Consider the following 111063-nt stretch of genomic DNA (forward strand, 5'->3'; position numbering starts at 1 on the left):
ACGTCAACGCCTTGGTGCCCCATGTCGAGGATGAATTCCTGGCGTTGCTCGGTGAATTGTTGACGGCGGCGCAGCGCGCCGGCGCCGTCCGCATTGACGTCTCGGTGCCCGAGATCAAGACGCTGCTCGTGGCGGCGCAGGCCGCGCAGCGCTACAACGCCGACGCCGCCGAGCGGGTTGTCGAGTTGATGATGGACGGATTGCGACCGCGCTGAGGCGGAAACCGCGGTTCGCGGACGGTGAACGACCTTGCACTCGCCCTACCTGAGTGCTAAAAACAACCTTGGCACTCTCGATAGGTGAGTGCTAGGTCGGGACAGTGAGGCCGGGGCCGCATCTGCGAGCACAGCCCCAGGTCGTCCGTCGCGGGCGCTGCGCCTGACCAAAGACGTGCAATTCCCAACCGGAGGAATTACTTCGCAATGGCCAAGACAATTGCGTACGACGAAGAGGCCCGTCGCGGCCTCGAGCGTGGCCTGAACAGCCTCGCCGACGCGGTAAAGGTGACGCTGGGCCCCAAGGGTCGCAACGTCGTCCTGGAGAAGAAGTGGGGCGCCCCCACGATCACCAACGATGGTGTGTCCATCGCCAAGGAGATCGAGCTGGAGGACCCGTACGAGAAGATCGGCGCTGAGCTGGTCAAAGAGGTCGCCAAGAAGACCGACGACGTCGCGGGCGACGGCACCACCACCGCCACCGTGCTGGCCCAGGCCCTGGTTCGCGAAGGCCTGCGCAACGTCGCTGCCGGCGCCAACCCGCTCGGCCTGAAGCGCGGCATCGAGAAGGCCGTCGAGGCTGTGACCGCGTCGCTGCTGGCTTCCGCCAAGGCCATCGAGACCAAGGAGCAGATCGCTGCCACCGCCGGTATCTCGGCCGGTGACCAGTCCATCGGTGACCTGATCGCCGAGGCCATGGACAAGGTCGGCAACGAGGGTGTCATCACCGTCGAGGAGAGCAACACCTTCGGCCTGCAGCTGGAGCTCACCGAGGGTATGCGCTTCGACAAGGGCTACATCTCGGGTTACTTCGTGACCGACGCCGAGCGCCAGGAAGCCGTCCTGGAGGATCCCTACATCCTGCTGGTCAGCTCGAAGATCTCGACCGTCAAGGACCTGCTGCCGCTGCTGGAGAAGGTCATCCAGTCCGGCAAGCCGCTGCTGATCATCGCCGAGGACGTCGAGGGCGAAGCCCTGTCGACCCTGGTCGTCAACAAGATCCGCGGCACCTTCAAGTCCGTCGCCGTCAAGGCCCCGGGCTTCGGTGACCGTCGCAAGGCGATGCTGCAGGACATGGCGATCCTCACCGGTGGCCAGGTCATCAGCGAAGAGGTCGGCCTGTCGCTGGACACCGCTGACGTCAGCCTGCTGGGCACCGCCCGCAAGATCGTGGTCACCAAGGACGAGACCACCATCGTCGAGGGCGCCGGCGACGCCGACGCGATCCAGGGCCGTGTCGCCCAGATCCGCGCCGAGATCGAGAACAGCGACTCCGACTACGACCGCGAGAAGCTGCAGGAGCGCCTGGCCAAGCTGGCCGGTGGCGTTGCAGTCATCAAGGCCGGCGCTGCCACCGAGGTGGAGCTCAAGGAGCGCAAGCACCGCATCGAGGACGCCGTTCGCAACGCGAAGGCTGCCGTCGAAGAGGGCATCGTCGCCGGTGGTGGCGTGGCCCTGCTGCAGTCGGCTCCGGCCCTGGACGCCCTGTCGCTCGAGGGTGACGAGGCCACCGGTGCCAACATCGTGCGCGTCGCGCTGTCGGCTCCGCTGAAGCAGATCGCCTTCAACGGTGGTCTGGAGCCGGGCGTCGTCGCCGAGAAGGTGTCGAACCTGCCCGCCGGTCACGGCCTGAACGCCGCGACCAACGTGTACGAGGACCTGCTGGCCGCCGGCGTTGCCGACCCGGTCAAGGTCACCCGCTCGGCGCTGCAGAACGCGGCGTCCATCGCGGCGCTGTTCCTCACCACCGAGGCCGTCGTCGCCGACAAGCCCGAGAAGGCCGGAGCGCCCGCGGGCGACCCGACCGGTGGCATGGGCGGTATGGACTTCTAAGTCCAGCTCTTTTTACGGGAAAGCCCCGGCTCGCTTGGCGAGTCGGGGCTTTTTCGTGTCCGCCCACTGGCCAGTTGTTGCACGCATTTTTCGAAAATCCGTGTCGTAACTGGCCACTCGGCGCTCACCGCGAGTTGGCTGCTGAACAACCTGCGAAGTTGCTGGGAATCTGGTAAATATTTACAGATAAGTCAATATTGGGTTCCTTCGCGGCGCTGCGTCGTCCAGCTGCCCGACACTTCCGAGGGGGTCGCTGCCATGAATGCTTCGATTCGGTTGATGCCGACCAAATTGGCCGCGGCGACTCTGGCCGCCGGAGTGGTCGCGGCGGGCGCATCGCTGGGGGCGGCGGAACGCGCGCTACCGGCCATCGAGGCCAACGTGGTCAACACCTCGTTGATCACCGATGCGCTCGGCAGCGTGGGCTGGTTCGTCGACGGAGTCGCCGCAAGCGTTGTCATTCCGATCGAAACGGTGGTCTCGTTGCCGTTCGACGCGCTGACCGCCATCGCGGTTGCCGTACAACAGCCGAACTATGCCGCTTCGGTGCTGAGCTGGCTGGTCAATCGGTACGTCAACCCGGCCGAGTCGTATCCGTATTACACGTTCCCGGCGGATTTCAGAGCGAACGCCATCGGAGGTATCGCCTATGCGTTGCCTTATCCGCTGGGACCGAGCACCACTGCTCCGGGCGTGATCAACGGCATCGCCGACGGCATCGCCAATCTCATCGGTAGCGCGCTTGGCGGGCTGCCCGATCCGTTCGCCGGCGTCGCCGCGACCGATGCGTTCTGGGCGACCATCCCGGGGCGCCTCATCAGCTCGGTGAATTACGCTCCGCTGGCTCCGGTGTGGGCGCTGTGGGATGTGGCCGACTACGTCGGCTTCCTGCCCTACAACGTGGCGGCAACCATCGAGTCGGCCATCAAATCCCCGCAGGACATTCCCGGCTTGGTCAGCAATCTGGTCTACGGGCTCCTCGGCTCCGACGCGCAGGGCGGACTGGCCGGCTTCCTGATCCACGATCTCGGCTACCCGCTGACCACGCTTCCGGGACCTGTCGGCCAGTTTGCGACCAATTTGGAAGCGAACATCCAGCAGGGGCTCGAGAATCTGCTGTCGAACCTTCCGACGCCGACACCGCCGACCCTGGCTGCGACAACGGCCGCGGGGGCAGGACCGGTATCGACGGCCGCGGTCGCGGGGGTAGCGGCCGGCGACATCCCCGCAGCCGACGGGCCGAGCGCGAACGCTGTGAAGCTCGCGGTGCCGGATGTGTCGAAGGCTCCGGACATCTCGAAGGCTGTTGACGCCACGAAGGTTCCCGACGCCGCGAAGGCTGTTGACACCGCGAAGGTTCCCGACACCACGAAAGCCCCGGAGACATCCGACGCCCCGAAGACCACGGACACCTCCAAGGCCCCTGAGGCTGCCAAGGCTCCGGAGACAAAGCCGGACACCCAGGGCAGCGCAACCGGCAAGCCGGATAAGAAGGCCGACAAGGTCAAGTCCGGCAACAAGGTTCGGCCGAGTGCCAAGTCTGCGCAGACCGGCGCGGGCAAGTCGACGGCTCCCAGCAGCGTCGACAAGCCGTCAGTGCCCGAGACCGCCGACAAGCCTGCCGGCGGTGCGCATTCCGATCCGACCGGCGCGGATGCAGCTGCCTGACCTTCGCGACGGCTGACGCAGGGGTGTCGGCCGGTGGATGACTCAGGTCTGTTTGAGTGAAACGCAGTCGTGCACGCCTTCGGGGCTGCGATGCAACACCGCTCGCGTCGGCACCACCCGCAGGCCCGCGTCCGTGGCTTCGGCGGTCCCGTCGACGATGAGCGAGTAGCCCGTGGGTTCGCGCGGCGGCCACAGCACCGTCACGACCGGGTGGGCGCCGGCGTTGCCTCGGGTGGTGTTTCCGACGGGTTCGATCGTGAGCGCGCCGCCGCCGAACACCGGAGTGACGGCCACCGTGTGCGGGCGAAAATCGTCACCGACGGTGATCAGGAAGCCGAACGGGAAGTCGGCCAGGGTGTCGCCGAGCTTGTCGAGATCCACCTTCACGCTCATGACGTCAGGATAGGTCGCCGCAGCCTCAGGCCGGCGCCGCTTGCCGGCCGCGGACCAACCGGCCTGGCCGAGCCGCGGTCGGCACACCGTTCTCCGCGATGATCTCGCCGGACACTATGGTCGCGACGTATCCGTCGGCGGTCTGATCCAGGCGACGCCCACCGGCCGGCAGGTCGTGCGCGATGGTCGGCTTGTGCAGCGTCAGTGCGTCATGGTCGATCACGTTGAGGTCGGCCTTGTAGCCCACCGCGATTCGGCCGCGGTCGGCCAGCCCGGCGACGCGCGCCGGGACCGAGGTCAGCTCCTTCACGGCGTGCGCCAGGTCCAGTCGGCCGGCCGCGCGGTCCCGCACCCAGTGCGTCAGCAGGTACGTGGGAAATGAAGCGTCGCAGATCATTCCGTAGTGGGCGCCGCCGTCGCCGAGGCCGAGGATGACGTCGTCGCGCTGGATCAGTTCGGCCACCGTGTTGAGTGACCCGTCGCGGAAGTTGGCGAGCGTCACCAGCAGCATCGCGTGGCCGTCGTCGTCGAGCACCCGGTCATACGCCTCTTCGAGCGGGCTGACGCCGCGGGCGGCGGCCCGCGCGGCGATCGAATCCGACGGTGCCGGTTCATAATTCGGGGGAGTGCCCAGCGGGAACATGTAGTCCCACGCCTGCGCCGCGAACATCAGGGGATGGCCGTCGGCGGCTGCGGTGTCGTTCAGAATGCGTTGGCGTACTTCGGGTTTGCGCATCTCGGCGACGCGTTCGGCCAACGGCAGATCGGCGATCTCGCGGTATGACGGATACAGCACGAACGGATTGCCGGACAGCTCCAGGCCGATGACCAGACCGATGGGGCGCGGGAAGATCTGTGCCGAGATCGAACCGCCGTCGGTGTTGGCCTTCTCGACCATCCGCAGCGCGTCCTCGAACGTGGCCGGCCCGGCGTTGCCGACGGCCAGGGTGAACGTGACGGGCAGGCCGACGTCGGCCGCCACGTCGAACACGGTTTTCAGGGCGACCTCGTAGTCGCCGGCAAGTAGATCGGGCACGAACTGGATCAGTCCGCCGCCGCCGTCTTCCACGCCGCGGGCGATGGCCTCGATTTCGACCTGGGCCGCGTCGTGGCTCGGGATGGGTTGCCCGCCGGAGGTCTTGTGCAGCGTCAGCCGCGACGACGCGAACCCCAGGGCGCCGCACTCCACGGCCTCGGCCGCCAGCTTGCGCATCAGGGCCAGATCTTCCGCGTTCGCGGGCTCTCGATTCACGCCGCGCCGGCCCATCACATACACCCGCAGCGGGGAGTGCGGCAGGAACGCGGCCACATCGATATCGCGGCGTCCCGCATCAACCGCGTCGAGGAATTCGGGGAAGGTCTCCCAGGTCCAGGGCAGGCCGTCGACCATCACCACGCCGGGAATGTCCTCGACCCCGGCCATCACGTCGACGAGCACGTCGTGGTCGTCGGGCCGGCACGGTGCGAAGCCGACGCCGCAGTTGCCCATGACCGCGGTGGTTACGCCGTGAGCGGAAGACGGGGTCATCCGGTCCGACCAGATGGCCTGTCCGTCGTAGTGGGTGTGCAGGTCCACGAAGCCGGGCGTGACGAGCAGGCCGGTGGCGTCGATCTCGCGGGCGCCGGCTCCTTCGACGGTGCCCACTGCGGCGATAAACCCGTCTTGAACTGCGACGTCGCCCCGGAACGGTGCGCCACCCAGCCCGTCGGCGATGAGTCCGTTGCGAATGACGATGTCGTAGGCCGCGCCCGCTGCGTTCATGTGAACAACGTACGACTCAGGCCCTCATCAGATCTGTGAGTTGGCTTTGAGTTGAAGATTAGAACGGCTAGGCATTGCAAAACCGATGTATCGTGATAGGTACAAGATGCATCGAAACAATGAAAGGAATTGCGATGTTCTCAGCTGGTTTTGGTCCCGGATTCGGTGGGGGCTTCGGCCCGGGATTCGGGGGCTTCGGTCCCGGCGCGGGTGGCCCCGGCGGCCCGGGCTTCGGCGGTGGTTTCGGCGGCGGCTTCGGGCCGGGCGCCGGACACCACTTCTTCCGGGGTCGTATCAAGCGTGCCGCGATTGCGGCGGCCGCGCTACTACAGGAAGGCCCGGCCACGGCCGAGCAGCTCGCGCAGCGGGTTTCGGAGATCACCGACGGCGCATTCACCCCGCCGGTCGACAAGGTCGAGTTCGTCCTCTCGCTGCTCGCGGCTCGTGGCGTGGCCACGGTCGAGGACGGCGTCGCGACGCTGACCGAGTTCGGTGAGCAGCTGCTCGCCTGGCGCGGCGTCAGCAGTGAGACGGTGCAGGCGTTCCTCGGGCAGGCCGGGAAGTTCGGCGACGTCATCAAGCTGCGCAAGGATTTGTTCGAGCTCGCCGGGCTGGCGCGCACGATCAAGTTCACCGGCAACGACGCGCAGAAGGCCGACCTGTCGGCGGCTGTCACGACGCTGTCCGCGGCGGTCGCCGAGGCCAAGAAGGCGCTCTACCGCACCTTGGCCGACAACTGACCCACAACTGCACAATCGCCAGCGGCGGGCCTTCGGGTTCGTCGCTGGCGATGTTGTCGGTGCCCCGTGGCACGATCGGGGCATGATCGACCATTTCGGTATCAACTGCAGTGACTGGGCCAAATCTCAGCAGTTCTACGACGGTGTACTCGGTGTGCTCGGGTTCAGCCGGCAGATGGACTTCGGAATCGCCATCGGCTACGGCCGCGACGGCAAGCCGGACTTCTGGATCGCCGATGCCAGTGCTGGGGAAGCGTCGGGCCCGAACCGCGAGGTGCACTTTGCTTTTCAGGCCGCCGATGTCGATGCGGTGAGCGCATTCCACGACGCGGCAGTCGCACTCGGTGCCGAGTCCTTGCACGCGCCCCGGCTCTGGCCCGAATACCACCCCGGTTACTTCGGTGCGTTCGTCCGTGACCCTGACGGCAACAACGTCGAGGCGGTCTTCCACGGCGCGGCCGGATAGATGTCTGACACCGCGGCGGCGCGAGAACTGTTGCGCGACTCGTTCACTCGGCTCATCGAGCACGTCGACGAGGTCACCGACGGCCTCTCTGAAGAGGTGTCGTGTTGGCGTCCGACGCCGGAGGCCAACAGCATTGCGTGGCTGTTGTGGCACAGCGCGCGGTGCCAGGACATGCAGCTGTGCGACGTCGCGGGTGTCGAGCAGGTGTGGACGAGTGAAGGCTGGGAGCAGCGGTTCGCGCTCGACCTGCCGCACAGTGATGCGCCCGGCTACGACATCGGGTACGGCCACACTCCCGAAGATGTCGGCAAGGTGCGGCCGCCGGTCGAGTTGTTGGTCGGCTACTACCGCGCGGTGCACAAGGTCACGCTGGAGTACGTCGCGACCGTCACGCCGGAGGAGCTCGAGCGCATCGTCGACCGACGCTGGAATCCACCGGTCACCGCGAGCGTGCGACTGGTCAGCATCGTCGACGACTGCGCGCAGCATCTGGGTCAGGCCGCGTACGTGCGGGGCATCGCCGCGCACAGATGACGGTCGAGAAGTTCGTCCGCTGGTGGCCGCCGGTCGGGCTGGCGATGATGGCCCTGTTGGGGTGGGGCGTCGGCACGGGCTCCACGCCCGTCGACGACGTCTTCCAGCATGCGGGCCGGGCCGGTCAGCCGTATTCGGGCTGGCTGCTGTTCTTCACGGATCCGCGCGTACTCATGGTGATGCTGGTGATCGCGGTGGGAATCACGTTGTGGCAGAAGCGCTGGCGCCTCGCCGCGGTCATCGCGCTGACGCCGCAGTTGGCGGTGTTCGTCGAGCGCGGACTCAAGGAGCTGTTCGGCCGGCACAAGGGCGGGGCACTGGCCTACCCCAGTGGGCACACGGTGTTGATGGTGACCGTGTTGGGTGTGATCGTCGTGGCGGCCGGGGCGGTGCTGTGGACCCGGGTGCTGGCGGGCGTCTTCGTCCCGCTGGGCATGCTCGGCCAGGCCTTCACCTACCACTACTTCACCGACACCCTCGGCGCGTTGCTGTTCGGGTCCAGTGTGGTGTGCCTGGCTGCGCGTCTGGCTGCGGCGAAAGCTCCGCCCGCGGTCTATTGAGGCGCGGCCGTGATGCCGCCGGGGCGATTTTTTGACACGCGTCAAGCCGGGTGCGACCCGTGTCACACCTGGTCGTTACCATGGCCGTATGACCGCTACGTCTGACGTCCAATCGCCCGGTTCCGGCACCATCTACGACCCCGCCACCGGGGCCATCGCTGGGACCGTGCGCTGGACGGACCCGGCTGACGTACCACGGATCGCCGCGGGCCTGCGGGCCGCGCAGCGAGAGTGGGAGGCCCGCGGGCCGCAGGGCCGGGCGAAGGTACTGGCACGTTTCGCGGTGTGGCTCAACGATCACCGCGACGAGATCGAGACCCTGCTGGTCCGTGAGACCGGCAAGTCGATGGTCGACGCCAAGGCCGAAATCCCGCTGGCGATCCTGATCATCTCGTACGTGGTCAAGACCATGGAGAAGGCGCTGGCGCCCGATACCCGGCCGGCCCCCATGCCGATGCTGTCGGTCAAGAAGATCACCGTGCACTACCGCCCGCGTGCCGTCGTCGGTGTCATCGCGCCGTGGAACTACCCGGTGGCCAACGCGCTGATGGATGCCATCGGGGCGCTCGCGGCCGGCTGTGCCGTGCTGCTCAAGCCGTCCGAGCGGACCCCGCTGACCGCCGAACTGCTGCTGCGCGGCTGGACCGACTCCGGTGCACCCGAGGTGCTGGCCCTGGCACAGGGTGCCCGCGAGATATCCGAGGCGGTCATCGACAACTCCGACTTCATCCAGTTCACCGGCTCGACAGCCACCGGCCGCAAGGTCATGGAGCGCGCGGCCCGTCGTCTCACCCCGGTCAGCCTCGAACTCGGCGGCAAGGACCCCATGATCGTCCTGGAGGACGCCGACGTGGAGCTGGCCGCGAACGCCGCGGTCTGGGGCGCGATGTTCAACGCGGGGCAGACCTGTGTGTCCGTCGAGCGCGTCTACGTGCTGGAGCCGGCCTACGACGCGTTCGTCGACGCCGTCGTCAAGGCTGTGCAGAACCTCAAGGTGGGTGCCGGTGAGGGCTACCACCTGGGCGCCCAGATCGACGCCAGCCAGGTGGACATCACCGAGCGGCACGTCAACGAGGCCGTGGCGGCCGGTGCCCGGGCGCTGACCGGTGGCAAGCGCCCCGACGGCCCGGGCAGCTTCTACCCGCCGACGGTGCTCGTCGACGTCGATCATTCGATGGCGTGCATGACCGAGGAGACGTTCGGTCCGACGCTGCCGATCATGAAGGTCGCCACGGTCGGTGACGCGGTCCGCCTGGCCAACGACAGCCAGTACGGGTTGAGCGCCACCGTGTTCTCGGGCGACGTGCAGCGGGCCAAAGATGTTGCGCTGCAGCTCGACTGCGGTGCGGTGAACATCAACGACGTGCTGGCCAACCTGATGTGCACCACCGCCCCGATGGGCGGCTGGAAGACGTCGGGCATCGGCGCGCGCTTCGGTGGGGCCGAGGGCATCCGCAAGTTCTGCCGCCAGGAGACCGTGGTGGAGCCACGAACCAGCAAGGGCACCGGCGGCAACTACTACCGCAACTCGATGAAGGCCCTGGCCCGCATGAACAACGTGCTGACCAAGGTGTCGCTGATCCGGTCGAAGCGCACCGCCAAGTAGCGCCACCTGTTGTTCACCGTGACGTCACCGCCAGGTTCGGCCCGGCGGTTACCTTCAGCCGGTGACCCTCGACACCGCTGCCGTTGACGGCTACGCAGTCCGCGATGATGACGACGACGATCCCGAACTGGTGCTGGTGCACAGCGGAGAAGTGGTCGACACCTGGCGTGAGGGCTACCCGTACGACGACCGGATGAACCGGCAGGAGTACGAGGAGCAGAAGCGTCTGCTGCAGATCGAGCTGCTGAAGCTGCAGAAGTGGAGCCAGGCCAACGGGCTGCGGCACGTCATCGTCTTCGAAGGCCGCGACGCCGCCGGCAAGGGCGGCACCATCAAGCGGTTCATGGAGCACCTCAACCCGCGCGGCGCCCGCGTCGTCGCGCTGGAGAAGCCGACGGAGCGGGAACGCACCCAGTGGTACTTCCAGCGGTACGTCACGCACCTGCCGGCCGCCGGCGAGATCGTGCTGTTCGACCGCTCCTGGTACAACCGGGCCGGTGTGGAACGCGTCATGGGTTACTGCACGCCCAAGCAGCACGCTGAATTCGTCCGCCAGGCACCGCTCTTCGAACAGATGCTGGCCAACGACGGCATCAGCCTCACCAAGCTGTGGTTCTCGGTGACCCAGGCCGAGCAGCGCACCCGGTTCACCATCCGCCAGGTCGACCCGGTGCGGCAGTGGAAGCTGTCCCCGACGGACCTGGCCTCGCTGGACAAGTGGGACGCCTACACCGCGGCCAAGGAAGAGATGTTCGCCTGGACCGACACCGAGGTCGCGCCGTGGACTGTGGTGAAGAGCAACGACAAGAAGCGTGCCCGGATCAACGCCATGCGCCATGTTCTCGGTAAGTTCGATTACGACAACAAGGACCATGAGGTGGTCGGGCACGCCGACCCGCTGATCGTGGGACGGGCGCTGTCGGACTGAGGCGGCGCCCACCAACGTAGGAGGGCGCTTGCGATTCGTCGCGACACTGCTGTTGTGGCTGGTCACCACCGTCGCTGTGGCGGTGGCTGTGCCGGTCTGCTGGGCGCAGCACACACTTGTCGACCGGGGCGGCTACGTCGCGCTGGCAACCACAGCCGCCAAGAACCATGAGCTGCAGAAGGCCACGGCCAGCGAGCTGGGCATCCAGATCAACAAGCTGGCCACCAGCGCGGGATATGACCTGAGCACCAGCACCATGTCGAGTGCCGCCGGTCTCTACACCTCCAGCTCGGTGTTCCCGGGCCAGTTCGGCACCGCCAACGGCTTTGCGCACGACTGGCTGTTCACCGACACCATGGCGCATTCGGATGCGTCCGGCCGCTGGACCATCGATCTGTCGCCGATGCTGTCGGACCGGTCGTTCAAGGCGACGCTGTCAGCGCTCGGCATCCGCGTGCCGTCGAAAATCGAAGTACCGATTACCGATTCGGCCCAGTCGGTACGGCCGGGCCAGTTCCGGGCCGCGACGACGTGGGGACCGTGGGCGCGGATCGGCATCTGCGTGCTGACGGGCATCTTCGCCCTGCTCACTCTGGCGGTTACTCGATCCCGCGGAAAAACCGTTGCCGCCCTCGGTATCTCGACCATGATCGTCGGCGCCGCCGGCTGGGCCGGGATCGAGGCGGGACGGCGCTACATCAACGACGGGCTCAACCGCACCACCGGCAACGTCCGCCAGGTGGCCGACGTCATGGTCGATACCGCCATCGCCAACGCCCACGAGTGGCTCAACATCACCCTGGCCGTCGGCGGCGGACTGGTGGTGCTCGGCGTGCTCGTGACGCTGCTGGGCAACCTCGGCCGCCGAGTGGTCCGCAAGCCCAAGCCAGCGGCGGCCGCCTCCTGACAGTGATTTGTGCACGAAAATCCGCGGTCGGCGCGGAAAAACGTGCACAAATCACGCCCCGACGGTGCGCTCCAGGAACGAATACACCAGCGCGGCTTTGAACGCTGCTTGCGAGTTGTCGGCGGCCCCGCCGTGTCCGCCCTCGATGTTCTCGTAGTAGTTGACGCGGTGACCGACGGCCTCGAGTGCCGCCGTCATCTTTCGGGCGTGGCCCGGATGCACCCGATCGTCGCGCGTCGAGGTGGTCATCAGTAGCGCGGGGTAGGTCCGCTCGGCCGAAATGTTCTGGTACGGCGAGTACTTCGAGATGAACTCCCAGTCGTCGGGGTTGTCCGGGTCGCCGTACTCGGCCACCCACGAGGCTCCGGCGAGCAACAGGTGATACCGCTTCATGTCCAGCAGTGGCACGCTGCACACCAGAGCACCGAACAACTCCGGATACCGCGTCAGCATGACGCCCATGAGCAGCCCGCCGTTGCTGCCGCCCTCGGCGGCGAGTTGTTCGACGGTGGTGATGCCGCGGCGCACCAGATCGGCTGCGACGGCGGCGAAGTCCTCGTAGACCAGGTGGCGGCCCTCGCGCATCGCCTGGGTGTGCCAGCGCGGGCCGTACTCACCGCCGCCGCGGATGTTGGCCTCGACGTAGGTGCCGCCCTGGGTCAGCCACAGCCGGCCGAGCACCCCGGCGTAGCCGGGCAGCATCGACGACTCGAAACCGCCGTACCCGCTCAGCAGTGTCTTGCGCGGCTCGGTGACGCCACGTTGTCCCACAACGAAATACGGGATGCGGGTGCCGTCGGCAGATGTCGCGAAATGCTGCGACACCTCGACCTCAGAGGCGTCGAAGAATCCCGGGGCCCGCTTGATCTCGGCCACCGCGCCGCCGGCGTGTCCCCACAGCAGGCGCGACGGACTGTCGAATCCGCTTGAGTCCAAGAAGATTTCGTCGCCGTACTCGTCGACGTCGACGATGACGGTGGTGGCGTGCTTCGGCACGCCCGGAATGTCCTCGCGCACCCAGGTGCCGGGGGTGACCAGTTCGATGTGGCCGATGACGTCGACCAACGTCTGCAGCAGCAGCCGGTCGCGGGTCCACGCGAAGTTCTGCATGCTGCTGTGCTCGTCGGGCTCGAAAACCACACTCAGATCCCGGTTTCCGGCCAGGTAATCGTCATAGCGGGCGGCCAGCAGTGTCCCCGCCGCGTAGGTCGTGTCACCGACCGCCCACTCGACGCGCGGCCGGATCAGCAGCCATTCGCGGTGGATGGAGATCGCGGCATCGGTGGGCACGTCGATGCGGATCAGCTCGTCGCCGCGGACTTCGTAGCGTTCGCGGTTGAAGAAGTCGGTGGACTGCGACACCATCAACCGCTCGAAACCCGGTGTGCTGTCGTAGCCCGCGCCGACGCTGACGTCGGACGCCGCGCCTTCGAAGATCGTCACGGCCTCGGACAGCGGCTGTCCACGGTGCCACCGCTTGACGATCCGCGGGTACCCGGACTCGGTCATGGCGCCGGGCCCGAAATCGGTGCCCACCAATACCGTGTCGGGCGTCTCCCAGGAGACGCTGGACTTGGCTTCCGGCAGGTTGAATCCGTCGTCGACGAATTGCCTTGCCTCCATGTCGAACTCGCGGACCACCGACGCGTCGGCCCCGCCGCGGGACAACGCGATCAGGGCGAGGTTCAGGCCGGGCTCGATGACGTCGGCACCGGCCCACACCCAGTTCTCGTCTTCGTCGGCCGCGAGCTTGTCGAGGTCGATCAGCACGTCCCACTCGGGGGCGTCGGTGCGGTAGCTGTCGAGCGTGGTGCGCCGCCACAGCCCACGGGGGTTCTCGGCGTCGCGCCAGTAGTTGTAGAGCAGCTCGCCGCGCCGCCGGACGTACGGGATGCGGGCATCGGTGTCCATCACCTCGAGGGCGTCGGCGCGCATCTGCTCGAAATGCTCGCCGCCGAACTCGGCGATCGTCGGCTCGTTGTGCTCGCGCACCCAGTTCAGCGCGTCGTCGCCGGTGATGTCCTCGAGCCACAGGTAGGGATCAGCTTCTGGGGCGAGCGGAGCGACGGGATCGGCTTCTGGGGCGAGCGGAGCGACGGGATCGGCATCGGCGGGGCCGAGGGAATCAGAAGTCACCCGGACATTCTTACCCTCCGGCGTAGGGTGGCTGCATGCCATCACGGGCACTGATCACCGCCGATGCCGCCGAACTGCTGCGCAGTCTGCAGAACCAGCACGGGCCGTTGATGTTTCATCAGTCCGGCGGATGCTGCGACGGGTCGTCGCCGATGTGTTATCCCGATGGCGATTTCATCGTGGGGGACCGGGACGTGCTGCTTGCGGTGCTCGACGTCGGAGCCGACGGCGTGCCGGTGTGGATATCGGGCCCGCAGTTCGAGGCCTGGCAACACACGCAACTGATCATCGACGTGGTCGCGGGCCGAGGCAGCGGGTTCAGCCTGGAGGCGCCCGAAGGCAAACGCTTCCTGTCGCGCGGTCGGGTGTTCGCCGAGGCGGAGAACGCCGAGCTCGCGGCCCAGCCGCCCATCGTCGGCGCCCAGTACGCGCAGGGCGCGCGGCCCGTCCGGGACGGCACGCTGATCGTCGACCGTGCCGAGGAAGCGTGCCCACTGCCGGGAACGTAGCCGGTTGAATCGGTCTCCCGCCTGCCAAGCACCGCTCGCCTATAAGGTGTGCATGTGACTCACTATGACGTCGTCGTTCTCGGAGCCGGTCCCGGCGGATATGTCGCCGCCATTCGCGCAGCCCAGCTGGGGCTGACCACCGCCATCGTCGAACCGAAGTACTGGGGCGGCGTCTGTCTCAACGTGGGATGTATCCCATCCAAGGCCCTGCTGCGCAACGCGGAGCTGGCGCACATCTTCAACAAGGAAGCCAAGACCTTCGGCATCAGTGGCGAGGCCAGCTTCGACTTCGGTGCGGCGTTCGACCGCAGCCGCAAGGTCGCCGAGGGCCGCGTCGCGGGCGTGCACTTCCTGATGAAGAAGAACAAGATCACCGAGCTGGAGGGCTACGGCACCTTCACCGGCCCGAACTCGATGAGCGTCGCGCTGAACGCCGGCGGTACCGAGAACATCACCTTCGCCAACGCGATCATCGCGACCGGTTCGTCGGTGCGGCTGGTGCCCGGCACCTCGCTGAGCGAGAACGTCGTCACCTACGAGAAGCAGATCATGACCCGGGAGCTGCCCGGCTCGATCATCATCGCCGGCGCGGGCGCCATCGGCATGGAGTTCGCCTACGTGCTGAAGAACTACGGCGTCGACGTGACGATCGTCGAGTTCCTGCCGCGCGCGTTGCCCAACGAGGACGCCGAGGTCTCCAAGGAGATCGAGAAGCAGTACAAGAAGCTGGGCGTCAAGATCCTCACCGGCACCAAGGTCGAGTCGATCACCGACAACGGTTCGGACGTGACGGTCGTGGTGAGCAAGGACGGCGTCAGCCAGGAGCTCAAGGCCGACAAGGTGTTGCAGGCCATCGGTTTCGGCCCCAACGTCGAGGGTTACGGCCTGGAGACGACGGGTGTGGCGCTCACCGACCGCGGCGCCATCGCGATCGACGACTACATGCACACCAACGTCCCGCACATCTACGCGATCGGTGACGTGACCGCCAAGCTGCAGCTCGCACACGTCGCCGAGGCGCAGGCCGTCGTCGCCGCCGAGACCATCGCCGGTGCCGAGACCCTGGCGCTCGGCGACTACCGCATGATGCCGCGCGCCACGTTCTGCCAGCCGCAGGTCGCCAGCTTCGGGCTCACCGAGGAACAGGCCAAGGCCGAGGGCTACGACGTCAAGGTCGCCAAGTTCCCGTTCACCGCGAACGGCAAGGCGCACGGCCTGGCCGACCCGACCGGCTTCGTGAAGCTGATCGCCGATGCCAAGTACGGCGAGCTGATCGGCGGGCACCTGATCGGGCCTGATGTGTCCGAGCTGCTGCCCGAGCTGACGCTGGCCCAGAAGTGGGATCTGACCGTCAACGAGCTGGCCCGCAACGTGCACACCCACCCGACGCTGTCGGAGGCGCTGCAGGAGGCCATCCACGGCCTGGCCGGCCACATGATCAACTTCTGAGCCGGTTTTGCGCGCGAATGTTGTTGCCGCGATAGGCGGTTTGGTCGTCGGCCACATGTTGTGGCTGGTGGCCATCTCACTCGCGATGGACACCACCAGGATCAGCTTCTGGGTGCTGGTGATGTCCGGCGTGGTCTTCGTGGTGGCCGGCGCCGCCGTGTTCTTCGCTCGAAAGTTTCAGGAGCGCAAGGCTTTTGCGAAGTCCGCGTTCCTGTGGTGCCTGCCCGTCGCGCCGGTTTTGATGACGCTGGCGGTACTCGGAGTCACCTACCTGTAGCCGAGCGGTCAGTCCGGGAAGTCCAGCGGAATGCGCAGCGTGGCGATGGTCGCCGCCAGCCCGTCGTATTGCGCTGCCAGCAGGCAGAATTCGATGAGCTGCTTGCGATCCAGGTATGACGCCAGCGATTTCCACGTCTGATCGGACACCGACCGGGTGATGACGAACTCGTCCGTCGCGGTGATCAGGACGCGCTGCCGGTCGGTCAGGCCCTCGGCGTCCGGGCCTTCGAAAATCCGGGCCTGCGTCTCGGCATCGACGCCGCGGCTGCGGGCCAGACGACGGTGCTGCTGCAGCTCGTACTCGCTGCCGCGCAGATGCCCGACGCGCAGGATCACCAACTCGGCATCCTTGAGCCCCAGCTTGCTGCGGCCCAGCAGCATGCCGGAGTAGGGGAGGAACGTCAGGAACAGCAGATGATGCTGGCCGAGGACGTTGAACAGGGTGAACCGCGGAGCCCGGATGGTCTTGGCGCCGATCTTGGCGATGACCCAGTTGAGCGGGCCCAGCTCACGGAAGCCGCCGGGTTCGATGCGGGCCGGCTCGATGGTGTTCACAATTCCCGAGTCTGGCACAGGCGACGGCGTCATAGGGTCGAGCCATGGGGCGGAAACGGGTGGGAGCCGTGATTTTCACGGTGGCACTGATGTTGGTTGGTTGTACTGACCGGGTCGCAGATGTGGCGATATCGCGCGCCGCAGAGCATCCGCTACTGCGGTATCTGCCGACGCTGGCCGATGTGCCGGGAACGGCTGAGGTCGGATACGAGGTGCCACGCAATGATGAATTTTCCGCACAGCGTCGGACCGAGTGCGCGAGGTATCCCGAGCCGGGCGACCCGGACGGACCGCAACTCTCGGCCACCTACCGGGCCAGCGTCGATCGCGACGGTGGCTCGATCAGCGTTGAGCTGTGGCGAACCCGCCCCGGCGAGAGCGTCGTCGACGAGGCGGCCGCTTGGGGGACCCGCTGTGCCACCTACCACGATGTGTACGGCGCCTGGGCTGTCCAGACGTTTCGCAACATCCCCGGAATGCCCGCCGATGCAATCCAATTCGATGTCACGCAGACCGCGGGTGACAAGTATTGGAAGGCATCCGACGACGGCCCGGACGGCCGAACCATCGTCGTGGCCCGAGACGGAGTTGTGTTGCGGGCGAGGTTCATTTCCCGGGGTCCTCTGGGAGTGACGGTCCACGACGTAGCCCAGTTGGTCAACGGCTTCGTCCGGCGTGCTGCCGGGCACGCCCCCGACACAGTCCAGGCATCCAGCATCGCGTCGTGGCCGGCGGCGCGGCTGTCGGCTCTGGCCATGACGCCACCGGTCAAGAGCGGCAGACGCGTGGTGCGATTGTCGGCGCCGGCAACGCAGCCAGGTGATGCACCCCCGGCGGACTGCTCGGCCGACCCACTGTTGTCGCCCCGACCTGGCGCCGATCGATTGGTGGACGCGCTCGAAGTCGCGACAGTCTTCCGCGAGCATGACGGGTTCGACGGCATCACGGCTGTGAACGATTGGGTCAAGCGGTGCAGCGCACAGCCGTTCGTCCCCGAGGTCTGCGCGGACAAGGCGAAGGACGCACACCTCGAAGCCATCCCGCCGGTACGGGTCGAGGGGGAGCTGGTCTCTGGCTACCAGGGCGTCATGCTCAGGGAGAGCTACGTGAAGACCACGAAGTACTGCCAGCCGAATTCGGTGGTGGCCCAGGTGATCCGGGTGCGCGGGATCGTGCTGCGCGCGGCGCCCTTGGTCGTGGATCGAGCCGAAGGTGAGGATCAACGGCAGGCGCGCCGGCGCGCGATCGACGAACAACGCCAACAACTTGCCTACGTCATCCACGGAGTGCAGCGAGCGCAGTGAATATGGGCCGAGATCGCAAATTGGTCGCAAATTGCTGGTAGCGGCGCCCGACGACCTATCGTCTATGGCGTGTTCACCGAACATTCACCCTTTCTTAAGGAGGGTGTACCGCCCCGGACGAAGGTCGCGATCGGCATTGCGCTGGTCGCGACGTTCATGTGCGCGCTGCAGATCACGGCCATGTTGTGTGGCTTCCGGGGCCCGCTTGAGCGCTTGATCAGCGATTACGTCGGAACTCCGGCGGGGTTCACGGTGCCCTGGGCGGCGCTGGTGGTGGCCCTGGTCGCGGTCCCACGGCAGTACCGGCTGCCGATTGCGGGCGCTGCGTTCGGGCTCGATGTGCTCTTTGTCGTCGGCCGGGAGTACGTCGGCCTGCCTTCGGCGATGGGCAGCGGCGCGCTGGTCGTGCTCACCGGGCTTGGCGTATTCGCGTTGACGCGGTGGACCGGCGCGCGACGCGACACCGCGCTGAAAGGCGTCGCCACCGGCCTGTTGCTCGTCCTTGCCACCAAGGCCGGTGACGCCTGGCTGACCATCACGTCGCTGACGCGCCCCACCGTGCTCGATGAGTTCGCGGTGCGGGCCGACGTCGCCCTCGGGCAGCCGTCCTGGGTGCTGGGGCAGCTGGTCCAGCACCATTCGGTGCTCTACTTCCTGCTGCACTGGGTGTATCTCGAACTCTCGGCCGCCGCGACCGTGGTGGCCATCTATCAGCTGCGGAACGTGACCACGGGTGGACGGTGGCCCCGGCACTTCGTCGTCCGGACCTTCCTCGTGCTCGGTCTGATCGGCCCGCTGATCTATCTGATGTTCCCGTTGGTCGGGCCCACCTACGCGTTCGGCCCGGCCGGTGGCGGATTTCAGGTCGGTGACTTCTGGCCGGCGCTGCTGCCGCCCGTTGACGGGACACCGGCTGCCATTGCCTTCGACACGTCGACCCCGCGTAACTGCATGCCGTCACTGCACACGGCGTGGGCGCTGGCTGTGTTCATCCACTCCCGGTCGGGACCGCGGTGGTTGCGCATCGGCGGCACGTGCTGGCTGGTGGGCACCCTGGCCGCGACCCTGGGCTTCGGCTTCCACTACGGCGTCGACCTCGTGGTCGGTGCGGCGTTGTGCCTGACGGTCGAATCGGCGCTGCGGGAACCGGTCCGGCCAACTGCCCATGCCCGACTACGGCTGATCGCCGGTGGCGTGTCCATCATCGTCGGCATGATGCTGTGCATCCGCTACTTGTCCGATTGGATGGCGGCGTACCCGATCATGTTCGGGCTGCTCATCATTGGAGCGTTCTCGACACTGGCCTATGGCTTCTACGCCACGTTCTTCTCGTATCCGGGCACCTCTGCGCCGGCGATCGAGCGTTTGACCGGCGAGGAGTCAGAAAGTCCGACTGTCTGAGTTGTCGTCACACGCGGGGCAGCCACGTAGTGCCCTTGGGGGACATGACGAATCCGCGTCCCTGAGAATCCTTGCACGCGGTGGTGCGCTTGTCGTCGACGCCGCAGGTCACGCCGTTGACCGTGAGAGTGTGCAAAGGCGGCAGGGTTTTCAGGGCCGGCGTGCGGGCGATGGGCGCGTTGGTGGTGTCCAGAGCCGAGTTGGTGGCAATGGAATTCACCCCCGCGGCGGCCGGCGGTACGCCGGGGAAGTTGTTGCCCGTGCAGCCCGCTGCGGCGGGAACGCTGAAGGCGCAGGTGATTCCGTCGGGCGTCAAGAAGACGACCTGCGTAGCACGGTGTCCGGGTGTCGAGGCATCGACCTGGAAGCCGGCCACATCGACCGGGGTGTAGTTGGCCAGATCCGGGAATCGCAGTGTGTCAGTACTGGATTCGGGTCGACAGCAGGCGACCGCGACGAGCGCAAACGTAGCCGGTGCCACGCGCCTGATCATGGTGCGCCGACCGCATTGACGATCACTTGCTGTGAATCGTAGGGCGCCCCGAGCGGTTCGCCTGCGGCATCGCATCCGGTGTTCCATTGGCTGACGACAAGGTTGAGGTTGGCCAGCGTCGACCCTGGGACGACGTAGCCGCCGTAGGGCTGAAAGATGAAGTTGGGCGCCGCCGGGGTGTGTTGTTGTGCCGCAACGATCACCGGCACCGATCCCGCGAACAGCCGGGTCGGGTCGGTGCTCACCCGGACCTCGACCTGCCAGACGTTCTGGCTGCTGTTGAACGCCGCCAGCACGACCTGCCCGCCGACCTCACGCAAGCTGAGCTCACCGAAGGTCTGCTGCCCACTGAGGACACGGGGCTCGTCTTCCTTTGTGCCCCAATCAGTTCCGGTCCATGGCTGCCAGGAATCCCGGTCCGTGACCGTTGCCGGTGACACCCGGTACAGCGTGACGCCCCGGCTGCGATCGAAGCAATTGCCGACGATGTACACCATGCCGTCACCGGCGAGATAGCCACTGACCTGAGACGGCGCGGCATCGCCCGGTCGCCATGAACCGGGCACGGCCGGCCAGCCGGCCGCTGGATCGTCGTTGACCTCGACCAGCCACGAACCCGCCGTCGGAATCAGGGCGGAGGTACCGGCGACCAGCAGGTAGGTCGTGTCGTCGACCACGATGGCGCCGCCGGGCAGGGTGTTGGTATCGGCATCGAGTTTCAATGCTTCGGCGGGCGGCGGGAACAGGATGTTCGGCGCGCCAGGGCCTCCGGTTCGGTTGAAGGGACTGCCGTAGATCGCGCGGCCGTCGTCGTCCCAGCCCGCAACCGGCACGGCGACCGAGCGGTAGTGGTCGCAGTCGGGGCCACCGACCCGGTCGCCCCTGAACGAGTCGCCGAACACCGACACCAACCGGCCATTGGGCAGTGCGATGATCTCGCCGAGGTCTGCCGCGCCGATCCCGGGAATCCCGCTGCGCGCTCCGGTGCCGGCGATCGGGCCGAGGTTCCTGACCGTCCCCGGTGCCACACCCGCGCCGTGGCCGGGCCGGGTACCCGACAGTGCGGTGGCTACGGGGTAGAGCGTCGAAGGCAGTCCGTGCCCAACCCGGGCTGGTGCCTTTGCGCGACGTCGGAACAGGCGCTGGACGAGACGGCTCAGGCAGTTCCCCATGGCGTCATGTTAGGTGCGAACCGACCGACTATCCCCGCTTCACCACATACGGGGTCACCGTGCTGCGGTGTTCGTCGAGGTCCAGTGCCCGGCCCAACGCGGGGAATGCCCGCTGCGGGCAGTTGTCCCGTTCGCATACCCGGCAGCCCGAGCCGATGGGCGTCGCGGCCCCGCCGGACAGGTCCAGCCCCTCGGAGTAGACGAGCCGATTGGCATGGCGCAGTTCGCAACCCAGCCCGATGGCGAAGGTCTTGCCGGGCTGGCCGTACCGCGCGGCCCGTCGTTCCACGGTGCGCGCCACCCACATGTAGTTGCGGCCGTCGGGCATCTGGGCGATCTGCACCAGCATCTTGCCGGGGTTCGCGAACGTCTCGTAGACGTTCCACAGCGGGCAGGTGCCGCCCGACGAGGAGAAGTGAAAGCCGGTGGCGGACTGGCGTTTCGACATGTTGCCGGCCCGGTCGACCCGGACGAACGACAGCGGCACACCGCGCATCGACGGCCGCTGCAGCGTCGACAGCCGGTGCGCGATGGTCTCGTAACTCACCGAGTGGTAGGCCGACAGCCGCTCGACGTCGTAGCGGAATTCCTCTGCGACAGCGTGGAATTGGCCGTAGGGCAGCACCGCGGCGGCGGCAAAGTAATTGGCCAGCCCCATGCGGGCCAGCTTCACCGACTCCTCGCTGGTGAAATTGCCTTCGGCCACCAGGCTTTCCAGCAGGTCGCCGAATTCCAGGTAGGCCAGCTCAGCGGCCAGCTTGAACACGTACTGTCCCGACGACAGGTGGCCACCGATCTCGAGCGTCCTGGTCTCCGGGTCGTAGCGGTGCAGCACGTTGTCGCCGAGTTCGAGCCGCTGCACGATGCGCACGTGATGGACGCGGCTCAGCCGCTCGGCGAGCTCGCGGGACAGCTCGGATCGGCGCATGTGCATGCGCAGGATGAATTCCTCTGCCGCGGTGTCGAGTTCGTGGAGGTAGTTCTGACGCGTGTAGAAGTAGTCGCGCACTTCTTCGTGCGGCATCGTGATGGCCCCGCTGCCACTGCCGTCGGAGAACCGGTCTTCGGTGGCGGCGGCCAGTTGTGCCGTGGACAACCTGTACCGACGGTGCAGGTCGACCATCGCGCGCGCCATCGTCGGGTGCGTGCTCACCAGGTCGGCGATCTCCGGGATGTCGACGTCTACGCCCAGGTCGCGATCCATCAGCGCTTCACGCAACTCGGCGACCAGGCGGGTGTCGTCCTGGGAGGCGAAGAACGTGGCGTCGACCCCGAACACCTCGGTGATGCGCAGCAGCACGGCGACGCTCAGCGGCCGGACATCGTGCTCGATCTGGTTGAGATAGCTGGGGGAGATGTCGAGCATCTGCGCGAGCGCCGCCTGGCTGAAGCCGCGTTCGCCCCGGAGCTGACGCACCCGGGAGCCAACGAACGTCTTCGCCATGAAACCAGGCTAGCAATCATGTGAATACCGTCTTCGCACAATTGGCAAAAATGGGCTGTGGCAGGATCGGGCCCGCGGGTGAGTTGGACGATCCAGCCGCGTTGGCCCGCTGGGAAAGGGGCCGCCATGAGCACCGCGGAGACCATCGACAAGGTCGTTGAAAAGACCACTGCCGCACCGGCTGCGGGCCTGGCCAAGACCCTCGCGCCGGTCCCGGAGGGGCATCCCGACGTCTTTGACACCAGCTGGCCGCTGCGGATGGCCGACGTCGATCGCGACGGCCGCCTGCGGTTCGACGGTGCCTGCCGGCACATCCAGGACGTCGGCCAGGACCAGCTGCGCCAGATGGGCTACGAAGACGTCCACCCGGCCTGGGTCGTCCGGCGCACCATGGTGGACCTGATCCGTCCGTTCGAGCGCGGCGACATCCTGCGGCTGCGGCGCTGGTGTTCGGGCACGTCGAACCGGTGGTGCGAGATGCGGGTGCGCATCGACGGCCGTAAGGGCGGACTGATCGAGTCCGAGGCGTTCTGGATCAACATGAACCTGGAGACTCAGGGGCCGGCACGGATCTCGGACGACTTCCTGGCGGGTCTGAAGCGGACCGCCTCCACTGATCGGCTGCGCTGGAAGGGCTACCTCAAGGCCGGCGGTCGCGAAGACGCGCTCCGGATCGTCGACTTCCCGGTCCGCGTCACCGACATCGACCTGTTCGACCACATGAACAACTCCGTCTACTGGTCGGTGGTCGAGGACTACCTGCAGACCTACCGCCCCGAGCTGCTCGAAGCACCGCTGCGCGTGACCATCGAGCACGACGCCGCGGTGGCGCTCGGGGAGCGGCTGGAGATCATCACGCACGAGTACCCCGCCGGATCGACCGAGAAATTCGGCCCCGAGCTATGTGACCGCAGTGTTACAACGCTCACATATGTCGTCGGTGACGAGGTCAAAGCGGTCGCCTGCCTGTTCACGCTTTGAGTGCGCCGATTTAACAGTACGAGCGTACTGACCAGCGCATTTCGGTTACCGTTCGGTAGCTTCTGAACCGGTCAAGCACCCCAGCAACTTCGCAATCTTCGCAACTTCGCTACATGTGTTGGCGAAAGTTGGCACTTGTAACCGCTGGACCTGCGGGTATGTGCTGTGTCATCGTCGTTAACAGCACACAAGCGAAGTCGCCGAAGCGTTAACAATCAACTTGAATCTTGGCGCCCACGGCGACGCGGCCTCACGAAGGAGCACAATGTCCAACGTCGGAAAGCCACGTACCGCCGCTGAGATTCAGCAGGACTGGGACACCAACCCCCGCTGGAAGGGCATCACCCGCGACTACACCGCAGCCCAGGTTGAGGAGCTGCAGGGCAGCGTCGTCGAGGAGAACACCCTCGCGCGCCGTGGCGCCGAGATCCTGTGGGACGGCGTCACCAAGGGCGACGGCTCCTACATCAACGCGCTGGGCGCCCTGACCGGCAACATGGCCGTGCAGCAGGTCCGCGCCGGCCTGAAGGCCATCTACCTGTCCGGTTGGCAGGTCGCCGGTGACGCGAACCTCTCGGGCCACACCTACCCGGACCAGAGCCTGTACCCGGCCAACTCGGTGCCGGCTGTCGTCCGTCGCATCAACAACGCCCTGCTGCGCGCCGACGAGATCGCCCGCGTCGAGGGTGACAAGAGCGTCGACAACTGGCTGGTCCCGATCGTCGCCGACGGTGAGGCCGGCTTCGGTGGCGCGCTGAACGTCTACGAACTGCAGAAGGCCATGATCGCCGCGGGTGCCGCCGGTACCCACTGGGAGGACCAGCTGGCCTCGGAGAAGAAGTGTGGCCACCTCGGTGGCAAGGTGCTGATCCCGACCCAGCAGCACATCCGCACCCTGACCTCGGCTCGCCTGGCCGCCGACGTCGCCAACACCCCCACCGTCGTCATCGCGCGTACCGACGCCGAGGCCGCCACCCTGATCACCTCGGACGTGGACGACCGCGACAAGCCCTTCGTCACCGGTGAGCGCACCTCCGAAGGCTTCTACAACATCCAGAAGGGCATCGAGCCCTGCATCGCGCGTGCCAAGGCCTACGCCCCGTACGCCGACATGATCTGGATGGAGACCGGTGTGCCGGACCTCGAGGTCGCCCGCAAGTTCGCCGAGGCCGTCAAGGCTGAGTTCCCGGACCAGCTGCTGTCCTACAACTGCAGCCCGTCGTTCAACTGGAAGCAGGCGCTGGACGACTCGACCATCGCCAAGTTCCAGAAGGAACTGGGTGCCATGGGCTTCACGTTCCAGTTCATCACCCTGGCCGGTTTCCACGCCCTCAACTACTCCATGTTCGACCTGGCCTACGGCTACGCCCGCGAGGGCATGACCGCCTACGTCGACCTGCAGGAGCGCGAGTTCGCGGCCGAGGCTCGTGGCTACACCGCCACCAAGCACCAGCGTGAGGTCGGCGCCGGCTACTTCGACAAGATCGCCACCACCGTGGACCCGAACACCTCGACCGCAGCTCTGAAGGGCTCGACCGAGGAAGGTCAGTTCCACTAAAGCCTTTGGCTTGATACGGCAGGCCCCGCTCAGAAACTGGGCGGGGCCTGTCGCATATCTTCAGAAGTAATCACGAGGAGAGGACAGCGGTGAGCAACGCAATCGAACGAGTCGGGGTCATCGGGGCCGGGCAGATGGGCGGCGGTATCGCCGAGGTCTGCATCAAGGCAGGTGCACAGGTCCTGGCGTTCGAGCCGACCGAGGCGCTGACCACCGCCGGCCGGGAGCGGATCACCAAGTCGCTGGACAACGCGGTCAAGAAAGGCAAGCTGTCCGAGGCCGACCGCGACGCCGCGCTGGGTCGTCTGAGCTTCACGAACGACCTGGCTGACATGGCCGATCGCCAGCTCGTCATCGAGGCCATCGTCGAAGACGTCAACGTCAAGGCGAAGGTTTTCTCTCAGCTTGACGAGATCATCACCGACCCCGAGGCCGTGCTGGCGTCGAACACGTCGTCCATCCCGATCATGCGCATCGCCGCCGCGACCAAGAACCCGAGCCGCGTGCTCGGTCTGCACTTCTTCAACCCGGTGCCGGTGCTGCCGCTGGTCGAGCTCATCTCCTCGGTGACGACCGCCCCCGAAGCCGCCGCGCGCGTCGAGACCTTCGCCGGCGAGGTGCTGGGCAAGAAGGTCGTTCGAGCGGCGGATCGCTCGGGCTTCGTTGTCAACTTCCTGCTGGTTCCCTACCTGCTGGCAGCCATCCGGATGGCCGAGTCGGGCTTCGCCACCGTCGAGGACATCGACACGGCCGTCGTCGCCGGGTTGTCGCATCCGATGGGCCCGCTGAAGCTTGCCGACCTGGTGGGCCTGGACACCATGAAGCTGATCGCCGACTCCATGTACGACGAGTACAAAGAGCCGCTGTACGCGGCCCCGCCGTTGCTGCTGCGCATGGTCGAGGCCGGGCAGCTCGGTAAGAAGTCTGGCAAAGGCTTCTACACCTATTGACAGACGCCGGGTTGGAGCCTGGCAGTAATTTTCGTTAACCTTGCGTGCGGGTCGTTTTTCGCTGGGCCCGTTAGGGCATGCGCACGCACGGATATGTCATCCGGCCGCACCAGGCCGTGGCGCCTCCCGCGACAGCGAACGTAACCGCAAAGGATAGATACCGATATGTCACAAGCCGACATCGATTTGACCCCCCATTACGAGGAGTCGCAGTCGATCTACGACATCTCGAACGAGTTCTTCGCACTGTGGCTCGGCCCGACGATGGGCTACACCTGCGGCTACTACGAGCGCGAGGACATGACGCTCGAGGAGTCGCAGAACGCCAAGTTCGATCTGGCGCTGGGCAAGCTGGACCTGAAGCCGGGCATGACCCTCCTCGACATCGGCTGTGGCTGGGGCGGCTGCCTCGAGCGCGCCATCACCCAGTTCGACGTCAACGTCATCGGCATCACCCTGAGCAAGGAACAGTCGGAGTGGGCCCGCGAGCGGCTGGCAAAGATCGACACCAACCGCAGCATCGAGATCCGGATGCAGGGCTGGGAAGAGTTCGACGAGCCCGTCGACCGCATCGTCTCGATCGGCGCTTTCGAGGCCTTCAAGCAGGAGCGCTACCCGATCTTCTTCGAGCGGGCGTACAACATCCTGCCGGAGAACGGCGGCCGGATGCTGCTGCACACCATCCTGGCGCACACCCAGCAGTTCTTCCGTGAGAACGGCATCAAGCTGACCATCAGCGACCTGAAGTTCATGAAGTTCATCGGCGACGTGATCTTCCCCGGCGGGCAGCTGCCGGCGGTCGAGGACATCGAGGTGCTCGCCGCGAACTCGGGCTTCACCCTGGAGCGCACCCACCTGCTGCGTCCGCACTACGCGCGCACGCTGGACATGTGGGCCGCCAACCTCGCCGCCAACAAGGACGAGGCCATCGCCATGCAGGGCCAGGAGATCTACGACCGGTACATGAAGTATCTGACCGGTTGCGCCGACTTCTTCCGTCGCGGCATCACCAACATCGGCCAGTTCACACTGGTCAAGTAGCTTTTCAAACAAAAGCCGCCCCCGACGATGTCGGGGGCGGCTTTTTGCTTTCCGCTCTCCCTTGGCACCTTTCGGCCAGGCCCGTCAGCTTTCCTTGACGGTCAAGGAAAGCTGACGGCTTCAGATCGGACTTGGCAGGAGGTGCGCGCCACGCCGCGCACGCCACGCCGGGCGTCAGTGCTACGCCCTACGCCTCCGCCAGTCGCTTCTTCTCCGCCTCGACGTCGAAATCGGCTGGGGGCCAAGACAGTTCGAGCTGTTCGAGCGCCTCGATCAGTAGCTCGGTGATGGCCAGCCGGGAGTACCACTTGCGGTTGCACGGCACGACGTGCCACGGCGCATGCGCGGTGGAGGTGCGGTCCAGCACGGCCTGGTACGCCTCTTGGTACTTCGGCCACAGCAGGCGCTCATCGATGTCGGCGGGGTTGTACTTCCAGTACTTGTCCGGCCGGTCGAGCCGCTCCGCGAGCCGCTTCTTCTGCTCGTCGAGCGAGACGAACATCGCGACCTTGATGATCGTCGTCCCGGCGTCGGTCAGCTCGCGCTCGAAGGCGTTGATCTCGCCGTACCGGCCTTCCCATACCGACGGCGGCACCAGGTCGTGCACCCGCACGATCAGCACGTCCTCGTAGTGCGACCGGTCGAAGACACCGATGTGCCCGGCCGGCGGCACTGCCTTCTGGATGCGCCAAAGGTAGTGATGTGACAGCTCTTCCGGGGTGGGCTTGCCGAAGGCGGAGTACCAGATCCCTTGCGGATTACCGGCTCCCACAACATGTTTGACGATTCCGCCTTTGCCGGCGGTGTCCATGCCCTGCAGGACCAGCAGCACGGACCGGCGGTCCCCGGAGCGGCTGTTCGCGTACAGCCGCTCCTGCAGCTCGGCGAACCGCTCGTTGCGTTCGGTCTGCAGCTCGGGGGCGTCGGCCTTGCTGCCGCGGAACCCGGGGGTGGCGTCCGGGTCGATGTCGGCCACCCGGTGACCGGGTTTGAACTCAAGGTGCTTGTGCGGTTCGTGGGTCCACAGCGACGGCAGATCGGAGGTCACGCCGCTCAGTGAATCAGATGCGGCGGGATCGTCGGGGACGGATGCGGTTGCGCGTTGAATTCCTGCAATGACCCGCCGACTTCGACGGCGCCCCGCAGCGCGCCCCAGGACAGCAACGTCAGGTAGTCGATGAGTTGTTCAGCGGTCATCCGGCGATTGGACATCCACGAGTGGGTGGCCAGCTGCACGCCGCCGACGGTGTGGAACGCGAAGGCGTCGACGCCGCCGGTGTCCATCCCGGCGTGCGCCATGCGTCGGCGCAGCACGACGGCGAGCATCCGCGCGATGATCTGTTCCGAGTCGGCGATGGCCTTGCTCTTGCTCGCCGAGCTGTTGGCGAACACGAACGGATAGATCTCGGGCTCGGCGGCGACGGTGTCGACGTACACCCGGATGATCTCCCGGGTCAGTTCGAAGCCGTCGAGGTTCGACGACAGCGCGGACGCCATATTGGGGATCAGTGTGGTTTGCGCGAAGCGCATCATCACCGCGGTGGTCAGATCGTTCTTGTCGACGAAGTAGCGGTACAGCACGGTCTTCGACACGCCGATCTCGGCCGCGATCTCGTCCATGCTGACGTTGCTGCCGCGGCGGCGGACGGCTTCAAGTGTGCCGTCGACCAGTTCATTGCGGCGATCGACCTTGTGTTGATGCCAGCGTCGTTTACGCCCGTCGGCTTTTGCCGACGACGGTTCGTTTTGCTGTGCCACGGTCGCAGTACGTCCATTCCGCTAGGTCCGCTTAATAATACGGGGCGCCTGTTGCAGGCATACAGGATGATGGAGACGTGGCACACCGACCCAGGCCTGGACCTGGAACCCATCCGAGGCACCAGGCCCCCATCGAACCGCACGTCAGTCTCGCGGAGTCGTTTGCCGGCGCCGACCGGACGGCCGACGAAGAGCGGCGTCGCAACCTGCGCCGGATGAAAGCGGTCGCGCTGAGCTTCCTGCTCGGCGCGACGGTGCTGTTTGCGGTGTGCACCTGGCTGCAGTCCCGCGGTGGCGCGTACAGCTGGACCGGCCCGTGGGTCGGGTATGTGCGGGCCGCCGCCGAAGCGGGCATGGTCGGCGCGCTCGCCGACTGGTTCGCCGTGACGGCGCTGTTCCGTCATCCGCTGGGCATCCCGATCCCGCACACCGCGATCATTCCGCGTAAGAAGGACCAGCTCGGCGAGGGTCTGGGCACCTTCGTGCGCGAGAACTTCATGTCGCAGGAAGTGGTCGAGACCAAGCTGCGCGACGCGCAGGTGGCCAGCCGGCTGGGCAAGTGGCTCTCTGAACCCGTGCACGCCGCGCGGGTGGCCGCGGAGGCGTCGACCGTCCTGCGGGTGTTGGTCGAACTGCTGCGCGATGAGGACGTCCAGCACGTGCTGGACCGGATGATCGTCAAGCGCATCGCCGAACCGCAGTGGGGCCCACCGATCGGCCGGGTGCTGGAGAGCCTGCTGGCCGAGCGGCGGCAGGAGGCCCTGCTGCAGCTGCTGGCCGACCGGGCGTTCCAGTGGTCGCTCAATGCCGGCGAGATCATCGAGCGCGTCATCGAGCGGGACTCGCCGACGTGGTCGCCGCGCTGGGTCGACCACCTGGTGGGCGACCGCATCCACCGCGAGCTGATGGACTTCACCGACAAGGTGCGCCGCAACCCCGAGCACGAGCTGCGGATGTCGGCCACGAAGTTCCTCTTCGACTTCGCCGACGATCTGCAGAACGACGAAGACACCATCGCCCGGGCCGAACGGATCAAGGAACAGATCCTGGCGCGCGACGAGGTGGCGCGGGCGGCGGAGACGGCGTGGACCACTGCCAAGCGCATCATCCTCGAATCGGTGGACGACCCGTCGTCAGTTTTGCGCACCCGGATTGCAGATTCGGTGGTGCGGATCGGGGAGTCCCTGCGGGACGACGCGGAGCTGCGGGACAAGGTCGACGACTGGCTCGTCAGGGGCGCAAAACACCTTGTTGCGCAATATGGGACGGAGATCACAGCGATCATCACGGAGACCATCGAGCGCTGGGACGCCGACGAGGCGAGCCGGCGAATCGAGCTCCATGTGGGCCGTGACCTGCAGTTTATCCGGATCAACGGCACGGTCGTCGGATCGTTGGCCGGCCTGGTCATCTACTCGATCGCCGAGCTGCTCGTCTGATTGTGCTAGCTGGCGCTTGCTAGCGCTTGCAATAGTTAGCACCCTCTCCTACCGTTGTTTTCGTACGGATCGCCCACCACAAGCGGTCGACGAAGACAGGGGTTCGACATGGCGCAGGATGCAGATATCGCCGCCGTCATGTCGAATGCTGCACAGGACATCGGCAGCTTCATCCGCACCCAGCGGGAGGCTGCGCAGGTCTCGGTCCGGCAGCTCGCCGAGAAGGCCGGAGTCAGTAACCCCTACCTGAGTCAGATCGAACGTGGCCTGCGCAAGCCGTCGGCCGATGTGCTGAACCAGATCGCCAAGGCGCTCCGGGTCTCGGCCGAAGTGCTGTACGTGCGGGCCGGGATTTTGGAGCCCAGCGCTGCCGGCGAGGTGCGCGACGCCATCATCGCCGACCTGTCGATCACCGAGCGGCAGAAGCAGGTGCTGCTCGACATCTACACGTCATTCCGGCAGCAGAACGAGGCCGACGCCAAAACACTTCCTGAACAGCCCGAATTGGAAGCCGCAAGTGAGGAGCAGACAACGATAACTGACACTCACCAAGTAGCCAATTGACCAACGCAGTAACCAGAAAGGAAACACCATGGCAGAGAACAAAGAGACCAACCAGCCCACCATCGAGGACCTGAAGGCCCCCCTGTTCGCCGCCGTCGGCGCTGCAGACCTGGCCCTGGCCACCGTCAACGAGATCGTCGCGAGCCTGCGTGAGCGTGCCGAAGAGGCCCGCACCGATGCCAACGCCCGCGTCGAAGAGGGCCGTGCCCGCCTGACCAAGCTGCAGGAAGAGCTGCCGGGCCAGGTTGACGAGCTGCGCGAGAAGTTCAGCACCGAAGAGCTGCGCAAGGCCGCCGAGACCTACGCCGAGAACGCTCAGAACACCTACAACAAGCTGGTCGAGCGCGGCGAGGCCGCTCTGGAGCGCCTGCGCGCCCAGTCGTCCATCGAGAGCGTTCGCGAGCGCGTCGAGGACGTGCGTGAGCGTGTCGAGAACTACACCGAGCAGGTCACCGAGCTGACCCAGGACGCCCTGGGCAACGTGGCCAGCCAGACCCGCGCCGTCGGCGAGCGCGCCGCCAAGCTGGTCGGCGTCGAGCTGCCGGAGAAGGAAGAGGCCCCGGCCGCCAAGAAGGCCGCCCCGGCCAAGAAGGCTCCGGCCGCCAAGAAGGCCGCTCCGGCCAAGGCTGCTGCGACCAAGGCCGCCCCGGCCAAGACTGCTGCGAAGGCTCCGGCCAAGAAGGCCGCCCCGGCCAAGAAGGTCACCCAGAAGTAATCAGGTTCGACGTCAAGGACGTAACCCACATAGGCTGAGGGCGTGTACCTCGCAAGCCTGACGGGTTACGTCCTTTTCGCGTTGCAGTCCGCGGTGTTCGTCATGGCCCTGTACGCGCTCGTGCATGCTGCCATGCAGCGTCCGGACGCCTACACCGCCGTCGACAAACTGACCAAGCCGGTGTGGCTGGCGATCTTGGCTGCGGCCGCGGTCGTCGTCTGGGTAATGGTTCCAGTGGGCGGGGCTATCGCGGCCTGTGCCGCGGGTGTCTACCTGGTCGATGTGAAGCCCAAACTCATTGAGGTTCAAGGGAAATCCCGGTAATCGGTGCGCGCGATCCGGTTCGCGGTCCTGGCTGCCGCTGCGTTGGCGCTGGCCCCGCAGGCTTCGGCCGACCCAGTTGATCCCGCCGAACCGACTGTTCCGCCGCCGCCCTACGTCGACCACACCCGGTGGACGCAGTGGGACGGCGCATCGAGCCTGCGGGTGTATCCGACGTGGGCCGGCCGGCACGCGTCCGGCCTCGGCGCCACGGCGCCGGGAGACGAGGCCTGGTCCGAGGTCCTGAACTCGGCGCCTGACGCCGACACCCCGGGGATGCGTGCCCAGTTCATGTGCCACTGGTACTTCGCCGAAGCCGCCGCGCCCGGCAAGACCAGCTGGAACCTCGAGCCGTGGCGCCCGGTGGTCGACGACAGACAGATGGTGAAAGCGCGTTGCAATCCCGGTGGCACAGAGGAGCCGTTCTGATGAGTTGGACCCGCGAGCAGGTGGCCGCACTGGTCGACCACACCCTGCTCAAGCCCGAGGCGACCGCCGCGGACGTCGCGAGCCTGTGCTGGGAGGCCGCCGATCTCGGCGTCTGCGCGGTCTGTGTGTCCCCGTCGATGCTGGCCGCCGTCGAGGTGCCCGAGCGCGTCAAGATCGCCACCGTCGTGGGATTCCCGTCGGGCAAGCATGATTCGCAGATCAAGGCCCGCGAGGCGGCACTGTCGGTGGTCGGTGCCGACGGCCGGCGCGGCGCCGACGAGGTCGACATGGTGATCGACGTGGGCGCCGCCATCTCAGGGGACATCTCGGCGGTGTTCGCCGACATCTCCGCGGTCCGCGGGGCCGCCCCGACGGCGGTGCTGAAGGTGATCGTCGAGTCCGCGGCGCTGTTGAACCTCGCCGGTGCGCCGACGCTGGCCGACGTCTGCCGCGCGGCGGCCGACGCGGGCGCCGATTTCGTGAAGACCTCCACCGGATTCCACCCCGCGGGCGGTGCGTCCGTGCAGGCCGTGGAGATCATGGCGCAGACCGTCCCGGCCCTGGGCGTCAAGGCCAGCGGCGGCATCCGTACCGCTGATGACGCGCTGGCCATGTTGGCCGCCGGCGCCACCCGGCTGGGTCTGTCCGGTACCCGCGCCGTCCTCGACGGGCTGGGTTAGTCAGCGATTTGTGCACGTTTTTCCGCGGTCACCGCGGAAAAACGTGCACAAATCACGCGGATCAGAGGCCGGAGAAGCAGGAGTCCTGCTGAGCCAGCGGGATGGTCGCGTTCTTGGTGCCGAACTTCGCGGTCACGCCGGTACCGGTCACCTGCAGGGCTTCCGGGCGGATACCCATCGGGTAGTCCTTGGTCAGCTGCGAGGCGAACAAATCCAGCGCCGGCTGGATCGACTCACGCGGCAGCAGGAAGCCGAGCCCGGTCAGCTGCTCCACCTTGAGCGAGATGGTGCCGTCGGACAGCGTCGGCTTGGCGATGATCTGGGTCATCGGCGCGTCCAGCACGATGGTGCCCGACGACGGGTCGGTGGTGACGTCGGAGACCAGTCCACCCAGCACGGGGACGGTGTCGGCGATGGTCTGCTTGATGCCGTCGGCCGACCAGGTGACCGTGGCCTCGAGCGACCCGATGGTGCCGGCCGACTTGGCCGTCTTATCGAGCTTGACGTCGTCGATCTCGATCTGGGCCTTCATGCCCTTGGCGAACCGCAGCTGGTTGCCGGCGGTGGTCACGGTGATCTTGTCGTAGTTGCTGTTGGCGACCTGCCACAGGAACGGGGTGGCGCCGAACTGCACATCGACCTTGTCCTGGACGACGCACTGGACGGCCGAGGACACGACGCTGTTGCCGCGGCTGCGGGCGTAGAACTCACCGCCGACGACACCGGCCGCCGACAGCGCGAGCGCGATCACGATGATCAGGACCAGCGACATCGGGTCGCGCAGCAGTTCCATGACACCGCGGCGCTTCTTCGGCGGATCGGTGGCGGGCACCTGCTGGGGAGCCGGGTACGACGTCGGCGGTGCGTCGGTGCCGTAGGCCGGGGCGGCCGGCGCGTCGGCGCCGTAAGCGGGGATGTCGGTCGCCGGCGGCACTGACGCGTTGTCGGCCGTCAGCACCTCGGTGGGCTGGGCACCCGGAGCCGCTGGTGCCTGCGGCGCGGGCTCGGCAGATGGTGCGGCGTCCTCATTGGCGGGGCGGGCCCAGGGGTCAGTCACCCTTGCGATTGTGCCTTACGCGCAATCGTGGTGCGGTTGCGCAGCACGGCGATGGTCTCCCGGGCCCGCTCGACCGCGGCCAGGTCGATGTCCGTGACCAGTAGTTCCGGGTCGAGGCCGGCCTGGGCGACGATGTCGCCCGTGGGGGACGTCACCAGGCTGCCGCCGCTGCCGGTCGGACCCTTCTTGGCGAGTTCGTCGCCCGGATACGGCTGGTCGACGGCGGCGACGACGCAGCTGGTGTCGAGCGCGCGGGCGCGGGCCAGCAGCGTCCACTGCTCCAGCTTGCCCGGACCCGACGCCCACGACGCGTGGACGGTCAGCAGCTTGGCGCCGCGTTCGGCGAGCTCCAGGTGCAGCTCGGGGAACCGGACGTCGTAGCACGTGGTCAGGCCGACGGGAACGGTGGCGTCGGCGGTCTGCACGTCGATCACGACGGGCTCGAAACCCGGTGCGACAGTGTCGGATTCGGCGAATCCGAAGGCGTCGTACAGGTGCATCTTGTGATAGTGGGCATCCAGGCCCGGGCCGATGGCGATGAGGGTGTTGGTCACCCGGCTGTCAGCGTCGCCGAGCGCCGGGCAGAACATCCCGGCGACGATGGTGATGCCCGATCGCGCGGCGATGTCCCGCACCGCGTTCGCCCACGGTCCGTCGAGTGGCTGGGCCACGGGCGCCAGCGGCACCCCGAACCGGCACATCGTCGCCTCGGGGAACAGCACCAGGTCAGCGCCGGCATCGGCGGCGCGCGCGGTGTGGTCGGCGACCAGTTCCAGGTTGGCTGCGGGGTCGGTTCCCGTACCGATCTGGGCCAGTGCGATGCGCATGCGGATCAGCGTAGTTATCGCCGCGGCCTCAGCGGGTGCAGGCCAGCGACGGATCCTTGGTCACCGCCATGTGGCGCACCGCGTCGTCGACGCGTTCCTGCGCCAGTTCGTGGGCGTCGACGGCCTGCTGCAGGCGGTCCAGGACGTCCGGCACCTCTTTTGTGGTGATCCACAGCGCGGTGTCGGCGCCGGCCTGCAGGGCTTTGAGCACGGCCTCGGGCACGCTGTAGCGCTGGGTGATGGCGCCCATGCTCGACAGGTCGTCGGTGAAGACGGCGCCGTCAAATGGCCGGCCGCCGTAGGTACCGCTGCGCAGCAGGTCGTAGGCGGCCTTGGACAGGCTGGCCGGATCGGTCTCGGTGAGCCCGGGTACCTGCATGTGGCCGACCATCACGGCGACGGGCTGCTGCGTCGTCAAGGACTGGTAGGGGACCAGGTCGAGGGTCTCCAGCTGGGCCAAGGGCGGGGTGACGACGCCGCCCTTGTGTGAGTCGCCGGACGCGTGGCCATGGCCGGGGAAGTGCTTGAGCACCGGCAGCAGCCCGGCGTCGCGCAGGCCGTCCGCGTACGCCCCGGCGTAGGCGGTGACGGCTTCGGCGGTGTCACCCCAGGCCCGGTCGCCGATGACGGTGCCGTCGGCGGCGGCCGTGATGTCGACGACGGGCGCGAAGTCGATGGTGATGCCGAGTTCTTTCATCGCCTGGCCGCGGAGCCGCGCGATCTCGCGAATCTGTTCTGGGGTCTTCCCGGCGGCGACCAGCTCGCGCGGTGACGGTTGGCTGCCGATGAGGTTCTTCAGCCGCTGCACTCGCCCGCCCTCTTCGTCGACGCTGACTGCCAGCGGCAGCGGCCGCGGTTCCTGCGCCAGGGCGGCGAGGGGAGCGCCGAGCATCGAATAGTCGGTCCAGCTGGTGATGAAGATGCCGCCGACCTCTTGCTCGCGGACGACCGCCTGCGCGTCGGCCAGGTTCTTGACCCCGACCATCAGCAGCTGGGCCAGCTTCTGGCGCGGCGTGAGCGCGGCCACCGTGGCGTCGAGCCGCTGGCATGGGGGCGGCGCCGCCACGGCGACCGTGGCGGCCGTCGGCGGGTGTCCGGCCGGTGTCGGCGCGGGCCGGGGCTTGCTCATGACGGCCGCGATGATCAGGCCGACGACAATCACTGCCGCGGCCGAAGCCAGGACGACTGGCGATTGCAGTCGGCTGCGGGGTGACGGCATACGGCGAACCCTATTCGTTCGGCGCGACGGCGGACCACGGCACGGTCAGCACGCCGTCGCGCAGCCGGCGCCGCGGCGGCTCGAGGGGATGGCCCTCGTCGACCAGCAGGTCGAGCATGGCGCGCCACCGGACGCGCGGCCCGAACACCCCGTGTCCGGCGGTGGTGGCCCAGGCGCGGTCCGCGGCCTGCAGCAGCCGGTGGATCGGCTGGCCCGGAACATTTTGGTGGATAAGCACTTTCGGCAGTCGCTCCGCCAGATCGGAGGGCCGTTCGATGGCGAACGGGTCGCACGACAACGTCAGGCTCACCGGTCCGGCGGCGTCGAGCAGCACCCAGCAGCAGCGTCGTCCCAACTCGTCGCAGGTGCCATCGACCAGCAGCCCGCCCGGTGCCAGCCGCCCCGTCATCTCCGCCCACGCGGCGGGCACGTCGGCGACGTCGTACTGCCGCAGCACGTTGAACGCGCGGACCAAAACTGGTGTGTGACCGGCCAATTCGAAGCCACCAAGACCGAATTCGACGATGTCGCCGGCCAATTCACGCGCCAGCCGCACCCGCTCCGGGTGAATCTCCAGCCCGACGACCCGCACGTCGGCCCGGACCGTGCGCAGCCGCGCGGCCAACTCCACCGTGGTGACCGGAAGCGCGCCGTAACCGAGGTCGACGACGAGTGGCTCGGCCGCGTCGCGCAGCAGTGCCCGGACCCGTGGGGAGTGCACCAGCCAGCGGTCGCTGCGGCGCAGGCGGTTGTACCCGGTGGTGCCGCGGGTCGGCTGGCCGACAATTGAACCCCGTGGCTGGCCGACAATTGAACCCCGTGGCTGGCCGACGGGCGAATTCATGGGCCCGAGTTTATGGGCGGGTCACCAGCGGGCGGCGATCCAGTCGGTGGTGAATTTCTGTTCCAGCTCGATCAGATATCTGAGTTGCTGCCCCAGCATCGCCTCGAGCTTGCCGCCGACCAGCGGGATGCGGACCTCGACCAGCGCGGAGAATTCGAGTCGCGCACCGCCCGCGGTGGGCGACAGGACACCGGAGCCCGTGATGGTGGCCGGCGCACCGGGAACCCGGCTGCGCACCGTCCCGACGGCGCGTCCGTCGGTCAGCGGGCCCCAATGCTCTTCCCGCACCAAGCTGAGGTCACCGAGGTGGAACTGGGTGACGACGCCGGGCAGCCCCGCGGCACGCATGGTCTGGGTGGTGGTGATGTCCGTCCCGCCCTGGCCGTCCTCGGCAAACGAGTCCAGCGTCGACACGTCGGCGCGGCCCTCGGCGAGCCGGTCCAGCCAGTAGTCCTTGCTGCAGAAGGCCTGATGCACCTGCGCCACGCTGCCGAGGTACTCGGCAACCATGTCGAAGGAGCGGGCCATAATCGGCCACGCTACCGTTAGCGGCCGTGGTCAGTTCGGATATCGGGGGCGTTGCGGTCGACTTTGACGTGCCGCTGGCACCCCTGACGTCGTTCCGTGTCGGACCGGTGGCAGCCCGTCTGATCACCTGCGATACCACCGAAAAGGTGGTGGCGGCACTGACCGCGCTGAAGGACCACCCGGGGCCGCTGCTGGTGCTGGCGGGCGGGTCGAATGTGCTGGTCGCCGACGATCTGAGTGATCTGACGGTCGTCCTGCTGGCGAACACCGAGATCACCATCGAGGGCACTGTGGTGCGGGCCGAGGCAGGCGCGCTGTGGGACGACGTGGTCGTGGCCTCGCTGGCGCATGGGCTCGGCGGCCTGGAATGCCTGTCCGGGATCCCGGGCTCGGCCGGGGCGACGCCGGTGCAGAACGTCGGTGCCTACGGGGCCGAGGTGGCCGACACCATCAGCCGGGTCCGGCTCTTCGACCGCGAGACCGGTACGGACAGCTGGGTCAGCCCCGACACCCTGGATTTCGGCTACCGGCACAGCGTGCTGAAGAACTCCGACCACGCCGTCGTGCTGGAGGTGGAGTTCACCCTCGACGCCGACGGCCTGAGCGCACCACTGCGGTACGGCGAACTGGCAACCCGGCTCGGCGCCGAGCCGGGCACCCGCGTCGACGCGCTCGCGGTCCGCGAGGCGGTGCTGGCGTTGCGGCGCGGCAAGGGCATGGTGTCCGACGCCGCCGACCACGACACCTGGAGCGCCGGGTCGTTCTTCACCAACCCCGTGGTTTCGCAGGACGCCTTCGAGCGCATCCGGGCCGCCACAGACGGGCCGGTGCCCAATTACCCGGCGCCGAGCGGGGTCAAACTGGCCGCCGGCTGGCTGGTGGAACAGGCCGGTTTCGGCAAGGGCTACCCCGGTGACGGGGCACCTGCGCGGCTGTCCACCAAGCATGCGCTGGCTCTGACGAACCGGGGATTTGCTGGCAGCACGGACGTGTTAGCGCTGGCCAGAGCGGTTCGGGACGGCGTCAAGGCCGCTTTCGGGATAGATCTCACACCGGAACCATGCTTAATCGGCTGTTCGCTGTAGGTAAATTCAAACCTGTGAGTGTGAACCGGCGACAGATGCTGACTGCGATTGCCGTCGGCACTTCCGGCGTGCTCGCCGCGTGTTCCGACACGTCGGGCGGATCCGGCTCGTCGGCCCCTGCCAAGGAGTCCGCGGCGCCCGTCATCACCTACCGGCCCACCAACGGAGCCACCGATGTCGTGCCGACCAGCAGCATCGGGGTCGACGTCACCGACGGCTGGTTCCAGAAGCTGACCCTCACCAACGGCGAGGGCAAGCTCGTCGCCGGGGTGTTCAACAAGGACCGCACGTCGTTCAACACCGCCGAGCCGCTCGGCTTCGGCGCGACGTACACGTTCGCCGGTTCCGTCGTCGGCCGGGACGGCAAGGCCGTGCCGGTGTCCGCGACGTTCACCACCGTGAACCCGACCAAGCAGGTCAACGGGCAGTTCCAGCTCGCCGACGGGCAGACCGTCGGGGTCGCGGCGCCGATCATCCTGCAGTTCGACTCCTCGGTCACCGACAAGGCCTCGGTCGAGCGCAACGTCAAGGTCGTCACCGATCCGCCGGTCGAAGGCAGTTGGGCCTGGCTGCCCGACGAGCGCGAGGGCGCCCGCATGCACTGGCGGACCCGCGAGTACTACCCGCCGGGCACCAAGGTCAGCGTGTCGGCCAAGTTGTACGGCGTCCCGTTCGGCGACGACGCCTACGGCGCGCAGGACAGCACGCTGGAGATCACCATCGGCCGCCGCCAGGTGGTCAAGGCCGACGCGACCAGCCACCGCATCCAGGTATTCACCGACAGCGGCGTGCTCTTCGATTTCCCCTGCAGCTACGGCGAGGCCGACAAGCCGCGCAACGTGACCCGCAGCGGTACGCACGTCGTCACCGAGAAGTACGCGGACTTCTGGATGTCCAACCCCGCCGCCGGGTACTCGAATGTCCACGAACGCTGGGCGGTGCGAATCTCGAACAACGGCGAGTTCATCCACGCCAACCCGGCCAGCTCGGGCGCGCAGGGCAACACCAACGTCACCAACGGGTGTATCAACCTGTCGACCGACAATGCCCAGGAGTATTTCCAGACCGCCATCTACGGCGACCCGGTCGAGGTGACGGGCACGTCGATCCAGCTGTCCTACGCCGACGGCGACATCTGGGACTGGGCGGTCGACTGGGCCACCTGGGTGTCGATGTCCGCGTTGCCGCCGGCGAATGCGGCACCGGCGGAAACGTCGATCCCGCAGAGCGCACCGGCCACCCCGACCGATGCGCCGACGTACTCGGGCACCCCGACCACCACGACGACACCGCCGCCGCAGGGGCCGGCCACCTCGACTTCGACTTCTACTTCCACGTCGACGTCAACGTCGTCGACGACGGCCGCGACGACGACGTCCACGTCGACCGCGACCGCCGCACCGACCTCCTCGGCGCCGGCGACTACGTCAGCCGGCGGCTGAACCGGCTGTAGGGCGCCTGGTCACGCGGCCGCATGACGATCTGGTCCAGATCGACGTGCGGTGGCCGTGACGCCACGAAACCGATCACTTCGGCGACATCCTCGGCGACCAGTGGCGTGATGCCCTGATACACCGCGTCGGCGCGATCGGCATCCCCGTCGAATCGCACCAGGGAGAACTCGGTCTCGACGGCGCCGGGCGCAATCTCGGTGAGCCGCACCGGTTTTCCGAGCAGTTCACCGCGCAGGGTGCGGTGCAGCGCGCCCTGGCCGTGCTTGGCGGCGATGTACCCCGCGCCGTTGTCGTAGGTCTCCAGCGCCGCGATGGACGTGACGGTGACGATCAGTCCGTCGCCCGAGTCGATGAGTGCGGGCAGCAGCGCGCGCGTGACCCGCAGGGTGCCCAGCACGTTCGTCTGCCACATCCAGTCCCAGTGCTCCAGATCGGCCTCCGCGACCGGGGCCAGGCCCTTGGCGCCGCCGGCGTTGTTGACCAGGATATGAACCGGTCCCAGCCCGCTGACCTGGGCGGACAGCGCGTCCACCGACGCCTGGTCGGTGACGTCCGTCACAACTGCGGTGCCGCCGATCTCGGCCGCGAGCGCGGTGATCCGGTCCGCGCGGCGGGCCGCGCAAACGACGTGAAAACCAAGGGCGGCAAGGGTTTTCGCGGTGGCGGCGCCGATTCCGGAGCTGGCGCCGGTGACCACCGCGACGCGCACGGAGCGTTCGTCAGTTGGCATATGACCGACCTTAGTGGGCGTGCTAAGTTCCTTCCGTGATCATCAGTCAGGCATCCGGCGTCGCTGTGCGGCGTTCGTGTTGTTGTTGTCGCGCTTCGCGCTGCGCCTGACTCACGACACGGATCTCTTCGTCCTAGCTGTCGGCAGGTGTGGCCTCAGGACCCACCAGCCCGACTTCTTCCCTAGGACCCTCAAATGCCTGCTTCTGTTTCCACCGTTGCCACCGCCTCCGGTGTTCGTTCCGCCGCCCACGCCAAGCGCACGCTGCTGGCCCGGCACCACATCGTCGCGCCGTCGCTGCGGGTCGCCGACGCCGCCGCCGGCTCGGTCTTCAGCGCGGCCCGGCTGCGCGGCCCCATCGCCCGGGACGTGATCGCGCAGGCCACCGGTTTGAGCATCGCCACGGTGAACCGCCAGGTCACGGCCCTGCTGGATGCCGGGATGCTGCGTGAGCGGGCCGACCTGGCCGTGGCCGGTGCCATCGGCCGACCGCGCATTCCGGTCGAGGTGAACCACGAACCGTTCCTCACCCTGGGGCTGCACGTCGGCGCCCGCACCACCGCGATCGTGGCGACCGACCTGTTCGGCCGCACCCTCGACGTGGTGGAGACGCCCACGCCGCGCGGCGACCAGAACGCGGCGCTGGCATCGCTGGCCGGCAGCGCGCAGCGCTACCTGAGCCGCTGGCACCGGCGCCGCCCGCTGTGGGTCGGCGTCGCCGCCGGTGGTGTGGTGGACAGCGCCACCGGTCACGTCGACCACCCGCGCCTGGGCTGGGTGGATGCGCCCGTCGGTCCGGTGCTGGCCCAGACGCTGGGGCTGCCGGTGTCGCTGGCGTCGCACGTCGACGCGATGGCCGGTGCCGAACTGCTGCTGGGTGCGCGCCGCTCGTCGGCCGCGTCCGAGTCCTCTACCAGCCTGTATGTGTACGCCCGCGAGACCGTCGGCTACGCGCTGTCGATCGGCGGCAAGGTACACTCGCCGGCCAGTGGCCCGGGCACCATCTCGGGACTGCCGGCGCAGTCGGAACTGCTCGGCGGCACCGGTCGGCTCGAGACCACCGTCAGCGACGAGGCCGTGCTGGCCGCTGCCCGCAAGCAGCGGATCGTGCCGGCGGACGGTCCGTCGTCGACCATCGCCGCGGTGCTGCGTGCGGCGCGGTCCGGCAATGCCGCGGCTGTCGAGCTGCTGGCCGAGCGGGCCCGCGTGCTCGGGTCCGCGGTGGCGCTGCTGCGCGACCTGCTCAACCCCGACGACCTCGTCGTCGGCGGTCAGGCCTTCTCCGAGTACCCCGAGGGGCTGCCGCTGGTCGAGCAGGCCTTCGCGGAGCGAACGGTGTTGGGCGTCAGGGACATTCGGGTCACCACGTTCGGTAATCGGGTGCAGGAAGCCGGCGCCGGCGTGGTGTCCCTCGGTGGGCTCTACGCCGACCCGATCGGCGCCATGCGCCGTGCTCTGCGCGCCGCCTAACTCGTCCCGAAGGCGCTGACGATGTGCAGCGCCAGTTCGACGTAGACGCGGCGCTGGTCGGCGGAGTGTCCGAGGAGCTGTTCGGCCTGCCGGATTCGGTACCGGACGGTGTTCGGGTGCAGGTTCAGGATTTCGCCGACCGCCCTGGCGTCGCTCGCGTGTGCCAGATAGAGCCGCAGGGTGTCGCGTAGCCGTGCCGTCGAATCGTCGGCGGCGGCGAGTGTGCCGAGTTCGCGTCGCACCAACGTGGACATGCCGTCCTCGCCCGCGATACCTGCTGTCAGACAGGCTAATTCGACATCGGCATAGCGGATTGCCTTGGCGCCGCGGCGATGTGCGACGGTCTGCGCGGCGAGCGCTTCGGCGTGGCTGCGGCGGAATCCATCGACGCTTGGATGACAGGTGCCGGCCGACACGTGGACGAACTCGGGCAGTGCGGCGATGTCGTTGTCGGACAAGGTTTTCGACGGTCCTGTCGTGGCCGACCAGCACCACACGGTGCGGGCCCCGCTGCTGATCGTCAACGGCCGGTCGGCGCCGAGGGCGGTGCCGACGGCGACGGGAGTGGCGTCGAGCAGCCGTTGCACATCGGCGTCGACGACGTCGTCGTCGACCCACACGACGAACGCCGTGTGGTGCCGCCGCAGCGGATACGACAGTGCGGTGGTGGCCTCGTCGGTGTCGACGGCCTGCTTGGCGAGGATCGTCCGGACGGTTTCGGCGCGACGAGCGCGGGCGCCGCGCTGCCACTGGTCCCGTTCTTCGGCGAAGGTGACGATCAGCGCTTCCACCATGGTGTCCAGCCAGCTCGACAGTCGCGGCCAGAGTTGCATCAGCACCGCGGCGCGCAACTCCGGGTCGCTGATGTCGGTGACCCGGGTTTCGGTGATGAACTGCCACGCCGACCGCTGGCCGATGCGGTAGACCGCCAGCAGGATCGGTAGTTCGAAGCCGCGGCGGGCGAGCGTGCGCGCCAGGTTGTAGATCTCGGGGGCCGGCCGTATCTCGACGGTCGGGTGCGTCGCGCCGGCGAGGAAGCCCTTCCAGTTCGAGCGGGTGCTCGCATCGAGCTCGCTGCGCAGCGTCGGGTCGGTGAACATCGGCAACGCCTCGGTGATCTCGTCGTCGACCACGGTGACCAGCCGGTCGAGGGCCTGCCGACTTTCCGCCTCCAGGGACAGCTGCGCCAGCCATTCCGCCACGGCCGCCTCGGTCGACATCGATCGCTCCCTTTGTCCGCGCGAACAATGCCGCGCGATTCGTTGTCCTGCCGGACCAAGAATATGGCGGTCGTCACATCGCACCCTGGGAATGGCATAGGTCGCAGTGACAATTCCCGACAGGAGCACCCGATGAACGACGCCCACTACATCGACGGCCGCTGGCAGCCGTCGCACGGCACCGAGCGATTCGACGTCGTCAACGCCGCCACCGAGGACGTCATCGCGACCATCCCGTTGGGCGACGCCGACGACGCCAATGCGGCGGTGGCCGCGGCACGCGCCGCGTTTCCGGGCTGGGCGGCGACGTCGGTGGCCGAGCGCGCCGGCTACCTCAAGCTCGCCGCCGAGGAGCTGCAGCGCCGCCAGACCGAGCTCGCCACGCTGATCAGCCAAGAGGTCGGCATGCCGTTCGCGTACAGCAACGTGATCCAGGCGGGCCTGCCGGTGCAGTCGTTCGTGTCGATCGCCGATCTGGCGCTGAGCTTCCCGTTCGAGGAGCAGGTCCACAACTCGCTGGTCGTCCGCGAGCCCATCGGTGTCGTCGTCGCGATCACGCCGTGGAACTACCCGCTGCACCAGATTTCGGCCAAGGTCGCGCCGGCGCTGGCCGCGGGCTGCACCGTCGTGCTCAAGCCCAGCGAGGTCGCGCCGCTCAACGCCTACCTGCTGGCCGAGGTCTTCGACGCGATCGGTCTGCCGCCCGGCGTCTTCAATCTGGTCACCGGGACCGGCCCGGGTGTCGGCGAGACGCTCGTCGCGCACGAGCAGGTGGACATGGTGTCGCTGACGGGGTCGACGGTCGCCGGGCGCCGGATCGGCGCGGTGGCCGCGCAGACCATCAAGCGGGTCGGGCTGGAACTCGGCGGCAAGTCGCCGCTGGTCGTGCTCGACGACGCCGACCTGATCGAGGCCGTGAGCGACGGCCTGCGCAAGTGCTTCCTCAACTCCGGCCAGACCTGTATCGCGCTGACCCGCATGATCGTCCCGCGCGCCAAACTCGCCGAGGTAGAGGCGATTGCGCGTGCCGGCACCGAGGCCCTGCGGGTGGGTGATCCCTTCGACCCGGCCACCGAACTGGGCCCGCTGGTGTCCGCGGTGCAGCGCGACCGGGTCGTCGGCTACATCGAGCAGGGCATCGCCGAGGGTGCGCGGCTGGTGGCGGGCGGCCCGACCCCGCCCGACGGCCTGGACCGCGGTTTCTACGTCCGGCCGACGGTGTTCTCGGACTGCGCGCCGGACATGGCCATCGTCCGCGAGGAGATTTTCGGGCCGGTGCTCGTCATCCAGGCCTACGACGACGAAGACGAAGCCATCCGCCTCGCGAACGACAGCATCTACGGGCTCAACGCCGCGGTGTACTCCGGTGACCAGGAGCGCGCGATCGCGGTGGCCCGGCGCATCCGGTCCGGCCAGGTGCAGGTCAACGACGGCACCTTCAACATCCACGCCCCATTCGGCGGCTACGGCCAGTCGGGCAACGGGCGCGAATTCGGCAGGTGGGGTCTCGAGGAGTTCCTCGAGACCAAGTCCCTGCAGCTGCCCTGAAACTCCCTGACCCCCAACTACTTCCGAAAGAACCTCTCATGGCCAACGTCTTCACCGCCAAGCAGCGCACCACCCTCACCACCATCGTCGACACCTACGTCGCTTCGGTGCCCCACGACGACGACCCCACCGGATTCTTCGCCGCCAAAGGCAGCGACCTGGGCACCGACGCGGTGCTGGAGCAGTACCTGATCGGCAAGCTGCCCGCCGAACAGTTCGCCGGGCTGCAGCAGCTGCTGGACACCGCCGAACTGGTCGGCGTGAACAACCAGCCGCTGAACGTTCGCGAGGTGATCGTCGGCAATCTGTCGCGCATCTCGCCGGAGGCCAAAGCCGCCATGACGGCGCTGTACACGCTGTCGGTGCTGTTCTCCTACAGCCTGCCCGGCGGCGCCGACGGAAACCCGCTGTGGGCGGGCATGGGGTACCCCGGCCCGGCGCAGCAGCCGCCGCAGACCCCGAAGACGCTGTCGGTGCTCACCCCGTCGGCGGAGACCACGCTCGACGCGGACGTCGTCATCGTCGGGTCCGGTTCGGGCGGTGGCGTCGCGGCGGCGGTCCTGGCGGCAGCCGGCAAGCGCGTGATCGTGCTGGAGGCCGGCGGTTACCGCAACGAATCGGACTTCGTGCAGCTCGAACCCGTGGCCTATCACAACCTGTTCCTGCGGGGCGGCTTCTTCCCGAGTGCCGACGGCATGGTCAGCATCGCCGCGGGGTCGACGGTCGGTGGCGGCAGCACCGTCAACTGGTCCAACTCGCTGCTGACCCCGGCCACCGTGCGCAACACCTGGGCCACCGAGTTCGGGCTGACCGATGTGGCGGGCCCGGAGTTCGACGAACATCTGGCGGCGGTGTTCGAGCGCATCGGCTGCTGCGACAAGGTCGCCGTCCAGAACGGGCCACATCACCGGTTGTCGGAAGGCGCTGCGGCACTGGACTATTCGTACGGCGTGGCCCAGCTCAACATCGACCCGGAACGCTTCGACCCGGCGCTGATCGGCTACAGCGGGATGGGTGATCAGACGGGCGCCAAGCAGGGCACCATGAAGACCTTCCTGCAGGACGCCTCCGATGCCGGCGCGCAGTTGCTGCCGGGCACCCGGGCGGACCGGATCGTCACCCGCGACGGGGTGGCTGCGGGCGTCGAGGCGACCTACACCGACCCGGCCACGGGCCAGGCCTACCGCGTCACCATCAACGCTCCGCAGGTCGTGGCCGCCGCGGGCAGCCTGGAAACCCCGGCGCTGCTGCTGCGCTCGGGCATCGGCGGCCCGGCCGTCGGCACCGGCCTGCGGCTGCACCCGGCGACCCTGGTCAGCGGCATCTACGACGACCGTCAAGAGCCCTGGTTCGGCCCCGCGATGGCCGGGGTGATGAACGAATTCGCCGAAGCCCGCGACGATCACGGCTACCTCATCGAATGTGTGCAGCACCTGCCCGGGCTGTTCACCACCACCGTGCCGTGGCTGTCCGGGGCGCAGCACAAGGAACTCGCCCGGCAGTACCAGAACCGCGCCGACTGGGTGGTCCTGGTCAAGGACCGCGGCGAAGGCAGCGTCACCATCGACGCCAATGGTGAAGGGGTGCACTGGTATCCGTTCACCGATGACCTCGACCGCCGCCATTTCCGGGAGGGCATCGAGACGTCGATCCGGATGCACGCGGCCGCGGGCGCGGGGCAGATTTACGCCGCGGGTCAGCCGTTCGCGCCGTGGCAGCGGGGCGAGGATCTGGAGGCCTTCATCGAGCGGGTCAACCAGCTGCCGATCGGGCCCGGCGGCACCCCGGTGTTCAGCGCACACCAGATGAGCAGCGCGCGGATGGGTGCTGACCCGCAGACGTCTGTCGCCAAGCCGTCCGGGGAACTGCACGACACTCCCGGCGTGTGGATCGCCGACGCGAGCGGCATGCCCACCTGTTCGGGCGTGAACCCGATGATCACCGTCATGGCCGTAGCCCGCCGGACCGCCACCAACATGCTCGCTTGACCGGGTGGGCAACCAGCGGCGCGACGGTGTAAGGATGGAGGGCGTGCGTGTCGCCGTCCTGTCGGTCCATACCTCGCCGCTGGCCCAACCGGGTACCGGCGATGCGGGCGGTATGAACGTCTACGTCCTGCAGAGTGCCCTCGAGTTGGCCCGCCGCGGCGTCGAGGTGGAGATCTTCACCCGGGCCACGTCGTCGACCGACGCCCCGGTGGTGCGCGTGGCGCCCGGCGTGCTGGTGCGCAACGTGGTCGCCGGGCCGTTCGAGGGCCTGGACAAGTACGACCTGCCGACGCAGCTGTGCGCGTTCACCGCGGGCGTCCTGCGCGTCGAGGCCAACCACGAGCCGGGGTACTACGACATCGTGCATTCGCACTACTGGCTCTCCGGACAGGTGGGCTGGCTGGCGTCGGACCGGTGGGCCGTGCCGTTGGTGCACACCTCCCACACGCTGGCCGCGGTGAAGAACCTGGCGCTGGCCGAAGGCGACACCCCGGAGCCGGCGCTGCGCGCAGTCGGCGAGCAGCAGGTCGTCGACGCCGCCGACCGGCTGATCGTCAACACCGAAGACGAAGCGCGGCAATTGGTTTCGCTGCACCACGCGGACCCGTCCCGCATCGACGTGGCATACCCCGGCGTCGACCTGGCGACCTTCACGCCCGGAGACAAGGCCGAAGCCCGTGCGGCACTGGGCCTTTCGCTTGACGAGCAAGTGGTCGCGTTCATCGGCCGCATCCAGCCGCTGAAGGCCCCCGACGTGCTGTTGCGCGCGGCCGCCAAGCTGCCCGACGTGCGCGTCGTCGTCGCGGGCGGTCCGTCGGGCAGTGGCCTGGCCGTACCCGACGGGCTGGTTTCCCTGGCCGACGAACTGGGCATCACCGACCGGGTGACGTTCCTGCCGCCGCAGTCCCGCGAGCAGCTCGTCAATGTCTACCGCGCCGCGGATCTGGTTGCGGTGCCGAGCTATTCGGAATCTTTTGGTCTCGTCGCGGTCGAAGCGCAGGCCTGCGGGACGCCCGTGGTGGCCGCCGCGGTGGGCGGGCTGCCCGTCGCGGTGCGCGACGGCGTGAGCGGTGTCCTGGTCGAAGGCCACGACCCCGGCGACTGGGCCAACGCCATCGGGCGGACGCTGGAGCTGGGGCCGGAGACCCTGCGCGAGGGCGCGCTGCAGCACGCCGCGACATTCTCGTGGGCACACACCGTCGACGCGCTGCTGGCCGGCTACACGCGGGCCATCGCCGACTATCGCGGCCGTCGGCCTCGACGCGACGCCGCGGCACGCCGCAGCCGCCGGTTCATGATCCGTCGGGGCGTACGCGCGTGACGACCTCGACGGCCGTCACTGAGTTGATCGAAGCCACCCTGCGGGCGCACGAACTCGACTTCTCCCACCACGACGGGGGAGTGGGCGGGCGGCCCGGGATCGTCGTGGCGCTGCCCGGCGAGCGCAGGCTGACCACCAACACGCTGCTGAGCGTCGGCGACCACGGCGTGCGCCTGGAGGCCTTCGTCTGCCGCAAGCCCGACGAGAACTTCGAGGGCGTCTACAAGTACCTGCTGCGCCGCAACCGGCGGCTCTACGGCATGGCATACACCCTCGACAACATCGGCGACATCTACCTGGTGGGGCGCATGTCGCTGCACTCGGTGACCGCCGACGAGATCGACCGGCTGCTCGGCCAGGTGATCGAGGCCGTCGACTTCGACTTCAACACCCTGCTGGAGCTGGGCTTCCGCTCGTCGATCGAGAAAGAGTGGAAGTGGCGGCTGGCCCGCGGGGAGTCGCTGAAGAATCTGCAGGCGTTCGAGCACCTGCGGCCTGAGTAGGCGGACGGTACCGGCGTGTCGTTGCCGGGCGTGTCGGGCTGCTGGGGACATGTCCGAACTGCAGCCGTCAGCTTTCCTTGACGGTCAAGGAAAGTTGACGGCGCCGGGCGAAACATGTGGGCGACAGGCCTGCGCGGGACGTCGCAGTCACAGCTCCCGGGTGCGGCGAAGGCCACAAACCCGCACGTGAGAAGATCAGCCGATGCCGACCTTGATCCTGCTGCGCCACGGCGAGAGCCAGTGGAACGAGAAGAACCTGTTCACCGGTTGGGTCGACGTCGATCTCACTGACAAGGGCCGGGCCGAAGCCGTTCGCGGCGGCAAGCTGCTGGTCGAACAGGGTGTGCTGCCCGACGTGCTGTACACGTCGCTGCTGCGCCGCGCGATCACCACCGCCAACCTGGCGCTGGACGCCGCCGACCGGCACTGGATTCCCGTGGAGCGCGACTGGCGCCTCAACGAGCGGCACTACGGCGCGCTGCAGGGCCTCGACAAGGCCGAGACCCTGGCCAAGTACGGCCAGGACCAGTTCATGTCGTGGCGCCGCAGCTACGACACTCCGCCGCCCCCGATCGAAAAGGGCAGCACCTATAGCCAGGACGGCGACCCGCGGTACGCCGGCATCGACGCGCCGCTCACCGAATGCCTCGCCGACGTGGTCAAGCGGTTCGTGCCCTACTTCGAGCAGACCATCGTGCCCGACCTCGAGGCCGGCAAGACCGTGCTGATCGTCGCGCACGGCAACTCGCTGCGCGCCCTGGTGAAGTACCTGGACGGCATGTCCGACGACGAGATCACGGGCCTGAACATCCCGACGGGCATCCCGCTGAAGTACGAGCTGGACGAGAATCTGAAGCCGACGGTGCCCGGTGGCGAGTACCTCGACCCCGAGGCAGCTGCGGCCGGCGCCGCCGCGGTCGCCGCGCAGGGTGCGAAAAAGAACTGATCGCATCAGAACAGTCGGTGAACTCCGGTGAACGCTGGTCGAACACCTGGATTTGTTCATGTGACTTGCACCGTTCTGGCCGCTCGCTGCTGGGATGACGTTCACCTGATGCGTACGATTTCTGCGTGAGCTTGTCGTCCGCGCTGCCTCTGGTGGCCGCCACGGCGCTGCTCGCGTTGGCCCTGGGCATCGCGATCGGCATGCGGTGGGTGCCGCGGCTGAACGACCGCCGCGAACGTCGCACCGCGGAGCAGTCCGGCCTCACGGTGTCGGAGATGTTCGCCCACATCGTGTCCATGTCCCCGCTGGGGATGGCGGTCGTCGACACCTACCGCGACGTCGTCTACACCAACGCCCTGGCCAAAGATCTCGGTCTGGTGAGCGACCGGCTGCTGGACGACCGGGCCTGGGAGGCCGCGCAGCGGACCCTGGCCACCGGGGAAGACGTCGAGTTCGACCTGTCGCCGGCCAAACGGGCGAACCCGGGCCGGTCCCGGGTGGCCGTGCGTGGCCTGGCCCGTCAGCTGACCGAAGAGGACGGCCGCTTCGCGGTGGTCTACGTCAACGACCAGTCCGAACAGGCCCGCATGGAGGCCAGTCGCCGCGACTTCGTCGCCAACGTCAGCCACGAGCTCAAGACCCCGGTCGGCGCCATGGGGCTGCTGGCGGAGGCGCTGCTGGCGTCCTCCGAGGATCAGGAGATGGTCAACCGCTTCGCCGAGAAGATCGTCACCGAATCCACCCGGCTGGCCAACATGGTCGGTGAACTGATCGAGCTGTCCCGGCTGCAGGGCGCCGAGCCGCTGCCTCATCTGGATGCGGTGGACGTGGATTCGGTTGTCGCCGAAGTGGTTTCCCGGCACAAGGTGGCCGCCGACAACGCCGACATCGCGATCACCACCGACGCGCCCCGCGGTTACCAGGTGCTGGGCAGTGAGACCCTGCTGGCGACCGCGCTGGCGAACCTGGTGTCCAACGCAATTTCCTACTCGCCCAAGGGTTCTCAGGTGTCGATCAGTCGGCGCTGCTACGGCGACAACATCGAGATCGCGGTGACCGACCGCGGTATCGGTATCGAAAAAGCCGACCAGGAACGGGTTTTCGAACGATTCTTCCGCGTCGACAAGGCGCGGTCCCGGGCCACCGGCGGCACCGGGCTTGGGTTGGCCATCGTCAAACATGTGGCGGCCAACCACAACGGAACCATCCGGCTGTGGAGTCAGCCGGGAACGGGATCGACGTTCACGTTGTCGATTCCGGCTTATCTCGATTCGGACGACGCTGACGTCGACGAGGGGGATGATCACTCGATGCCATCACAAGGAGGGCGACCGAACCAATGACCAGTGTGCTGATCGTGGAGGACGAGGAGTCCCTGGCCGATCCCTTGGCGTTCTTGTTGCGCAAGGAAGGTTTCGAAGCCACCGTCGTGACCGATGGTCCGTCGGCGTTGGCCGAGTTCGACCGGGCCGGAGCCGACATCGTCCTCTTGGACCTGATGCTGCCCGGTATGAGCGGCACCGACGTGTGTAAGCAGTTGCGCTCACGTTCCGGCGTCCCGGTCATCATGGTGACCGCCCGGGACAGCGAGATCGACAAGGTCGTCGGCCTGGAACTGGGCGCCGACGACTACGTCACCAAGCCGTACTCGGCCCGTGAGCTCATCGCCCGGATCCGGGCCGTGCTGCGTCGCGGCGGCGAGTCCGACGACGTCGTCGGCGCCGACGGGGTGCTGGAGGCCGGGCCGGTCCGGATGGACGTCGAGCGGCACATCGTGTCGGTCAACGGCGACGCCATCACGCTGCCGCTCAAGGAGTTCGACCTGCTCGAGTACCTGATGCGCAACAGCGGGCGCGTGCTGACCCGTGGCCAGTTGATCGACCGCGTGTGGGGCGCCGACTACGTCGGTGACACCAAGACCCTGGACGTCCACGTGAAGCGGCTGCGCTCCAAGATCGAGGCGGACCCGGCCAACCCGGTGCACCTCGTCACCGTGCGTGGGTTGGGCTACAAGCTCGAGGGCTAGTTCCCGCGCTCGCGGTTACTTCTTGGCGGCCTTCGCTGCCTCGGTGGCCGGGTGGACGGCGATGAGCCCCAGCCCGGCCCGGCGCTTGCACAGGGCCGCCAGCTCGGCGTACACCTTCTTGCCCAGCAGCTCGGTCAGCTCGGGCCCGTAGGACTCCCACACGGCCTTGGCTCCGACGTGCGCGGCCGGGTCGCCGGTGCAGTACCAGACCAGGTCGTGGCCGCCCTCGCCCCAGCCGCGCCGGTCGTATTCGGTGACGACGGTCCGCAGGATTTCGGTGCCGTCCGGGCGGGTCACCCAGTCCTGGGTGCGGCGGATCGGTAGCTGCCAGCACACCTCGGGCTTCATGGTCAGCGGTTCGACACCGAGCTTGAGCGCCTTGCTGTGCAGTGCGCAGCCGACGCCGCCGGCGAAACCCGGGCGGTTCAGGAAGATGCACGCACCCTTGTATTTGCGGGTCCGCAGGTTGGGCTTGTCGTCGTACTCGTCCATCTCGAGGTAGCCCTTGCGGCCCAGGCCCTTGTCCCGGAACTGCCAGTCCTCGTCGGTCAGCAGCTTGACCGACTCCTCGAGTTGCGCGACATCGTCGTCATCGGCCATGAAGGCGCCGTGGCTGCAGCAGCCGTCATCGGGCCGTCCCTCGACGGTGCCCTGGCATGCCGGTGTCCCGAAGACACAGGTCCATTTCGACAGCAGCCATGTCATATCCGCGGCGATCAGATGCTCCGAATTGTCCGGATCGAAGAACTCCACCCACTCGCGGGCAAAGTCCAGTCCGACCTCGTGGGAACCGGGCTTCGGCGGCGCCTCGTTCTTGGGCGCACCAGCGCCACCGGCACTGATCTGTGATGCGGTCACAGCACGCAACCGTAGACCCGTTACCGTGGTTTCCGTGCGATTGGGCGTCCTCGACGTGGGCAGTAACACCGTTCATCTGTTGGTAGTCGACGCGCGCCGCGGCGGGCACCCGACACCGATGAGTTCGACCAAGGCCTCACTGCGCCTTGCGGAGGCCATTGACGACACCGGCAAATTGACCCGCAAGGGCGCTGACAGCCTGGTCGCGACCGTCGACGAGTTCGCCAAGATCGCCACCAGCTCGGGCTGTGCGGAGTTTATGGCGTTCGCCACATCCGCGGTCCGGGACGCCACCAACTCCGAAGCGGTGCTGGCCAGGGTCCGGGCGGAGACCGGCGTCCAGCTGCAGGTCCTGTCCGGGGTCGACGAATCCCGGCTCACCTTCCTGGCGGTGCGCCGCTGGTACGGCTGGAGCGCGGGCCGCATCATCAACCTCGACATCGGCGGGGGTTCGCTGGAACTGTCGGGCGGTATCGACGAAGAACCCGACGTCGCGCTGTCGATGCCGCTGGGTGCGGGCCGATTGACGCGGGAATGGCTGCAGGAGGATCCGCCCGGCCGTCGGCGCGTGGCCGTGCTGCGGGACTGGCTGGACAACGAGCTGTCCGCCTCGGCGGCCAAGGTGCTCTCTGCGGGCACCCCGGAGCTGGCTGTCGCAACCTCGAAGACGTTCCGGTCGCTGGCCCGGCTCACCGGTGCGGCACCGTCCGGGGCGGGGCCGCGCGTGAAGCGCACGTTGACCGCCGCTGGCCTCAGACAGCTCATATCTTTCATCTCTAGGATGACCACGGCTGACAGAGCCGAGTTGGAAGGGGTGAGTGCCGACCGCGCGCCACAGATCGTGGCCGGTGCGTTGGTGGCCGAGGCGACCATGAGGGCGCTGTCGCTCGACGCGGTGGACATCTGCCCGTGGGCATTGCGGGAGGGTGTGATTCTGCGGAAACTCGACAGTGAAGCCGATGGAACCGACTTGGTGGAAACGTTCGCGGGCTTAGCTCCCGCCAAAGGCGAGACACGATGACAGATTCAGACGACTTCTCCGCGACGCGACCGATCTCGGTCGCCGAGCTGCTGGCCAAGAACGGCACCATCGGTGCGCCGCCCGTCGGCGGCCGCCGACGCCGGCGGCGGGGGAACAGCGACGCGGTGACGGTCGCCGAGTTGACCGGCGAAATCCCGATCATCCGGCCGGAGACGCTGCACGCGGAGCCGGCGCAGGCACCGGCGGAAACGGTTCCGGAGCCCATCGCGGAGCCTGCAGCCGAGCCCGAACCCGAACCCGAAGCCGTCGTCGAGCCTGAGGCCCCGGCTGACGACGTCGCCGTCGAGGACGAGACGCCGTCGGCTGCCGACGAGATGGAGCCCGACGACACCGGCGCCCACTACGTCGTCGACGACACGATGCTGCACACCGATCTCGTCGACCCGGCGCCCGCAGACGCCGCGGCCGACGACTACGAGGACCACCTGCGCCGCCGCGACGCCGAGGCCGATCCGCTGGAGTTCGTGGCGCCGTCGTCGCGCAAGCCTGCGTTCCGCTGGTCGTTCAAGCCGGTTCGCGGCGCCGAGGAGATGAGCCCCGACCTGGTCGACGAGGACGTGTCCGCCGACGCGGACGTCGACGACGATCTGCTGTCGCTCAAGGACGCGGAGCCCGTCGCCAAGCTCCCCGTTGTCGACGACACCGACGCCGCCGCGGCTGCCGACGCCACTGACGACGCCGCCGGCGTGCGCGACACGTCGCGGGAAGGCCGGAGTTCGCGCTATGACGCCCTGTTCGGTGGCTTCGCCGCCGACGAGGACACCCGCCGCGACGACGTCGAGGCCGCGTTCCATGACGAAGCGGAACGCGACGACCACGACTACGACCGCGACGAAGCCGACCACGAGGACGAAGAGTCCGGTTCGGGCCTGAAGCGCGGCGCCTGGGTGGTCGGCCAGAGCCTGTTGGCCGTCGCGTTCGGTGCCGGCATGTTCTTCGCGTTCGATCAGCTGTGGCGGTGGAACCAGATCGTGGCGCTGATGCTGTCGATGCTGGTCATCCTCGGCCTGGTCGCCGGCATCCGGGTGATCCGCAAGGACCACGACCTGGCCAGCACGCTGATCGCGATCCTGGTCGGCGGCCTGGTCACGTTCGGGCCCCTGGCACTGCTCTACTCGGCCTGAGCCGGAGCCCTGTGCCTCCCGCCATCAAGGTAGGTCTGTCCACCGCCTCGGTCTATCCACTGCGGACCGAGGCTGCCTTCGAGTACGCCGCACGCCTGGGTTACGACGGTGTCGAGCTGATGGTGTGGGCCGAGCCCGTCAGCCAGGACATCGACGCCATCGAGCGGATGTCGGAGCGCTGGGGCGTGCCGGTGCTCAGCGTGCACGCGCCGTGTCTGCTGATCTCGCAGCGGGTGTGGGGCTCCAACCCCATCCCGAAGCTGGAACGCAGCGTGCGGGCCGCTGAGCAGCTGGGTGCGCAGACGGTCGTCGTGCACCCGCCGTTCCGGTGGCAGCGCCGCTACGCCGAGGGTTTCTCGGATCAGGTGCTCGAGCTGGAGGCGTCCAGCGACGTGCTGGTCGCGGTCGAGAACATGTTCCCGTTCCGCACGGACCGGTTCTTCGGCACCGGCCAGCCGTCCATCGAGCGGATGCGCAAGCGTGGCGGGGCCCCGGGACCTGGGATCTCGGCGTTCGCGCCGTCCTACGACCCGCTGGACGGCAATCACGCGCACTACACCCTGGACCTGTCGCATTCGGCGACGGCCGGAACCGACGCCATCGACATGGCCCGCCGGATGGGCAAGGGGCTGGTGCACCTGCATCTGTGCGACGGCAACGGCGCGTCCACCGACGAACACCTGGTGCCGGGGCGCGGCAGCCAGCCGACCGTACAGGTCTGTCAGATGCTCGCCGCCAGTGAATTCTCCGGGCACGTGATCCTGGAGGTCACCACGTCGGCGGCGCGCAACAACGCCGAGCGCGAGGCGCTGCTCGTCGAGTCGCTCGAATTCGCCCGTCGGCACCTGCTGCGCTGACCCCGCGCCGTCCTGGCATGCTGTCTCCCGTGGCGAGAATTGCGATCATCGGTGGCGGAAATATCGGAGAGGCCCTGCTGGCGGGGCTGTTGCAGGCAGGCCGGCAGGTCAAAGATCTGGTCGTAGCCGAGGCATATCCGGCGCGTGCCGCGCAGCTCGCCGAGAAGTACTCCGTCCGGGTCACCGATGTCGCCGACGCCGCCGAGAACGCGGCCTACGTGATCGTGGCCGTCAAACCCGACGCCGTCGAGGGCGTCGTCGAGGTGCTGGCCGAACTGGCCTCCGACGCCGACAGCAGCAGCGTCGAGCAGGTCGTGGTGTCGGTGGCCGCGGGCGTCCCGACGTCCTTCTACGAGGCCAAGCTGCCGGCCGGTGCGCCGGTGGTGCGGGCGATGCCGAATACGCCGATGCTGGTGGGCGCGGGCATTACCGCGCTGTCGCGGGGCCGGTTCGCGAACGAGGCCCAACTCGCCGAGGTATCGGAGATCTTCTCGGCCGTCGGTGCGGTGCTGACGGTGCCGGAGAAGCAGATGGACGCGGTGACCGCGGTGTCCGGTTCGGGCCCCGCGTACTTCTTCCTGATGGTCGAGGCCGTGGTGGACGCGGGCGTCGCGGCGGGCCTGCCGCGGGCCGTGGCGACCGAGTTGGCAGTCCAGACGATGGCCGGTTCGGCGGCCATGCTGCTCAATCGGATGACTGATTCGGGAACCGGTTCTACGGTCGGTCCGCTGGATACCAGCGCCGCCGAATTGCGGGCCTCTGTGACCTCTCCGGGGGGCACTACCGCCGCTGGGCTGCGGGAACTCGAACGGGGCGGGCTGCGCTCCGCGGTCGCAAGTGCGGTCGAAGCCGCAAAAACACGGTCTGAGCAGCTAAGAATTACATCTGAGTAGTTCTAAGATTTCAGATTGATTACCCCACACCCGTCGCAATAACCACATTGGCCACGCTATTCTCCTTCTCGTAAGCACGCGTTGGTGCCAGCGGAGGGGAAGCCGCTGGAGCTGGCCGTGCCTGATTGATTGGGTTGCGATGACGTCTATGAACGGGCCATCGGCGCGTGACGGTGGCGATCAGCCACGAACGCAGTTCCTGACTGTTGCCGAGGTTGCGAGTCTGATGCGGGTAAGCAAGATGACGGTATACCGGCTGGTGCACAACGGGGAGTTGCCCGCGGTGCGTGTCGGCCGATCATTTCGGGTGCACGCCAAGGCGGTGCACGACCTCCTCGAGTCCTCGTACCACGACGCGGGTTAGTCACCGCGCGCCCGGCTGAGTGCTGCGCACCTTGGGTGCGCAGCACCGAATCCGCGTCTTCGGTGTGATTGGTATCGGTCAGCGCTACCGGGCACTCCGAAATCGCTGATGAGCGGGCGTATCCAGCAGGCGTTTTCGTGACCGGAAACCCCGCCGGGTAAAGTGGCGGGGTTGGTTTCACACCGATCTTCACGGATCGACGTCTAGTAGCGGAGACTTCAAAGTCTATGGGTTCAGTCATCAAGAAGCGGCGCAAGCGCATGTCGAAGAAGAAGCACCGCAAGCTGCTTCGTCGCACCCGGGTTCAGCGCAGAAAACTCGGTAAGTAACCGCGACGCCGACCTGTGCCATCCATCGACGCCCACTAGGCTGACCAAATGGATGCCGACGGACGCCCTGGAAGCCGGCCCACCGCGCCGGGCGGAAGCGATTCCGGCCCGGACATCCCCGAGACCCTGCACCACCCCAAGGTGGTGCTGGTCACGGGTGCGTGCCGGTTCCTGGGCGGATATCTGACAGCCAGACTCGCTCAGAACCAGCTCATCGAGCACGTGATCGCGGTCGACGCGATCACGCCGAGCAAGGACATGTTGCGGCGGATGGGCCGCGCGGAGTTCGTCCGCGCGGACATCCGCAATCCCTTCATCGCCAAGGTGATCCGGAACGGCAACGTCGACACCGTCGTCCACGCGGCGGCGGCGTCCTACGTGCCGCAATCCGGTCGCGCTGCGCTCAAAGAGCTCAACGTGATGGGCGCCATGCAGCTGTTCGCGGCCTGTCAGAAGGCACCGTCGGTCCGTCGGGTGATCCTGAAGTCGACATCGGAGATCTACGGGGCCAGTCCGCGTGATCCGGTGATGTTCACCGAGGACAGCAGCGCCCGCCGGCCACCGGGGGAGGGCTTCGCCCGCGACAGCATCGACATCGAGGGCTACGCACGCGGTCTCGCGCGGCGGCGACCCGACATCGCGGTCACCATCCTGCGGCTGGCCAACATGATCGGCCCGGCCATGGACACCGCGCTCTCGCGGTACCTCGCGGGCCCGTTGGTGCCGACCGCCTTCGGGCACGACGCCCGGTTGCAACTGCTGCACGAGCAGGACGCCCTCGGGGCGCTGGAACGTGCCACCCTGGTGGGACGCGCCGGCACCTTCAACATCGGGGCGTCGGGCGTCATCCTGATGAGCCAGGCCATTCGCCGGTCCGGCCGCATCGGGTTGCCGCTCGCCGGCCCCACGATGTGGGTGCTGGACGCCTGGCGCCGGGCGACCGCGGGCGTCGAATTGGACCGCGAACAGTCCGACTACATGCGCTACGGCCGGGTCATGGACACCACACGGATGACGAGGGAACTCGGCTATACCCCAAAGTGGACGACCATGGAGGCTTTTGACGATTACGTTTCAGGCCGCGCGCTGACGCCCATTATCGACCCAGGATGGGTACGCTCAGTGGAGCGTCGTGCAGTGGCCGCAGCGCAGCGGTGGGGACGCTGATTTCGCAAGTTTTTGATGGTGGGAGATATTGACGTGGCGGGCGAATCTAAAGCCAAAGTCATTCCGCTACATTCGAATTCGACACGCGCTGCTGCGCAGCGGCGGGCGTCGAAACGCGATGCGACGCTGCGACATCCTTCGCTGTTGACCGACCCGGGGACCCGCGCATCTGCCGAGCAGATCGCCGCCGTGGTCCGCGAGATCGACCAGCACCGGTTTGCTGCGTCCGGCGCCCCGGCCGCCGACGAACCCAACGAACTGGCCCAACGTATCGGCGCCGCTTCGGATTTCATTCGCAAGCGCATGACCGGTGATTACCGTGTCGACGAATTCGGATTCGACCCGCATCTCAACAACGCGGTGTTTCTTCCTTTGCTGCGAACGCTTTTCAACTCGTGGTTCCGCGTCGAGGTGTCCGGTATCGAGAACCTTCCGGATGACGGCGCCGCGCTGGTCGTGGCAAACCACGCCGGGGTGTTGCCGTTCGACGGGCTGATGACGTCCGTCGCCGTGCACGACAAGCACCCGAAACACCGCGACTTGAGGTTGCTGGCCGCCGACCTCGTCTTCGACCTGCCGATGGTGGGACAGGCCGCGCGCAAGGCCGGGCACACCATGGCCTGCACCGCCGACGCGCACCGGCTGCTCGAGGCCGGCGAACTGACCGCCGTGTTCCCCGAGGGGTACAAGGGCCTGGGCAAGCCGTTCAAGGACCGGTACAAGCTGCAGCGGTTCGGCCGTGGTGGCTTCGTCTCGGCGGCGCTGCGCACCGGCGCGCCCATCGTGCCGTGCTCGATCGTCGGCTCCGAGGAGATTTACCCGAAGATCGGCGACGTGAAGCTGCTCGCCCGGCTGCTCGGGTTGCCGTACTTCCCGCTGACGCCGCTGTTCCCGCTCGCCGGCCCGCTCGGACTGCTGCCGTTGCCGTCGAAGTGGTACATCCAGTTCGGTGAGCCCATCTCGACGGCCGATTACGAGGATGGCGCGGCCGACGACCCGATGGTCACCTTCGAGCTGACCGACCAGGTGCGCGCCACCATTCAGCAGACGCTGTACCAGCTGCTGGCGAATCGCCGCGGCACGTTCCTGTAGTTACCGCGAGGGTGCACTAACCCTTTTGTGCCGCAACCATTTTCGCGATGGCGGCGTCGCGGGCGGCAGCGATCTGCGCGCTGATCTCATCAGTCTCGCCGTCGTGCTGCGCCTCGCCGAGCATGGTGACGACGCTGGTCATCACCGGCTGGCCGTCGTCGTCGGTGACCTCGGCGCGGACTTCGCTGATCACGGTGCCATGCGACTCGATGACCGAATCCAGGTACGAGTCGAACCACAGCCGGTCGCCGACCTTGATCGGGCGGTGGAAGATCAGCTTCTGATCGCGGTGCAGCACGCGTTCCAGATTGATCGGCACGTCGAACTGGTTGAAGATCTCGAGCTGCACGCGTCGGCCCGCCACCGCGATGAACGTCAGCGACGCGATCAGGGTGTCCGAACCGCACTCAGCTGCGGCTTCGTCAGTGAAATGGGCGGGGTGATCGTCCTGCACCGCCAGTGCGAATTCCTTGACCTTCTCGCGGCCGACCTCGAAGTAATCGGGGTACCGGTAGTGGGTGCCGATGATGTTGTCCGCGATGCCCATGGCGGGTGAGCCTATCAGCGTCCGCGCCTCTGACCGGCGCGGCGAAGCTAGTTGCCCTTGCGTGACGCCATGGCGGCCAGCGCCCCGCCGACGGCGCCCAGGGCCAGCGCCGATGGCACGCCGATGCGGGCGGCCTTGCGGGCGGTCCGGAAATCGCGGATTTCCCAACCCCGTTCGCGGGCCACGTCGCGCAGCGCGGCGTCGGGGTTGATCGCGACGGCCGTGCCGACCAGCGACAGCATCGGCACGTCGTTGAAGCTGTCCGAGTACGCGGTGCAGCGGCGCAGGTTCAGGCCCTCGCGGATGGCCAGTTGCCGCACCGCGTGCGCCTTACCGACCCCGTGCAGGATGTCGCCGACCAGGCGGCCGGTGAAGACCCCGTCGACGGACTCGGCGACGGTGCCCAGCGCCCCGGTCAGCCCCAGCTTGTTGGCGATGGTCTGGGCCAGCTCCATGGGCGTGGCGGTGACGAGCCAGACCTGCTGGCCCGCGTCGAGGTGCATCTGTGCCAGCGCCCGGGTGCCCTGCCAGATTTTGTCGGCGATGATCTCGTCGTAGATCTCGTCGCCGAGGGCTTCCAGTTCCGCGGTCTGCCGGCCCTCGATGAACGACAGGGCCTTGCGCCGGCCGGCGGCGACGTCGTCGCTGTTCTCCTTGCCGGTCACCTGGAACTTGGCCTGTGCGTAGGCGAAGCGGGCCAGGTCGGAGTACTTGAAGTAGTCGCGGGCGGCGAGGCCACGGGCGAAATGCACCAGGGATGAGCCGTGCACGAGCGTGTTGTCGACGTCGAAGAACGCGGCCGCGGTGAGGTCGGGCGGCGGCGGGAGCGCCGGGGCAGCGGGTTCATCGGCTCCGGAATCCTGGCCGTCGACAGCGTCGGCGGGCACGGGCTCGTCGGCAGTCACGGGGCTGGATTCGGACACGGTTCAACAGTAGGTCACGCCATACTGTTGCGCGTGGATCGATCAGGGAACAGCCACCGCGTGACGTTGCTCACCCGTACCGGCTGCAGCATGTGTGCGCGCGCGGCGGCTCAGCTCGCGGAGCTGTCCGACGAGCTCGGCTTCACCCTGACGAGCACGGATGTCGATGTTCTGGCTGCTGCCGGGGATACCGCCCTGCGCGCGGAGTTCGGCGATCGGCTGCCCGTGGTGCTCCTTGATGACGTTGAGCACAGCTACTGGGAGGTCGACGAGGAGCAGTTGCGGGCCGACTTGGCAGGTTGACGCAGTGGGTTGACCGCTGGGCCAGGGCGCTCAGGGCGCATGCAGGGCTCTATTGACAGCTCGGCCGTCGTGGGATTCGGTGTGCGTATAGCAAATTTGGTCGGCGGGCTGGTGAGCGGCTAGCTTTGAATACGTTCCTGCGGCCACTCGAGGCCCAGGAAACATGCCTGCGCGACGGAGGTGCGACGAGGTGAAGAGGCCGTGAGCGTACTGCTGTTCGGGGTTTCGCACCGCAGTGCACCGGTTTCCGTGCTGGAACAACTCAGCACCGACGAGGCCGAACAGGCCAAGATCATCGAGCTGCTGCTGCAGTCCTCTCTGGTCACCGAGGCGATGGTGCTCTCCACCTGTAACCGGGTCGAGGTGTACGCGGTGGTCGACGCCTTCCACGGCGGGCTCTCCGTGATCGGTTCGGTGCTCTCCGAGCGATCGGGCATGTCGCTGCACGACCTCACGAAGTACGCCTACGTGCGGTACGCCGAGGCGGCTGTCGAGCATCTGTTCGCCGTGGCCAGCGGCCTGGATTCGGCGGTCATCGGCGAGGCGCAGGTACTGGGCCAGGTGCGCCGGGCCTACACCTCCGCGGAAGCGCACCAGACCGTCGGCCGCACCCTGCACGAACTGTCGCAGCGGGCACTGTCGGTCGGTAAGCGGGTCCATTCCGAGACCGGGATCGATTCGGCGGGTGCCTCGGTGGTGTCGGTGGCGCTGGACATGGCCACGTCCAAGCTGACGTCGCTGACCGGGCTGACGGCCGCCGTGATCGGCGCCGGCTCCATGGGTGCCCTGGCCGCCGCGCATCTGACGCGCGCCGGGATCGCCCGCATCGAGGTGGTCAACCGTTCGCTGCCGAGAGCCGAGCGCATGGTCGAGAATTTGAAGGCACAGGGCGTCGACGCGGCCGCGCACACCCTGGACGACATCGCCGTCGCGCTGGGCAACTCCGACGTCGTCGTCGCGTGTACCGGCGCGGTGCGTCCGGTGGTGTCGTTGGCCGACGCGCACCGCGGACTGATGAACCGCCCGGAGCATCACCAACTGGTGATATGCGACCTGGGCATGCCCCGCGACGTGGACAGCGCGATTGCTGGCCTACCCGGCGTGCACATGATCGACATGGACCGCATCCAGCGGGAGCCGTCGGCCCGGGCCGCTGCCTCGGACGCCGAAGCGGCCCGCTCGATCGTCGCCGCGGAGGTCGCCAGCTACCTGGCCGGCCAGCGGATGGCCGAGGTCACCCCGACCGTCACCGCCCTGCGTCAGCGCGCCGCCGACGTCGTCGAAGCGGAATTGCTGCGGCTCGACAACCGGGTTCCCGGGCTCGACGCCGCCCACCGCGACGAGGTCGCCAAGACCGTCCGACGGGTCGTGGACAAGTTGCTGCACGCACCGACGGTGCGGGTCAAACAGTTGGCCAGCGCGCCCGGCGGCGACACCTACGCCGAGGCGCTGCGGGAGCTGTTCGAGCTCGACCCGCAGGCCATCGACGCCGTGTCCGCCGGCGAACTGCCTTTGATGGCACCAGATTTGGCGGCAGGCGAGCCGCATTCCCACCACGACAAGGCTGAGTAATCTCACTTGGTAACTACCCTCGATAACGTTGTCCGGATCGGCACCAGGGGCAGCCTTTTGGCTACCACGCAGGCCGGCACCATCCGCGACGCCCTGGTAGCTCTGGGGCAGCCCGCGGAGCTGGTCATCATCAGCACCGACGGCGACCGCTCCCAGGCGCCCGTCGCCGAGATCGGCATCGGTGTGTTCACCGCCGAGCTGCGGCACGCCATGGCCGACGGCCGCATCGACGTCGCGGTGCACTCGTACAAGGATTTGCCGACGGCGCCCGACGAGCGCTTCGTCATCGCCGCCGTCCCGCCGCGCGAAGATCCGCGGGATGCGTTGGTGGCGCGCGACGGAATGGTGCTGGGGGAGTTGCCGGCCGGCTCGGTGATCGGCACGTCGAGCCCGCGACGGGCGGCGCAGCTTAGAGCACTGGGTCTCGGTTTGGAAATCCGCCCCCTACGAGGCAACCTAGATACCAGGTTGAACAGGGTAAGTAGTGGTGATCTCGACGCTGTTGTCGTCGCCCGAGCGGGTCTGGCCCGTATCGGACGGCTCGATGTCGTCACCGAGAGCCTCGAGCCGGTGCAGATGTTGCCAGCGCCGGCGCAGGGCGCCCTCGCGGTCGAGTGCCGAGTGGGGGACACCGAGTTGGCGACGCTGTTGGGAAAGCTGGACCATCCCGACACGCGTGCCGCGGTCACTGCCGAACGAGTCCTGTTGGCCGAACTGGAGGCGGGTTGTTCCGCGCCGGTGGGTGCGATCGCTGAAGTGGTCGAGTCCATCGACGAGGACGGCCGAGTCTTCGAAGAGCTGTCGTTGCGCGGTTGCGTGGCGGCGCTGGACGGATCCGACGTGATCCGGGCGTCCGGGATCGGGACACCCGAACGGGCACGAGAGCTGGGGCTCTCGCTGGCCGCGGAGTTGTTCGACCTGGGTGCGCGCGACGTGTTGGATCAGCGGACTGTAGAGCGGGAGTGAGAGATGACGACCCGAGTGCGTAAGCACAAGCCCGGCCGCATCACCTTTGTCGGTTCCGGCCCCGGTGACCCGGGCCTGTTGACGACGCGTGCGCGGAACGTTTTGGCGCATGCGGCATTGGTTTTCACCGATCCTGACGTGCCCGAGGCGGTGCTGGCGCTGATCGGTACCGATCTGCCGCCCACGTCCGGGCCGCACCCGGCCGAGGCGGAGCCGGCTGCCGAGACCAAGACCGACGAGGCCACGCCCGAAAAGGCGCCGGCTGCCGCGCCCACGATGACGTTCCCGCATGGCGTCGACGTGCGCCCCGCGCTGGGTGACCCGACCGAGGTGGCCAAGCTGCTGATGGCCGAGGCCAAGACCGGTGTCGACGTGGTGCGCCTGGTCGCCGGCGACCCGCTGTCGGTCGACTCCGTCATCACCGAGGTGAACGCCCTGGCCAAGACCGCGGCGCACTTCGAGTTGGTGCCGGGCCTGCCGTCGTCGACGGCCGTGCCGACCTACGCGGGCCTGCCCGTCGGGTCGTCGCACACCGTGGCCGACGTCCGTGGGGACGTGGACTGGGCCGCGCTGGCCGCCGCCCCCGGGCCGCTGATCCTGCACGCGACGGTGTCGCACCTGCCGGACGCCGCCCGCACCCTGATCGAATACGGCCTCACCGAAAGCACCCCGTGCGTCGTGACCGCCAACGGCACCACCTGCCAGCAGCGGTCCATCGAGACCACGCTGGCCGGGCTGCTGGACAAGGCCGTGCTGGAGAAGCCGGTCGGCCCCGAGCCGGTCGGACCGCTGGCGGGCCCGCTGGTCGTCACGATCGGCAAGACGGTGGCGCACCGGGCCAAGCTGAACTGGTGGGAGAGCCGCTCGCTGTACGGCTGGACCGTGCTGGTGCCGCGCACCAAGGACCAGGCCGGCGAGATGAGCGATCGCCTCGTGGGCCACGGCGCGCTGCCCATCGAGGTACCGACCATCGCCGTCGAGCCGCCGCGCAGCCCCGCCCAGATGGAGCGTGCGGTCAAGGGTCTGGTCGACGGCCGCTTCCAGTGGGTCGTGTTCACCTCCACCAACGCGGTGCGTGCGGTGTGGGAGAAGTTCAACGAGTTCGGTCTGGACGCCCGCGCGTTCTCCGGTGTGAAGATCGCCTGCGTCGGTCAGGCCACCGCGGACAAGGTGCGCGCGTTCGGTATCAACCCCGAGCTGGTGCCTGCCGGTGAGCAGTCGTCGCTGGGCCTGCTCGACGAATTCCCGGACTACGACGAGATTTTCGACCCGGTGAACCGGGTGCTGCTGCCGCGCGCCGACATCGCCACCGAGACGCTGGCCGAGGGCCTGCGCGAACGGGGCTGGGAGATCGAGGACGTCACGGCCTACCGCACCGTCCGCGCCGCTCCGCCGCCGGCGCACACCCGCGAGATGATCAAGACCGGTGGTTTCGACGCCGTCTGCTTCACCTCGAGCTCCACGGTGCGCAACCTGGTCGGCATCGCCGGCAAGCCGCACGCCCGGACCATCGTCGCCTGCATCGGCCCGAAAACCGCTGAGACCGCAGCCGAATTCGGCCTGCGCGTGGACGTGCAGCCGGAGACCGCCGCGGTGGGCCCGCTGGTCGAGGCGCTGGCCGAGCACGCCGCTCGCCTGCGCGCCGAGGGTGCCCTGCCGCCGCCGCGTAAGAAGAGCCGGCGCCGCTAAACTCGATCGAAACGGCATTCCAGCAGGCGTGCACTCGCACTTTGTCTGCCGGAATGCGGCTTCGGCGAACTAGGAGGCATTGCTGTGTCGTATCCGAGGCATCGGCCGCGGCGACTGCGTACGACCCCGGCGCTGCGGCGTCTGGTGTCCGAAACCTCGCTGGAGCCACGGCATCTGGTGCTGCCGATGTTCGTCGCGGACGGGCTCTCCGAGCCGCGCCCCATCAGCTCGATGCCCGGGGTCGTCCAGCACACCCGGGAGTCGGTGCGCCGCGCCGCCGCGGAAGCCGTCGAGGCCGGTGTCGGTGGGCTGATGCTGTTCGGCGTCCCGTGCGACGGTGACAAGGATGCGACCGGCTCCGAGGGGGTCAACCCCGACGGCATCCTGAATGTGGCGCTGCGCGACCTGAATTCGGACCTCGGTGACGCGACCGTGCTGATGGCCGACACCTGCCTGGACGAGTTCACCGATCACGGGCACTGCGGTGTGCTCGATGTGCACGGCCGGGTCGATAACGACGCCACCAACGAGCAGTACATCAAACTTGCTGTGGCCCAAGCGTATTCGGGTGCGCACGTGGTCAGTCCGAGCGGCATGATGGACGGTCAGGTGGCCGCGATCCGCGATGGGCTGGACCATGCCGGGCACAGCGATGTCGCGATCCTGGCCTACGCCGCCAAGTTCGCGTCGGCGTTCTACGGCCCGTTCCGCGAGGCGGTGGGCTCGAGCCTGCAGGGTGATCGTCGTACCTATCAACAGGATCCGGGCAACGCCCGCGAAGCGGTCCGTGAGATCGAACTGGATCTCGCCGAAGGCGCCGACATGGTGATGGTCAAGCCGGCGATGAGCTACCTGGACGTGGTGCGCGCCGCTGCCGACATCTCGCCGGTCCCCGTTGCGGCGTACCAGATTTCGGGTGAGTACGCGATGATCAGCGCGGCCGCGGCCAACGGCTGGATCGACCTGCGGGCCTCGGTCCTGGAGTCGCTCGTCAGCATTCGGCGCGCCGGCGCCGACATCGTGCTCACGTACTGGGCGACGGACGTCGCGGGCTGGCTCCGGTGAACCCCCAGAACCCGCAGAACCCGAATCCGCAGTACCCGCCGTATCAGGGCGCGGCCCCGGACGGGTCCGGCGCCGAGCCGCACGAGATGCCGCAGGACGTCGTCACCGGCTTCTGGCTGTGGACGGCCGCGCTGCCGGTGTCGGTGATCGGCTACGTCATCAACCTGCTGACCACGCCCGAGCGCTCGGTGTCGGGCTACGCATACGCGGTGTCCGGTCTGATGCTGTTCATCATCGCGGTCCTGGTGGCCACGTTCCTGGTGCTGCTGCGGCAGGGCTACCGGTGGGCGCGCAGCATCCTCACCGGTGGGTCCGCGGCGACGATTCTGTACCTGACCACCAATCTCTTCGCCGACTACCACGGCGCGGCCGCGGCGCTCGGCTACGCGGTGTGCGGCATCGGCGGCACGGTGCTGATCGGCGGCGGCGTGTACCTCCTGCACCGCCCCGACTCGAACGCCTACTTCGTCCGCTGAGCCGCGCCCAGGTCGACGTCGATGCACACGTCGCCCGCTAGGCTGGCCCGGATATGACTGAGCCCACGCCCTCACCAGCCCGACCGCAGGCCGTGACCGTTGCTTTCTGGTGCTGGGTGGTGGCCGGGGGTCTCCTCACCGCGATCGGTACCTGGCAGCTCAGCCTGAGCCTGCCCGCTTCGTTCCGGGCCATCGGTGGGCTGCTGGCGGTGGTCGGACTCGCTCTGGGCTTTCTCGCCGGCCGGGCGCGCCGCGGCGATGCCCGGTTTCGCCGGGCCGCTACCGCGCTGGCGATGGCGATCGTTCTGCTGATTGCGTTTCTGCTGCTGGTGTTCGGGGCGGACCCGCTGGGATTCCTGGTGCTGACGATTGTCATGGCGTTGGCGATCGGTGGGACGGTCTCGATCACCCGGCCTGCGGCGCAGTCCTGGTTCGATGGAAAGGCCAACGCATGACAGACGCGCCGACAGGCACTGACGCCGAACAGGTCCTCTTCCACGAGGTCGGCGCCAGCTGGTGGTGGTTGCTGCTGGGGCCGTTCTCCGGCGGTTCCATCGCCGCGATGCAATTGTGGTCGGCCCACCGGCTGGACCCGCTGGTGCCGCTGGTGTTCCTGGTGCTGGTGACGGGGTTCATCGGGCTGCAGATCAAGGCCGCACGCCTGCACACCTCGGTCGAGCTGACGTCGGAATACCTGCGCGAGGGCACCGAGTCGGTCCGCGTCGCGGACATGCTCGGGATTTACCCGGAGGCACGGGGCGCCGAAGCGCCGCGCTGGCAGTCCGACCGGGCGCTCGGAGAGCTGACCGGTGTTCCGCGGGGACGCACCGGGATCGGGCTCAAGATGACCGGTGACCGGACCGCGCAGGCCTGGGCGCGGCGCCATCGCGGGCTGCGTGCCCAGCTGGAGGCGCTGGGTGTGCGCGAGTTCGGCGAGGACGACGACGAATGAGCACCGGCAGGATCGTGGCGGCCGGCGCGCTGGTAGTGGCGGTACTGGCGGCCGTCGGCTCGGAGCTGAGTTGGCTGGCCGCATCGTCGATCGCCGACGTCGCGCCGGTGATTCCCGGCGAGCCGGTGAAGACGTCGGTGCTCTATGACCCGTCGTTCATCACGTTGTCGCTGTTGCTGGCGGCCCTGGCAGGGGTGCTCGCCGTAGTAGGCACGGCGAGGTGGCGGCGCGCCCAGTAGTGTGTCGCCCATGTCTTTTTCGCTTGAACTGTCCGCTGACGTCGTACAGGTCCGGGACTGGGTCCATGAGTTCGCTGCTGACGTGATCCGTCCGGCCGCCGAGGAGTGGGACGAGCGCGAAGAGACGCCCTGGCCGATCCTTCAGGAGGCGGCCAAGGTCGGCCTGTACTCCATGGAGTTCTTTGCTGCTCAGACTGCCGAGGAGACCGGGCTCGGCATGCCCGTCGCTGTCGAAGAGCTGTTCTGGGGAGACGCCGGCATCTCGATGTCGATCATGGGAACCGGTCTGGCTGCCGCGTCACTGGCGGCCAACGGCACCATGGAACAGCTGGGCGAGTGGCTGCCGCAGATGTACGGCGACATCAACGATCCCAAGCTGGCCGCGTTCTGCTCGTCGGAACCCGGTGCGGGATCGGATGTTTCGTCGATCATCACCCGGGCGCGGTACGACGAGGCCACCGACGAATGGGTGCTCAATGGCACCAAGACCTGGGCCTCCAATGGCGGCATCGCAAACGTGCACATCGTCGTCGCCTCGGTGTACCCGGAGCTCGGCTCGCGCGGCCAGGCCAGCTTCATCATCCCGCCGGGCACAAAGGGTTTCAGCCAGGGCCAGAAATTCAAGAAGCACGGCATCCGGGCGTCGCACACCGCTGAGGTCGTGCTCGACGACGTCCGGCTGCCGGGCCGGCTCATCGTCGGCGGCCGGGAGAAGTTCGAGGAGCGGATCGCCCGCACCCGCGAAGGCAAGAGTTCGGCGGGCCAGGTGGCCATGAAGACGTTCGAGCGCACGCGGCCGACGGTGGGGGCGATGGCGTTGGGCGTCTCCCGCGCTGCCTACGAGTACGCGCTGGGATACGCGCAGGAGCGCGAGCAGTTCGGCCGCAAGATCGGTGACTTCCAGGCCGTCGCGTTCAAGCTGGCCGACATGAAGGCCCGCGTCGACGCGGCGCGGCTGCTGGTGTGGCGGGCCGGCTGGATGGCGCGCAACAACATGCCGTTCGAGAACGCCGAAGGTTCCATGGCCAAGCTGGTGGCCAGTGAGACGGCGGTCTACGTGACCGACGAGGCCATCCAGATTCTGGGCGGTAACGGCTACACCCGCGACTATCCGGTGGAGCGGTGGCACCGCGACGCCAAGATCTTCACGATTTTCGAGGGCACCAGTGAGATCCAGCGGCTCGTGATGTCCCGCGCGATCACGGGGCTGCCGCTCAAGTAGCTCTTGTTACAGAGTGCAAAATTTGTAACACTGTTCCGTATGACCGAACTTGCGGAACAGTCCGAGCTGGTCTCGGAGCCGGTTGATGCCCTGCCGCTGGGGCCCGACTCGCTGGTGTGGAAGTACTTCGGCGACAACCGGATGTACCTGATCGGCCCCCGGCCGGCGGTCCTGCAGAACATGCTGGCCCAGCTCGGCCAGGGCGTACTGGACCATTCGGTGTTCTTCGCCGACACCTCGGCGCGGATCAAGCGGTCGCTGCCGCCGATCTTCCGCACCGTGTACGGCAGCGACGACGCCAACACCGGCACCGAGGTCCGCGACTACCACCGCGAGATCAAGGGTGATATGCCGGACGGCAGCCGCTACCACGCGCTCGACCCCGACACGTACTACTGGGCGCACGCGACGTTCGTCGACCAGGTGCTGTACTTCGCGGACACCTTCGTCAAGCGCCTGAGCCACGCCGAGAAGGAACAGATCTACCTCGAGTCCAAGACGTGGTACCGCCGCTACGGCGTCAGTGACCGTCCGATGCCGGCCACCTACGCCGAATTCGAGGAGTACTGGGACCGGATGATCAATGACGTCGTGGTGCCGCACAAGACGGCCCGGTACGGCGTCGGCTATGTCACCAAAGGCTTTCCGGCGCCCAAGGGCGTCAACCCGGCGGTGTGGCGCGTGATCGCGGTGGCGTTCAACCCGGTCGCGGCGTTCCTGACCACCGGTGGCATGCCGCCGCGGACGCGGGACCTGCTGGAGCTGCCCTGGACTGCCCGGCAGGAACGCGCCTATCAGCTGTTCGCCGCCGCCTGGCGCACCAAGCCGGTGAACTGGGTGTGGGACCGATTGCCGATGGCGTTGCGGTACAACAGCTTTGCGCAAAACGGTTACGCACGTGCCCGCTGACGCGACGCAAGCGATCCTCGACGCGGCGCTCATCGAGTTCGAGCAGCACGGCTTCCGCCGCGTTGCGCTCGACGACGTGGCGCGCCGGGCCGGGGTCAGCCGCACCACGATCTACCGGCGGTTCGCGGGCCGCGACGAGCTGGTGGCTGCGGTCGTCGAGCGCGAGAACGTCGTGCTGTTCGACGATATCGCCGACGAGCTGAAAAATGCTGGGCCGCAATCTGATTTGTATGTCGAGGCGTTCACGCTGTCGATCCTGCGGTTCCGCCGGCACCGGGTGCTGAATCGGATGATGACCGATGAACCGTCGCTCGTGATCGAACTCATGCAGCAGCACTACGGCGCTGCGGTGGGCCGGATGGCGGCGGCGCTGCGCGTCATCTTCCCGGACGGGTTCGCCGACCGGATCGGTGAGCAGGCCGTCAACGACCTGGCCGACACCATCCTGCGCTACGCCGCGATGGTGCTGCTGTTGCCGAGTGTCGAGGCGCTGGAGAGTGCCGAGGAGATCCGCGCTTTTGCCGCAAGGCATTTCGTGCCGAGTCTGCCGCCGGCACTGCAGGGTCAGGCGGGCAAGTCGGCCGTGCGGTCGATGCGGTAACGCAGGCGGTGGTAGCCCGCGGGATCTCATGCTTGGATCAGTTTCGGCCGGTCCGTCGCTGGGAAGTGGGTAAATCGTGTCGACAATGGAGCTGGCCCGTGCCGAGCGCGAGGACCTCGTCGAGTTCCTGGCGCAGCTGACGCCCGTGCAGTGGGAACAACCGTCGTTGTGCACCGGCTGGCGGGTGCGCGACGTCGTCGGCCACCTCATCGGCTACGACGAGTTGAGCGGCGCGGAGACCGTCCGGGAGTTCCTGCGCGGTGGGCTGTACCCGCCCCGGATCAATGCCGCCGTGCTGGCGCGGCACGCGGGCCGCAGCGCCGACGAACTCTGTGCCACGTTGGTTGAGCATGTCGTGCCACGTGGTCTGACGACCGGCTTCGGCGGCCGGATCGCCTTGTCGGACGCGATGATTCATCAGCAGGACATCCGTCGACCGCTGGGTCTGCCCCGCCAGATACCGCACGACCGGCTGGTGACGGTGCTGGACTTCGCGCGCTACGCGGCGCTGCTGCGCGGCGCCTGGCGGGCCAGGGGAGTGCGGTTGGTCGCCACCGATCTGGACTGGTCGTTCGGCCGCGGACCGGAAGCGTCCGGGCCCGCGGAAGCCCTCCTGATGGTGATGGTCGCGCGGCCTTGTGCGCTCGCTGAGCTCACCGGCCCCGGTGTGGACCGGTTACGCCGGAACCTGGGTGCGCGCTAGCCGCTCCGGCGTTGACAGCGTCGTGGCGGCGGGCGTGTACTGGATATCGGGGGATTGATGAGGTCGGACAATGACCGTCCACGATGTCGATGATGTGATCGACGTTTCGGCTGCCGCACTTGCGAGGCTCTGATGTCCGCGATGATGCTGCGCTCGGCGATAAAGCAGTTCCTGACCACCGGAGAGCCCGCTGCGAGCCGCGCCGCCGACGGCCGCCGGGTGACCGACAGGATTCGCCGCCGCGCGCGATTCGCCGACTGCTGCTGGGACAACCGACTGGCACACCAACGCCGGTGCGATCACGCCGAGTGCGATCTGCATCGCACCGACCCTCTGGCGAGTTAGCCCGGCGCGACGGCATACGCGCAATCGCGGCCGGACGCAACACGATCCGGCAGTGCGAGTGTGACGATGGTGCGCAGGGTGCGGAGATACTGGCGCGCGAGCGGACCGGTCGTGTACGGCAGGCCGAAGCGGGCGCACACGGCCTGGACCTGTACGGCGATCTGGGCGTAGCGGTTACTCGGCAGGTCGGGGAACAGGTGGTGTTCGATCTGGTAGCAGAGGTTGCCGCTGAGGAATGCCAGCACCGGCCCGGCGTGGAAGTTCGCGGTACCCAACATTTGTCGTAGATACCATTCGGATTTGGTCTCGGCGTCCAAGGCCGCCGGGGTGAATTTCTCTGTGCCGTCGGCGAAATGACCGCAACAGATCACCACGTAGGCCCAGACGTTGCGCGCCAGGTTGGCGACCGCGTTCGCAGTGAGGGTGCGGCGCCATCGGCGAAGACTCAGCGCGGGGAAGAAGACGTAATCCTTGCCGGCCTGCCGGGCGATCTTGCGGACCAGCGCCCGGGTGAGGGCGGATTTCTCGGCGCGAGTCGCCGCACCCCGCTGCTCGGACTCCCAGCCCTGCAGTGCGATGCCCCATTCGAACATGATGCCCAGCAAGACATTTCGTAGCGGCTGCAGCAGATTGCCGGCGCCCCACGGCTGGTCCGGGGTGACCCGCATGATGCCGTACCCGAGGTCGTCGTCCAGCCCGATGACGTTGGTGAAAACGTGGTGGCGGTAGTTGTGGGCATATCGCCACTGCGAGGAGACGCCTGCCATATCCCACTCCCAGGTGCTGGAGTGGATTTCCGGGTCGTTCATCCAATCCCATTGCCCGTGGCAGATGTTGTGGCCGAGTTCCATGTTCTCGATGGTCTTGGCCGTGGCCAATGCGGTGGTGCCGATTGCGCACCCCAGCTTGCCTCGGGTGGCCGCGATGACCAGCCGTGCGGTGACCTCGAGGCAGCGCTGAAACACGATGGTGCGCTGGATATATGCCCGGTCCGGTGCGCCCCGCGAATTCTCGACGTCGCGACGAATGGACTCCAGGGCGGCTCCGAGCGCGTCCAGGTCCGACTCACTGAGATGGGCATATTCGGCTACTTCGGTGATCGCCATGGGGATCACCTCCGTTCGTGGTGATTTATGGGGGCCCGGCCGCAGGCACGCCGAATCGGCTGCCCAGGCCGCTGAGCAGGATGTCGAGTCCGCGGTCGAGTTCGGCACGCCCGTCGTAACTGGCCCAGATCGGGGCGAGGTCACGTAAGTGCGGGAATTGGTCGAGCGGCAGCCGGTACAGCCCGAGCCGCAGCACATGATCGGTTTCCTCGGGACGCTCGACGATCTCCTGCAGTTCGGTCAGGACGTGGCCGTACAGGAACCCGAACAACGTCCGGTACACGTGGAGCGCGTCGTCTCCGCTGAACCCGGCTTTGGTCAGGAGTGCGAGCACCTGTTCGAGGTGCCGCAGGATGCCGGGCGGCCGCATCCCGAGTGGTGTGGCAAGGGGACGGGTGACCAACAGCGGCACCACGTGGGGATGCGCGCGCGCCAATTCGCGGAAGCCGTGGCCGAGTTGGCGCAATGCGGCAGCCCAATCCGTCGCCAGGGTGTCGAGCGCAAGTTGCTCGAAGACCATCTCGACCACCCCGTCGAGCACGGCCGCCTTGTTGGGCACATGCCGGTAGAGCGCCATCGGGTCGCGACCCACCGCCTCGCCGAGACGGCGCATCGACAGCGCGTCCACGCCCTCGCGGTCGATGATCTGCAGTGCGCTGGTCAGGACAGCCGCGCGAGTGATCGGCCGGCTCGCGCCGTCCGCGTCGGCGCCAGGCGCGTCTCGCCCCGGACGTGATGGCCCTCTCGAGGGTGGGGTCATGGGTGAAGCACCGCCCTTCGCGCGCGTCTCGCCGGCATCGCTTCAGTGTAGCCCTATATCGTAGGTCTACGATGTTGACATAGCTCTGATCTGGGAGTTTACTGGAGTTGTAGCACCGGATGAGGCGCCGTCATGATCGTGATCGTCGGATCGGCCACTGTGCTCGTCGCGCTGGCCGAGGGGTCCGGCGCGGTCAACGGCCGGTAGGCGGTGATGCGGGGACGCATTCACGTCTCATCCGATAACCCCTAGGAGCCGAAATGGCTACCAGCAATACAGTTTTCCTGTCCCTCGTGGTCTTCCTGGCGATGGCGCTCACCGCGGTTTTCGCGTGGACGGCGGGCAACAACCGCAACCAGCACCGCGCTGCGCCACCCATCCAGCTGCCGGTACCGACTCCGGCTGACGCCGGAGATGACCGGCCGGCAGCCACCACACCGAGGCACTGGTCTGCGCTCGACAGCTCGACGACCCAATGGGATCGCGCTGACACCAGAGACATAACGAAGGGAGCGTCGCCATGACGCCACAACCGACTCGCAAGAATGATCAGAACGGCACCGTGCCGGCGAACACACCGCGGCTGCGGTTGAAAGCCAAAGCGCCGCATGGCGGATACGTCGACGGGGCATGGTGGCCGCACAGCGATGACCTCGCCGTCGAGCTGCCGGACCTGTTGGCGGTGCTGTCGGTGCGGCTGGGCCGGATCGACCGCGTGTCGTATCGCCTCAACGCCTGGGCGAATGCGCCCCGCAAGCTCACCACCGGTGGTCGCGCGGTACGCCTCGACGGGTATCGGCGTCAGCCGCCCAACACCATCGAAGTTCGCGGCCTCGACGACGACCGGGACCGGCTGATACTGCTGGTGATCCCGCCACGCACCGACCCCGACGACGCCCACGTCACGATGATGGCGGCGGCCGAGTCCGGCAACGCTGCCTCCGCCGACGGGCTGCTCATGATCAGTCCACGCGACCGCGAACGGCGCACCCAGGCGGCGGGCGCTCAAGATCGCTGGGAGTCAGAAGGCGGAACCGCGGCGTCTCGACAGGTTGAGCAGGTTCTCGTCTGACCTCCGTACTGTCAGTGCGCGACCGCCTTCTCGGCGCCCACCCCGGTCAGTGACCGCACCTCCATCTCGGCGGTGCGCTCGGGGTCCCCGGTGTCGGACGAGGTGAGCGTGCCGATGATGCCGAGCGCGAAGGCCAGCGGGATGGACACGATGCCCGGGTTGGCCAGCGGGAAGAACGCGAAGTCGGCGCCGGGGATCATCGCGGTCTTGCTGCCGGACACGGCGGGGGAGAACACGATCAGCACGATGGTCGAGAGCAGGCCGCCGTACATGCTCCACAGCGCGCCGCGGGTGTTGAACCGCTTCCAGTACAGCGAGTACAGGATCGTCGGCAGGTTGGCCGCGGCCGCCACGGCGAACGCCAGGGCCACCAGGAACGCTACGTTCTGACCGTTGGCCAGGATGCCGAGCCCGATCGCGAACACCCCGAGCACGACCGCGGTGATGCGCGATACCCGCACCTGTTCCTGCTCGGTCACCTTGTGGGACTTGAGGACTGAGGCGTAGATGTCATGTGCGAACGAGGCCGACGCCGTGATGGTCAGGCCGGCGACGACCGCGAGGATCGTCGCGAACGCGACCGCCGAGATGACGCCGAGCAGGATGACGCCGCCGAGTTCGAAGGCCAGCAGTGGGGCTGCGGAGTTCACGCCACCGGCCGCCTTGAGGATCCGGTCCGGGCCGACCAGCGCGGCCGCGCCGTACCCGAGCACCAGGGTGAACAGGTAGAAGGCGCCGATCAGCGCGATCGCCCACACCACCGATCGCCGCGCCTCTTTCGCCGTCGGCACGGTGTAGAAGCGCATCAGCACATGCGGCAGGCCCGCGGTGCCCAGCACCAGCGCCAGCGCCAGCGAGATGAAGTTGATCTTCGAGGTGAGCGACCCGCCGTACTGCGCGCCGGGCGCCAAGACGTCGCGGCTGGAGACGCCCTTGGTGGTGGCGTGGGAGATCGCCGACTGGGCCGAGCCCAGGATGTCGGAGAAGTTCAAGCCGAACTTGGCCAGCACCATGACCGTCATGCACGCGGCGCCGACGATCAGCAGCACGGCCTTGATGATCTGCACCCAGGTGGTGCCCTTCATGCCGCCGACCAGGACGTAGACGATCATCAGGACGCCGACGACGGCGATCACCAGCGACTGCCCGGCGCGGCTGTTGACGTCGAGCAGCAGAGCGACCAGGCCGCCGGCACCGGCCATCTGGGCCAGCAGGTAGAACAGCGACACCGTCAGCGTCGAGGTGGCTGCGGCCAGGCGGACCGGCCGCTGCCTGAGCCGGAAGCTCAGCACGTCGGCCATGGTGAATTTGCCTGTGTTGCGCAGTAATTCGGCCACCAGGAGCAGGGCCACCAGCCAGGCGACCAGGAAGCCGATGGAGTACAGGAAGCCGTCGTAGCCGTAGACCGCGATGGCGCCCGCGATCCCGAGGAAGCTGGCCGCGGACAGGTAGTCGCCGGCGATGGCGATGCCGTTCTGCGGGCCCGAGAAGCCGCGGCCACCGGTGAAGAACTCGTCGGCGGTGGCATTGCGCTTGCTGGCCTTGATCACCACGATCATCGTGACGACGACGAACACGCTGAAGATGCCGATGTTGGCGGCCGGATTGCCGACGGTCTGGGCGGCCAGGACGGTGGTGGTCATCAGGCGCCCTCGAGTTCTTCGCGAATGGCGGTGGCCCGCGGGTCGAGTTCCCGGTTGGCGAAGCGCACGTACAGCCCGGTGATCACGAATGTGGTGAGGAACTGGCCCAACCCGATCAACAGGCCGACGTTGATGTTGCCGAACACCCGGATGGCCATGAAGTCGTGGGCGAAGGCCCCGAGCGCGACGTAGAGGGCATACCAGAGCAGGAAGAATGCGGTCATCGGAAACACGAAGCGGCGCAACCGCGTACGCAGCTCCTGGAATTCGGGGCTGGCCTGCATGGCGAGAAACTGCTCCCCGGTGGGGGCAACCCTCTCGGGACGGTCGGTTTCTGGCACCGAGGGCTCCTGACAGTTGACTGTGAGTGGATAGCGCAGAACCTAATTGAGAGCTGGGTCACTCGCGACCGGTATCGTCGGACCGCTGCATGAACAGATGGAAGTACGGTCCAAGGATGAGCAGCGAGACAGCTTCGGCATTCGAATCCGGAATCACCACCCGCCGTCAGGTGATGGGCGACGAGTTCGTCGACCGGGCACTGGCCCGCACCAGCGGCACCGAATCGGAGCCGATCCAGCGCTTCGTCACCGAACACGTGTGGGACGCGGTGTGGAACCGGCCAGGTCTGAGCCGCCGTGACCGCAGCCTGCTCAACCTCGGCATGCTGACGGCCCTGCGCGCCCACGAGGAGCTTGCCGGCCACGTCCGGGGCGGTCTGAACAATGGACTCACCCGCGAGGAGATCGTCGAAGCGATCATCCACGCGACGGGGTACTGCGGGGCGCCCGCGGCGCTGAGCGCGATGCGGGTCGTCCAGCAGGTGCTGGACGAGACTTCCTAGGCCCGGCGCAACGGCGCCACGTACTCAAAAGATAAGCGGCCGAACGCAAAACGCATCGGCCGCCCATCACCTGATGGGCGGCCGATGCCGCGCTGGCGTCAGAACGGCCGGCTGTTGGCCTGCCATTTGGCCGATTCCGGTCGCTGGCCGTAGCGCTCGATGTAGCGCTCGTGCATCTGTGCCTGCTGCTGCCGCTGAATCTCGTCGATCAGATTGGGGTCCATGCCATGTTGGGCGAGGCGGTATCGGCGCCACACTTTGTTGAGGACGAACGCCATCACCAGGGCCCAGAAGTAGATCGGCAGCGTCATCTCGGAGTGGACGTACACCGATGCCGGTAGCAGCCACAGCGGAGCCAGCACAAAGATCGGTGGGATTGCGTATCGGATCATGTGCCGGCGTACCGCCCCGTCGTCGGTGAGGTCGCGACGAACCCAGTCCTGCAGGTAGTCCGGCAAGCGGCGCCCGTAGGCGTAAGTGATGTGCTGCCAGAACGTCGGACGATCGGCGGCCATGACGACTCCTTTGACTGAGCGGATCGAGGGGACACCACATGATTTGTGCCCTAATAGTTAGTACGCTATCTGTTAGCCCATTATTCCGCCAGGGGGTGCCGCTGATGACGACCTTCGACAGACGCGGCGGGCACAAAAGGTTAGGGCCCTAATTGGTAATAAACTGGGCAGCATGTCCACAGTCTCCGAAGACGTCGACCCGCTCGCCCTGGAACGTCAGGTCTGCTTCGCGCTGGCTATCACCAACCGTGCGGTACTTGCCATCTACCGGCCGCTACTCGAACCGCTCGGGCTGACGCATCCGCAGTACCTGGTCTTGCTGGCGTTGTGGGACAACGCCAAATCCAAGCAAGACCCGTTGACCGTCAAACAGATCGCCGCGTTGCTGCAGATGGATTCGGCCACCGTTTCGCCGATGCTCAAACGCCTCGAAACCCTTGAGCTGATCCACCGCACCCGCAGCGCCACCGACGAACGCACCACACACATCACGCTGACGCCCAAAGGAACCGCGCTACGACGCCGCGCACTGAAAATCCCGCCGGCAGTCGTAAAGCAACTGGGCGTTGATCTGACCGAACTGGAGCACCTGCACGCTGTGCTCACCAAGATCAACGCAGCTGCCGTCGCTGCCGGCGGACCGGCGGAATGATCCGCGTACTAGGCGGCCATCGTTGCCGAGGTGTGTCCGGCGGTGTAGCTATGCACGCCGCAGCAGCACTGCCTGCTCAAAAGGCAAGCGCGGAAACACCTTACGTAACGACCCGGTGATGAGCGGGGCGGCTTCCTCCTTGCTCACCACACGCGGGTCGACCACGTCGACCGTGTGACCACGCCGGGTTATCCGCCCGCCACCGGACGTGGTGATGTTCTTGAGCCAGTCGCGGTCGGGGCCATAGGTCAGCAGGATGGCGAAGCCGTCGGCGGTGGTGAACACCGTCAGCGGCGTGCGGAACGTCTTGCCGGACTTACGCCCGACGTGCTCGAGGATGCCGAACGTCGGCGCGCGGCCGGCCCACAGCCGTTGGATGGGATTGGTGACCCGGCGGTTGAAACGGGCGACCGATTGCGGAATCTGCATGTCCTCATCGTGCGCCATCGTTACGGAGGCGGCCAGGGAAGCGAGTAATGTTACCGATCGGTAGCGGCGATGCCGCCGTGCCGCACACCAGCCCGCTGATTCATTTTCGAGGAGGAATGCATGCCTGCGCCCGCCAACGCTGACGCCCGCCGGATCTATGACCTGGAGCGCAGTCGCGTATTCCACTCGTGGTCGGCCCAGGGGAAGCTCGACCCGCTGGTCTTCACCGGTGCCGAGGGCAGCTACCTCATCGACGGTGACGGCAACCGGCTGCTCGATTTCTCCAGCCAGCTCGTCTACACCAACATCGGCCACCAGCACCCCAAGGTCGTCGCCGCCATCGCGGAGCAGGCCGCGAAGCTGTGCACGATCGCGCCGCAGCACGCCAACGAGGCCCGGGCCACCGCCGCGGACCTGATCTGTCAGGTGGCCCCCGAAGGCTTCAACCGGGTGTTCTTCACCAACGGTGGCGCTGACGCCGTCGAGCACGCCATCCGCATGGCCCGGGTGTACACCGGCCGCTACAAGACGCTGTCGACCTACCGCAGCTACCACGGCGGCACCGCGCTGACGATCAACCTGACCGGCGACGTCCGCCGCTGGGGCAACGACTACGGCAGCGAAGGCACCACGCACTTCTTCGGTCCGTTCCAGTACCGCAGCCAGTTCGGTTCGCAGACGCAGGAGGAGGAATCCGAGCGCGCCCTGGCGCACCTGCAGTCGGTCATCGAGTTCGAAGGCCCGGGTGCCTTCGCCGCGATCATCCTGGAGTCGGTGCCCGGCACCGTCGGCATCATGCCGCCGCCGCCGGGCTACCTGCAGGGCGTGCGCGAGCTGTGCGACCAGCACGGCATCGTGATGATCCTCGACGAGGTCATGGCCGGCTTCGGCCGTACCGGCAAGTGGTTCGCGCTGGACAACTACGGCGTCACGCCGGACCTCATCACCTTCGCCAAGGGCGTCAACTCCGGCTATGTGCCGCTCGGCGGCGTCATCCTCAGCGACAAGATTCTGGAGCGCTTCCTGGAGCAGCCCTACCCGGGTGGCCTGACGTACTCCGGCCACCCGCTGGCGTGTGCGGCATCCGTGGCGACCATCACCGCGATGCACGACGAGAAGATCGTCGAGAACGCCGAGCTGATCGGCACCGACGTCTTCGGTCCCGGCCTCGCGGCGCTGGCAGAGAAGCACGACATCATCGGTGACGTCCGCGGTCTGGGCGTGTTCTGGGCGGTGGAGCTGGTCAAGGACCGGGCCACCAAGGAGCCGTTGGCACCGTACGGGGGCAGCTCGCCGGAGATGGGCGCCATCAATGCGCGCGCCCGGCAGAACGGCCTGCTGCTGTTCATGAACTACAACCGCTTCCACCTGGTGCCGCCGTGCAACATCAGCATCGACGACGCCAAGCGCGGGCTGGACATTCTGGACGATGCGCTGAGCGCGGTGTAGTTAGAGCTTTGGCTCTACGCTTTTCTCATGGCCTACCTCAAGCCGCCGTGGTTCGTCGTCAACGTCTTCAACCCGATTGCGCGGCTGACCGGCATCGGTGGCAGCGAAACGCTGACGGTCACCCGCAGCTCCAACCATTTGCCGCAGCGCATCCCGGTCGTGGTGCCGGAGGTGGACGGGGTGAAGTACCTGGTGTCCACCCGCGGTGAGTCGGCGTGGGTGAAGAACGTCCGGGAGAACCCCGTGGTGGCGCTCGGCAAGGCGAACTACCTGGCCACCGAGATTCCGGTCGCGGACCGGGCGCCGATCATCGCGGCGTACCGGCCGCTGGCCGGCAAGGTCGTCGAGGGCTACTGGAAAGAGCTGCCCGACGACGCCGACCACCCGGTGTTCAAGCTGGCTCCGCAGCAGTAGGGTCCGCGCCGACGTCAGTTTCTGCGTACGAGTGTGTGCAGATGGTCTATCCATCTGCACACACTTGTGCCAAGATGGCGAAATGGTCGAAGCTCGCAGCTATGGCGGACGTAGCGCCAGTGAGCGAAGCTCCGAACGCCGCGCCCGTTTCCTCGATGTCGGCCTGGAACTTCTGGGCACCGGCGGGCTGACGGCCGTCACCCTGCGCGGGGTCTGCAAGACCGCCAACCTGTCATCGCGGTACTTCTACGAGAGCTTCGCCGATACCGACGCGCTCACCGTGGCCGTCTACGACTCGATCGTCGAAGAAATGATTCAGCTGGGGCTCGATAGGGTCGCGCAGGCGCCGTCAGAGCTATCCCGTCAGGTCAATGCGGGATTGCGTTGCGCGGTGGACCTTTTCGCGGCGGATCCGCGCAAGGGGCGGGTCGTGCTCAATCTTTCGCTGGCCAGCCCCGGGCTGGCCGAACGTCGTCGCGACACCAGTGAGCGCATCGCCGCCATCATCGCGAATCTGGGCGGCGACTACCTGCGGCCGGGCGCCGACCCGGGCCGGTTGCTGACCATCTCGCGCTTCTTCGTCGGCGGGTTCGTCGAACTGCTCACCGCATGGATGGCCGACCCTGCCGCGAACTGCGAAGAGCTGCTCGACGACTGCACCCAATTCTTCTTGAGCATCACCGCGGACGTGCTGTACAGCTCGCCCCGCGCTCGCTTCGGCATGGCCAACTAACCCCTAAGGAACAAGCGACATGACCTCGGCAGGAATCCTGGGCAATGCCCGGAAAACGTTGGGCACAAAGGTATTTGGTCTTCTGGACGAGCTCACCGAACGGATCGGCACCACCGGGGAACCGCTGGCCGAGCCGCCGCCGGGCAGCGGGCTGAAGCCGGTGATGGGGGAGCGCGGACTGCCGGGGCTGGGCAAGACCGTCGAGGTGCTGCTGCACGGCCAGGAATCGGCACTCCGGTACTACGCCAAATACGGCCCCGTCACCTGGAGTCATGCCTTTGCGACGCGGGTGGTGTGGGCGCTCGGCCCGGATGCGGTGCAGGAGGTGCTCACCAACCGCAGCAAGGCCATGTCCCAGGCCGGTTGGGAGTACTTCATCGGCCCGTTCTTCACCCGTGGCTTGATGCTGCTCGACGGCCAGGAACACCTGCTGCACCGGCGGATCATGCAGGTGGCGTTCACCCGGACCCGTCTCGTGGCGTACCAGGAGCAGGTCCAGGCGGTCATCGACGCCACCTTGCCGAGCTGGCCGACCGATCAGCCGATGCTGATGTATCCGGCGATCAAGAACACCTCGCTCGAGATCGCCACCCGGGTGTTCATGGGCGCCGAGCCCAGCGCGGAATCCCAGGAGCTGATCGAGGCGTTCGAGGATGCGGTGCGGGCCGGCACGGGTTACATCCGCCGCCCGGTGCCCTTGCTGCCCACCCGATGGAACCGCGGGCTGATCGGCAGGCAGAAACTCGAGAAGTACTTCCGCGAGCTGATCCCGGCCAAGCGGGCGTCTGCCGACGACGACCTGTTCGCCACGCTGTGTCGGGTCGAGACGGAGGACGGTGAGAAGTTCACCGACGACGACATCGTGAACCACATGATCTTCCTGATGATGGCGGCGCACGACACCTCGACCATCACCGCCACTGCGATGGTCTACTACCTGGCCAAGCACCCCGAGTGGCAGGACAAGTGCCGCGCGGAATCGCTGGTGCTCGGCGACCCCGGCCACATCGGGATCGACGATCTGGAAACGCTCGAGACGCTGGAGTTGGTCTTCAAGGAGTCGATGCGGCTGGTCGCGCCCGTGCCCGCCATGGTGCGCAAGACCACCGAGGACATCGACCTGGCCGGTTACTACGTGCCGGCAGGCACCATGATCTCCGTCGCACCGGGCGCCACCCACGAGCTGGGGGACTACTGGACCAACTCGCACGAATTCGATCCACTCCGGTTCGTGGAGCCGCGCAGCGAGCACAAGGAGCACCGCTTCGGGTACGTGCCATTCGGTGGCGGCGCCCACAAATGCATCGGCATGACGTTCGGATCTGCCGAGGTGAAGGCGCTGCTGCACAAGATGCTGCTCCGCTATCGGTTCGAGATCCCGGCGGACTACGAGCTCGAATGGGACCACACCTCGCTCGTGGTGCCCACCGACGACTTCCCGGTGACCCTGCGGCCGCTCGCACCCTGACAGGCGCCGGAGTTCAAGCTGACGCCGCAGAAGTAGGGGTTTGGCGGCGGGTGTGTCGCGGCTCTCCTGGCATGTTCGATCCGAAGCCGTCAACTTTCGTTGACGTCAAGGAAAGTTGACGGCTCCCGACGAAATGTGTCGGGAGAGCCTCCGGCGCTCGAGGCTGCTGGGTTTACTCGGTGTGGCCTCTCACTGTGGAGCAGTCGGTGCGGCGCGCTGTAGGAACAGCGTGCCAGCGTCCGCCGTGGCCTGCCCGCGGCGGACCAGTTCGGTGATGCAGAACAGCGCACTGAAATCTCGAGAATCGAACGTATCAAGGTCAGCGGCGGCCGGCGGGAACATTGGTGGGACTGATGGGACGTCTGGGGCTCCGGTCTGGATGGCCTTCAGCGCGGCGTTACCCCTCCCACTACACCCTGTAGTTGGTCCATTCGCGCGGGGCTGGGACACTGGTGGTCATGCGCTCTACCGACGTCTCCGCGAAACTGTTCGCCGATGCGTCGACCGTGATCCCGGGCGGGGTCAACTCGCCCGTGCGGGCCTTCAGCTCGGTCGGCGGCACCCCTCGCTTCATCACCTCGGCCAACGGTTACTGGCTGACCGACGCCGACGGCAATCGCTACGTCGACCTGGTGTGCTCCTGGGGGCCGATGATCCTGGGCCACGCCCACCCGGCGGTGGTCGAGGCCGTGCATACGACGGCGGTCAACGGCCTGTCCTTCGGAGCGCCGACGCCCGCGGAGACGGAGCTGGCGCGCGAGATCATCGACCGGGTCGCGCCCGTCGAGCGCATCCGCTTCGTCAACTCCGGTACCGAAGCGACCATGAGCGCCATCCGGCTGGCCCGCGGCTTCACCGGCCGGCCCAAGATCATCAAGTTCTCCGGCTGCTACCACGGCCACAGCGACGCGCTGCTGGCCGATGCCGGCTCTGGCGTGGCCACTTTGGGCCTGCCGTCGTCGCCCGGTGTCACGGGTGCGGCAGCGGCCGACACCATCGTGCTGCCGTACAACGACCTGGAGGCCGTGCGCCAGACCTTCGCCGAGCTCGGCAACGAGATCGCCTGTGTGATCACCGAGGCCAGCCCCGGCAACATGGGCACCGTCCCGCCGGCCGAGGGCTACAACGCCGCGCTGCGGCAGATCACCGCCGAGCACGGCGCGCTGCTCATCATCGACGAGGTGATGACGGGTTTCCGCGTGAGCCGCGGCGGTTGGTACGGCCTCGATCCCGTCGCCGCCGACCTGTTCACCTTCGGCAAGGTGATGAGCGGCGGCCTGCCCGCCGCGGCCTTCGGCGGCCGCGCCGAGGTGATGGAACGCCTGGCTCCGCTGGGGCCGGTGTACCAGGCCGGGACGCTGTCCGGGAACCCCGTGGCGATGGCCGCCGGCCTGGCCACGCTGCGGGCCGCCGACGACGCCGTCTACCGCGCATTGGATGTCAACGCCGACCGGCTCTCCGGGCTCATCGGTGACGCGCTGACCGAAGCGTCTGTGGCGCACCGCATTTCGCGGGCCGGAAACTTCCTGACGGTGTTCTTCGGCGATGCGCCCGTCACGAACTTCGCGTCCGCGAAGGCCACCGAGACCTGGCGCTACCCGGCCTTCTTCCATGCCCTGCTGGACGCCGGGGTGTACCCGCCGTGCAGTGCCTTCGAAACCTGGTTCGTCTCGGCCGCACTCGACGACGCTGCGTTCGACCGGATCGCCGACGCGCTGCCCGCCGCCGCGCGCGCCGCCGCCCAAGCTCAGGAGCCCGCATGACCGACAAGACGATCGTGCACGTGATGCGTCACGGCGAAGTGCACAACCCGGACAAGATCCTCTACGGCCGAAAGCCCGATTTCCACCTGTCCGACCGCGGCCGGGCCCAGGCCGAGGCGGTCGCGGGCTGGCTGGCCGAACGCGACATCGTCTACGTCGTGGCCTCCCCGCTGGAGCGCGCGCAGGAGACCGCGACGCCCATCGCGGCCCGGCACGGCCTGCCCATCGACACCGATCACGATCTCATCGAGTCGGAAAATGTCTTTGAGGGGCAACGAGTTTCGCCTGGTGACGGCGCGCTGCGCGACCCGCGCAACTGGTGGCATCTGCGCGACCCGAAGACCCCGTCGTGGGGCGAGCCGTACAAGCACATCGCAGCACGCATGACCGCCGCCATGGACCGGGCCCGGGTCAAGGGTGCCGGGCACGAGGCGGTTTGCGTCAGCCATCAGCTGCCGGTGGAGACGCTGCGACGAGCAATGCTGGGCAAGAACCTGCACCACTTCCCGACCCGGCGGATGTGCAACCTGGCGTCGGTGACGTCGTTCTACTTCCATGACGACGAGATGGTCGGCTGGGGATACGCGGAGCTGGCCGGACAGTGACTTCGCTGGTGGCCCGTGCCGGGGCAGTGATGGCGGCCGTCCTGACGACGGCCGTGCTGCTCGTCGGCTGCTCCACCGGTGACGACGCCGTCGCCCAGGGCGGCACCTTCGAATTCGTGGCGCCCGGCGGCAAGACCGACATCTTCTACGACCCGCCCGCCAGCCGCGGCAAGCCCGGCGCGGTACGTGGGCCGTCACTCGCGGATCCGTCGAAAACCTTGTCCCTGGAAGACTTTTCGGGTCAGGTCGTGGTGATCAACGTCTGGGGTCAGTGGTGTGGCCCGTGCCGTTCGGAGATCTCCGAACTGGAGAAGGTGTACGAGGCCACAAGGGGTCTCGGCGTGGCTTTTCTGGGCATCGACGTGCGGGACAACAACCGGCAGTCCGCGGTCGACTTCGTCGTCGACCACAAGGTGACGTTCCCGTCCATCTACGACCCGGCGATGCGCACCATGATCGCGTTCGGCGGCAAGTACCCGACGACGGTCATCCCGTCGACGCTGGTGCTGGACCGCGAACACCGGGTGGCCGCGGTGTTCCTGCGGGAACTGCTGGCCGACGACCTCAAGCCCGTCGTCGAACGGCTCGCCAAAGAGGGCAAGGCATGACCTCCTTCGCCGAGACCGCGGCGGCCGGACCGCTGTTGGTGGCCATCGGGGTGAGCGTGCTGGCCGGTCTGGTGTCGTTCGCCTCGCCGTGCGTGGTGCCGCTGGTGCCCGGGTATCTGTCGTATCTGGCCGCGGTGGTCGGGGTGGACGACAACTCGGACGACGCGGGCGCGACCGGCCCGGTGAAGGTGCGCACCGCGCGCTGGCGGGTCGCTGGCGCGGCGGCGCTGTTCGTCGCGGGCTTCACCGCGGTGTTCCTCATGGGTGCGGTCGCGGTGCTCGGTCTGACCACCACGCTGATCGCCAATCAGCTTCTGCTGCAACGCATCGGCGGCATCGTCACGGTGCTGATGGGCCTGGTGTTCATCGGGCTGGTGCCCGCGCTGCAGCGTCAGGTGCGGTTCACGCCGCGACAGGTGTCGACGGTCCTGGGTGCCCCGCTGCTCGGGGCGGTGTTCGGTCTCGGCTGGACGCCGTGCCTGGGCCCGACGCTCACCGGCGTCATCGCGGTGGCCTCGGCCAGTGACGGCGCCAGCGTCGCCCGCGGCATCGCTCTGGTGATCGCGTACTGCCTGGGTCTCGGAATTCCGTTCGTGCTGTTGGCCTTCGGCTCGGCCCGCGCTGTGCAGGGGCTGGGCTGGCTGCGCCGGCACACGCGCGCCATCCAGATCTTCGGCGGGCTGCTGCTGATCGTGGTGGGCACCGCGCTGGTCACCGGCGTATGGAACGACTTCACCTCGTGGGTGCGCGACGCCTTCGTCAGCAACGTGAGGCTCCCGATATGACCGACGTTTCCTCGCCCGAAGATGTGCAGGGCACCGAAATCCGGCGCCCCGGCCCCATCTCGCGGGTGGTCGCGCTGTTCCGCAACACCTGGCGCAACCTGACGTCGATGGGCACCGCGCTGGTGCTGTTGTTCCTGCTGGCCCTCGGTGCCGTCCCGGGCGCACTGCTGCCGCAGCGCTCGCTCAACGCCAGCAAGGTCGACGAATACCTGGCGCAGCACCCGACGATCGGCCCGTGGCTGGACAAGGTGCAGGCCTTCTCGGTGTTCTCGAGCTTCTGGTTCACCTCGATCTACGTGCTGCTGTTCATCTCGCTCGTGGGCTGCCTGACGCCGCGCATGCTCGAGCACGTCCGCAGCCTGCGCGCCGTCCCCGTGCCCGCCCCGCGGAACCTGACACGGCTGCCCAAGCACGCCGAGGCCACCGTCCCCGGTGAGCCGGATGCCGTCGCCGAGCGGATGGCCAAGCGGCTCAAAGGCTGGCGCCAGACCACCCGCACCCTGGAGGACGGCACTCGCGAGATTTCCGCCGAGAAGGGCTACCTGCGCGAGTTCGGCAACATCGTCTTCCACTTCTCGCTGCTGGGCCTGCTGGTCGCCATCGCGTTCGGCAAGCTGTTCGGCTACGAGGGCAACGTCATCGTCATCGCCGACGGCGGGCCCGGGTTCTGCTCGGCGTCGCCGGCCGCGTTCGACTCGTTCCGCGCCGGCAACGTCGTCGACGGCACCGCACTGCACCCCAGCTGCCTGCGCGTGCACGACTTCGACGCCCGGTACCTGCCCAGCGGGCAGGCCACCGCATTCGCGGCCAACATCGACTACCAGGACGGCGCCGACCTGGTCAGCGGCACCTGGCGGCCGTACCGGCTCGAGGTCAACCACCCGCTGCGCATCGGTGGCGAGCGCATCTACCTGCAGGGACACGGCTACGCGCCGACCTTCACCGTCACCTTCCCGAATGGGCAGACCCGTACGTCGACGGTGCAGTGGAAGCCCGAGAACGCGCTGACCATGCTGTCCTCCGGCGTCATGCGCGTCGACCCGCCTGGCGGTACCTATCCCGACGACCGCGAGCGGCGTAAGCACCAGATCGCCATCCAGGGGCTGTTCGCCCCGACCGCCGAACTCGACGGCAAGCTGCTGTCCTCGAGCTTCCCGGCGATGAACGCGCCCGCGGTGGCCATCGACATCTACCGCGGCGACAGCGGCCTGGACAGCGGTAAGCCGCAGTCCTTGTTTTCGCTGGACCCCAGCCTCATCGAGCAGAAACGGCTCACCAAGCAGGCGCGCGTCAACCTGAAGGCCGGCGAGCAGACCAAGCTGGACGACGGCACCATCGTGAAGTTCGACGGCGCCGTGCCGTTCATCAACGTGCAGGTCTCGCACGACCCGGCGCAGGTGTGGGTGCTGGTGTTCGCGCTGACCATGATGGCCGGGCTGCTGGTGTCATTGGTGGTGCGCCGCCACCGCGTTTGGATTCGGATCGTGTCGGCCCAGCCGGGTACCGTCAACGTCGAGCTCGGCGGCCTGGCCCGGACGGACAACTCGGGGTGGGGTGACGAGTTCGAGCGACTCACCGCGCGGCTGGTGGGAGGAACGGAAGCATGAACACAGAGCACATCGACGTCGACCTGGCCCGGTACTCGGACTGGGCGTTCACCACGTCCGTAGTGGTGCTGGTCGGTGCCCTGCTGCTGCTGGCCGTCGAGCTGGCGTACAGCCGTGGCCGCAAGGTCGAGAATCGGGAACTGGTCGCCGCCGGCGTCGGCACCGACAGCATGACGCCGGGTGTGGTGATCGACGCGCCGGAGCGGACGGCTGACGAGCGCATCGGCCGCGTCGGGCTCGCCCTGGTGTACGTCGGGATCGCGATGTTGTTCGCCTGCATCGTGCTGCGCGGTCTGGCCACCACGCGCGTGCCGTGGGGCAACATGTACGAGTTCATCAACCTGACCAGCTTCTGCGGGTTGATCGCCGCCGCGGTTGTGCTGCGCAAGCCGCAGTTCCGCGCGCTGTGGGTCTTCGTGCTGGTGCCCGAACTGATCCTGCTGTCCGTCTCCGGAAAATGGCTGTACACCAACGCCGCCCCGGTGATGCCCGCGCTGCAGTCGTACTGGCTGCCCATCCACGTCTCGGTGGTCAGCATCGGCTCCGGCGTGTTCCTGGTCGCGGGTGTGGCGAGCATCCTGTTCCTGCTGAAGATGTCGCCGCTGGCGGACCGCGACAATGGCTTCGGCCGCATGATTCAGCGCCTGCCCGATGCCCAGACCCTGGACCGCATCGCGTACCGGACCACCATCTTCGCGTTCCCGATCTTCGGGTTCGGCGTCATCTTCGGGGCCATCTGGGCGGAAGAAGCGTGGGGCCGCTACTGGGGCTGGGACCCCAAGGAGACGGTGTCGTTCGTCGCCTGGGTCGTCTACGCCGCGTACCTGCACGCCCGCTCCACCGCCGGCTGGCGCGACAAGAAGGCCGCGTGGATCAACGTCGTCGGCTTCGTCGCGATGGTGTTCAACCTGTTCTTCATCAACCTGGTGACCGTCGGCCTGCATTCGTACGCCGGGGTCGGCTGAGCTTGCCTTCGTTCCGCGCTCAGGGCCGGTTCAAGGATCCGGCCGATTCAGTCGGTGTGCCCGCGCCCGCCGCGGCGCCGGAGTCCCGGATCGTCATCGCGCACGCGGTCACGCCCGTCCTGGCGGTGAAACCCGCCAAGCCGCGGAGCCTGGACCCTGCCACTGTCGCACTGCTGAGCCGGCCGAGCCGCGCGCCGTCGACCGGCTGGCGTAAAGCGCTGTACTACGCGACGGGCACCCTGCTCAACCCCGGTGAGAGCCCCCTGACCCTGCGCCGCAACGCCCTCACCGCGCAGATCAACCGGCCGCTGCGGGACTGCTACCGGATCGCGGTGCTGTCCCTGAAGGGCGGCGTCGGTAAGACGACCATCACCGCGACGCTCGGCGCGACGTTCGCGTCGATCCGCGGCGACCGGGTCATCGCGGTGGACGCCAACCCGGACCGCGGCACCCTCAGCCAGAAGGTGCCGCTGGAAACGCCGGCGACGGTCCGTCACCTCCTGCGCGACGCCGAGGGCATCTCCAGCTACAGCGACGTCCGCAACTACACCTCGCGCGGCGAGAGCGAGCTCGAGGTGCTGGCCTCGGAGAGCGATCCGGCGGTGTCGGAAGCGTTCAGTTCGGAGGACTACGCCCGCACTCTGGCGGTGCTGCAGCCGTACTACCGGCTGGTGCTGACGGACTGTGGCACCGGCATGCTGCATTCGGCGATGGGCGCGGTGCTCGATCACGCCGACGTGCTCGTCGTGATCAGTTCAGGCTCGGTCGATGGGGCCCGCAGCGCGGCGGCGACGCTCGACTGGCTCGATGCCCACGGCCATCAGGAGTTGGTGCGCAACGCCGTCGCGGTGGTCAACGCGGTACGTCCGCGATCCGGCAAGGTCGATCTGCGCAAGGTGGTCGATCACTTCGGCCGCCGGTGCCGGGCGGTACAGGTCGTGCCGTTCGATCCGCACCTGGAGGAAGGTGCCGAGATCAGTCTGGACCGGCTCCGGGCGGACACCCGGGATGCGTTGCTGGAATTGGCCGTGGCCGTCGCCGACGGATTTCCGCTGTCGCTGTAGCGCGTGCGCTAAGAACCGAGCCGACGCAGGAATTCAGGATCGTCGTCGGGGCCGATGACGCGGGTCGTCGGGCGCGCGGCGGTAGCGCGAGTGGCGCGCCAGCCGACGTAGACCAGCAGCGCCAGTAGCGCGATCAGGAGCAGGAACTGCACGTAAAACCTCCTTTGTTCGAATATACGCGTCCGTCGGTAAACTCGTGCGGTGTCTGAAACGCCATCCTGGCCACGTTTGCTGCTCGATGTCTTTCTCTACGCGCTTGCCCGCCTGCTGCTGGTAGCGGCGATTGCGGGAGCGATCTTCGGTGTTGTTCAGTTGCTGGGCATCCGCAACTTCCCGGCGATGGTGGCGTTGCTGTTCGCGCTGGTCCTCGGAATGCCACTGGGCATCTGGCTTTTCGCGCCGCTGCGCCGCCGGGCCACTGCCGGGATCGCAGCCGTCGACGAGCGCCGCCGCGCCGAGCGCGAGCAGCTGCGGGCCCGCCTGCACGGCGAGGATTCCTCCGGCGACTGACCCCGCCCCGCTTCCTACGGTTTGATCACCAGCACCGCGGTCACCAGGGCAGCCCACACCAGCATCGTCAGCCCGGTGTCGCGCAGCACCGGGATCAGCTCACGGCCGCCGAGCCCGGAACGCACCGGCTTGGCCGCGCGCACCGCCAGCGGAGCCGCCGCGAAGCCGACCAGGCACCAGGGTGTGGCGAGCGTCAGGACCGCGGTCAGCACGAACGGCAGCGCCGTCAGCACCTGGAACAGCTGGCGGGTGCGCGCATCGCCGAGCCGCACCGCGAGGGTGATCTTGCCGGACACCTGATCGGTGGGAATGTCGCGAAGGTTGTTGGCCACCAGTACCGCCGACGACAACGATCCGACCGCGACCGCGAGCACCAGTCCCACCCAGTCGATCTGCAGGGCCTGGGTGTACTGCGTGCCGAGCACGGCGACCAGACCGAAGAACACGAAGACCGCGACCTCGCCGAGTCCCCGATAGCCGTACGGGTTGGTGCCGCCGGTGTACAACCAGGCCCCGGCGATACATGCCGCGCCGATGGCGATCAGCCACGGCTGGCTCACCAGGGCCAGCGCGAGGCCGGTTCCCGCGCCGACGCACAGGCTGATCACCGCCGCCGCCAGCACCGCCTGTGGCGAAGCCAACTTGGCGCCGACCAGCCGGACCGGCCCGGACCGGTCGTCATCGGTACCGCGGATGCCGTCGGAATAGTCGTTGGCGTAGTTGACGCCGATGATCAACGCCACCGAAACCACAAGGGCCAGAGCGGCTTTCCACCACACTGCGCCGCCCACCCAGGCCGCGGCGCCGGTACCTGCCAGCACCGGAGCGACGGCATTCGGGAGGGTCCGTGGTCGGGCACCCTCAATCCACTGCGAAAGACTGGCCACGCGCGCAATCGTCCCACGCCCCTACACTTATCGGCATGAAGGATCGGCTCAGCAAGAACGAGATTCGCAAAGACGTCGTTCAGGAATCCGTCGAAGCGGTTGCCGGCACCGTCGGCGAGGTCATGAACATCGTCGTCACTGCCGTCAAGGACGTGGCGAGCTCCATCGGCGCCCTGGCCACAGATGCGTTCGAAATCCGTGACGGCGCCCGGCGGGCCCGCGCACAACTGGACGAGGACCGTGAGGACAGCGCTGATGAGGCCGACGACGCGGAGGCGCCCGCGCCGACGCCGGTCACGGCCGTGCAGCCGGAAACCGAGGACGCACCCAAGGCTCCCGCGACCGACGCCGAATAGCGGATGCTGGGAGTCATCGGCGGTAGCGGTTTCTACACGTTCTTCGGGGATGATGCGCGCACCGTCAGCGTGGACACGCCCTATGGCGCGCCGAGCGCGCCGATCACCGTCGGGTCCGTCGGCGGGCACGAGGTGGCGTTTCTGCCGCGGCACGGGGTGAAGCACGAATACTCGCCGCACACCGTGCCGTACCGGGCCAACATGTGGGCGCTGCGGTCGCTGGGGGTGCGCCGGATTTTCGCGCCGTGCGCCGTCGGCAGCCTGACCGCGGACCTCGGCCCCGGCGCGGTGGTCGTGCCTGATCAGCTGGTAGACCGCACCCGCAGCCGCGAGGACACCTACTTCGATGCCGGTGGCATCCACGTCGGCTTCGCCGATCCGTATTGTCCGACGCTGCGTGCCGTGGCGGCCGAGCAGCCCGGCGTCATCGACGGCGGCACCATGGTGGTCATTCAGGGGCCCCGCTTCTCCACCCGGGCCGAGAGCCAGTGGTTCGCGACGCAGGGGTTCACCCTCGTGAACATGACCGGCTACCCCGAGGCGGTCCTGGCCCGCGAACTCGAGATGTGTTATGCGGCAATAGCTTTGGTGACCGATCTGGACGCCGGTATCGAGGCCGGTGCGGGCGTCACCGCGGTCGACGTCTTCGCCGAATTCGAGCGGAACACCCCGATGTTCAAGGCGTTGGTGCAGCAGGCTCTCGCCACGGTCCCCGCGGAACGGACCTGCACCCAGTGCCTGGCCCATGCCGGGGTGGCGTTGCCGTTTGAGCTGCCCTGATCGGCCAGGCTCTTGACACCCGTCAAGACGGGGTGGCAGAACTGACGGGGTGACTTCCCGCATCTGCGAACAGCTCGGCATCGATTTCCCGCTCTTCGCCTTCAGCCACTGCCGCGACGTGGTCGCCGCGGTCACCAACGCCGGCGGTTTCGGCGTGCTGGGCGCGACGGCGTATACGCCCGAGCAGTTGGATCGCGAGTTGGCCTGGATCGACGATCACGTCGGCGGCCGGCCCTACGGTGCGGACATCATCGTGCCGGCGAAATTCGAGGGCAAGGGCGAGAACCTCTCCGACGGCCAGTTGGCCGACCGAATCCCTTCGGAATACCGGGAATTCGTCACCCAGCTGCTCGCCGACCATGGCATCGAGCCGGAGGAGCGGGTCCGCACCGGCGGGTCGGTGCTGTCCGGCAACACCGGGCATGAGTTGCTCGACGTGGCGATGAGCCACCCCATCAAGCTGATCGCCAATGCCCTTGGGGTGCCGCCGGATTACATGATCGAGGCGGGCCGCGAGCGGGGGATTCCGGTGGCCGCGCTGGTCGGCGCCAAGGAGCACGCCGTCAAGCAGGTCGCGGCCGGGGTGGACGTCATCGTCGCGCAGGGCACCGAGGCCGGCGGCCACTGCGGTGAGGTGTCGACGCTTGTCGTGGTGCCGGAAGTGATTGAGGCCATTGATGATGCGGTGCCCGTGCTGGCGGCGGGCGGCATCGTCACCGGTCGGCAGATGGCTGCCGTGGTCGCGCTCGGCGCCGCCGGGGCGTGGACCGGGTCGGTGTGGCTGACCACCGAGGAAGCCGAGACCGCGCCGGCCACCAAGCAGAAGATGCTCGCCGCCACCTCACGCGACACCGTGCGGTCCGCCGGGCGGACCGGAAAGCCTGCCCGCCAACTGGTTTCGGACTGGACCGACGCCTGGGCGCCGAAAGACGGCGGCCGCAAACCGCTGCCGCTGCCACTGCAGAACATGCTGAGCGAGCCGGTGATCCGACGCATCGATCGGCTTGCCGCCCAAGGACATCCGGGGGCCCAGCAACTGGCGACCTACTTCGTCGGCCAGGGCGTCGGCCTGATGAACAAGGTCAAGCCCGCCCGCGAGGTGGTCCGCGAGTTCATCGAGGACTACCTGACCGCCACGGAGCGCCTGAACCGCTCGTTGCCCTAGGGATTTGTGCACGATTTTCCGCGTCATGCGCGGATTTTCGTGCACAAATCACTCAGTTACGGCTCGATGGCGCGGCGACCTTCACGGAGCTGACGGCGTTCGTCCGCGGCGTCGATGATCGTGGTGTCGCTGCCGCTGAGCGCCGTGTGGTCGACGCCCCGCAGCGGCGCGGTCGGCGCGAACGTGGCGTTCATCTGCGGTGCGGCCCACTGGGGTTCGACGCGCGGCAGGCTGCCCTGTCCGAGCGCCTGGCCCTGATCGGCGACGCGCGGGCCCGACGACTGCTCCTGCTCGCTGTCGCTCACGGTGGTCCGCGACGTACGCCGCAGGGTGAAGGTGATCTCCTCGAATTCCTCGATGACCTTCTGCGCCGAGCGCAGCTGCTGCACCGACGTGTCGATGACGCGGTCGACGACCGGCGCCACGGGTGCCATCAGCGGACGCAGCAGCCGGGCCGCGACCTTGGTGAGGTCGGGCAGCTGCGGCAGCGTCAGGCCACCGGCGGGCTGCGAGGTCGCGGGCACCGGCAGGTTCTCGGCGGGCTTGTCGTCGATCGGGACGAGTTCGGCCCTGACGATCGGTTCGGCTGGGGCGCTGTCGGTTTCGGGCTCCGGCGCGGGCGCCGCGGCCAGCGAGCGTTGCTGCGGGTCGGGGAACGCCATGAGCTCGTCCCAGTCCGAGTACATCGGCTGCGGCTGCGCAGCCGGCCTCAGCACCTCGGCGGACGGGGCGGCGATCGCGTGCTGTGCGGGTTCGCCGGTCAGGGCCTCGGCGACGCGCTGCCGGTGGTATTCGCGGTTGATCTCCGCATCGGATTCCAGCGCCAGACGCATGGCGGCCAGCTGGTGCTCGGCCTTCAGGATCTCGGCTTCGGCCCGTACCTCGGCCTGCTTGACGGCGATGGCGGTCTCGGCGCGCAGCTCGGCCCGCAGCCGGGACTCGTCGTGGCGTTCGCGCAGCGTCCGGTCCTGCCGGGCGTGCAGCAGCATCGGCAGCAGGTAGAGCAGGACACAGACACCGATGACGGCGATGCGCGCCACCAGGGCGGCGGGCGTCTCGATGGTGTAGCCGTTCATCGCGACCCAGCGCGCGCCGAAGCCGCGGTCGGCGCCGACACCGGCCGCGTTACTGGCTGCCGTGACCGCGTGCTCGGCACCGGCGATCCGCGCGTCGAGGGTCGGGGCCTGCTCGTTCCGGGCGGCGAGGGCGGCGTCCAGCTCGCGCTGGTCGTGCGCGAGGGTGTCCTGCGTGTTCTGGGTGATCTGGCCGTCGCCGGGCACGCCGGTGACCGGCTGCTGGGCGCAGGACGGAGTCGGGTGGTACTCGCAGCGGGCCACGACCTGGGCGTCGTCCCGACGCTGCCGGGCGGAGTCGACGGCCGCGTCGAGCGTGCCGCGGCTGGCACGCAGCGCGTCCAACTGCCCCTGCGCGGAGGTGACGGCCGGTGTCGTCGCGGCGCGGGCCGCGGCCTCGCTGTCCATGCGCTGGGAGATCGCGTTGCTGAACAGGGTCATCGCGGCCAGTTCGCCGACCAGCAGGCCGATCGCGACAGCCAGAGCCACCCGGCCGGCCGTGCCGCGGGCGCTGGAAACCGTGCTGCGGATGGCCACGACCACCAGAACGCCGAAAATGAGGGTGACAGGCAGCACGACGGCCAGTGACAGACCGGTGGACGGGGTCGCGACGGCGGCCGCGACGAGCCAGGCCAGCACACCTCCTGACCAGGTCAGGGCGGTCACCGCAGGGTGGTTGTCAGGCTGTCTGTGGGCAGGCATGGAAACTCCAACTCTTCCGGTCCGCGTTCCAGGGTCCCAGAGAGCCGGGCTCGCCACCGAATCAAGCGCTGATCCTGTGACCGGCATCACGGTCCGATCAGGCGTTTTTCTGGTACCTGAGCGTCAGCGCGCGGCGGTCGAGCTTGCCGATTCCGCGGCGGGGGAGTTCATCGAGCACATGGACCTCCCGTGGGGCGGCGGTCGCGGCCAGGGCCGTGCTCACCTGTTCCCGCAGGTCAGCGACGGTGGGTACGTCCGCACCCGGATGGAGCACGACGGCCACGGCCACCCGCTGGCCCAGGCGTTCGTCGGGCACGCCGAACACCGCGCATTCGGCGATGGCCGAGTGGCCGGCCAAGGCCGATTCGACGAGGGCGGGCAGGACTTTGAGCCCACCGGTGGCGATGGCGTCGTCGATCCGGCCCAGTACCCGCAGCGCACCCGAATCATCCACGGCGCCAATGTCATCGGTGACGAACCAGCCGTCGACGAACGGAGACGGGTCGACCGGATTGCGGTAGCCGGAGGCCACTGTCGGCCCCCCGAGCGAGATCCGTCCGGTGTCGTCGATCCGCAACTGGACACCGGGCAACGGTGTTCCGTCATAAATGCAGCCGCCACAGGTTTCGCTCATCCCGTAGGTGCGCACCACGGAAACCCCTGCGGCCGCGGCCTTTTCGCCGAGACCCGGGGGCATCGGGCCGCCCCCGATCAGGACGGCGTCCAGTTCGGCCAGGGCTTCGGTCGCGGCGGGGTCGGCCAGAATCTTGGCCAGCTGCACCGAGACCAACGACGTGTAGCGCCGGCCCGAGCCCAAAGCCCGTACTGCCGACGGGAATTCGCTGACGTCGAATCCCGGATCCAGGGCGACCGGCGTGGTGCCGGCCCGCAAGCTCCGCACCAGGACCTGCAATCCGGCGACGTGGTAGGCGGGCAGGGCCAGTAGCCACCGGCCGGGGCCGCCGAGCCGGTCGTGGGTGGCGTCGGCACTGGCGTGTAGCGCCGACGCGGAAAGCAAGGCGCCCTTGGGGATTCCCGTCGAACCCGATGTCGAGACCACGAGCGCGACGGAGTCGTCGACGGGCTCGCCGGCCCGCAACGTCTCGGTCAGCAGCGCGGCCTGCCGGTCGTCGTCCGCCGGGACCGGCAGCAGCGCGCCGCTGCCGTCCAGGGCCCGCGTCAACTCGGGGATCAGGGCAAGGGCCGCATCGCCGGAACCGACGGCGACGCTATGGAGGACGCCTATGTCGGGTCTCCGTCGCCGGGCCCGCCGTCGGCCGGATCGCGGGGATCGTCGAGGGGCCAGCCCTTGGCGGCCAGCCGGGCTCGCACGCGCTCGATGTCCTCGGCACGGGGCAGCTCGTCGGTGATGCGGGTGATCAGTACGCCGATGTCGATCTGATCGAACTCGCCGCGGTTCATCAACACTCGTGCCAACGACTTGACTTCGTCATTGGTCAGGCGCCGGGACAGTAGGGCCAACAGCGGAACCCGGTCGGTGGCGGGGACGCCGTCGGGATATCCGGCCTGCAGCCACGCCACGATCTTGGTGAGAAAAGCGTTCATGACGTCACCTCCAGATGTCCGGGACGTCCAGCGTCGTCCATGTCTATAGCCGCAATCCTGCGCCCCGAAACGGTAGCCGCGGCTGCGGCAGGCTCACCGACACGGTAGTACTCAGAGCTTTGAACAGCGCGTTGGCGGCGGAACCGGACCTCACGGGCCGATGAACTCTCAGTGAACACATTGAACAGAACTGCAAAAAGCCAGGTCGTGATCAGATTTGGGGGTCGCCGTAACTCGCTAAAAACGGCGGCGTTACACCAGAATGAGCGCCATGAGCGCAGAGCTAGTCATCCTGGGGCTGTTGATCGCAACAGCACTGGCATTTGACTTCACGAATGGATTTCACGATACCGGTAATGCCATGGCGACCTCGATCGCCACAGGCGCGCTGAAGCCCAAGACCGCGGTGCTGCTGGCCGGCGTCCTGAACTTGGTCGGCGCGTTCCTGTCAGTCGAGGTCGCCGTCACCGTCACCACCTCGGTGCTGAAGATTCAGGACAGCAAGTCCGGGCACCTCCTCAAGTCCATCGATGCGTCGACCGGACTCACCATCATCTTCGCCGGCCTCATCGGCGGCATCCTGTGGAACCTCCTGACCTGGCTGTTCGGCATCCCCTCCAGTTCGTCGCACGCGCTCTTCGGCGGACTGATCGGTGCCGGCCTGGCCGCGCTCGGCACCGCAGGTATCAACTGGACCGGCGTCATCCAGAAGGTGCTGATCCCGGCTATCGCTGCCCCGTTCATCGCCGGCCTGGTGGCCGCTGTCGGCACCTGGCTGGTGTACCGAATCACGCGCAACGTCATCAAGAAGCGCCGTGAAGAAGGCTTCCGCTGGGGCCAGATCGCGACGGCCTCGCTGGTCGCGCTGTCCCACGGCACCAACGACGCACAGAAGACCATGGGTGTCATCGCCCTGGCCCTCATCACCACCGGCCACCTCACCGGTGACGTGAAGAAGGACGGCCTGCCGTTCTGGATCATCGCCTCCTGCGCCCTCGCCATCGGTCTGGGCACCTACATCGGCGGCTGGCGCGTCATCCGCACCCTGGGCAAGGGCCTCGTCGAGATCGAGTCCCCGCAGGGCCTGGCCGCCGAGGCATCCTCTGCCGCGATCATCCTGAGCTCCAGCGCCGCCGGTATGGCGCTGTCCACCACCCACGTCGCCACGGGTTCGATCCTGGGTAGCGGCGTCGGCAAGCCAGGCGCTTCGGTCCGCTGGGCTGTCGCCGGCCGCATGGCCATGGCCTGGCTCATCACGCTGCCGGCCGCGGCTCTGGTCGGTGCCCTGTCGTACTGGCTGTCCTACGGCCTGAAGTCCGCCACCGGTTCTGCTCTGATCGGCGACGGCACGATCTTCGTCATCCTGGTCGCGCTGTCGGGCTTCATGTACTGGCGTGCGCAGCAGCAGAAGGTCGACAGCAGCAACGTCAACGCCGATTGGGACGACTCGACCAACTCCGTCGTGCCGGCCGACGTCCGTGACGCTGCCACCAAGTCGCCCGAATCCGCCGGCGTCTGATTCCCCGAGAACTGAACGAGAAGGAATCACTGATGAATTACGTGGAAGCCATCTTCAAGGTCCTCGTCGTGGGTCTGATCCTCGGCGCCGGCCTGCCCGCGGTATTCGCGGGCGGTCTGGTCGCCTACTCCAACGGAGCCGGCGGCGAGCACTCCGACGGGACCGTCGCAGCGCCCAACCCAATCCTGAAGTACCTGGGTCTGGCGCTGTTCGTGCTCGTCGGAGCAGTGGTCCTGGCCGCGATCCTGTGGATCACCCGGTCGACGATCATCCACCACACCGGCGTCGACCTGTTCCCCTTCCTGAAGAAGTGAGCCTGCGAAAATGACCGAATCCAACGGATTGTTCGAGAATGTCCTGAAGTGGCTGCGGGCGGGATACCCCGACGGCGTGCCGCCGAAGGACTACTACCCGGTGCTGGCGCTGCTGAAGCGTTCGCTGACCGAAGACGAGGTTGTCGACGCGGCGCGGTCCATCCTGCGGACCAACGACGGCGAGAACCCGGTCACCGAGGCGGAGATTCAGGCCGCGATCGCGAACGTCACCAACCAGGAGCCCAGCGCAGAGGACATCCAGCAGGTGTCCGCGCGGCTGGCATCGGTCGGCTGGCCGCTGGCCACGCCGGCTCGCTGACGCGCCGCAACACGCACCACACGAGACACCCGGAGCGACTAGCTCCGGGTGTCTCGTCGTAGTGGGTGGGTGTCGGGCACCTGGACGAAGATCAAGGTGACCTGATCGGGGTCGATGACGTGCAGCTCGTGCAGGCCCCACGGTTCCTGTTGTGCCGCACGGGAAATCGGTACCCCACGGCCTTCGAGTTCGGCCTGCGTCTGGTAGACGTCCCGCACCTGCAGCCACAGCGCGCCCGGGAACGGGGCGGAGGGACCGTCGCCGTCGCGGCCGTGGCCGGCGAGCTCGATGAGCGACTGGCCGGCGTAAAACACTGTGCCGGCACCGTATTCGCGGGCGATGGCGAGGCCGATGGCGTCGCGGTAGAAGGCCACCGACTTCGCGTAGTCGACGGGACGGATCAGGACGCGGCTGGCCAGGATTTCCATGGACTCACTCAACCGGCTGCGCGCGTTGACGTTTCATCATCTTGTCGACCACGCCGGGCACGAAACTGTTGAGCGCGTGCGCCGTCACCGCCATCCGGGGTGCGATCCGCACCGGGCGGGTCTTGGCCGCGGTGATCATCCAGTCGGCGGCTTCGTCAGCCGAGAGCCCGGGTAGCCCGTCGTAGGCACGGGTCGGCGCGATCATCGGCGTCTTGACCAGGGGGTAGAACAGCGTGGTCGAGTGCACTCCGCTTGCGCCCCATTCGGTTTCGATGACGCGGCTCACCGCGGTCAGGGCTGCCTTGGAGGCGTTGTACACCGCGAACAGCGGCGACGACTCGTTCATCACGCCCCAGGTGGACACGTTGATGATGTGCCCGTCGCCGCGCTCCAGCATGCCGGGGGCGAAGCCGCGGACCAGGCGCAGCGGCGAGTAGTAGTTCAGGGTCATGGTGCGTTCGAGATCGTGCCAGCGATCCAGGGATTCGGCCAGCGGCCGGCGGATCGACCGGCCGGCGTTGTTGATCAGGATGTCGACGCCGCCCAGTTCGGCTTCGATGTCGGTGACCAGCTTGTCGATGGCGTCCATGTCCGAGAGGTCGCACGGCCGCGCGATCGCGTCGCCTCCGTTGTGGGTGATTCGGGCGGCCACCTTGTCCAACAGGTCGGCCCGGCGGGCCACGATGACGACCGTCGCACCCAATCGGGCGAGCTTGGCCGCGGCTGCCTCGCCGATGCCCGACGACGCCCCCGTCAGCACGATGCGTTTCCCGGCCAGGTCCACCTCGCCATGGCCCGACAATCGTTCGATCAGGGGTGGTCGCATGCCGGCGAGCAGCAGACCCTCGGTCACCCGGCGCAGCGGACTCTTACTCACGCCCCTGAGCTTAGGGCGGACGACGATCAAGCGGGCGAGGTACGAGCCCGCGCTGAGGAGTGCGCCACATCTGGCTTAGGGGGCTCGGCGATCAAGCGGGCCAGATGTTCGTGTACACCAGGTCGTCGAGCGGGCGGGCCGTCGTCCAGCCCACGATCTCGAGTTCGGGGCGGTCCGGGAACTCGGGCACGGGGCCGACGCACAGCACCGCGATCGGCTCGGCGCCGTCGGGCATGCCCAGGAGCACAGCCAGCTCTGCCGGGTCGAACAGTGAAACCCAGCCCAGCCCAAGGCCTTCCGCGCGGGCGGCCAGCCACATGTTCTGGATGGCGCAGGACACCGACGCCAGATCCATGTGCGGCATGGTGCGCCGGCCGAAGATATGGCGTTCGCGATCGTCGCCGAGGGCCACCACGAACAGCTCGGCGCAGTCGCGGATGCCCTCGACCTTGAGCGCCAGGAACTCAGACTCGCGCGGCCCGAGGGCCTCGCCGGTCTGGATCCGCTCGGCGTCGACGAGATCCTTGATCGCTGACCGCATGGCCGGGTCGGTGATTCGCAGGAAGCGCCACGGCTGCATCAGCCCGACGCTCGGCGCCATGTGCGCGGCCTCCAGGATGCGGCGCAGAACATCTTCGGGCACTTCGGAATTGGGCGTGAAGTGCCGCATGTCCCGACGTTCGGACATGACCCGGTAGACGGCTGCGCGTTCGACGTCGGAGTAGCTCGGCTCGCTCACCCCGGGAGGCTAACAGGGATCAGCGGGAGCCGATGGCGTCGGAGTGGTGTAACCGCCGGGACGACCGAGTGCGTGGGCGAGAACGAGCGGGGAGCGCGAACCACGCCGCCAATGCCACGTTGTAGACGGTGAGAACGGCGTAGAGCACGGTGTCGCGGGAGTCGAAGCCCAGTGGGCCCGGGCTGTGATTGGACGTCGCCGCCACGCACACCACCGTCACGACGAACCACCCGAGGGCGGCGATCCGGCTGAACATCGCCGCTCTCCGGCCGAACGAGGCGAACACCGTCAGCACGCCGACCACCAGCAGCAGCGAGCAGTGCAGCGGAGTCACCCGCAACCACATGATCGGGGCGCCGGCGGCGCCGAAATGCGGGTTGGCCATGGACCAGGCCAGGCCGGCGCCGCCGAAGACGCCCATCGCGAAGCCCTCGGCCCCCAGCGCCCACTGGCCGATCCGCGCTCGCGCCCCGACGTTCACGTGCTCAGTCTGACGCGAGGTGCCCGACATCGATACGCGCCCAAGCGAATACACAGCTCACTCATGGGAAAGCGCACAGCGACGTGTCGTCCGGCTGACCGACACGGCACCACTGAGGCCGTAGGTGCGGCTCAGAAGTAGCGCGGGAACTCGCTCCAGTCGGGGTCGCGCTTCTGCAGGAACGCGTCCCGGCCCTCGACCGCCTCGTCGGTCATGTACGCCAGCCGCGTGGCCTCGCCGGCGAAAATCTGCTGACCCACCAGGCCGTCGTCGATCAGGTTGAAGGAGTACTTCAGCATCCGGATGGCCTGCGGCGACTTGCCGTTGATCTCGGCAGCCCATTGCAGCGCAACGGTTTCCAGGTCCTTGTGGTCGACGACCTCGTTCACCGCGCCCATCTTGTGCATGGTCTCGGCGTCGTAGGCGCGGCCCAGGAAGAAAATCTCGCGGGCGAACTTCTGCCCGGCCTGCCGCGCCAGATACGCACTGCCGTAGCCGCCGTCGAAGCTGCCGACATCGGCGTCGGTCTGCTTGAACCGGGCATGTTCCCGGCTGGCCAGGGTCAGGTCGCACACCACGTGCAGGCTGTGGCCGCCGCCGGCCGCCCAGCCGTTGACCAGGCAGATCACGGGCTTCGGCATGAACCGGATCAGCCGCTGCACCTCGAGGATGTGCAGGCGCCCGGCCCGCGCGGGGTCGACGGTCTCGGCGGTCTCGCCATCGGCGTACTGGTAGCCGCTGCGGCCGCGGATGCGCTGGTCGCCGCCGGAGCAGAAGGCCCAGCCGCCGTCCTTGGACGACGGGCCGTTGCCGGTGAGCAGGATGACGCCGACGTCGGGGCTCATCCGGGCATGGTCGAGCGCGCGGTACAGCTCGTCGACGGTGTGCGGCCGGAAGGCGTTGCGGACGTCGGGCCGGTCGAAGGCGATCCGGACCGTTGGCTGCGGCTTACCGTCCAGCACGTGGCGGTGGTAGGTGATGTCGGTGAGCTCACCGAGCTCGGTCACCGGCTGCCAGAGCTGTGGGTCAAACGGATTGTCTGCGTTCACGCCTCGACCTTAGAGGCGACCTGGTTTCGGCCGCGCCACCCAGGGGTACTAGACAGATGACAATAGGCGGCCGATACCGGCCCGAATAGGAGAACCTCGATGAAGCGGTCTGCAGGAATGTTGGTGTCAGGTGTCATTGCCGGACTGGTGCTGGTCGGATGCTCGCCTGCCGTTCAAGGCGGCGACACCAAGTGCAAAGACTTCGTCGGAGCCGACGAGAAGACGCAGAACCAGGCCGTCAACAAGATGATCAAGGACCGCAAGGGCGCCGACCCGTCGTCACTCGAGGTGACGGGCACGCGCGCCTCAGCATTGGCGTGGTGCCAGACCCTCGGCCAGCAGGACGCCCCGATCAAGGACGCGCCGCACCTCTAGACGGCCGCCGAGCGTGGGGCTTTACGAGGAAATTCGACCAGAATTTCTCGTAAAGCCCCACGCTCGCCGAGTGGCTAGACGGGATCGAACCGGAACACCGCGCAGCGGCCGGCCAGCGCTTCGAATTCGTCGGGGTTGGGGCCGGTCACCAGGCCGGAGTTCTTCATGAACCCGACGCCCGTCGGCACCAGGATCGGGAACTGCCGCAACAGCGGACGGGCCTGCTCGGCCGGTACCTCGAACAGGCGAACCTCTTCGCGTTGGCGGCCCTGGGTGACGGTGGCAGTGGCCGCGGCTCGCGCGTTCTGCACCCAGTCGGCGTTCGGGAATCCGCCCACCACGTAGCGCAGGCCATCGACCTCGAATGGGGTGATGGGCGTCGAGCGCGGTTCACCGGACTTGCGGCCCGGCACGGTCAGCACCACGGGACCCTTGATCGGGACCACCCGCATGACCGCCATCATCACTTTGTTCATCGGCTTGAGCCACCATGGTGGCTTGAGGTTCGTGTCGCTGCCCTGGGCCATGGGCTCGAGGCTAGACGAGCCGCCGAAATCCCGCTGGCGTGCTATGTTCGCCCAGCTGGAGGAGGGTTTCGATGTCTAATCAGTGGCCGCCGCCTGGTCAGTTCGGACCGGGCCAACCGTATGGGGGCGACCCGTACGGCGCTCCTGGCGTGCCGCCGAGCATGCCGTACCCGCAATACCCCCAGCCGCAGTATCCGCAGCCGCAATACCCGCAGTATCCGCAGCCCGCGGGTTACGGCATGCCCATGCCGGCCGGGCCGTCCGGACCGTCGGGCGTGACGGCGATCATCGCCGCGGTACTGAGCCTGCTCGGTGCGGTGTCGACGGCTTTCCAGGCGTTCTCCAGCTGGTACGGCGTCGCGACGTTGAGCGCGCTGTCCGGTTCCTACGCCAGCGACATGAAGTCGGGCCTGATCGGCCTGACCAGTGCCATGGCCGTCGTACAGACCATCGTGGCCATCGCGCTGCTGACCGGCGGTGTGCTGTTGATCCTCGGGCGTTCGGTGGGCCGCTGGATCGTCATGGGCAGTTGCACGGTGGTGGTGCTGTCGAACGTGGTCGCTCTGTTCGCCTCGCTGACCATTCTCAAGCGGCTGGATTCCGCGCTGGGCAGCTACAGCGATTCGATGCAGGGCCTGGCCGGCCTGTCGGTGATGTCCGCCGCGGTGCCGATCGTGTTCGCGCTCGTCACCGGTGTGCTGGCCGCCCTGAACTCGACGCAGCAGTGGTGCCAGTGGAAGAGCGGACGGACAACACCTGCCGGTTACCCGGGCTACCCGCAGCAGTACTAGCTACACGAAGCGGTTGCGCCCGGCGAACCAGCCGGCCGTCAGCTGCACGGCGTACACGCTGAAGAACAGCACGAACGGGACGTGCCAGCCGCCGGAGACGTCGTGCAGCAGTCCGAACAGGAACGGCCCGGTGCTGGCGAACAGGTAGCCGAAGCCCTGTGCCATGCCGGAGAGCTGGGCGGTGTCTTCGGCGTTGCGGGCGCGCAGCGCGATGACGGTCAGCGCCAGCGAGAAGGCGCTCATGCCGATACCGACCAGCAGGCTCCACAGGACCGGGGCCGCGCTCGGTGCGACGAGCAAGCCGATGGCGCCGGACAGGCCCAGCACGCCGAGGCCGACGTTCCACAGGCTCTGGTTGGTGCTGCGGGCGGCCAGCGGCGAGATCAGGAGCGCGATGGGGACGCCGACGAGTGACATCACGCCGGACATCACGCCGGCGGTGGTCTTGTCCATACCGTTGTCGATGAAAATCTGTGGGAGCCAACCCATCATGATGTAGGCCAGGAACGACTGGCTGCCCATGTAGAGCGTCACCGTCCAGGCGAGCGGGTTACGCAGCAGCGAGCGGCGCGCGGTGGTCTGGGCGGCGGTGGCGGCCCAGTCGGCGCGGTGCTGGCGGGCGGCCGGGAGCCACAGCAGCAGGGCGGCCAGTGCGAGCGCCGCCCAGAGCGCCAGCGACGGACGCCAGCCGCCGACGCTGTGTTCGACGGCCGGGGTGACGGCGGCACCCAAGGCGCCGCCGGCCTGCAGAGCGCTGGTGTAGATGCCCGTCATCAGGCCGACGCGGGCGGGGAACGAGCTCTTGATCACGACCGGGATGAGCACGTTCGCCAGCGCGACGCCGGACGAGGCGAGCAGGGTGGCGCCCAGCATCAGGCCGCCGCCGCCGTACGGGCGCACCACCAGGCCGAGAGCCAGGACCAACAGGGCGACGGTGACGGTCCGGCCCAGGCCGAGTCGTTTGGCCAGCCACGGCGCGGTGGCTCCGGCGGCGGCGAAGCACAGCACGGGCAGCGTGGTCAGGATGCCGGCCCAGACCGACGACACGCCGAGTGCGGTGCGCATCTCGCCGAGCAGGGGAGCGACGCTGGTGACCGACGGCCGCAGGTTCAGCGCGGTGACGACGATGGCCAGGGCCAGCAGGACGCCGCTGGCGACGCGGGTGCTCGGGCTCGCCGGGACATCGGTGATCTCGATCGCGCCGTCGAGTTCGAGTGCCAATTCATCTTCGTAACGGGTGTGTTGGGATCCGTTCACGGCAGCACTCATGTTGCTATGATGACATACATCCTATGATTGGTTGAAAGGATGATTTGGTGGCGCTGAACACAGCTCGCCGTGCCGGCTTGGTCGAGCAGGTCATCGAACAGCTCCGGGCATCGGTTGCCGACGGTGAATGGCCTGTCGGGCATCGGATTCCGAACGAGACCGACCTCGTCGAAGCGCTCGGCGTCGGCCGCAACACCGTGCGCGAGGCCGTCCGGGCGCTGGCGCATGCCGGCCTGTTCGAGGTGCGGCAGGGCGACGGCACCTACGTCCGCGCCACCAGCGAGATGTCAGGCGCGCTGAGCCGGCTGTGCAGCGACGAACTGCGTGACGTGCTGCAGGTGCGCCGCGGGCTGGAAGTGGAAGGCGCCCGGCTGGCCGCCACCAACCGGACCGACGACGACATCACGACGCTGCGGCGGCTGCTGGAGGGCCGCGACAATGAGCAGCGCGCCGGGCATCACGACGAATTCGTCCATGCCGACACCGAATTCCATTGCGCCGTCATGCGGGCATCGGGCAACGCCATGCTGGTCGACCTGTACCTCGGACTCATCGAGGTCATCACCGCGAGCGTGTCCGTGATGAACGAGACGCCGGTGGAGACCGAATTCGAGGACCATCACCGGCTGCTCGACCACATCATCGCCGGTGACGCACAAGGCGCGGCCCACGCGGCCGCGGTGCTCTTCGACCGGCTGCTCGCCGGGTTGCGATCTACTCGCGAGCAGACGTAAAACTGTCGATTTTCTCCGGAAAACGACAGTTTTACGTCTGCTGGCGGAACTGACTCCTAGCCGACTGAGCGCTCTGAGCCGGCCCAGAACTGCGCCCGGACGGCCTTCTTGTCGGGCTTGCCGAGGGCGGTCACCGGCACGGCGTCGACGATGACGACCTGCTTCGGCGACTGCACCGAGCCCTTGCGCTCCTTGACCGCGGCCTGAATCTCCGCCGTCATCTTCGCGATGGCCTCGTCGGAGCGGTCGGCGTCCGGACGCAGCACGACGACGGCCGTCACCGCCTCGCCCCACTTCTCGTCGGGGGTGCCGACCACGCAGACCTGCGCGATCGAAGGATGTTCGGCGACAACGTCTTCCACCTCACGCGGGAACACGTTGAAGCCGCCGGTGACGATCATGTCCTTGGTGCGGTCGACGATGAACCAGAAGCCGTCCTCGTCCTCGCGGGCCAGGTCGCCGGTGTGCATCCAACCGTTCTTGAAGGTGTCGGCGGTGGCCTCCGGCAGGTTCCAGTAGCCACCCGACAGCAGCGGACCCGAGACGCAGATCTCACCGACCTCGCCCTGCTTGACGGGCTGGCCGTCGTCGCCGAGCAGCGCGGTCCGCGCGAACAGCGTCGGGCGGCCGCACGAGGTCAGCCGCTTCTCGTCGTGCTCGCCCTTGGCCAGGTAGGTGATCACCATCGGGGCCTCGGACTGGCCGTAGTACTGCGCGAAGATCGGGCCGAACCGGCGGATCGCCTCGGCCAGACGCACCGGGTTCATCGCCGAGGCGCCGTAGTAGACGGTCTCCAGCGACGACAGGTCCCGCGTGTGCGAATCGGGATGGTCCATCAGCGCGTAGATCATCGACGGCACCAGCATGGTCGCGGTGATCTTCTGCTCCTCGATCACCCGCAACACCTCGGCGGGGTCGAACTTCTTGAGCACGATCAGCTCGCCACCCTTGACGATCGTCGGCACGAAGAACGCCGCACCGGCATGCGACAGCGGCGTGCACATCAGGAACCGCGGGTGTTCCGGCCACTCCCATTCGGCCAGCTGAATGGTCGTCATGGTGCTGATGGACTGGGTCGTGCCGATGACGCCCTTGGGCTTGCCGGTGGTGCCGCCGGTGTAGGTCAGCCCGCCGACGTGGTCAGGGGCCAGGTCGGCGGCCTTGAGCGGCTGCGGCTCGTACTTCGCGGCTTCGGCGGCCAGGTCGATGGCCGACCCGGTCAGTGCGTCGGGCACCGGGCCGATGGTCAGGATCTGCTTGAGCGACGGCACCTTCTCCAGCAGCCCGATGGCGCGCTCCACGAACGCCTCGGTGGGGTCGATGATCAGGGTCGTGACACCGGCGTCGCTCAGGACGTAGGCGTGATCGTCCAGCGAACCGAGAGGGTGTAGTGCCGTACGGCGGTAGCCCTGCGTCTGGCTGGCGCCGATGATCATCAGCACCTCGGGCCGGTTGAGGGCCAGCAGGCCGCTGCTCGCACCGGAACCGGCGCCGAGCGCTTCGAATGCCTGAATGTACTGGCTGATGCGGTCGGCGAGCTGGCCGCCGGTCAGCGTGGTGTCGCCGAGGAACAGGACTGGCTTGTCTTTGTTGCGCTTCAACGCGCCAACCGTCAAGTGCCCGGAATGCAGGGGATGGCGAAGCAGCTCGTCACTCATGACCTAAGACTAGAACGTGTTCTAGTCCGTAGGTCAAGCCCCGCGAAATCTGAGATCGAGTGCCGGGTGCTCTGCCGCCCCCTAGCATCCACCTCATGGCCAGCCCTGCCGATCTCGTCATCGCCGGAAACATCCTGACCGTCGACCCGCAGCGACCCACCGCCGAAGCACTTGCCGTCACCGACGGCCGGATCGTGGCCATCGGTTCGCGCGACGACATCCAGCCGTGGATCGGCGCTGACACCGAGGTGCGCGAGGTCGGTGGTTGCGTGCTGCCCGGGTTCGTCGAGGCGCACGGGCATCCGCTGATGGAGGCGGTGGTCCTCGGTGGCCGCATGGTCGACATCCGCCCGGTCACGATGCCCGACGCGGCCGACGTGGTGGCGGCGATCCACGCCGAGGTGGCCGCCCGCGGCGCCGACGGCGCATACCTGAACGGCTGGGACCCGCTGCTGCAGCAGGGCCTTCCGGAGCTGACGCGGGCCTGGCTGGATGCGACGGCGCCCGACGGTCCGCTGGTGATCGTGCACAACTCGGGGCACAAGGCGTACTTCAACTCCGCTGCCGCGCGGGCCGCCGGGCTGACGCGCGACACCCCGGACCCGCACGGTGCCAAGTACGGGCGCGACGCCGACGGTGAACTCGATGGCACCGCGGTGGAAACCGGCGCGGTGTTCCCGCTGGTGACGGGCGTCATGACGCCCGCCGACTACCCGGCACTGCTGCTCGCCGAATGTGCGCGGTTGAACGAGGCCGGCCTGACGACGTGTTCGGAGATGGCGTTCGACCCGATGTTCCGGCCGGTCCTGGACCAGATGCGCGACCAGCTCACCGTGCGGCTGCGCACTTACGAGATGTCCACCGCGGCGCTGCACACCGATGCGTCACCCGACAACGGCGACGACATGGTCCGGCAGGCCGGCATCAAGATCTGGGTCGACGGATCGCCGTGGGTCGGCAACATCGACCTGACCTTCCCGTATCTGGACACCGACGCCACGCGCGCCATCGGCGTGGTGCCCGGATCGTGCGGGCACGCCAACTACACGCGCGAGCAGCTCGCCGAGATCGTCAACACGTTCTTTCCGCAGGGCTGGCAGATGGCCTGCCATGTGCAGGGCGACCACGGTGTCGACACCATCCTGGACATCTATGAAGAGGCCCTGCGGCGCTGGCCGCGCGACGATCACCGGCTGCGGCTCGAGCACGTCGGCGCCATCACCCCGGCGCAGCTCCAGCGCGCCCACGATCTCGGCGTCACGTGCAGCGTGTTCGTCGACCAGATCCACTACTGGGGCGACGTCATCGTCGACGGGCTGTTCGGCCCCGAGCGCGGCGATGTGTGGATGCCGGCCGGGTCCGCGGTGGCCACCGGCATGCGGATCTCGCTGCACAACGATCCACCGGTGACGCCCGAGGAGCCGCTGCGCAACATCAGCGTCGCGGCCACCCGGATCGCGCCCAGCGGACGCGTGCTGGCGCCGCAGGAACGGCTCACCGTCGACCAGGCCATCCGGGCCCAGACCATCGACGCGGCCTGGCAGTTGTTCTCGGACAATGTGATCGGATCGCTGGAAGTCGGCAAGTACGCGGACCTGGTGGTGCTGTCCGCAGACCCGCGCTCGGTAGCGCCCGAAGCCGTCGCCGACCTGGACGTGCTCGCGACTTACCTGGCGGGACAACAAGTGTTTGCCAAATCCGACTGACCGGACGGCGCTACGTGGCAGGCTCAGCGCATGACTGAATTGTCGGCACCCCGATTCCTCGATGAACGTGTTGCCCACTGGGCAGCGACCAAGCCAGACGAAGAAGCGATCACCTATCTCGGCAGGACCTGGACCTGGTCGCAGTGGAACGACCGCGTCCGCCGGCTGGCCGGTGCGCTGTCCGCCTGGGGCATCAAGCGCGGTGACGTGGTGGCGTTCCTGGACAAGAACCACCCGGCCTGCGTCGAGCTGACACTGGCCGCGGCGTCGCTGGGCGCCGCCAACGCCATCATCAATTTCCGGCTGGCCGCCGACGAGCTCGACTTCGTGCTGAACGACTGCGGCGCAAAGGTTCTCATCGTCGGAGCCGAGCTTCGGGCAGCTGTCGACAACATCGCCGACAAGCTGACCGCCGTCGAACACGTCGTCAGCGTGACGCCCGAGGGCGGCGACGGCGACGAGTACGAGGCGCTGCTGGCCGGCGCGTCACCGGTGGGCCGCTCGTCGGACGTGGAGCCGACCGACGTCTGCATCATCATGTACTCCTCGGGCACCACAGGCCGGCCCAAGGGCGTCGCCCTGACCCAGGCCGCCATGATCGCGCACACCATCAACGCGTTCTCCGGCTGGCAGATGACCACGGACGACAAGAATCTGGTGGCGATGCCGCTGTTCCACGTCGGCGGCTCGTCGTACATGCAGTACGGGCTGCACAACGGGGCGCCGAGTTACATGACGCGCGACGCCGATGGGGCGTCGCTCGCCGGTGGCATCCTGGCGGGCGCCAACCGCACATTCCTGGTGCCGGCCGTGCTGGCCAAGGTGCTCGAGACCGGCCCGGACGCGGTGAAGTTGTTCAGCGCCTTGAAGACCTATGCCTATGGGGCGTCGCCGATGCCGCTGCCGCTGCTGCGCCAGGCGTTGCAGGCCTGGCCGGAAACCGAGTTCATCCAGGCCTACGG

At 67.7% G+C, this 111063-nt stretch carries 121 protein-coding genes and 1 pseudogene (2 of these 122 cut by a window edge); 83 read left to right on the forward strand and 39 right to left on the reverse strand.

Annotated elements, in window-relative coordinates:
- The 3 genes from A7G45_RS11215 to A7G45_RS11225 form a co-directional block, all read left to right on the forward strand.
- On the forward strand, positions 1 to 215 hold the final stretch of the coding sequence (locus tag A7G45_RS11215) for a TetR/AcrR family transcriptional regulator (RefSeq protein ID WP_260938114.1). It extends 346 nt beyond the left edge of the window; only the last 215 of its 561 coding nucleotides appear in the window; its start codon lies off the left edge, out of view; its stop codon occupies positions 213 to 215.
- A 207-nt stretch (positions 216 to 422) separates the two neighbouring features.
- The gene (gene groL, locus A7G45_RS11220) at positions 423 to 2048 is read left to right on the forward strand and encodes a chaperonin GroEL (protein WP_043401237.1); all 1626 of its coding nucleotides are present in this window, start codon (positions 423 to 425) and stop codon (positions 2046 to 2048) included.
- 279 nt (positions 2049 to 2327) lie between these two features.
- Complete coding sequence (locus tag A7G45_RS11225) at positions 2328 to 3716, forward strand: NADH-quinone oxidoreductase subunit E (RefSeq protein ID WP_260936855.1); 1389 nt, start codon at positions 2328 to 2330, stop codon at positions 3714 to 3716.
- 42 nt (positions 3717 to 3758) lie between these two features.
- On the opposite strand, the gene A7G45_RS11230 is transcribed toward A7G45_RS11225, so the two are convergent.
- Positions 3759 to 4109, reverse strand: coding sequence for a pyridoxamine 5'-phosphate oxidase family protein (locus tag A7G45_RS11230; protein ID WP_260936857.1), 351 nt, complete (start codon positions 4107 to 4109; stop codon positions 3759 to 3761).
- A 25-nt stretch (positions 4110 to 4134) separates the two neighbouring features.
- A complete protein-coding gene (locus A7G45_RS11235) occupies positions 4135 to 5871 on the reverse strand; it encodes an N-acyl-D-amino-acid deacylase family protein (protein WP_260936860.1) in 1737 nt (578 codons plus the stop codon).
- A 134-nt stretch (positions 5872 to 6005) separates the two neighbouring features.
- Here A7G45_RS11235 and A7G45_RS11240 point away from each other — a divergent pair, with 134 nt between their 5' ends.
- The 7 genes from A7G45_RS11240 to A7G45_RS11270 all read left to right on the forward strand — a co-directional run bounded on the left by A7G45_RS11240 (position 6006) and on the right by A7G45_RS11270 (position 11612).
- Positions 6006 to 6611: a hypothetical protein gene (locus A7G45_RS11240; RefSeq protein ID WP_260936862.1), complete on the forward strand. Its 606-nt coding sequence runs from the start codon at positions 6006 to 6008 to the stop codon at positions 6609 to 6611.
- An 82-nt stretch (positions 6612 to 6693) separates the two neighbouring features.
- Positions 6694 to 7077 (forward strand): VOC family protein, encoded by a 384-nt coding sequence (locus A7G45_RS11245; RefSeq protein ID WP_043984863.1) that lies wholly within the window; start codon positions 6694 to 6696, stop codon positions 7075 to 7077.
- Positions 7078 to 7611, forward strand: coding sequence for a mycothiol transferase (locus tag A7G45_RS11250; protein ID WP_260936866.1), 534 nt, complete (start codon positions 7078 to 7080; stop codon positions 7609 to 7611). It begins immediately after the preceding gene.
- The gene (locus tag A7G45_RS11255; protein WP_260936868.1) at positions 7608 to 8171 is read left to right on the forward strand and encodes a phosphatase PAP2 family protein; all 564 of its coding nucleotides are present in this window, start codon (positions 7608 to 7610) and stop codon (positions 8169 to 8171) included. Before A7G45_RS11250 ends, A7G45_RS11255 begins: the two co-directional genes overlap by 4 nt.
- Before the next feature lie 88 nt (positions 8172 to 8259).
- Positions 8260 to 9777, forward strand: coding sequence for an aldehyde dehydrogenase family protein (locus A7G45_RS11260; protein WP_260936871.1), 1518 nt, complete (start codon positions 8260 to 8262; stop codon positions 9775 to 9777).
- A gap of 61 nt (positions 9778 to 9838) precedes the next feature.
- On the forward strand, positions 9839 to 10705 hold the full coding sequence (gene ppk2 / locus A7G45_RS11265) for a polyphosphate kinase 2 (RefSeq protein WP_043401274.1): 867 nt from the start codon (positions 9839 to 9841) through the stop codon (positions 10703 to 10705).
- Positions 10706 to 10733: 28 nt separating this feature from the next.
- The gene (locus A7G45_RS11270; protein WP_260936874.1) at positions 10734 to 11612 is read left to right on the forward strand and encodes a hypothetical protein; all 879 of its coding nucleotides are present in this window, start codon (positions 10734 to 10736) and stop codon (positions 11610 to 11612) included.
- Between the two features lie 51 nt (positions 11613 to 11663).
- Here A7G45_RS11270 and A7G45_RS11275 read toward each other — a convergent pair whose 3' ends face one another.
- A complete protein-coding gene (locus A7G45_RS11275) occupies positions 11664 to 13646 on the reverse strand; it encodes a prolyl oligopeptidase family serine peptidase (protein ID WP_260938116.1) in 1983 nt (660 codons plus the stop codon).
- A 137-nt stretch (positions 13647 to 13783) separates the two neighbouring features.
- On the opposite strand from A7G45_RS11275, the gene A7G45_RS11280 reads away from it, so the two are divergent.
- The 3 genes from A7G45_RS11280 (at position 13784) to A7G45_RS11290 (ending at position 15983) form a co-directional block, all read left to right on the forward strand.
- Positions 13784 to 14257 carry a DUF779 domain-containing protein gene (locus tag A7G45_RS11280; RefSeq protein WP_260936875.1) on the forward strand — a complete coding sequence of 158 codons (474 nt, stop codon included), beginning with the start codon at positions 13784 to 13786 and terminating at the stop codon, positions 14255 to 14257.
- A gap of 54 nt (positions 14258 to 14311) precedes the next feature.
- On the forward strand, positions 14312 to 15706 hold the full coding sequence (lpdA, locus tag A7G45_RS11285) for a dihydrolipoyl dehydrogenase (RefSeq protein ID WP_260936877.1): 1395 nt from the start codon (positions 14312 to 14314) through the stop codon (positions 15704 to 15706).
- A gap of 67 nt (positions 15707 to 15773) precedes the next feature.
- Positions 15774 to 15983 (forward strand): hypothetical protein, encoded by a 210-nt coding sequence (locus A7G45_RS11290; RefSeq protein ID WP_308204067.1) that lies wholly within the window; start codon positions 15774 to 15776, stop codon positions 15981 to 15983.
- 8 nt (positions 15984 to 15991) lie between these two features.
- Here the strand turns inward: A7G45_RS11290 and A7G45_RS11295 are convergent, their stop codons facing one another.
- Complete coding sequence (locus A7G45_RS11295; protein WP_204354741.1) at positions 15992 to 16540, reverse strand: carboxymuconolactone decarboxylase family protein; 549 nt, start codon at positions 16538 to 16540, stop codon at positions 15992 to 15994.
- Between the two features lie 44 nt (positions 16541 to 16584).
- On the opposite strand from A7G45_RS11295, the gene A7G45_RS11300 reads away from it, so the two are divergent.
- Complete coding sequence (locus A7G45_RS11300; RefSeq protein ID WP_260936882.1) at positions 16585 to 17844, forward strand: hypothetical protein; 1260 nt, start codon at positions 16585 to 16587, stop codon at positions 17842 to 17844.
- A 69-nt stretch (positions 17845 to 17913) separates the two neighbouring features.
- A complete protein-coding gene (locus A7G45_RS11305) occupies positions 17914 to 19245 on the forward strand; it encodes a phosphatase PAP2 family protein (protein ID WP_260936884.1) in 1332 nt (443 codons plus the stop codon).
- A 7-nt stretch (positions 19246 to 19252) separates the two neighbouring features.
- Here the strand turns inward: A7G45_RS11305 and A7G45_RS11310 are convergent, their stop codons facing one another.
- The 3 genes from A7G45_RS11310 to ramB are packed head-to-tail and all read right to left on the reverse strand — an operon-like array spanning position 19253 to position 22354.
- Positions 19253 to 19726: a hypothetical protein gene (locus tag A7G45_RS11310; RefSeq protein WP_260936886.1), complete on the reverse strand. Its 474-nt coding sequence runs from the start codon at positions 19724 to 19726 to the stop codon at positions 19253 to 19255.
- A gap of 8 nt (positions 19727 to 19734) precedes the next feature.
- A complete protein-coding gene (locus A7G45_RS11315; protein WP_260936891.1) occupies positions 19735 to 20910 on the reverse strand; it encodes a DUF4185 domain-containing protein in 1176 nt (391 codons plus the stop codon).
- A gap of 28 nt (positions 20911 to 20938) precedes the next feature.
- Positions 20939 to 22354 (reverse strand): acetate metabolism transcriptional regulator RamB, encoded by a 1416-nt coding sequence (ramB, locus tag A7G45_RS11320; protein ID WP_260936893.1) that lies wholly within the window; start codon positions 22352 to 22354, stop codon positions 20939 to 20941.
- 126 nt (positions 22355 to 22480) lie between these two features.
- Here ramB and A7G45_RS11325 point away from each other — a divergent pair, with 126 nt between their 5' ends.
- The 4 genes from A7G45_RS11325 to A7G45_RS11340 all read left to right on the forward strand — a co-directional run bounded on the left by A7G45_RS11325 (position 22481) and on the right by A7G45_RS11340 (position 26884).
- Positions 22481 to 23335: an acyl-[acyl-carrier-protein] thioesterase gene (locus A7G45_RS11325; RefSeq protein WP_064858661.1), complete on the forward strand. Its 855-nt coding sequence runs from the start codon at positions 22481 to 22483 to the stop codon at positions 23333 to 23335.
- A gap of 265 nt (positions 23336 to 23600) precedes the next feature.
- A complete protein-coding gene (gene aceA, locus A7G45_RS11330) occupies positions 23601 to 24893 on the forward strand; it encodes an isocitrate lyase (protein WP_064858660.1) in 1293 nt (430 codons plus the stop codon).
- Between the two features lie 89 nt (positions 24894 to 24982).
- On the forward strand, positions 24983 to 25843 hold the full coding sequence (locus A7G45_RS11335) for a 3-hydroxybutyryl-CoA dehydrogenase (RefSeq protein WP_133761020.1): 861 nt from the start codon (positions 24983 to 24985) through the stop codon (positions 25841 to 25843).
- Between the two features lie 165 nt (positions 25844 to 26008).
- A complete protein-coding gene (locus tag A7G45_RS11340) occupies positions 26009 to 26884 on the forward strand; it encodes a cyclopropane mycolic acid synthase family methyltransferase (RefSeq protein ID WP_043401302.1) in 876 nt (291 codons plus the stop codon).
- 187 nt (positions 26885 to 27071) lie between these two features.
- On the opposite strand, the gene A7G45_RS11345 is transcribed toward A7G45_RS11340, so the two are convergent.
- The gene (locus A7G45_RS11345) at positions 27072 to 27932 is read right to left on the reverse strand and encodes a polyphosphate kinase 2 family protein (protein WP_260936909.1); all 861 of its coding nucleotides are present in this window, start codon (positions 27930 to 27932) and stop codon (positions 27072 to 27074) included.
- A gap of 5 nt (positions 27933 to 27937) precedes the next feature.
- Positions 27938 to 28642, reverse strand: coding sequence for a TetR/AcrR family transcriptional regulator (locus A7G45_RS11350; RefSeq protein WP_260936911.1), 705 nt, complete (start codon positions 28640 to 28642; stop codon positions 27938 to 27940).
- A gap of 131 nt (positions 28643 to 28773) precedes the next feature.
- Between A7G45_RS11350 and A7G45_RS11355 the strand changes: the two genes are divergently transcribed.
- From A7G45_RS11355 to deoC, 6 genes are all read left to right on the forward strand, one after another.
- Positions 28774 to 30081: a DUF445 domain-containing protein gene (locus A7G45_RS11355; protein ID WP_260938118.1), complete on the forward strand. Its 1308-nt coding sequence runs from the start codon at positions 28774 to 28776 to the stop codon at positions 30079 to 30081.
- A 108-nt stretch (positions 30082 to 30189) separates the two neighbouring features.
- Positions 30190 to 30645 (forward strand): helix-turn-helix transcriptional regulator, encoded by a 456-nt coding sequence (locus A7G45_RS11360; protein ID WP_260936914.1) that lies wholly within the window; start codon positions 30190 to 30192, stop codon positions 30643 to 30645.
- Between the two features lie 28 nt (positions 30646 to 30673).
- Positions 30674 to 31360, forward strand: a complete 687-nt coding sequence (locus A7G45_RS11365; RefSeq protein WP_260936917.1) for a heparin-binding hemagglutinin — start codon at positions 30674 to 30676, stop codon at positions 31358 to 31360.
- A gap of 42 nt (positions 31361 to 31402) precedes the next feature.
- Complete coding sequence (locus A7G45_RS11370; RefSeq protein WP_260936919.1) at positions 31403 to 31684, forward strand: DUF2516 family protein; 282 nt, start codon at positions 31403 to 31405, stop codon at positions 31682 to 31684.
- A gap of 12 nt (positions 31685 to 31696) precedes the next feature.
- Positions 31697 to 32110, forward strand: coding sequence for a DUF2599 domain-containing protein (locus tag A7G45_RS11375; protein ID WP_260938119.1), 414 nt, complete (start codon positions 31697 to 31699; stop codon positions 32108 to 32110).
- Positions 32110 to 32790 carry a deoxyribose-phosphate aldolase gene (deoC, locus tag A7G45_RS11380; RefSeq protein ID WP_260936924.1) on the forward strand — a complete coding sequence of 227 codons (681 nt, stop codon included), beginning with the start codon at positions 32110 to 32112 and terminating at the stop codon, positions 32788 to 32790. Before A7G45_RS11375 ends, deoC begins: the two co-directional genes overlap by 1 nt.
- Positions 32791 to 32851: 61 nt before the next feature.
- On the opposite strand, the gene A7G45_RS11385 is transcribed toward deoC, so the two are convergent.
- Genes A7G45_RS11385 through A7G45_RS11405 form a run of 5 tightly spaced genes read right to left on the reverse strand, consistent with a single transcriptional unit; the run spans position 32852 to position 37265 of the window.
- Entirely contained in the window at positions 32852 to 33847 is a 996-nt protein-coding gene (locus tag A7G45_RS11385) for an LmeA family phospholipid-binding protein (protein WP_260936926.1), read from the reverse strand.
- A complete protein-coding gene (locus A7G45_RS11390) occupies positions 33844 to 34674 on the reverse strand; it encodes a carbon-nitrogen hydrolase family protein (protein WP_260936927.1) in 831 nt (276 codons plus the stop codon). The genes A7G45_RS11385 and A7G45_RS11390 overlap by 4 nt, the downstream gene beginning before the upstream one ends.
- Before the next feature lie 28 nt (positions 34675 to 34702).
- Positions 34703 to 35893 carry a glycoside hydrolase family 3 N-terminal domain-containing protein gene (locus tag A7G45_RS11395; RefSeq protein WP_260936930.1) on the reverse strand — a complete coding sequence of 397 codons (1191 nt, stop codon included), beginning with the start codon at positions 35891 to 35893 and terminating at the stop codon, positions 34703 to 34705.
- Between the two features lie 10 nt (positions 35894 to 35903).
- Positions 35904 to 36737 carry a class I SAM-dependent methyltransferase gene (locus A7G45_RS11400; RefSeq protein WP_260936934.1) on the reverse strand — a complete coding sequence of 278 codons (834 nt, stop codon included), beginning with the start codon at positions 36735 to 36737 and terminating at the stop codon, positions 35904 to 35906.
- Between the two features lie 21 nt (positions 36738 to 36758).
- A complete protein-coding gene (locus tag A7G45_RS11405) occupies positions 36759 to 37265 on the reverse strand; it encodes a DUF2505 domain-containing protein (RefSeq protein ID WP_260936936.1) in 507 nt (168 codons plus the stop codon).
- Between the two features lie 26 nt (positions 37266 to 37291).
- On the opposite strand from A7G45_RS11405, the gene A7G45_RS11410 reads away from it, so the two are divergent.
- A complete protein-coding gene (locus A7G45_RS11410; protein ID WP_260936939.1) occupies positions 37292 to 38350 on the forward strand; it encodes a UDP-N-acetylmuramate dehydrogenase in 1059 nt (352 codons plus the stop codon).
- Positions 38326 to 39663 (forward strand): annotated as a pseudogene (locus A7G45_RS11415) (L,D-transpeptidase); the annotation flags it as partial. The gene A7G45_RS11410 and the pseudogene A7G45_RS11415, both read left to right, overlap by 25 nt.
- A gap of 109 nt (positions 39664 to 39772) precedes the next feature.
- On the opposite strand, the gene A7G45_RS11420 reads toward A7G45_RS11415, so the two are convergent.
- Positions 39773 to 40534 (reverse strand): SDR family oxidoreductase, encoded by a 762-nt coding sequence (locus A7G45_RS11420; protein WP_260936942.1) that lies wholly within the window; start codon positions 40532 to 40534, stop codon positions 39773 to 39775.
- A gap of 195 nt (positions 40535 to 40729) precedes the next feature.
- On the opposite strand from A7G45_RS11420, the gene A7G45_RS11425 reads away from it, so the two are divergent.
- Positions 40730 to 42004 (forward strand): ROK family transcriptional regulator, encoded by a 1275-nt coding sequence (locus tag A7G45_RS11425; RefSeq protein ID WP_043984882.1) that lies wholly within the window; start codon positions 40730 to 40732, stop codon positions 42002 to 42004.
- Here A7G45_RS11425 and A7G45_RS11430 read toward each other — a convergent pair.
- Complete coding sequence (locus A7G45_RS11430; RefSeq protein ID WP_260936946.1) at positions 42001 to 43224, reverse strand: PucR family transcriptional regulator; 1224 nt, start codon at positions 43222 to 43224, stop codon at positions 42001 to 42003. The two genes, A7G45_RS11425 and A7G45_RS11430, sit on opposite strands and share 4 nt — an antisense overlap.
- A 132-nt stretch (positions 43225 to 43356) precedes the next feature.
- Here A7G45_RS11430 and A7G45_RS11435 point away from each other — a divergent pair, with 132 nt between their 5' ends.
- The 7 genes from A7G45_RS11435 (at position 43357) to regX (ending at position 51556) form a co-directional block, all read left to right on the forward strand.
- Positions 43357 to 44772 carry an aldehyde dehydrogenase family protein gene (locus A7G45_RS11435; RefSeq protein WP_260936948.1) on the forward strand — a complete coding sequence of 472 codons (1416 nt, stop codon included), beginning with the start codon at positions 43357 to 43359 and terminating at the stop codon, positions 44770 to 44772.
- Between the two features lie 38 nt (positions 44773 to 44810).
- Positions 44811 to 46760, forward strand: coding sequence for a GMC family oxidoreductase (locus A7G45_RS11440; protein WP_260936951.1), 1950 nt, complete (start codon positions 44811 to 44813; stop codon positions 46758 to 46760).
- Positions 46761 to 46794: 34 nt separating this feature from the next.
- Complete coding sequence (gene mshA, locus A7G45_RS11445) at positions 46795 to 48081, forward strand: D-inositol-3-phosphate glycosyltransferase (RefSeq protein WP_260936954.1); 1287 nt, start codon at positions 46795 to 46797, stop codon at positions 48079 to 48081.
- Complete coding sequence (locus tag A7G45_RS11450; protein WP_260936956.1) at positions 48078 to 48584, forward strand: type III secretion system chaperone family protein; 507 nt, start codon at positions 48078 to 48080, stop codon at positions 48582 to 48584. Before mshA ends, A7G45_RS11450 begins: the two co-directional genes overlap by 4 nt.
- 202 nt (positions 48585 to 48786) lie before the next feature.
- Complete coding sequence (locus tag A7G45_RS11455; protein WP_260936959.1) at positions 48787 to 49530, forward strand: phosphoglyceromutase; 744 nt, start codon at positions 48787 to 48789, stop codon at positions 49528 to 49530.
- Between the two features lie 125 nt (positions 49531 to 49655).
- Entirely contained in the window at positions 49656 to 50873 is a 1218-nt protein-coding gene (locus tag A7G45_RS11460) for a sensor histidine kinase (protein WP_260936962.1), read from the forward strand.
- The gene (gene regX, locus A7G45_RS11465) at positions 50870 to 51556 is read left to right on the forward strand and encodes a two-component sensory transduction protein RegX (protein WP_043401347.1); all 687 of its coding nucleotides are present in this window, start codon (positions 50870 to 50872) and stop codon (positions 51554 to 51556) included. Before A7G45_RS11460 ends, regX begins: the two co-directional genes overlap by 4 nt.
- Positions 51557 to 51571: 15 nt before the next feature.
- Here regX and A7G45_RS11470 read toward each other — a convergent pair whose 3' ends face one another.
- Entirely contained in the window at positions 51572 to 52399 is an 828-nt protein-coding gene (locus tag A7G45_RS11470; protein WP_051955305.1) for a DUF3109 family protein, read from the reverse strand.
- Positions 52400 to 52448: 49 nt separating this feature from the next.
- Here A7G45_RS11470 and A7G45_RS11475 point away from each other — a divergent pair, with 49 nt between their 5' ends.
- From A7G45_RS11475 to A7G45_RS11510, 8 genes are all read left to right on the forward strand, one after another.
- Positions 52449 to 53435 (forward strand): Ppx/GppA family phosphatase, encoded by a 987-nt coding sequence (locus A7G45_RS11475; RefSeq protein ID WP_043402100.1) that lies wholly within the window; start codon positions 52449 to 52451, stop codon positions 53433 to 53435.
- Complete coding sequence (locus A7G45_RS11480) at positions 53432 to 54580, forward strand: Rv0497 family membrane protein (RefSeq protein ID WP_260936966.1); 1149 nt, start codon at positions 53432 to 53434, stop codon at positions 54578 to 54580. The genes A7G45_RS11475 and A7G45_RS11480 overlap by 4 nt, the downstream gene beginning before the upstream one ends.
- Positions 54581 to 54591: 11 nt before the next feature.
- The gene (locus tag A7G45_RS11485) at positions 54592 to 55437 is read left to right on the forward strand and encodes a sugar phosphate isomerase/epimerase family protein (protein WP_260936969.1); all 846 of its coding nucleotides are present in this window, start codon (positions 54592 to 54594) and stop codon (positions 55435 to 55437) included.
- 29 nt (positions 55438 to 55466) lie between these two features.
- Entirely contained in the window at positions 55467 to 56330 is an 864-nt protein-coding gene (proC, locus tag A7G45_RS11490) for a pyrroline-5-carboxylate reductase (RefSeq protein WP_260936972.1), read from the forward strand.
- A gap of 139 nt (positions 56331 to 56469) precedes the next feature.
- A complete protein-coding gene (locus A7G45_RS11495) occupies positions 56470 to 56694 on the forward strand; it encodes a cell division/environmental response transcriptional regulator (protein WP_029105159.1) in 225 nt (74 codons plus the stop codon).
- A gap of 227 nt (positions 56695 to 56921) precedes the next feature.
- Complete coding sequence (locus A7G45_RS11500) at positions 56922 to 57023, forward strand: 30S ribosomal protein bS22 (protein WP_003402602.1); 102 nt, start codon at positions 56922 to 56924, stop codon at positions 57021 to 57023.
- Between the two features lie 48 nt (positions 57024 to 57071).
- Entirely contained in the window at positions 57072 to 58190 is a 1119-nt protein-coding gene (locus tag A7G45_RS11505; RefSeq protein WP_260936981.1) for an SDR family oxidoreductase, read from the forward strand.
- A 33-nt stretch (positions 58191 to 58223) separates the two neighbouring features.
- A complete protein-coding gene (locus A7G45_RS11510; protein ID WP_260936983.1) occupies positions 58224 to 59282 on the forward strand; it encodes a lysophospholipid acyltransferase family protein in 1059 nt (352 codons plus the stop codon).
- A 16-nt stretch (positions 59283 to 59298) separates the two neighbouring features.
- Here A7G45_RS11510 and A7G45_RS11515 read toward each other — a convergent pair whose 3' ends face one another.
- Positions 59299 to 59829: an FAS1-like dehydratase domain-containing protein gene (locus A7G45_RS11515; protein ID WP_043401363.1), complete on the reverse strand. Its 531-nt coding sequence runs from the start codon at positions 59827 to 59829 to the stop codon at positions 59299 to 59301.
- 47 nt (positions 59830 to 59876) lie between these two features.
- Positions 59877 to 60752: an HAD family hydrolase gene (locus A7G45_RS11520; protein WP_377042038.1), complete on the reverse strand. Its 876-nt coding sequence runs from the start codon at positions 60750 to 60752 to the stop codon at positions 59877 to 59879.
- A gap of 33 nt (positions 60753 to 60785) precedes the next feature.
- Between A7G45_RS11520 and A7G45_RS11525 the strand changes: the two genes are divergently transcribed.
- The 13 genes from A7G45_RS11525 (at position 60786) to A7G45_RS11585 (ending at position 71449) form a co-directional block, all read left to right on the forward strand.
- Positions 60786 to 61055, forward strand: coding sequence for a glutaredoxin family protein (locus A7G45_RS11525; protein ID WP_043401369.1), 270 nt, complete (start codon positions 60786 to 60788; stop codon positions 61053 to 61055).
- A 201-nt stretch (positions 61056 to 61256) separates the two neighbouring features.
- On the forward strand, positions 61257 to 62627 hold the full coding sequence (locus tag A7G45_RS11530; protein ID WP_043401372.1) for a glutamyl-tRNA reductase: 1371 nt from the start codon (positions 61257 to 61259) through the stop codon (positions 62625 to 62627).
- 6 nt (positions 62628 to 62633) lie between these two features.
- A complete protein-coding gene (gene hemC, locus A7G45_RS11535; RefSeq protein WP_043401375.1) occupies positions 62634 to 63593 on the forward strand; it encodes a hydroxymethylbilane synthase in 960 nt (319 codons plus the stop codon).
- Between the two features lie 3 nt (positions 63594 to 63596).
- The gene (locus tag A7G45_RS11540) at positions 63597 to 65282 is read left to right on the forward strand and encodes a bifunctional uroporphyrinogen-III C-methyltransferase/uroporphyrinogen-III synthase (RefSeq protein WP_260936989.1); all 1686 of its coding nucleotides are present in this window, start codon (positions 63597 to 63599) and stop codon (positions 65280 to 65282) included.
- Between the two features lie 84 nt (positions 65283 to 65366).
- Positions 65367 to 66347 carry a porphobilinogen synthase gene (gene hemB / locus A7G45_RS11545; protein ID WP_260936993.1) on the forward strand — a complete coding sequence of 327 codons (981 nt, stop codon included), beginning with the start codon at positions 65367 to 65369 and terminating at the stop codon, positions 66345 to 66347.
- Positions 66344 to 66823, forward strand: coding sequence for a hypothetical protein (locus A7G45_RS11550; RefSeq protein ID WP_260936995.1), 480 nt, complete (start codon positions 66344 to 66346; stop codon positions 66821 to 66823). Before hemB ends, A7G45_RS11550 begins: the two co-directional genes overlap by 4 nt.
- Before the next feature lie 53 nt (positions 66824 to 66876).
- Positions 66877 to 67278, forward strand: coding sequence for a preprotein translocase subunit SecD family protein (locus tag A7G45_RS11555; RefSeq protein WP_276554770.1), 402 nt, complete (start codon positions 66877 to 66879; stop codon positions 67276 to 67278).
- Positions 67275 to 67775 (forward strand): transport-regulating membrane protein Mce1N, encoded by a 501-nt coding sequence (locus A7G45_RS11560; RefSeq protein WP_260936999.1) that lies wholly within the window; start codon positions 67275 to 67277, stop codon positions 67773 to 67775. The genes A7G45_RS11555 and A7G45_RS11560 overlap by 4 nt, the downstream gene beginning before the upstream one ends.
- The gene (locus A7G45_RS11565) at positions 67772 to 68014 is read left to right on the forward strand and encodes a hypothetical protein (RefSeq protein WP_260937002.1); all 243 of its coding nucleotides are present in this window, start codon (positions 67772 to 67774) and stop codon (positions 68012 to 68014) included. The genes A7G45_RS11560 and A7G45_RS11565 overlap by 4 nt, the downstream gene beginning before the upstream one ends.
- Positions 68015 to 68024: 10 nt before the next feature.
- A complete protein-coding gene (locus A7G45_RS11570) occupies positions 68025 to 69236 on the forward strand; it encodes an acyl-CoA dehydrogenase family protein (RefSeq protein ID WP_260937005.1) in 1212 nt (403 codons plus the stop codon).
- 39 nt (positions 69237 to 69275) lie between these two features.
- Entirely contained in the window at positions 69276 to 70145 is an 870-nt protein-coding gene (locus A7G45_RS11575) for an oxygenase MpaB family protein (RefSeq protein WP_260937009.1), read from the forward strand.
- Positions 70135 to 70746, forward strand: coding sequence for a TetR/AcrR family transcriptional regulator (locus A7G45_RS11580; protein WP_260937011.1), 612 nt, complete (start codon positions 70135 to 70137; stop codon positions 70744 to 70746). Before A7G45_RS11575 ends, A7G45_RS11580 begins: the two co-directional genes overlap by 11 nt.
- Positions 70747 to 70831: 85 nt before the next feature.
- Entirely contained in the window at positions 70832 to 71449 is a 618-nt protein-coding gene (locus tag A7G45_RS11585; protein WP_260937013.1) for a maleylpyruvate isomerase family mycothiol-dependent enzyme, read from the forward strand.
- Here the strand turns inward: A7G45_RS11585 and A7G45_RS11590 are convergent.
- Genes A7G45_RS11590 through A7G45_RS11600 form a run of 3 tightly spaced genes read right to left on the reverse strand, consistent with a single transcriptional unit; the run spans position 71423 to position 73660 of the window.
- Complete coding sequence (locus A7G45_RS11590; protein ID WP_260937015.1) at positions 71423 to 71770, reverse strand: hypothetical protein; 348 nt, start codon at positions 71768 to 71770, stop codon at positions 71423 to 71425. The genes A7G45_RS11585 and A7G45_RS11590 overlap by 27 nt on opposite strands.
- Before the next feature lie 20 nt (positions 71771 to 71790).
- Positions 71791 to 72900, reverse strand: coding sequence for a fatty acid desaturase family protein (locus A7G45_RS11595; RefSeq protein WP_260937017.1), 1110 nt, complete (start codon positions 72898 to 72900; stop codon positions 71791 to 71793).
- Between the two features lie 25 nt (positions 72901 to 72925).
- Positions 72926 to 73660, reverse strand: a complete 735-nt coding sequence (locus A7G45_RS11600; RefSeq protein WP_260937019.1) for a TetR/AcrR family transcriptional regulator — start codon at positions 73658 to 73660, stop codon at positions 72926 to 72928.
- A 260-nt stretch (positions 73661 to 73920) separates the two neighbouring features.
- Between A7G45_RS11600 and A7G45_RS11605 the strand changes: the two genes are divergently transcribed.
- Together A7G45_RS11605 and A7G45_RS11610 are read left to right on the forward strand one after the other, a co-directional pair.
- Positions 73921 to 74184, forward strand: coding sequence for a hypothetical protein (locus A7G45_RS11605; protein ID WP_260937020.1), 264 nt, complete (start codon positions 73921 to 73923; stop codon positions 74182 to 74184).
- Positions 74181 to 74732 carry a DUF5994 family protein gene (locus A7G45_RS11610; RefSeq protein WP_260937022.1) on the forward strand — a complete coding sequence of 184 codons (552 nt, stop codon included), beginning with the start codon at positions 74181 to 74183 and terminating at the stop codon, positions 74730 to 74732. The genes A7G45_RS11605 and A7G45_RS11610 overlap by 4 nt, the downstream gene beginning before the upstream one ends.
- 11 nt (positions 74733 to 74743) lie before the next feature.
- Here A7G45_RS11610 and A7G45_RS11615 read toward each other — a convergent pair whose 3' ends face one another.
- A complete protein-coding gene (locus A7G45_RS11615; protein WP_043401406.1) occupies positions 74744 to 76375 on the reverse strand; it encodes a monocarboxylic acid transporter in 1632 nt (543 codons plus the stop codon).
- Entirely contained in the window at positions 76375 to 76716 is a 342-nt protein-coding gene (locus tag A7G45_RS11620) for a DUF485 domain-containing protein (protein WP_377042037.1), read from the reverse strand. The genes A7G45_RS11615 and A7G45_RS11620 overlap by 1 nt, the downstream gene beginning before the upstream one ends.
- 116 nt (positions 76717 to 76832) lie before the next feature.
- On the opposite strand from A7G45_RS11620, the gene A7G45_RS11625 reads away from it, so the two are divergent.
- On the forward strand, positions 76833 to 77219 hold the full coding sequence (locus tag A7G45_RS11625) for a carboxymuconolactone decarboxylase family protein (RefSeq protein ID WP_043401412.1): 387 nt from the start codon (positions 76833 to 76835) through the stop codon (positions 77217 to 77219).
- A gap of 98 nt (positions 77220 to 77317) precedes the next feature.
- Here A7G45_RS11625 and A7G45_RS11630 read toward each other — a convergent pair whose 3' ends face one another.
- A complete protein-coding gene (locus A7G45_RS11630; RefSeq protein WP_260937026.1) occupies positions 77318 to 77734 on the reverse strand; it encodes a DUF5313 domain-containing protein in 417 nt (138 codons plus the stop codon).
- 172 nt (positions 77735 to 77906) lie between these two features.
- On the opposite strand from A7G45_RS11630, the gene A7G45_RS11635 reads away from it, so the two are divergent.
- Positions 77907 to 78386: a MarR family winged helix-turn-helix transcriptional regulator gene (locus A7G45_RS11635; RefSeq protein WP_260937028.1), complete on the forward strand. Its 480-nt coding sequence runs from the start codon at positions 77907 to 77909 to the stop codon at positions 78384 to 78386.
- 48 nt (positions 78387 to 78434) lie between these two features.
- Here A7G45_RS11635 and A7G45_RS11640 read toward each other — a convergent pair whose 3' ends face one another.
- Complete coding sequence (locus tag A7G45_RS11640) at positions 78435 to 78815, reverse strand: nitroreductase family deazaflavin-dependent oxidoreductase (protein ID WP_260937030.1); 381 nt, start codon at positions 78813 to 78815, stop codon at positions 78435 to 78437.
- Between the two features lie 120 nt (positions 78816 to 78935).
- On the opposite strand from A7G45_RS11640, the gene A7G45_RS11645 reads away from it, so the two are divergent.
- The 11 genes from A7G45_RS11645 (at position 78936) to A7G45_RS11695 (ending at position 90276) form a co-directional block, all read left to right on the forward strand.
- Entirely contained in the window at positions 78936 to 80264 is a 1329-nt protein-coding gene (locus tag A7G45_RS11645; RefSeq protein ID WP_260937032.1) for an aspartate aminotransferase family protein, read from the forward strand.
- A gap of 27 nt (positions 80265 to 80291) precedes the next feature.
- On the forward strand, positions 80292 to 80678 hold the full coding sequence (locus A7G45_RS11650; RefSeq protein ID WP_043401421.1) for a pyridoxamine 5'-phosphate oxidase family protein: 387 nt from the start codon (positions 80292 to 80294) through the stop codon (positions 80676 to 80678).
- 82 nt (positions 80679 to 80760) lie between these two features.
- On the forward strand, positions 80761 to 81411 hold the full coding sequence (locus tag A7G45_RS11655; RefSeq protein WP_260937036.1) for a TetR/AcrR family transcriptional regulator: 651 nt from the start codon (positions 80761 to 80763) through the stop codon (positions 81409 to 81411).
- Positions 81412 to 81430: 19 nt separating this feature from the next.
- Positions 81431 to 82879: a cytochrome P450 gene (locus A7G45_RS11660; RefSeq protein ID WP_260937038.1), complete on the forward strand. Its 1449-nt coding sequence runs from the start codon at positions 81431 to 81433 to the stop codon at positions 82877 to 82879.
- A 458-nt stretch (positions 82880 to 83337) separates the two neighbouring features.
- Positions 83338 to 84642, forward strand: coding sequence for a glutamate-1-semialdehyde 2,1-aminomutase (gene hemL / locus A7G45_RS11665; protein WP_260937040.1), 1305 nt, complete (start codon positions 83338 to 83340; stop codon positions 84640 to 84642).
- On the forward strand, positions 84639 to 85247 hold the full coding sequence (locus A7G45_RS11670; RefSeq protein ID WP_071286577.1) for a histidine phosphatase family protein: 609 nt from the start codon (positions 84639 to 84641) through the stop codon (positions 85245 to 85247). Before hemL ends, A7G45_RS11670 begins: the two co-directional genes overlap by 4 nt.
- A 29-nt stretch (positions 85248 to 85276) precedes the next feature.
- Positions 85277 to 85855, forward strand: a complete 579-nt coding sequence (locus A7G45_RS11675; RefSeq protein ID WP_260938123.1) for a TlpA disulfide reductase family protein — start codon at positions 85277 to 85279, stop codon at positions 85853 to 85855.
- Positions 85852 to 86640 carry a cytochrome c biogenesis CcdA family protein gene (locus A7G45_RS11680; RefSeq protein ID WP_260937045.1) on the forward strand — a complete coding sequence of 263 codons (789 nt, stop codon included), beginning with the start codon at positions 85852 to 85854 and terminating at the stop codon, positions 86638 to 86640. Before A7G45_RS11675 ends, A7G45_RS11680 begins: the two co-directional genes overlap by 4 nt.
- The gene (resB, locus tag A7G45_RS11685) at positions 86637 to 88247 is read left to right on the forward strand and encodes a cytochrome c biogenesis protein ResB (protein WP_377042036.1); all 1611 of its coding nucleotides are present in this window, start codon (positions 86637 to 86639) and stop codon (positions 88245 to 88247) included. The genes A7G45_RS11680 and resB overlap by 4 nt, the downstream gene beginning before the upstream one ends.
- Positions 88244 to 89212: a c-type cytochrome biogenesis protein CcsB gene (ccsB, locus tag A7G45_RS11690; RefSeq protein WP_260937047.1), complete on the forward strand. Its 969-nt coding sequence runs from the start codon at positions 88244 to 88246 to the stop codon at positions 89210 to 89212. The genes resB and ccsB overlap by 4 nt, the downstream gene beginning before the upstream one ends.
- 2 nt (positions 89213 to 89214) lie before the next feature.
- Complete coding sequence (locus A7G45_RS11695) at positions 89215 to 90276, forward strand: MinD/ParA family ATP-binding protein (protein WP_260937049.1); 1062 nt, start codon at positions 89215 to 89217, stop codon at positions 90274 to 90276.
- A gap of 8 nt (positions 90277 to 90284) precedes the next feature.
- On the opposite strand, the gene A7G45_RS11700 is transcribed toward A7G45_RS11695, so the two are convergent.
- The gene (locus tag A7G45_RS11700) at positions 90285 to 90428 is read right to left on the reverse strand and encodes a hypothetical protein (RefSeq protein ID WP_260937052.1); all 144 of its coding nucleotides are present in this window, start codon (positions 90426 to 90428) and stop codon (positions 90285 to 90287) included.
- 49 nt (positions 90429 to 90477) lie between these two features.
- Here A7G45_RS11700 and A7G45_RS11705 point away from each other — a divergent pair, with 49 nt between their 5' ends.
- Positions 90478 to 90786 carry a DUF4229 domain-containing protein gene (locus tag A7G45_RS11705; protein ID WP_043401436.1) on the forward strand — a complete coding sequence of 103 codons (309 nt, stop codon included), beginning with the start codon at positions 90478 to 90480 and terminating at the stop codon, positions 90784 to 90786.
- Between the two features lie 14 nt (positions 90787 to 90800).
- Here the strand turns inward: A7G45_RS11705 and A7G45_RS11710 are convergent, their stop codons facing one another.
- A complete protein-coding gene (locus tag A7G45_RS11710; protein ID WP_260937055.1) occupies positions 90801 to 91673 on the reverse strand; it encodes a 1,4-dihydroxy-2-naphthoate polyprenyltransferase in 873 nt (290 codons plus the stop codon).
- A 35-nt stretch (positions 91674 to 91708) separates the two neighbouring features.
- Here A7G45_RS11710 and A7G45_RS11715 point away from each other — a divergent pair, with 35 nt between their 5' ends.
- The 3 genes from A7G45_RS11715 to A7G45_RS11725 are packed head-to-tail and all read left to right on the forward strand — an operon-like array spanning position 91709 to position 93974.
- On the forward strand, positions 91709 to 92029 hold the full coding sequence (locus tag A7G45_RS11715) for a hypothetical protein (protein ID WP_260937057.1): 321 nt from the start codon (positions 91709 to 91711) through the stop codon (positions 92027 to 92029).
- 3 nt (positions 92030 to 92032) lie between these two features.
- Positions 92033 to 92809, forward strand: coding sequence for an S-methyl-5'-thioadenosine phosphorylase (locus A7G45_RS11720; protein ID WP_260937060.1), 777 nt, complete (start codon positions 92033 to 92035; stop codon positions 92807 to 92809).
- Between the two features lie 49 nt (positions 92810 to 92858).
- The gene (locus tag A7G45_RS11725; RefSeq protein WP_260937063.1) at positions 92859 to 93974 is read left to right on the forward strand and encodes an NAD(P)H-dependent flavin oxidoreductase; all 1116 of its coding nucleotides are present in this window, start codon (positions 92859 to 92861) and stop codon (positions 93972 to 93974) included.
- A gap of 56 nt (positions 93975 to 94030) precedes the next feature.
- Here the strand turns inward: A7G45_RS11725 and A7G45_RS11730 are convergent, their stop codons facing one another.
- From A7G45_RS11730 to A7G45_RS11740, 3 genes are all read right to left on the reverse strand, one after another.
- Positions 94031 to 95749 (reverse strand): DUF4407 domain-containing protein, encoded by a 1719-nt coding sequence (locus tag A7G45_RS11730; protein ID WP_260937066.1) that lies wholly within the window; start codon positions 95747 to 95749, stop codon positions 94031 to 94033.
- Between the two features lie 97 nt (positions 95750 to 95846).
- Complete coding sequence (gene menE, locus A7G45_RS11735; protein WP_260938125.1) at positions 95847 to 96941, reverse strand: o-succinylbenzoate--CoA ligase; 1095 nt, start codon at positions 96939 to 96941, stop codon at positions 95847 to 95849.
- Between the two features lie 50 nt (positions 96942 to 96991).
- A complete protein-coding gene (locus A7G45_RS11740) occupies positions 96992 to 97315 on the reverse strand; it encodes a DUF3349 domain-containing protein (RefSeq protein ID WP_260937068.1) in 324 nt (107 codons plus the stop codon).
- 271 nt (positions 97316 to 97586) lie between these two features.
- Here A7G45_RS11740 and A7G45_RS11745 point away from each other — a divergent pair, with 271 nt between their 5' ends.
- From A7G45_RS11745 to A7G45_RS11755, 3 genes are read left to right on the forward strand one after another with little or no spacing between them, the layout of a single operon-like run.
- The gene (locus A7G45_RS11745) at positions 97587 to 98834 is read left to right on the forward strand and encodes an inorganic phosphate transporter (RefSeq protein ID WP_260937071.1); all 1248 of its coding nucleotides are present in this window, start codon (positions 97587 to 97589) and stop codon (positions 98832 to 98834) included.
- Positions 98835 to 98866: 32 nt separating this feature from the next.
- Positions 98867 to 99148: a hypothetical protein gene (locus A7G45_RS11750; RefSeq protein ID WP_043401446.1), complete on the forward strand. Its 282-nt coding sequence runs from the start codon at positions 98867 to 98869 to the stop codon at positions 99146 to 99148.
- Positions 99149 to 99158: 10 nt separating this feature from the next.
- Positions 99159 to 99467 carry a DUF3349 domain-containing protein gene (locus A7G45_RS11755; protein ID WP_043401448.1) on the forward strand — a complete coding sequence of 103 codons (309 nt, stop codon included), beginning with the start codon at positions 99159 to 99161 and terminating at the stop codon, positions 99465 to 99467.
- Between the two features lie 38 nt (positions 99468 to 99505).
- On the opposite strand, the gene A7G45_RS11760 is transcribed toward A7G45_RS11755, so the two are convergent.
- The 5 genes from A7G45_RS11760 to A7G45_RS11780 all read right to left on the reverse strand — a co-directional run bounded on the left by A7G45_RS11760 (position 99506) and on the right by A7G45_RS11780 (position 103041).
- The gene (locus tag A7G45_RS11760; RefSeq protein ID WP_260937076.1) at positions 99506 to 99895 is read right to left on the reverse strand and encodes a VOC family protein; all 390 of its coding nucleotides are present in this window, start codon (positions 99893 to 99895) and stop codon (positions 99506 to 99508) included.
- Positions 99896 to 99899: 4 nt separating this feature from the next.
- Positions 99900 to 100772, reverse strand: a complete 873-nt coding sequence (locus A7G45_RS11765) for an SDR family oxidoreductase (protein WP_043984906.1) — start codon at positions 100770 to 100772, stop codon at positions 99900 to 99902.
- Positions 100773 to 100863: 91 nt separating this feature from the next.
- A complete protein-coding gene (gene bluB / locus A7G45_RS11770; protein ID WP_260937080.1) occupies positions 100864 to 101511 on the reverse strand; it encodes a 5,6-dimethylbenzimidazole synthase in 648 nt (215 codons plus the stop codon).
- Positions 101512 to 101530: 19 nt separating this feature from the next.
- Positions 101531 to 101992: a DUF4383 domain-containing protein gene (locus tag A7G45_RS11775; RefSeq protein WP_043401457.1), complete on the reverse strand. Its 462-nt coding sequence runs from the start codon at positions 101990 to 101992 to the stop codon at positions 101531 to 101533.
- Positions 101993 to 102123: 131 nt separating this feature from the next.
- On the reverse strand, positions 102124 to 103041 hold the full coding sequence (locus tag A7G45_RS11780) for a 1,4-dihydroxy-2-naphthoyl-CoA synthase (protein ID WP_260937083.1): 918 nt from the start codon (positions 103039 to 103041) through the stop codon (positions 102124 to 102126).
- Positions 103042 to 103140: 99 nt separating this feature from the next.
- Here A7G45_RS11780 and A7G45_RS11785 point away from each other — a divergent pair, with 99 nt between their 5' ends.
- Positions 103141 to 103416 carry a hypothetical protein gene (locus tag A7G45_RS11785; RefSeq protein ID WP_043401461.1) on the forward strand — a complete coding sequence of 92 codons (276 nt, stop codon included), beginning with the start codon at positions 103141 to 103143 and terminating at the stop codon, positions 103414 to 103416.
- Positions 103417 to 103490: 74 nt separating this feature from the next.
- Here the strand turns inward: A7G45_RS11785 and A7G45_RS11790 are convergent, their stop codons facing one another.
- Entirely contained in the window at positions 103491 to 103943 is a 453-nt protein-coding gene (locus A7G45_RS11790; protein WP_260937088.1) for a nitroreductase family deazaflavin-dependent oxidoreductase, read from the reverse strand.
- A gap of 71 nt (positions 103944 to 104014) precedes the next feature.
- Here A7G45_RS11790 and A7G45_RS11795 point away from each other — a divergent pair, with 71 nt between their 5' ends.
- The gene (locus tag A7G45_RS11795) at positions 104015 to 104734 is read left to right on the forward strand and encodes a hypothetical protein (RefSeq protein WP_260937091.1); all 720 of its coding nucleotides are present in this window, start codon (positions 104015 to 104017) and stop codon (positions 104732 to 104734) included.
- On the opposite strand, the gene A7G45_RS11800 is transcribed toward A7G45_RS11795, so the two are convergent.
- Positions 104735 to 106003, reverse strand: coding sequence for a CynX/NimT family MFS transporter (locus tag A7G45_RS11800; RefSeq protein ID WP_260937093.1), 1269 nt, complete (start codon positions 106001 to 106003; stop codon positions 104735 to 104737). It abuts the gene before it with no gap.
- Between the two features lie 47 nt (positions 106004 to 106050).
- Between A7G45_RS11800 and A7G45_RS11805 the strand changes: the two genes are divergently transcribed.
- A complete protein-coding gene (locus tag A7G45_RS11805; protein ID WP_043401466.1) occupies positions 106051 to 106737 on the forward strand; it encodes a FadR/GntR family transcriptional regulator in 687 nt (228 codons plus the stop codon).
- 56 nt (positions 106738 to 106793) lie between these two features.
- Here A7G45_RS11805 and fadD8 read toward each other — a convergent pair whose 3' ends face one another.
- Positions 106794 to 108395, reverse strand: coding sequence for a fatty-acid--CoA ligase FadD8 (fadD8, locus tag A7G45_RS11810; protein WP_043401469.1), 1602 nt, complete (start codon positions 108393 to 108395; stop codon positions 106794 to 106796).
- A 95-nt stretch (positions 108396 to 108490) separates the two neighbouring features.
- Between fadD8 and A7G45_RS11815 the strand changes: the two genes are divergently transcribed.
- Positions 108491 to 110101: an amidohydrolase gene (locus A7G45_RS11815; protein WP_260937096.1), complete on the forward strand. Its 1611-nt coding sequence runs from the start codon at positions 108491 to 108493 to the stop codon at positions 110099 to 110101.
- 30 nt (positions 110102 to 110131) lie between these two features.
- Positions 110132 to 111063 carry the 5' portion of a long-chain-fatty-acid--CoA ligase gene (locus tag A7G45_RS11820; protein ID WP_260937099.1) on the forward strand. It continues 643 nt past the right edge of the window, so 932 of the gene's 1575 nt are visible here — the first part of the coding sequence; its start codon is at positions 110132 to 110134; its stop codon lies beyond the right edge, outside the window.

Source organism: Mycolicibacterium llatzerense (assembly GCF_025331195.1).
In the GTDB taxonomy this organism is placed as follows: domain Bacteria; phylum Actinomycetota; class Actinomycetes; order Mycobacteriales; family Mycobacteriaceae; genus Mycobacterium; species Mycobacterium llatzerense.

Excerpts from the sequence above, each read along its gene's own strand:
- groL (WP_043401237.1), top strand. The coding sequence starts at position 423 with ATGGCCAAGACAATTGCGTACGACGAAGAGGCCCGTCGCGGCCTCGAG.
- A7G45_RS11225 (WP_260936855.1), top strand. The coding sequence starts at position 2,328 with ATGCCGACCAAATTGGCCGCGGCGACTCTGGCCGCCGGAGTGGTCGCG.
- A7G45_RS11230 (WP_260936857.1), bottom strand. The coding sequence starts at position 4,109 with ATGAGCGTGAAGGTGGATCTCGACAAGCTCGGCGACACCCTGGCCGAC.
- A7G45_RS11235 (WP_260936860.1), bottom strand. The coding sequence starts at position 5,871 with ATGAACGCAGCGGGCGCGGCCTACGACATCGTCATTCGCAACGGACTC.
- A7G45_RS11240 (WP_260936862.1), top strand. The coding sequence starts at position 6,006 with ATGTTCTCAGCTGGTTTTGGTCCCGGATTCGGTGGGGGCTTCGGCCCG.
- A7G45_RS11245 (WP_043984863.1), top strand. The coding sequence starts at position 6,694 with ATGATCGACCATTTCGGTATCAACTGCAGTGACTGGGCCAAATCTCAG.
- A7G45_RS11250 (WP_260936866.1), top strand. The coding sequence starts at position 7,078 with ATGTCTGACACCGCGGCGGCGCGAGAACTGTTGCGCGACTCGTTCACT.
- A7G45_RS11255 (WP_260936868.1), top strand. The coding sequence starts at position 7,608 with ATGACGGTCGAGAAGTTCGTCCGCTGGTGGCCGCCGGTCGGGCTGGCG.
- A7G45_RS11260 (WP_260936871.1), top strand. The coding sequence starts at position 8,260 with ATGACCGCTACGTCTGACGTCCAATCGCCCGGTTCCGGCACCATCTAC.
- A7G45_RS11280 (WP_260936875.1), top strand. The coding sequence starts at position 13,784 with ATGCCATCACGGGCACTGATCACCGCCGATGCCGCCGAACTGCTGCGC.
- A7G45_RS11300 (WP_260936882.1), top strand. The coding sequence starts at position 16,585 with ATGGGGCGGAAACGGGTGGGAGCCGTGATTTTCACGGTGGCACTGATG.
- A7G45_RS11315 (WP_260936891.1), bottom strand. The coding sequence starts at position 20,910 with ATGGGGAACTGCCTGAGCCGTCTCGTCCAGCGCCTGTTCCGACGTCGC.
- ramB (WP_260936893.1), bottom strand. The coding sequence starts at position 22,354 with ATGGCGAAGACGTTCGTTGGCTCCCGGGTGCGTCAGCTCCGGGGCGAA.
- A7G45_RS11325 (WP_064858661.1), top strand. The coding sequence starts at position 22,481 with ATGAGCACCGCGGAGACCATCGACAAGGTCGTTGAAAAGACCACTGCC.
- aceA (WP_064858660.1), top strand. The coding sequence starts at position 23,601 with ATGTCCAACGTCGGAAAGCCACGTACCGCCGCTGAGATTCAGCAGGAC.
- A7G45_RS11340 (WP_043401302.1), top strand. The coding sequence starts at position 26,009 with ATGTCACAAGCCGACATCGATTTGACCCCCCATTACGAGGAGTCGCAG.
- A7G45_RS11360 (WP_260936914.1), top strand. The coding sequence starts at position 30,190 with ATGGCGCAGGATGCAGATATCGCCGCCGTCATGTCGAATGCTGCACAG.
- A7G45_RS11365 (WP_260936917.1), top strand. The coding sequence starts at position 30,674 with ATGGCAGAGAACAAAGAGACCAACCAGCCCACCATCGAGGACCTGAAG.
- deoC (WP_260936924.1), top strand. The coding sequence starts at position 32,110 with ATGAGTTGGACCCGCGAGCAGGTGGCCGCACTGGTCGACCACACCCTG.
- A7G45_RS11390 (WP_260936927.1), bottom strand. The coding sequence starts at position 34,674 with ATGCGCATCGCACTGGCCCAGATCGGTACGGGAACCGACCCCGCAGCC.
- A7G45_RS11395 (WP_260936930.1), bottom strand. The coding sequence starts at position 35,893 with ATGCCGTCACCCCGCAGCCGACTGCAATCGCCAGTCGTCCTGGCTTCG.
- A7G45_RS11400 (WP_260936934.1), bottom strand. The coding sequence starts at position 36,737 with ATGAATTCGCCCGTCGGCCAGCCACGGGGTTCAATTGTCGGCCAGCCA.
- A7G45_RS11405 (WP_260936936.1), bottom strand. The coding sequence starts at position 37,265 with ATGGCCCGCTCCTTCGACATGGTTGCCGAGTACCTCGGCAGCGTGGCG.
- A7G45_RS11420 (WP_260936942.1), bottom strand. The coding sequence starts at position 40,534 with ATGCCAACTGACGAACGCTCCGTGCGCGTCGCGGTGGTCACCGGCGCC.
- A7G45_RS11425 (WP_043984882.1), top strand. The coding sequence starts at position 40,730 with ATGCCTGCTTCTGTTTCCACCGTTGCCACCGCCTCCGGTGTTCGTTCC.
- A7G45_RS11430 (WP_260936946.1), bottom strand. The coding sequence starts at position 43,224 with ATGTCGACCGAGGCGGCCGTGGCGGAATGGCTGGCGCAGCTGTCCCTG.
- A7G45_RS11435 (WP_260936948.1), top strand. The coding sequence starts at position 43,357 with ATGAACGACGCCCACTACATCGACGGCCGCTGGCAGCCGTCGCACGGC.
- A7G45_RS11440 (WP_260936951.1), top strand. The coding sequence starts at position 44,811 with ATGGCCAACGTCTTCACCGCCAAGCAGCGCACCACCCTCACCACCATC.
- mshA (WP_260936954.1), top strand. The coding sequence starts at position 46,795 with ATGGAGGGCGTGCGTGTCGCCGTCCTGTCGGTCCATACCTCGCCGCTG.
- A7G45_RS11455 (WP_260936959.1), top strand. The coding sequence starts at position 48,787 with ATGCCGACCTTGATCCTGCTGCGCCACGGCGAGAGCCAGTGGAACGAG.
- regX (WP_043401347.1), top strand. The coding sequence starts at position 50,870 with ATGACCAGTGTGCTGATCGTGGAGGACGAGGAGTCCCTGGCCGATCCC.
- A7G45_RS11480 (WP_260936966.1), top strand. The coding sequence starts at position 53,432 with ATGACAGATTCAGACGACTTCTCCGCGACGCGACCGATCTCGGTCGCC.
- A7G45_RS11495 (WP_029105159.1), top strand. The coding sequence starts at position 56,470 with ATGACGTCTATGAACGGGCCATCGGCGCGTGACGGTGGCGATCAGCCA.
- A7G45_RS11500 (WP_003402602.1), top strand. The coding sequence starts at position 56,922 with ATGGGTTCAGTCATCAAGAAGCGGCGCAAGCGCATGTCGAAGAAGAAG.
- A7G45_RS11505 (WP_260936981.1), top strand. The coding sequence starts at position 57,072 with ATGGATGCCGACGGACGCCCTGGAAGCCGGCCCACCGCGCCGGGCGGA.
- A7G45_RS11515 (WP_043401363.1), bottom strand. The coding sequence starts at position 59,829 with ATGGGCATCGCGGACAACATCATCGGCACCCACTACCGGTACCCCGAT.
- A7G45_RS11540 (WP_260936989.1), top strand. The coding sequence starts at position 63,597 with ATGACGACCCGAGTGCGTAAGCACAAGCCCGGCCGCATCACCTTTGTC.
- A7G45_RS11555 (WP_276554770.1), top strand. The coding sequence starts at position 66,877 with ATGACTGAGCCCACGCCCTCACCAGCCCGACCGCAGGCCGTGACCGTT.
- A7G45_RS11560 (WP_260936999.1), top strand. The coding sequence starts at position 67,275 with ATGACAGACGCGCCGACAGGCACTGACGCCGAACAGGTCCTCTTCCAC.
- A7G45_RS11565 (WP_260937002.1), top strand. The coding sequence starts at position 67,772 with ATGAGCACCGGCAGGATCGTGGCGGCCGGCGCGCTGGTAGTGGCGGTA.
- A7G45_RS11570 (WP_260937005.1), top strand. The coding sequence starts at position 68,025 with ATGTCTTTTTCGCTTGAACTGTCCGCTGACGTCGTACAGGTCCGGGAC.
- A7G45_RS11575 (WP_260937009.1), top strand. The coding sequence starts at position 69,276 with ATGACCGAACTTGCGGAACAGTCCGAGCTGGTCTCGGAGCCGGTTGAT.
- A7G45_RS11585 (WP_260937013.1), top strand. The coding sequence starts at position 70,832 with ATGGAGCTGGCCCGTGCCGAGCGCGAGGACCTCGTCGAGTTCCTGGCG.
- A7G45_RS11590 (WP_260937015.1), bottom strand. The coding sequence starts at position 71,770 with ATGCAGATCGCACTCGGCGTGATCGCACCGGCGTTGGTGTGCCAGTCG.
- A7G45_RS11595 (WP_260937017.1), bottom strand. The coding sequence starts at position 72,900 with ATGGCGATCACCGAAGTAGCCGAATATGCCCATCTCAGTGAGTCGGAC.
- A7G45_RS11600 (WP_260937019.1), bottom strand. The coding sequence starts at position 73,660 with ATGACCCCACCCTCGAGAGGGCCATCACGTCCGGGGCGAGACGCGCCT.
- A7G45_RS11605 (WP_260937020.1), top strand. The coding sequence starts at position 73,921 with ATGGCTACCAGCAATACAGTTTTCCTGTCCCTCGTGGTCTTCCTGGCG.
- A7G45_RS11610 (WP_260937022.1), top strand. The coding sequence starts at position 74,181 with ATGACGCCACAACCGACTCGCAAGAATGATCAGAACGGCACCGTGCCG.
- A7G45_RS11615 (WP_043401406.1), bottom strand. The coding sequence starts at position 76,375 with ATGACCACCACCGTCCTGGCCGCCCAGACCGTCGGCAATCCGGCCGCC.
- A7G45_RS11625 (WP_043401412.1), top strand. The coding sequence starts at position 76,833 with ATGAGCAGCGAGACAGCTTCGGCATTCGAATCCGGAATCACCACCCGC.
- A7G45_RS11630 (WP_260937026.1), bottom strand. The coding sequence starts at position 77,734 with ATGGCCGCCGATCGTCCGACGTTCTGGCAGCACATCACTTACGCCTAC.
- A7G45_RS11635 (WP_260937028.1), top strand. The coding sequence starts at position 77,907 with ATGTCCACAGTCTCCGAAGACGTCGACCCGCTCGCCCTGGAACGTCAG.
- A7G45_RS11640 (WP_260937030.1), bottom strand. The coding sequence starts at position 78,815 with ATGCAGATTCCGCAATCGGTCGCCCGTTTCAACCGCCGGGTCACCAAT.
- A7G45_RS11645 (WP_260937032.1), top strand. The coding sequence starts at position 78,936 with ATGCCTGCGCCCGCCAACGCTGACGCCCGCCGGATCTATGACCTGGAG.
- A7G45_RS11650 (WP_043401421.1), top strand. The coding sequence starts at position 80,292 with ATGGCCTACCTCAAGCCGCCGTGGTTCGTCGTCAACGTCTTCAACCCG.
- A7G45_RS11655 (WP_260937036.1), top strand. The coding sequence starts at position 80,761 with ATGGTCGAAGCTCGCAGCTATGGCGGACGTAGCGCCAGTGAGCGAAGC.
- A7G45_RS11660 (WP_260937038.1), top strand. The coding sequence starts at position 81,431 with ATGACCTCGGCAGGAATCCTGGGCAATGCCCGGAAAACGTTGGGCACA.
- hemL (WP_260937040.1), top strand. The coding sequence starts at position 83,338 with ATGCGCTCTACCGACGTCTCCGCGAAACTGTTCGCCGATGCGTCGACC.
- A7G45_RS11670 (WP_071286577.1), top strand. The coding sequence starts at position 84,639 with ATGACCGACAAGACGATCGTGCACGTGATGCGTCACGGCGAAGTGCAC.
- A7G45_RS11675 (WP_260938123.1), top strand. The coding sequence starts at position 85,277 with ATGGCGGCCGTCCTGACGACGGCCGTGCTGCTCGTCGGCTGCTCCACC.
- A7G45_RS11680 (WP_260937045.1), top strand. The coding sequence starts at position 85,852 with ATGACCTCCTTCGCCGAGACCGCGGCGGCCGGACCGCTGTTGGTGGCC.
- resB (WP_377042036.1), top strand. The coding sequence starts at position 86,637 with ATGACCGACGTTTCCTCGCCCGAAGATGTGCAGGGCACCGAAATCCGG.
- ccsB (WP_260937047.1), top strand. The coding sequence starts at position 88,244 with ATGAACACAGAGCACATCGACGTCGACCTGGCCCGGTACTCGGACTGG.
- A7G45_RS11715 (WP_260937057.1), top strand. The coding sequence starts at position 91,709 with ATGAAGGATCGGCTCAGCAAGAACGAGATTCGCAAAGACGTCGTTCAG.
- A7G45_RS11720 (WP_260937060.1), top strand. The coding sequence starts at position 92,033 with ATGCTGGGAGTCATCGGCGGTAGCGGTTTCTACACGTTCTTCGGGGAT.
- A7G45_RS11730 (WP_260937066.1), bottom strand. The coding sequence starts at position 95,749 with ATGCCTGCCCACAGACAGCCTGACAACCACCCTGCGGTGACCGCCCTG.
- A7G45_RS11740 (WP_260937068.1), bottom strand. The coding sequence starts at position 97,315 with ATGAACGCTTTTCTCACCAAGATCGTGGCGTGGCTGCAGGCCGGATAT.
- A7G45_RS11745 (WP_260937071.1), top strand. The coding sequence starts at position 97,587 with ATGAGCGCAGAGCTAGTCATCCTGGGGCTGTTGATCGCAACAGCACTG.
- A7G45_RS11750 (WP_043401446.1), top strand. The coding sequence starts at position 98,867 with ATGAATTACGTGGAAGCCATCTTCAAGGTCCTCGTCGTGGGTCTGATC.
- A7G45_RS11755 (WP_043401448.1), top strand. The coding sequence starts at position 99,159 with ATGACCGAATCCAACGGATTGTTCGAGAATGTCCTGAAGTGGCTGCGG.
- A7G45_RS11760 (WP_260937076.1), bottom strand. The coding sequence starts at position 99,895 with ATGGAAATCCTGGCCAGCCGCGTCCTGATCCGTCCCGTCGACTACGCG.
- A7G45_RS11785 (WP_043401461.1), top strand. The coding sequence starts at position 103,141 with ATGAAGCGGTCTGCAGGAATGTTGGTGTCAGGTGTCATTGCCGGACTG.
- A7G45_RS11790 (WP_260937088.1), bottom strand. The coding sequence starts at position 103,943 with ATGGCCCAGGGCAGCGACACGAACCTCAAGCCACCATGGTGGCTCAAG.
- A7G45_RS11795 (WP_260937091.1), top strand. The coding sequence starts at position 104,015 with ATGTCTAATCAGTGGCCGCCGCCTGGTCAGTTCGGACCGGGCCAACCG.
- A7G45_RS11800 (WP_260937093.1), bottom strand. The coding sequence starts at position 106,003 with ATGAGTGCTGCCGTGAACGGATCCCAACACACCCGTTACGAAGATGAA.
- fadD8 (WP_043401469.1), bottom strand. The coding sequence starts at position 108,395 with ATGAGTGACGAGCTGCTTCGCCATCCCCTGCATTCCGGGCACTTGACG.
- A7G45_RS11815 (WP_260937096.1), top strand. The coding sequence starts at position 108,491 with ATGGCCAGCCCTGCCGATCTCGTCATCGCCGGAAACATCCTGACCGTC.